The organism is Pelagimonas varians, assembly GCF_003208435.1.
Taxonomy (GTDB): domain Bacteria; phylum Pseudomonadota; class Alphaproteobacteria; order Rhodobacterales; family Rhodobacteraceae; genus Pelagimonas; species Pelagimonas varians.
The window spans coordinates 1-114,197 of sequence record NZ_QKMF01000011.1; the positions used below are offsets into that span (position 1 = coordinate 1).

Genomic DNA, 114,197 nt, shown 5'->3' on the forward strand with positions numbered 1-114,197 from the left:
GAGACTTTGAGCGGCAAGTCGCGGAAGTGCAAATCCGCATCGCAGTCCTTAACCGCTACACCGCTTTGGGCATACCAGTCACTGAGCCTGTAGGCGAAATCCGGATGAGGAAAGGGGAAGCTCGCCTTTCATCCGATTTGTGCAACAAAGCCGAGCAATGAGCTTGCCCCTGCTCTGGAGAATTCCAAACTGGACGGGAATTTCTTAAAATTCGGTTTTGGATGCCATTCCTGCCGCACCATATCCCTTGGGACAGAGTCGAACCTCGGGCATTATCCTTCAGGGGGTAAAAGCAAGAAAATCGGGCGTTTCCGCCCGATAGACTTCTTATGCTTGCAAATTGGCTATTCTGACCCGGCCGGTGGCCACTAATTGGTAGTCAGAATACAGACTCCGAGTTTAGTGGCCCATCATCCGCACTTAGAGTGACCGCACGACGCGCATGTCATACATCCCTCAACCATTCGTAGGTCAAACTGTCCGCACGATGGGCAAGCTTTGCCTCGGGGGGCAGACGATATATTGACGACATCGGCCTGCGGGTCGGTTTTTAACCCCATGCCTTCGCCTTCCAAGAAGCCCGTCAACACCATGTGCTTTTCGATCACGCCGCCAATCGCTGCAAGAATTGAAGGAATGTACTTGCCCTGCACCCATGCGCCGCCGCGTGGGTCAAACACTGCCTTCAGCTCTTCGACAACAAAGCTCACGTCGCCACCGCGGCGGAACACAGCCGAGATCATCCGCGTCAATGCCACAGTCCAAGCGAAATGTTCCATGTTCTTTGAATTGATGAAAACTTCGAACGGACGGCGATGACCGCTTACAATCACGTCATTGATGGTCAGATAGATCGCATGTTCACTGTCTGGCCACTTAAGCTTGTAAGTCGCGCCTTCCAGTGACTGCGGACGGTCAAGCGGCTCAGACATATAGACCACTTCGGCACCGGCATCTTTCGCCATTTTCGGGCTGTCCGACGGCGCTTTTTCGGTGCTTTCAGAGACGGACAAAACAGATCCGGTCACATCGTTCGGGCGATAGGTGGTACACCCTTTGCATCCGGTTTCATAGGCTTCCAAATACACGCTTTGGAAATCATCGAACGAGATATCTTCGGGACAGTTGATCGTCTTGGAGATCGAACTATCGATCCACTTTTGTGCTGCGGCCTGCATACGCACGTGATCCAGCGGTGCCAGTGTCTGCGCATTGACAAAGTGGTCCGGCAGCTCTTTATCACCAAATTTTTCACGCCACATTTGCACGGCGTAATCGATAACTTCTTCTTCGGTGCGTGTGCCGTCTTTTTGCAGAACTTTGCGGGTGTAGCTGTAGGCAAAAACCGGCTCGATTCCGCTCGAGACATTGCCCGCATAAAGCGAGATGGTGCCGGTTGGGGCGATAGAAGTCAGCAGCGCGTTGCGAATGCCGTTTTCGCGGATCGCATCCCGAACGTCCTCATCCATTGCGCGCATGGTGCCGCTTTCCAAGTATGGTTCGGCCTCGAACAAAGGAAAGGCCCCTTTTTCCTTGGCCAAATGCACCGACGCCAGATATGCGGCGCGGGCGATCCGTTTCAGCCAGTCCTCGGTTTGACGCGCCGCCTCCTCAGAGCCATAGCGCTGTCCAACCATAAGCAAGGCATCCGCCAATCCAGTCACACCCAAGCCGATCCGGCGCTTGTTTTGCGCTTCGATCCGCTGCTCTTCGAGTGGGAACCGCGACGCGTCGACAACATTGTCCATCATGCGCACGGCAGTGGCGACCAAATCATCCAGCAGCTCTTCGTCCAGATCAGCACCGTCTTCGAACGGACGATCAACCAGACGCGCCATATTGATCGATCCCAGCAAACAGGCACCATAGGGCGGCAAAGGTTGCTCGCCGCAAGGGTTGGTTGCGGCAATGGTTTCAACATAGCTCAGGTTGTTGGCCTTGTTGATCCGGTCGATGAAAATAACGCCCGGTTCAGCATAATCATAGGTGGCACGCATGATCTTGTTCCAAAGATCGCGGGCTTCGACAGTGTGATAAACACGGTCGCCGAATTTCAATTCCCAGCTGCCGTTCGCTTTGACTGCGGCCATGAAATCATCGGTGATCAAAACGGACAGGTTGAACATCCGCAAACGGGCGCTGTCAGATTTGGCGGCGATGAAATCTTCGATGTCGGGATGGTCGCATCGCATGGTTGCCATCATTGCGCCGCGTCGCGATCCGGCAGACATAATCGTGCGGCACATCGCGTCCCAAACATCCATAAAGCTCAGTGGGCCAGAGGCATCTGCCGCAACACCCGCCACGGGGGCCCCTTTGGGCCGGATGGTCGAGAAGTCATAGCCAATGCCGCCACCTTGCTGCATTGTCAGCGCCGCTTCGCGCAACATGTCGAAAATTCCGCCCATCTGGTCAGGGACCGTGCCCATCACAAAACAGTTGAACAACGTCACGGACCGCGCAGTACCCGCGCCTGCGGTTATGCGGCCGGCTGGCAGGAATTTGAAATCTTCCAGTGCGCCGTAGAATTTATCTTCCCAGACTTTGGGTTCTGCTTCGACCTCTGCCAAAGAACGGGCAATCCGGCGCCAGCTGTCTTCGACGCTTTGGTCGATTGGCGTTCCGTCTGCCTCTTTCAGGCGGTATTTCATGTCCCAGATCTGTTCGGCGATTGGGGCAGCAAATCGGGTCATGGCAGCGAATCTCTTTCTAGTTGGGCAGGACATTTTCATACCCAAGCATATCGTTCGGATAAAGGCATATCTTAGAGTAAGCAACGCAACAGCTTGAAGACGCAGACCAGTGATATACCATATCCTGCGAAAACTGGGGAAGAATCTGTGGATAAAATCACACATCTCATCAAACTGAGCGTTGGCACCGACAGCGTCGAAAGCCTTGCGACGTGGCAGCAGATGCGCGCTGCGGAACGCCCCGACGGTTTACCTCGGCATGTCACCCGAATGTGGCCCCGCCGGGAAGACGAGATTTTGGCAGGCGGATCAATCTATTGGGTGATCAAGGGCGTCATTCAGTGCCGGCAACGGATACTTCGTTTGGACAAGGTCACCGGCGAAGACGGCATCAATCGCTGTGCCATAATCTTGGACCCCGAGCTGATCCGCACCGCCAACGTCCAACGCCGCCCCTTTCAAGGCTGGCGCTATCTAACCGCAGCGGACGCGCCGCCGGATCTTTCGAATGCCGCCCGAACCGAAGAACCGCTACCTGCCGAACTGGCTGGTGCTTTGGCTGAAATCGGCGTCCTGTAACTTTTCACAGCTTTGCGCCCCGTCAAGGAAATGTTTTTTCTCTCGCCATATACTTAGCGCAGGAAACGGCGCTTTCGAACAACATTGGAGACAGGGATGAAACGTTTTATATTAGCCGCAACGCTGGCTTTTGCCGCGACCGTCGCGCAGGCGGATCAGTTGATCGGCAGCTATGTCGCCTATATCGGTCAGGATGACCTGTATAATTCCAAAGGGGCCCGCCTATCGGAGCCTTGGCAGATTTTGCGTCAGGATCGCGCCAATTATCACCGGTTTGGCATCAGCCAAGGGGGGGACGAATGGGACCCGTTCTTTGGCAGCATTGAAAACCGCGGCATCATGGAGCGCATGATCATGAACGGTTCAATTGAGCCAGCTGCGGCACGCAATCTGGTACGCGGAGGGGCGACGGTGTTCGTCCGCATCTATGGCACCGGCAATCAGGGCCGCTATGTCAACGTGACAGTCACCCGCTGACCGCCCAGCTTATTGGCTGCGCCCTTTTCCTGTAACCAAATACCAAAGAAATGCAGGGATTTCGCGCAGCCAAGATTTGCCCAAGCGGTACAGGCTGGTGCCACGTTGCGCCGGGCAACTGGCGCGGGCCTGCAACCCGACCCGCCGCGCAACCAGCAAAGCGCGCGGGGCATGGTATGTATCTGTGACAATAATTGCTGATCTGGCACCTCGTTCATGCAGTTTGCGGCTGGAAAACAAGAGGTTCTCTTCGGTTGTATGTGACTGATCTTCAAGGATCAGATCTGTTGCCGCAACACCAAGGCCCTGACAAATATCAACAATCGCCTGCGCTTCGGAGGGGGGACTTTTTCCGACCCCGCCCGACGCAACGATGCCCGACACATCCCCGCAGTGCCATAGGCTTGCCGCATGCGCTGCGCGCCGCCGCAACGTCGGCGATGGCACCCCGCCAGCCCATACAGCCGCACCCAAGACGATCGCCAAGGGTTTCACCTGCTCTGATGTTTTGGTTTCGGGTGACAGTGTCATTTGCGCACAAAAGCACATGCCCTGTGCATTGCCCATTGCTTTTGCCACCCACTCTAGCAATCCGTGCAGCAAGAGTTACGTTAGCGCTCAAAGGAAAAGGGAAACTGCAATGACCGAAGAATACACGCCGCCAAAGGTTTGGACTTGGGAAAAAGAAAATGGTGGCCAGTGGGCGTCGCTAAACCGGCCAATTGCTGGCGCAACCCATGACAAAGAGTTGCCGCGCGGCGAGCACCCCTTGCAACTGTACAGCCTTGCGACCCCCAATGGTGTCAAAGTCACCGTGATGCTCGAAGAGCTTCTGGAAGCCGGTCATGACGCTGAATATGACGCATGGTTGATCAAAATCGGCGATGGCGACCAGTTTGGTTCCGGTTTTGTTGACGTAAACCCGAACTCAAAAATCCCTGCCTTGCTGGATTACTCCGGCGATGCGCCCGTTCGCATCTTTGAATCCGGTGCAATTCTGATGCATTTGGCCGAAAAATTTGATGCCTTTCAGGGCAAACCCGAAGACCGTGCGGAATTGCTGTCTTGGCTGATGTGGCAGATGGGCAGTGCGCCTTATTTAGGTGGCGGTTTTGGTCATTTCTATGCCTACGCCCCCTACCCCATGGAATATCCGATCGACCGCTTTGCGATGGAAGTGAAGCGCCAATTGGACGTGTTGGACCGCAACCTTGCCGACCGCCGCTTTATCACGGGTGACGAATATACCATCGCGGATATCGCAATTTGGCCTTGGTATGGCAATCTGGTTTTGGGGCGTCAGTACAATGCCGCCGAATTCTTGCAGGTCGAATCCTACAAAAACGTGCTGCGTTGGGCGCAAGAGGTGGGCGCACGACCAGCCGTTAAACGCGGCCGCATTGTGAACCGCACCTTCGGTGAGCCGCACGAACAATTGCACGAACGGCACAGCGCTGCGGATTTTGACACCGTTCCAGCCAACCCAGACGAATAAATCGGCGCAGCCAAACCTTTTGCACAGGGATTTGGTTACACCGCCAAAAGATCGCGCAGTGCTGTAAGTGCTGCGCGGTCACTTGCATCAAGCCGCGCGTTTCGACTGCGAAACAACGTTGCCTGAGACCGCAAAACCGGCTCTTCTTCCAAAATCTTCAGATGGTTCGCACGCAATGTCTCGCCGCTTGACGTGATGTCTGCGACGGCTTCGGCAGTCAGGTTTTTGACTGTGCCCTCTGTTGCGCCTTGGCTGTCCACCAATTGATAATCGGCAACCCCGGCCCGATGCAGATAGTTGCGCACCAACCGGTGATACTTGGTCGCGATGCGCATACGAAATCCGTGCTCTGTCCGAAAGGCCGCAGCAGCTGCGTCCAGATCATCCAGCGTATTCACATCCACCCAGCAGTTGGGAACCGCAAGGATCAGATCCGCATGACCAAAGCCCAGCTCGGCCAGTGGTTCTACTTTTTGATCCCATTGCACCAGCTTTTCTTGCACAAGGTCCGTGCCGGTGACCCCCAAATTGATGCGCCCAGCCGCCAGTTCACGCGGGATTTCGCCCGCTGAAAGCAAGACCAGCTCAATGCCGTCCACGCCGTCCACCGCGCCTGCATATTCCCGATCCGATCCGGTCCGCGCCAAGGTTACGCCGCGTTCCCCGAACCAGTCAAAGGTCTTCTCCATCAACCGCCCTTTGGACGGAACACCCAGTTTGATGGTCATACCGAGGCCTCCAGATCATATAGCAGACCGGGGCGCACAACGCCGCCAACCGCCGGAATTTCAGATCCATTGCCAAGCCTCTGGGTCAACGCATCATAGCGACCACCCGATGCAATTGCTGGCACATTTGGATCGGGGGTCAAAAACCCAAAGACAAACCCGTCATAATATTCCATCGATGTTCGGCCAAAACTGGCTTCGAATTCCAATGCCTCGACATCAACACCGCGTGCATCCAATGCCTCGCAGCGCCGGGCAAATCGTTCAACAGCCCCCGAAATAGCGGGTAGATCGACAGCAATATCGCGCAATTGCTCAACAGCGAAGACGCAGGTCTCTGACACTTTGAGGATGCTTTCCAGCAACTCAACTTGCGCTTTGCTCAGGCGTGGTTCGGCTGCATCCGCCCTCAGAGCCTGAACACGGGCCTCAATTTCGGCCTCTGAGCGTAGCCCCATCATTGGCCCAGCCGTTGCCATAGGGTTGGCAGCCGCCAACAGCGCAGCGCGCGACGGGGGCACAGGCGTGCGTCCGGAAAACCGATCCAACAAAGACCTGAACCGACGCGGCCGCCAGATATGGCGCATCAACGCGGTTTTCCGGCGGTCCGAAGTTGCCAATCCGGCCACTGCCGCCGTTAAAATTCCGATGTCGCCGGTCACTGCCCGCAACGCGTAGGGTGCAAGCACTTTTGAAAACAGCGAAAACACCTCGGCGTCAGCTGCCTCCGGGTCTGTGCGATCAAATACTTCATAGCCGACTTGGTAGTATTCCGAGGCCCGATCAGGGTGATCTTCTTGGCGGCGAAAAACCGGCCCGCAGTAGGTATAGCGGGCCGGATCGGCCCCGCCGTCCATATGCATTTGCACAACCGGAACGGTGAAATCCGGGCGCATCATCACCTCACCGCGCTCCGGATCAGAAGACACATAGGCCCGAGTTCGAATATCTTCGCCATACAGATCAAGGAAGGTGCCAGCAGGCTGCAAGATGTGGCATTCCACAACCTGCGCACCAGCCGCCACGAATTCGGCCTGTAGCGCGGTGGCTTTGGCTTTAATCTTGGTCAGGCTCATGGGTTCAAGTCCAGAATTTCGCGCACTTTGGCAACCAATTGGTCACGAGGAACCTCATATTGCGAAGGGCGCTCTTTCCATTCTTCGAGCGTCGCATTTTCGGCAATTTTCGCACCAAGGATCAAATCCTTGATTTGCACCATACCATTGGCATGTTCATCGCCGCCTTCGATCACTGCAATCGGGCTTTCGCGTTTGTCTGCATATTTCAGCTGGTTGCCAAAATTCTTGGGATTGCCCAGATACACTTCGGCGCGGATACCGGCATTGCGCAATTCGGCCACCATCGTTTGGTAGTCGGCCATCCGGTCCTTATCCATAACAGTGACGACAACAGGTCCTTGGACTGTGCCGCCAATCCGGCCCTTTTCGCGCAGCGCTGCCAACAGGCGGTCAACACCAATAGATACACCCGTAGCAGGCACAGCCTGACCGGTGAACCGTTTGACAAGATCGTCATATCGACCGCCGCCCGCAACAGACCCGAACTGGCGCTTGCGACCCTTTTCATCAAGGATTTCAAAAGTCAGTTCAGCCTCGAACACAGGACCGGTGTAGTACCCCAGCCCGCGCACCACGCTTGGGTCGATCTCGATCCGGTCTGCGTTATAGCCCTGCACCGCCAAAAGATCTCCGATCTTTTCCAGCTCGCCCACGCCTTCGGCACCAATTGTGCTGGCCCCGATAGCATCGCGCAGATTGGCAAAGGTTTTAGCAACATCACTGCTTTTGGAGGTCAGGAAAGCCACAACCGGCTCCGCCTGATCCACTGACAGACCGACACCGTCGATATAGGCCCCCGAGGCGTCCAAGCGCCCCTTGCCGAGCAATTCGCGCACGCCTGCTTCGCCAACCTTGTCAAATTTGTCGATGGTACGCAAAACCGCGTCACGTTGAGCGTCATCGGACAAGCCCATGGTTTCCAGCACACCGTTCAGAACTTTGCGGTTGTTGACACGCACCAGATAGTCGCCGCGCGGAATTCCAACACGTTCAAGCGTATCCGACAACATCGCACAGATCTCGGCATCGGCCGCAACGTTCGCTGATCCCACAGTGTCCGCATCGCATTGATAGAACTGGCGATAGCGGCCGGGTCCGGGCTTTTCATTGCGCCAAACCGGCCCCATCGCATAGCGGCGGTAAGGCAGCGGCAGATCATTACGATATTGCGCATAAACGCGGGCCAAAGGCGCGGTCAGATCATAGCGCAGCGCCATCCAGGCATCATCTTCGTCTTGCCAAGCGAACACACCTTCGTTGGGGCGATCCACGTCTGGCAGGAACTTGCCCAATGCCTCGACTGTTTCAACACCCGAGCTTTCCAGCGCATCAAAACCGTATTGATGGTAGACCTCGGCAATCGTTTTGAGCATGTCTGCGCGTTCGGTCACCTCGGTGCCGAAATAATCGCGGAATCCCTTGGGCGTTTGTGCCTTGGGGCGGGGAGCTTTTTTAACTTTGGCCATGGTCTCTTCCGGCTTGAAAATCCGTCGTGCCCCCTCTACCCGCTTGGATTGCTCGGGGCAAGCGACCCGCTTGTTTCGCTTGCCATCAAATGATGTGGTGCCTATCTGGTCACAAGACAAAGGAACGGGTCATGGCCAGCAATAACATCGAAATGGAAGAGCGCATTGCGCATCTGATACGCACAGTGGACGAGCTGTCAGACACAGTGGCGCGCCAAGATCGCGAAATTTCGCAATTGTCAGACCGTGTGATGATGCTGATGACCCGAGAAGCACAGCGCGAATCCCAAGGTGGCGGCGGCGTTATATTGGGCGATGAACGCCCGCCGCATTGGTAATCTGGCGTCAAATCGCACCAGTCTTGGCCCGAGAACTCAGCCTTTGATATCCAGTGCGGCGACTTCCCCATCATGCAGCAAAAGGTTTTTCCAGCGCGGGCTACCGCCGAAACGCTCATAGACCGTGACAAAAACTGTGTCTTTGGACAGCTTCTTCATGCTTGATCCGCAAGGTTTGCCAGCCTTGACGCGGCAGACCTTGGATTTGATCTTTTCATAGGCCTGATCGGTGTCAGAGACCGGTAGTGTCTTGCCGGATGTGCCGTAGTGTACCGCTTCGTAAGTTTCGGGAGACGCAAACATAACCAAAGCAGCCGTAAACTGGCGGGCGCAGCCATCGTCGAAGCCGGTCAGGTAAAACGTCCGCTGCGCGACAGACCCCGGCGCGCTGTCATAAAGTGTGTAGCCGCGGCCTCTTTCAGGCCAACTGCCGGATTTACGTCCTAATTGCGCTTTGGACACACCGCACAACCGCGCCAACCGGCCATATGGCAACGTCGTGCCAGCCTTTACTTGTTCATAGTCAGGATCGCCAAGCTTTGGAGCCCGCCCGGATTTGGTTTTGCCGCCTGTGCCACCTAGGCCTAGCCCCAAAAGGCCACGTTTCTTTTTAGGGGCAGGTGCATCTTCCAGCGCCAATGCAGCCAGCACAATCGGGGTATCCGTATCCGCCTGAAAACTATCTGCACGCCCCGCAACCCGCGCCGCCTCGGCTTGCGCCGTAACTTCCGACGATATTTCCGGGTTTTGCCCATCTACAAGATCGACAAGATCACCCTGCGGTGCGTCATCCGTCACCGCATCGGCCTTGCGGCCAAGAAATCCAAGCAAGCCGCCGCGCGGCTTTTCCTGAGCAACAGTGCGCTGTGGCAGGTCTGGAACAGGCACATCTGACAGATCCCCACCGGCAGGATCGGCCAAGGCATCGACCTGTCCGGCGCTGGCATCAATGTCCATGTCTTGCAGTTTGGGCACGTCCCGCAAAGGATCTGCACAGCCAGCAACAACCGCCACCAAAGACAGTGAGAGAATGATCCGGTGCATGCACACCCCCCTTTTATCCACAGCGCCTCTTAACGCATAGGCAAGGGGCGGTCTATTGTTCAGCCCGAAATCACGGCAAAAAACCGCGTTTTTAGAATTCCTCGACCGCCAAAACCCCGTCCAAAGATTTGACCGCACCCTTGGTTTCCGGCGTGACCGGAAAGGCTTGTTTCAGGTCCAGCTCAACCTCACCGGGCAAACCGTGATCGCTAAGGCACACATGAACCGGACCACGCGGCGCTTTGGGCATTTGTTCTGCCGCACGCCCCAAAACCGATGCAATTTGCGACAGCGCCATTGAATTTTCGACGAAAATTCGCATACCCGCGATGGTGTTGCTTGAAACGGCCTGTTCCACCGGCGTCACGCCGCGGCATAGCAATTTCAACTGATCGGATTCCATGGTTGCTTCGACAGTGATCACAACCTTGGAGCCAGTGTCCAAGAATTCCCGCGATTTTTCGAGCGCCTCCGAGAAAATCGTCACTTCGTAGGCTCCTGTCGGATCGCTGAGCTGCGCAAAGGCAAACCTGTTGCCGCGCGCCGACTTGCGCTCTTGCCGCCCAGCAACGACCCCACCCAATTTCGCAACCAAAGGTGCCCGTTCAGCTTTGACCATCACCTCGTCCAGCGTCAAAACATCCGACCGCTTCAATGCCGCCATGTAGTCATCTAGGGGATGGCCGGATAGATAGAACCCAATCGCCTTGAACTCCTCAGCCAATCGTTCGGCGGGCAACCAATCAGGAACCGGCGACAACCGCGGCTCTGGCAGATCATCCCCTGCCTCACCAAACAAGGACACCTGCGCCGATGCACGCTGTTCGTGAATCGCAGATGAATAGGCAACAAGCGCGTCCAAACTGTCAAACACCCGCCGCCGGTTGCCATCAAGCACATCAAAGGCACCAGCCCGGGCCAGCATCTCCATCGGGCGTTTGCCAACACGTTTCAAATCGACCCGGCGCGCCAGATCGAACAGCGTCACAAAGGGCTGATCTCCGCGCCCTTCGGTCACAAGGTTCATCGCCTCGATCCCAACGTTTTTCAGCGCGCCCAGCGCATAAACCAATTCGCCATTCAACACATTGAACGTCGACAAAGACCGGTTCACACACGGCGGCACATAGGGCAGCTTCAACCCCTTACGGACCTCTTCGAAGTACACCGCCAGTTTGTCCGTCAGGTGGATATCGCAGTTCATGACACCCGCCATGAATTCCACCGGATGGTTCGCCTTTAGCCAGCCCGTTTGGTAGGATACCACCGCATAGGCCGCCGCGTGGGATTTGTTGAACCCGTAGTTGGCGAATTTCTCAAGAAGATCGAAAACCTCTGACGCCTTTTTGGCAGGCACACCGTTTTCACCGGCCCCCTTTTCAAACTTCGGACGTTCTGCGTCCATCGCCTCTTTGATCTTTTTACCCATGGCGCGGCGCAGCAAGTCTGCGCCGCCAAGCGTGTATTTCGCCATCACCTGAGCGATCTGCATAACCTGTTCTTGGTAAACGATAATCCCTTGCGTTTCCTCAAGAATATGGTCGATCAGCGGGTGTACCGACTGGATCTCTTTCAGCCCGTTCTTTACCTCGCAATAGGTCGGTATATTCTCCATCGGGCCGGGACGATACAGCGCCACAAGTGCAACGATATCTTCGATACAGGTCGGTTTCATCCGCTTGAGGGCGTCCATCATGCCCGAGCTTTCAACCTGAAACACTGCGACCGTTTTTGCAGCAGAATAGAGTTTGTAGGTGGCTTCATCGTCCAGCGGAATTGCGTTGATCTGGTTTTGCGCCCCTTCGGCCGGCTCATATAGTTGGGTGCCATCCGCCTTGACGTGCAAAGGCCGACCGGACTGAAAAATCTGGTCCATCGCATTTTGGATAACGGTCAGGGTTTTCAGACCCAAAAAGTCGAACTTCACCAAACCGGCCTGTTCGACCCACTTCATATTGAACTGGGTTGCAGGCATGTCAGAACGCGGATCACGGTACAGCGGCACCAATTCATCTGTCGGGCGGTCTGCAATCACAACGCCCGCCGCGTGGGTCCCCGCCGACCGCAAAAGCCCCTCGACTTGCATGCCGTATTTCAACAGCCGGTCGACCACCTCTTCGTTCTTGGCTTCATCACGCAGGCGTTCCTCTTGCTGAAGGGCCTGTTCGATCGAAACCGGTTTGACCCCCTCAACGGGGATCATTTTCGACAGGCGATCCACCTGACCATAAGGCATCTGTAAAACGCGCCCCATGTCGCGTACCGCCGCCTTGGACAAAAGCGCACCAAATGTGATGATCTGCCCGACTTTGTCGCGGCCATATTTTTGCTGCACATAGCGGATCACCTCTTCGCGGCGATCCATGCAAAAGTCGATGTCGAAATCCGGCATCGAAACCCGTTCTGGATTCAAAAACCGTTCAAACAACAGGTTGTAGCGCAAAGGATCAAGGTCGGTCACAGTCAAAGCGTAGGCTACCAGACTGCCCGCACCGGACCCCCGTCCGGGCCCGACAGGAATGTCATTGTCTTTGGCCCATTGGATAAAATCGGCAACGATCAAGAAATAGCCGGGAAACCCCATGCCTTCGATGATGCCCAGTTCGAAATCCAAACGTTCCTGATATTTTTCAACCGTGTCCGCATGCGGGATCACGGCAAGGCGCTTTTGCAGACCTTCGTTGGCGATGCGGCGCAGTTCGGCCACTTCGTCATCCGCGAACTTCGGCAAAATCGGATCGCGGCGATAGGCCATAAAGGCGCAGCGCTGCGCGATTTCAATTGTGTTTTCCAAGGCCTCGGGCAGATCGGCAAACAGCACAGCCATTTCCTGGGGCGTTTTCATATAGTGCTGAGGCGTCAAACGGCGGCGCGGTTCAATCTGGTCAACATAAGCCCCTTCGGCGATGCAGATCATCGCATCATGGGCCTCATACATTTCTGTCTTTGGGAAATAGACATCGTTGGTCGCCACCAAGGGCAGATCCATCGCATAGGCCATTTCGACAAAGCCGCGTTCCGTCAATGCTTCGGATTCCTGCGGCATGCCATCCTCACCGGGATGGCGCTGCAGTTCGACATACAAACGATCGCCAAAGGCTGCATGCAAACGCTGCATCAAGGCCTCGGCCGCTGTACGATTGCCCATTTGCAGCAACTTGCCCACCGGCCCGTTTGGTCCACCCGTCAAGCAGATCACATCTTCGCAATGCATCTCAAGCTGGTCAGGGGTGATATACGGCAGCTCGCTACCTTCGCGCATATACAAACACGAATTAAGCTTCATCAAATGCTCGTATCCGGTTTCTGTTTGCGCCAGTAAAACCAGCGGAGCGGGCGAGGATGGCCGTTCCCCCTGAGCTGGTTCGGCATGGCGGAAATCAACCTGGCAGCCCATGATCGGCTGCACTCCGGCACCGCTGGCCCCCACAGCAAACTCCAGCGCTGCAAACAGATTATTGGTATCGGTCACGGCGACGGCTGGCATCCCCATGTCCGCACAGATACCGGGTAATTTTTTCAGCCGAATGGCCCCTTCAAGAAGAGAATATTCGGTATGGACGCGCAGGTGGATGAATCGAGGATCTGACATAGGCGCACAATAGGGCCGCAGGGCCACCGGGGGCAAACCGGTAATCCACCTTGCCGCAAAATAAGGCGCTCCCCTAATACCTGCCAGCAAAATGTGCATTTTTCCTTGCCAAAGCGCCCATCCGCCCCATAGCGTGGCTCTTACAACAGGGACTTCGCGTGTTTTCTACGCCGCATCGAGGGCACGCACTCTGACCTATTGGGAAAACCAAAGGCAGTGGACATGGTAACGCGGCAGGCAAAAACCCATGAATATCACCTTTCTTCTGAACGGAGAGAGCGTGGAGCTGACCAATGTTTCTCCCGAGACAACTCTCCTCAACTGGCTGCGTGACACACGCGGACTGAAAGGCACCAAAGAAGGGTGCAATGAGGGCGATTGCGGGGCCTGCACAGTGATGGTCACTGAAACAGGCAGCTCCAAGGCCCTAAACGCTTGCATCCTTTTGTTGCCCCAACTGCATGGCAAAGCCATTCGCACCGTCGAAGGTTTGGCGACAAATGGCGGTTTGCATCCGGTCCAAGACGCTCTTATCACCCACCACGGAAGCCAATGTGGCTTTTGTACACCGGGCATTGCGGTCTCGATGGCCGTGGCGCATTTGAATGGCGACACCGAACACGACGATGCTCTGGCTGGCAATTTATGCCGGTGCACAGGATACGCCCCCATCATTCGCGCCGCCATTTCCGCCCAGGAATCCCCGAAAATCACCTACCCGGAAACCGACCCAGATTTCTTCTGTCCCCCAATATCCTCGGGGGGGGCCGAAGGCCGGGGGGCAGACAGCCCCCCTCCCCCGGTTTCCTCGCCCACCTCCAGTGATGACTTGGCAGACCTGTACCTGAAAACACCAGATGCAACCCTGATCGCAGGGGCAACGGACGTCGGCCTTTGGGTGACCAAGCAATTCCGTCCGATTGCACCAGCCATATTCCTGAACCGATGCCGCGACATGCAACACATCGATGTCTCAGAGGACAGTATCCGCATCGGCGCGGGTGTGACGATGGACCGTGTTTTATCTTTGATGGCGGATCACCACCCGTCTTACGCCGAAATGATCCGGCGCTATGGATCCACCCAAGTGCGCAATGCCGCCACCATCGGCGGCAATGTCGCCAACGGCTCCCCCATTGGCGACAACCCGCCTGCCTTGATCGCGCTCGGGGCCACGCTGCACCTAAGACAAGGCGACACCCGCCGCTTTCTTCCAATCGAAGACTTCTACATTGAATATGGCAAACAAGACCGGCAACCCGGCGAATTTGTCGAAGCGGTTTCGATACCGCGCCAACCAGACCGGCTGCGCGTCTACAAACTGTCCAAGCGGTTTGACCAAGATATTTCAGCGGTATGCGGGGCTTTTGATATCACGGTCTCGGACGGCACCATCACAAATGCCCGCATCGCGTTTGGCGGTATGGCCGGCACGCCCAAACGTGCAGCGCATGTCGAACAGGCGCTCACCGGCCAGCCGTGGACCGAAGACATCATCGCCAGATCATGGGATGCTTGGGAGCAAGATTTCGCCCCCATGAGCGATATGCGGGCAAGCGCCGACTACCGCCTGACCTCGGCGCGTAACTTACTGTCGCGCTATTTTCTGGATGACATGGGGGCCGCGACAAGCGTGCTTGAGGTGAAACCATGAGCGTGACCAAACCCCTGCCCCACGATTCCGCCAAGCTGCATGTCACTGGAACTGCACGCTATGTTGACGACATCCCCGTGCCGGCGGATTGCTTGCATCTGGCCTTTGGCTTGTCCGATATCGCCTGCGGCAGCATCCAGTCGATCAACCTTGATGCCGTACGCGCCGCGCCCGGAGTGACGTCGGTTTGGCTGGCGGGTGACCTGCCGACCGATTGCGATTGCTCTCCGTCCGTGCATGACGAACCGCTGCTTTCGGACGGCCAAATTCATTACTTGGGACAACCGGTGTTTCTGGTCGCCGCAACATCGCATACTGCGGCCCGTCATGCCGCGCGTTTGGGGCAGATCGAATACTCACCAGAACCTGCCCTTTTGACAATCGAAGACGCTTATTTGGCAGGCAGTCAATTTGGCGACGCTCCGCGAATATGGGAACGCGGCACTGCAGCACCGGCCATATATGCCGCTGCGCATGTCATCGAAGGTGTGCTCGATATGGGCGGGCAGGAACACTTTTATCTCGAAAGTCAGGCAGCGATGGTGATGCCGCAAGATGGTGGCGATATGCTGGTGCATTCCTCGACCCAGCATCCCAGCGAAATCCAGCACAAAGTGGCCCATGCGTTGGATATCCCGATGCACGCCGTTCAGGTCGAAACCCGGCGCATGGGTGGCGGCTTTGGCGGCAAAGAAAGTCAAGGCAATGCACTGGCCATATCCTGCGCCGTTGTTGCCGCGGCCACCGGACGCCCTGCCAAAATGCGCTATGACCGCGACGATGATTTCACCATCACCGGTAAACGCCATGATTTCCAGATCCGCTACCGCGTTGGCACCGATGAATCGGGCCGCATAGAAGGGGCCGAATTCCTGCAACTGGCCCGCTGCGGTTGGGCACAGGACCTGTCGTTTCCAGTGGCCGACCGGGCGATGCTGCACACCGACAACGCCTATTTCCTGCCCAACGTGCGGATCGAAAGCCACCGGCTAAAAACCAACACCCAAAGCGCCACCGCCTTTCGCGGATTTGGCGGACCGCAGGGTATGTTGGGTATAGAACGAGTGATGGACCATATTGCCCACACTCTTGGACAAGACCCACTGGCAGTCCGGCGCGTCAATTTCTACGACACCCCCGAAACGCAGTCCGGCAGAACCTCAACCCCCTACGGGCAAGAGGTTGATGATTTTGTGCTGGATGAATTGGTCACGAAACTGGCTGATCAATGCGATTACAGCATCCGCCGCGAGGCCGCAGCGCAGTGGAATGAAACCAACCCCGTTTTGAAACGGGGGATTGCGCTGACGCCGGTGAAATTCGGGATTTCCTTCACGCTGACCCATCTCAATCAGGCTGGGGCCTTGGTCCATGTCTACCAAGATGGATCGATCCAATTGAATCATGGCGGCACCGAAATGGGCCAAGGGCTGTTTCAAAAAGTGGCGCAGGTTGCGGCCAGCCGGTTTGGCGTCCCTATAGAGACGATCAAAATCACCGCGACCGACACTGGAAAAGTGCCGAACACATCTGCCACCGCCGCCTCCAGCGGTTCCGATCTCAACGGGATGGCGGTCAAGGCAGCCTGTGACACCATCCGCGACCGAATGGCCACCCATTTGGGCAAGAACGTCCAGTTCGAAGGCGGATCGGTTGTCGTAGACGGCAGTGCAATCCCCTTCGCCGAGGCCGCAAAGCGCTGCTACGAAAGCCGCATCAGCCTGTCTGCCACCGGCTTTTACAAAACCCCCAAGCTGGAATGGAACCCTGAAACCGGCCAAGGCCGACCGTTCTTTTACTTTGCCTATGGCGCGGCTTGCAGCGAGGTGGTGATCGACACGCTGACCGGTGAAAACCGGATTTTGCGCACCGACATCATCCATGATGCGGGGGCATCGCTGAACCCGGTTCTGGATATCGGTCAGGTCGAGGGCGGTTTTGTGCAAGGCGCAGGCTGGCTCACCACCGAAGAACTTATCTGGGATGACAAGGGCCGTTTGCGCACCCATGCACCGTCTACCTACAAAATTCCGGCCTGTTCGGACCGGCCCGATATTTTCAACGTCTCGCTTTGGGATGGCCAAAACACCGAGGACACGATTTACCGGTCAAAGGCCGTGGGCGAGCCGCCGTTCATGCTGGGGATCGCGGTCTTGATGGCCCTGTCCGATGCGGTTGGCGCATGCGGAGACATCTACGCCGACCTGAACGCACCGGCCACGCCTGAACGGATCCTGAAAGCCGTGCAAAAGGTGCGCGATGGGATTTGATCTAAACGGCCTGCAACGGGCGGTCGAACAGCATGGCACCGTTGCGCGCGTTGTCATTGCCGATGTCGCGGGTTCTTCCCCGCGCGAAGTTGGCGCAGCCATGCTGGTTTGGCAGGGTGGCCAAAGCGGCACAATTGGCGGCGGAGCATTGGAGTATCAAACAGCCCAACATGCGCTCACGCGCTTGGGCCTCAGCCGCCATTCGCTTGGCCCTGAATTGGGGCAATGCTGCGGGGGATCGGTAACGCTTTTGACCGAACTCTATACCCCCGAAACCTTGGCCTGTCTTACGGGCCAAGACATCATTACGCGCGGCGCTAGCGACATGCCTTTGGCTGTTAGACGGGTTCTGGATCAGGCGCGTGCCCAAGGCAAGCAGCCCGACCCGCAGTTAATCCAAGGCTGGATGATTGAGCCAGTTTTACGCCCCACACGCGATATCTGGATTTGGGGCGCAGGCCATGTTGGCCGCGCGATGGTTGACGTTCTGACCCCGATGCCGGACACTGCCATCACATGGATCGACACCGCATCCGACCGGTTTCCAGACGCAATACCGAACGGCGTCACCAAACTGCCCGCCGCCGATCCGCCGCGTTTGATGGCCCATGCTCCAAAAACTGCTTTGCACTTAATTCTGACCTACAGCCACGAGCTGGATTTTCAGCTGTGCCATGCCGCCCTTGTACGGGGTTTTGCCTTCGCCGGGTTGATCGGCTCGGACACCAAATGGACCCGCTTTCGCAAACGCTTGGCGGTTTTGGGCCATGGCATTGATCAAATAGAAAGCATCACCTGCCCTATTGGTCGCAAAGACCTGGGCAAACATCCGCAGGCCATTGCTATAGGCGTGGCCGCGCAGCTACTTACGCTTGACACCAAAGGAGAGACCGCGTGGACGACACACTCCTCAGCATTCAAGGCCTGACCAAGGCCTATCCGGGCGTTGTGGCCAATGACAACGTGACGTTTGACATCGGCAAGGGCGAAATTCATGCCTTGCTTGGTGAAAATGGCGCTGGAAAATCAACACTGGTAAAGATGATTTACGGGCTTGTGGCCCCCGATCGGGGGACCATGACGCTTGACGGGGCCAGTTTCGCGCCGCCCAAACCGTCGGTGGCGCGCCAAGCCGGCGTGGCAATGGTATTCCAGCATTTTTCCTTGTTTGATGCGCTTTCGGTGGCTGAAAACGTCGCTTTGGGGATGGAAAACCCGCCCAAGCCGCGCGATCTGGCGGCCCGCATCCGTGATGTCTCGGAGCAGTATGGTTTGCCCCTGGATCCCGCGCGTGATGTTAGCAGCCTATCAGCGGGTGAACGGCAACGGGTCGAAATCATTCGCTGTCTGCTACAAGATCCGCGGCTTTTGATCATGGACGAACCCACCAGTGTTTTGACCCCGCAAGAGGTAGAAATCTTGTTTGAAACCCTGCGCAAGTTGAAGTCCGAAGGCACTTCGATCCTATATATCTCACACAAGCTCGAAGAAATCCGGTCACTTTGCGATCATGCCACCATTCTGCGCCACGGCCAAAAAGTCGGGGATTGTACGCCATCCGAAACCTCGGCACGCGAACTGGCTGAATTGATGGTCGGCAGCAGCTTTGCCACCCCAAAGGCCCGCGATGTGCAACTGGGTGAAGTCGTGCTCAAGGTCCAAAACCTCGAACTGCCAGCGCTGGACGGGATCGGGACACCCCTGCGCGACATCTCGTTTGAGCTGCGTAAAGGCGAAGTTTTGGGGATTGGTGGGGTCGCAGGCAACGGTCAGGATGAACTGCTGATGGCCCTGTCAGGCGAACGTCTGTCAGACCCCGGCATGGTGACATTCCAAGGCAATGACGTCAGCCGCCAAGGCGCAGGGCAGCGCAGACTGCCCGGCCTTTTATCCGCACCCGAAGAACGGCTTGGACATGCAGCGGCACCTGATATGAGCCTGACCGAAAACGGAGTTTTGACCGCTGGCAAACGGGCCGGTCTGGTCCAAAACGGCTTTATTGATTGGGGCAAGTCGCGCAGGTTTGCCGAAGACGTCATCGAGAAATTCGATGTCCGCACACCCGGACCAAACGTCGCCGCACGCGCCCTTTCGGGCGGCAATCTGCAAAAATACGTGGTTGGCCGCGAAATCGTGCAAAAGCCTGAATTGCTGGTCATCAATCAACCGACGTGGGGCGTCGACGCCGCCGCTGCGGCCTCGATCCGGCAGGCTTTGCTGGATTTGGCGCATGGCGGCGCGGCAATCTTGGTAATCAGCCAAGACCTTGATGAACTCATGGAAATTTCAGACTGTTTCGCAGCGCTCAACGAAGGGCGTCTGTCACAACCGCGCCCCGTACAGGGCCTTGATATGGAACAGATTGGTCTGATGCTGGGCGGAGCCCACGATATGGAGACAGCACATGTTGCGTCTTGAAAAACGCCCGCAGCCGTCGCGCGAATGGACGGCCCTTTCCCCGCTTTTGGCGGTGGCACTGACAATGCTTGTTGGCGGCATTTTGTTCGCCATTCTCGGGGCAAACCCGTTTGAAGCGATCCGAACGATTTTTTGGGACCCGATCTTTAGCGAACAATTCTCGGGATTCACCCGTCCGCAACTGTTGGTCAAAGCCGGCCCACTGATCTTGATCGCCATTGGCCTGTCTATCGGGTTCAAGGCAGGCATCTGGAACATCGGGGCCGAAGGCCAGTATATCATGGGCGCAATATGCGGCGCGGGGGCAGGTTTGGCTTTCTACCCGTCCGACAGCGTTTTGATCTTTCCGCTGATGCTGATTGCGGGCGCACTTGGCGGCTGGGCTTGGGCGATGATCCCGGCGATTTTGAAAACCAAGCTGGGCACCAATGAAATCCTTGTGTCCTTGATGTTGGTCTATGTGGCCGAAACCATATTGGCCTCCGTCGCTTCGGGATTGCTGCGCAACCCTGACGGCATGGGGTTTCCCGGATCGCGAAACTTCAAGGAATGGGACGCCGCCTTTAACTCTGAATTGATCACAGGAACCGGTATGCATTGGGGTGTCGTTGCAGCCTTTATTGCTGTCATCGCCGCCTATGTCCTGATGAGCCGCCATATTCAGGGGTTTAACATCCGCCTCACTGGCGAAGCCCCCCGCGCGGCCCGTTTCGCAGGCGTCAACCCAACGCGGATTGTGATTTTGTGCCTTGGTATCTCTGGCGCATTGGCCGGAATGGCAGGCATGTTCGAAGCCACTGGCCCAGCCGGGCAGGTCAGCATTGATTTCAACGCGGGTTATGGCTTTACGGCCATCATCGTCGCGTTCTTGGGCCGCTTGAACCCCATTGGCATCTTGCTCGCGGGTCTTTTGATGGCGCTTACCTATATTGGCGGCGAATTGGCGCAGCTTATGCTGGGGCTTCCCGGTGCGGCGATACAACTGTTCCAAGGCATGCTGCTGTTCTTCTTGTTGGCAACTGACGTCTTTACCAACTACCGCCTGCGACTGACCAAAAAGGAGGCCGTGTGATGGACCTATCTTCAATCTCTCCCGTTCTTTTGGTCGCCTCGATCATGGTATCGGCAACCCCCATTTTGTTCGCAGCTATTGGCGAATTGGTGGTGGAAAAATCCGGCGTTCTGAACCTCGGGGTCGAGGGCATGATGATCACCGGTGCAGTGGTCGGATTTGCCGTGGCCGTGAACACGGAATCCCCCTTGGTCGGCTTTGTTGCAGCGGCTGTTGCTGGCGCGGTGCTCAGCCTCGCCTTCGGGTTCCTGACACAGCACCTTCTGTCCAATCAGGTCGCCACCGGCCTTGGCCTGACCCTTGCTGGGCTTGGCCTGTCGGCATTGATCGGCAAACCCTATGAGGGGATGAAATCCCCCACATTGCCCAAGCTTGACCTTGGGCCGTTGTCAGACATTCCCGGCGTTGGAAAAATGGTGTTTTCCCATGATATCATGGTCTATGTCAGCATCTTGCTGGTGGCCGCTGTCTGGGCATTTCTCAAATTCACACGCGGCGGATTGATCCTGCGGGCGGTTGGCGAAAGCCACGACAGCGCCCATGCACTCGGGTACAAAGTGGTTCGTGTCCGCATGATCGCCATTCTTTTTGGCGGGGCTTGTGCGGGCCTTGGCGGCGCTTACCTTAGCCTCGTTCGTGTCCCGCAATGGACCGAAGGCATGACAGCAGGCGCAGGCTGGATCGCCCTTGCGATTGTTGTGTTTGCCAGCTGGCGTCCTTGGCGGATTTTGATCGGAGCGTATCTGTTTGGCGGCGTAACGGTGTTGCAGCTGAACCTGCAAGCGGCGGGGGCCAAGGTGCCGGTCGCCCTGCTGTCTGCTTCGCCCTATCTAATAACCATCTTGGTGCTTGTGATCATTTCGGCCCGCGGGGCGCATGGCGCACCGGCATCGCTCGGCCGGGTGTTTCACGCCTCCAATTGACGATAGATTGCCTGCCGCCAGATGTGATCTCCGTTTTATCACCTCTGGCGGTTGGAATGGTCCTGCGATACCGTATCGCCTGAAAATAGGAGTAAGGCGCTCCTCGCGGGTCTGGTCTCTAGGCCCGCGCATCCAGCCCAACGAAGACACTGAAAAAGAAACCAACACGAAAACCACCAATGGGGATAACACTATGAACCGCAGAACACTGCTTGCCACGGTTGCCGCCGCAACCATCGTTTCGACTGCTGCTTGGGCTGACGATGCCGTCACGGCCGGCTTTATTTTTATCGGCCCCGTTGGTGATGGCGGCTGGACATATGAGCACAACCAAGGCCGCTTGGCTGTGGAAGAAGCTTATGGTGACAAAGTTAAAACCGTCTACCAAGAGAACGTGCCAGAAAGCGCCGACGCTGAACGCGCGATCACGCAGATGGCGCTGGCCGGTGCTGACATCATCTTTACCACATCCTTTGGCTACATGGACCCGACACTGGCCGTTGCCGCCAAGTTCCCGAACGTGAAGTTCGAGCACGCAACCGGCTACAAGCAGGCAGACAACGTTGCCACCTATAGCGCCCGTTTCTACGAAGGCCGCGCCGTTCAGGGCCACATTGCTGGCAACATGACCAAGACCAACAAGATCGGCTATATCGCCTCCTTCCCGATTCCCGAGGTTATTCGTGGCATCAACGCCGCCTATATCCACGCCAAAGAAGTGAACCCCGACGTCGAGTTTTCGGTTGTTTGGGCCTACACTTGGTTTGACCCCGCAAAAGAAGCAGACGCCGCACGCGCCTTGATCGAAAACGGCGCTGACGTGGTTTTGCAGCACACCGATTCCACCGCGCCTCAGGCCGCTGCAAAAGAAGCCGGAAATGTCATCACCTTCGGTCAGGCTTCTGACATGGCAGACTATGGCCCGATGCCTCGTGTGTCGTCGATCATCGACAACTGGGGTCCATACTATGTGGACCGTGTTGGCGCAGTCATGGACGGCACTTGGACCAGCGGCAACACCTGGGATGGTATCGCGCCCGGTATGGTTGGTATCGGCGAGATTTCCGATGCGGTTCCGGCCGAGGTCAAAGCATCCGCACTGGCGCTGAAAGACAGCATCGCATCGGGTGAATATCATACCTTCACAGGCCCGCTGAAAAAGCAGGACGGCAGCGATTGGTTGGCAGACGGAGAGACCGCCGATGATGGCACCTTGGCTGGCATGAACTTCTACGTTGAAGGCATCACCGCCGACATCCCTAACTAAGATCACCAGTTAAACAAAATCCGAGGGCCGCCCAAAGCTTGGGTGGCCCTTTTTGATGCGCGCGTGAGCCAGAACTACCCCGTTCTACGCCATGTCATCACCCCGCGCATTCGTCTGCATGCTTGCCATTCTACGGTTGTGCCAGCATAGCTATCGGGCTGCACGGAGGGCGCGACATGTTGGAAATGATGGTTCTATTCGGTGCTGGATTCGCTGCGGGCATTTTGAACGCGATAGCGGGCGGCGGTACTTTCCTGACCTTTCCTGCTTTGGTCTGGTTTGGCATTCCGCCGGTTGCCGCCAACGCGACATCAACCTTGGGGGCTTTGCCAGGGTATGTGTCGGCGGCATGGGCCTTTCGCCACGACGTCAAAGCCGAAGGCAGCCTGTCTTTGCGCGCAATTTTCGCAGTCTCTACTGTTGGCGCGGTGATCGGTGCGTTGCTGTTGATCGTCACCCCCAGTGATGTGTTTGTCGGTGTTGTTCCATGGCTTTTGCTGATCGCAACCGTCTTGTTCGGCGCAGGCCCGTTGATTTTGAAATTCGCCAAGTCGCGCGGCTTGGGCCAGGCGGGTGTGATTGCCTCAGGCATAGCGATCATGATGGTTGCGGTGTACGGCGGCTACTTTAATGGCGGTCTTGGCATCATGTTGCTGGCTGCCTTCAGCCTGCTTGGGTTCCAGAACCTGCATGGGATGAATGGGCTGAAAAACGTGATCTCGGCCATTATCTCGGTGGTGTCATCCGTCGCATTTATTTCGGCCGATCTGATAGAATGGCAGCCTGCTTTAGTCATAGGCGTTGCAGTCAGCATCGGCGGCTATGTGGGTGCCAGCCAAAGCCGCCGGATCAAGCGCACAGATCTGCTTCGCTGGTTTGTCACCGCCGTCGGCGCCGTTACAACCGTGATTTTCTTTGTGTCTTAATCCAACCGCCCAATCACCGAGCAGCCCAATGTCACCCGCAATGCGCCAACCAGTTGATCTACCGTTTCAGCGCCCACATATTGCCCGCCTGTCCGGTCCGCCAAACAACTGGCAACGCTGATCGCTTCGTTGTAATCGTTGTGACCTTCGCCTTCCCAAGCGAATTGATCGCCGCGCACCTTGTAGCCAATCACATGCACGGTCAGATCTTTGCCCTTGGCCGCCAATTGCGCCGCCAAAGCACATGGATCGCCGCCGCAGGTTTCCTTGCCATCCGTGACCAGAACAATCGCACCGGGTTGGGTTTGGTAATTCAGGGCGTCTGCGGCCGCTGCAACGGCCTCGGTCAATGGGGTGTCGCCGTCCGGTTCCAATGCATCAACGTCATCCAAGATTTTCGGAGCCGCTTCCCACTGGGGACCAAACCGCACATCGACATTTCCGCATCCTCCTTCGCCACCTGGACCATAGATGATCAACCCAAGACGACGTGATTGCCCGATGGTTGGCAATGCGGTGTGCAGGGCGCGGCGCGCTTCGAAAATACGGGGTTCATTGATTGTGTTGAACCCCATTTCCGCCATAGAGCCAGAGCCGTCAAAGACGATCATCGCGTCCTCGGTGCACATCTCGCTTGCACCGGCGGGTGAAAGCGAAACCACAAAGGGGAGAATAAAAGCCATGCGCATGGGATCAACCTGCACGGCACAGCCTGCCTTGTCCAGTTGCACCTAAGTGCCCCACGCCTCTCGCCCTGCCCCTCACAAGGGCTTTTGCAATCTGTATCTTTGTGTAACCTTGCCCGTATGACACAGCTTACAACCCTATCGGGGGATAGCCCCGCCCGTTTCGCCTTTGGCACCATGCAATTTGGCGGCCGAGCCGATGAAACTGCCAGCCAAGCATTGTTCGACGCCTGCCGCGAAGCAGGCATTCGCCATTTTGACACGGCACACGCTTACACGGAGGGTGCATCTGAAACCCTTTTGGGAAATTTCGCGGCCAATGAGCGCGAGAAACTGTTTATTGCCACAAAAGCTGGATATGCTGGCGGCAGTTCGCGCGAAAACATTCTGACAACATTTGATCAAAGCCGATCTCGCCTTGGAATGGATGTGGTTGATCTGCTGTACCTGCACCGGTTTGACGACGACACGCCCTTAGAAGAATCTTTTGAAACCTTGGCCGAACTGCAATCAGCCGGCAAAATCCGTTTCATCGGGGTGTCAAACTTTGCTGCATGGCAGGTGATGAAGGCGCAATCTGTCGCCGCCACATTCGGTACACGTATCGACGTGATCCAGCCGATGTATAATCTGGTGAAACGTCAGGTCGAAGTTGAAATCTTGCCGATGTGCGCCTCCGAAGGCATCTTGCCGGTTCCCTATTCTCCGCTTGGCGGCGGGCTTTTGACAGGGAAATATTCGGGTGGTCGCGGTGGACGATTGACCGAAGACGAACGTTACGGGGCCCGCTATGGCCAGAAACAGATGCACGATACTGCGCAGGCCTTGGTCGATCTAGGTGCCGAAGTTGGTACAGATCCGGCAACGCTTGCCGTGGCTTGGGTGGCCCATCACAGCGTCAGGCCGGTGCCAATTTTGTCGGCCCGTTCCGCCACGCAATTGCGCCCGTCGCTAGAGGGAATGCGCTTTCCGATGGATGATGCACTCTATGCCCGCCTATCCGCGCTTAGCGCCACACCGCCGCCAGCAACCGACAGGCTAGAAGAAGCCTAGCGCCAGCTGACCGCTTCCTGCGCCGGGGCACGGGCAGTGCGGAATTGATTGGCTGGGTGGTCCGGATCAGGGCGACCCAGCGCAATCCCGCACAGCACATCACGCTCTTCCGAGACATCAAACCAGTCGCGCATAAAGGGTGAAAACCCCGCAATCGAGGCCATTGCGATCCCCCCGAACCCCCGCGCCTGAAGGCCCAACAGCACCGCTGTGACAAAGGCCCCGCAATCCAGCACCCCATAGGGGCCCAAGGCCTTGGGGGTCGTGATCAACAAAAAATGCGGCGCGCCAAACAGGCGAAAGTTTTCGCGCATTTGTTGGGCTGATCCGGCGCGATCACCTTTTTCGATTCCCACGGCCTCATACAATTGCCAACCGCAGGCGCGTCGGCGGGCTTGGTATTCGCCTTCATAGGCCGCGGGAAACGCGATATCACTTGCGTGCGGCGCGTCCACCACATGATCGTACAGCGCGGTTGCCAGACGCGCTGTTTCTTCTGCCCCGCAGGCTGTCACATGCCACGGTTGGGAATTGCACCACGACGGCACATACTGCGCATCGGCCAGCACCGCGTCTATCACTTCATGGGACACCGTTTCAGGGCGGAAACCGCGACAAGACGCGCGGGTGCGCAGTAAATCGGCAAAGAATTCAGACTGTGTCACAACAGGCCTCTTTGTTTGAGATCGCTTAGAATATCGGCGCTGTGCTGACCGCGCATCGGGCTTTGTTTGGGTGCACTTGGCTCTGCCCCGTCAAATCGCGGCGCAGCAGCAGGACCGTCCGCCCCCCAAATCGCGCGGGCTGACATATGTGGATCTCTGCGTGCCTCGCTTGGGGACAAGACCGGCGCAACGCAGGCATCGGTTCCATCAAAGATTTCGGCCCAATGCGCCCGTGGGTGAAGCGCAAATAGCGCTGCCAAACGCGATGTTTGCTGCGGCCAAAGCCCTTGGTCAAATTGCGCGGCGAAGTCCGGATCATCCGCAAGGCCCATCAAATTTAAAAACATTGCGTAAAACTTTGGTTCAAGGCATTGCACTGAAACAAAGCCGCCATCCGCACAGCGATAGCATCGCGACCAATGCGGCCCGTCCAGCAAGGACTCCCCCCGTGCGGCTGTCGAAAACTGCCCCCCCATCGACAGGAGCAGCGCCATCATGTGACTGGCCCCGTCAACGATTGCGGCGTCGACAACAGTGCCCTGCCCGGTCTGTTTGGCGCGCAGAAGGCCAGCCAGCATTCCGACCGCCAGATACATCGCCCCGCCGCCAATGTCGCCCAACATCGTCGGCGGCACCCCCGGCACATCAGCTGGCAAGCCGCCGTAAAACAACGCCCCGCTGAGGCTGAGATAATTCAGATCATGCCCCGCTTGCGCCGCGCGCGGCCCGTCTTGGCCCCAGCCGGTCATGCGCCCGTAAACCAACGACGGGTTCAAGGCATGCGCCTCTTTCGGCCCCAATCCCAGACGCTCCATAACTCCGGGCCGCATACCTTCGGTCAGCCCGTCAGCCCCTTTAATCAGTGCATGGGCGACGGCAAGATCTGCGGTGTCTTTTAGATCAAGGGCAATTGACCGCTTGCCACGATCCAACAAATTGCGTTCTTGCTTGCCCGGCGTATCAGCAGCTGTTTTTCGGTGAACAACCGTCACATCCGCCCCAAGGTCGGCCAGCAACATACCGGCAAAGGGCGCAGGCCCCAGCGCTTCAAATTCTAAAATCCGGATACCGTGCAGCATAGTCTCTCCCCTTGCGAAACAAGACCTTGTTTCCATCCAGATGAAAAGCCCCGAGACGCGGCGTCACATTGTCCAACCTCGCACAAACCGGCAGCCCGCCTACATCAGTGTTTTTCTTTTGTTCTTGACGCGCTACCCTATCGGGATGAACGATCTTCCCCTTCCTTTGGCACGCTGGTTTGAAACCCGCGGCTGGAACATGCACCCACATCAACAGGCCATGCTGAACCGTGCATCGGCACCGTCATTGATGCTTGTTGCTCCGACGGGCGGGGGCAAAACTCTTGCAGGATTCTTGCCAACTTTGGCAGAGCTTTCCGCCGATCTGAAACCGGGCTTGCACACGCTTTATGTCAGCCCGCTCAAGGCTTTGGCTGCCGATATCAAACGCAACCTGCGGACACCGATCGAAGAGGCGGGACTGGACATCAGGGTCGAAGATCGCACCGGTGACACCCCCGCAAGCCGCAAAAAACGCCAACGCGCCGACCCGCCGCATATCTTGCTCACCACACCGGAATCTCTGGCCTTGCTGACCAGCTATCCTGACGCGCCGCGTATGTTCGCGGGCCTAAAACGGGTCGTTGTTGACGAAATCCACGCCCTTGCCGATAGCAAACGTGGCGATCAGTTGATGTTGGCACTGGCGCGGTTGCAGACCCTTTGTCCGGACCTGCGCCGCGTTGGCCTGTCCGCAACGGTCGAAGACCCTGACGCCATCGCCCGATTTTTGGCCCGCGCGCCTGACCCTTGCGAGATTATCAACGCCGACCCAGGCCCCGATCCCGATATCCAGATGTTAACCACGCATGAGGCTCCGCCATGGTCCGGCGGCGGCGCGAAATATGCAATTCCAGCCGTTTTGGAACAAGTAAAGCAGCACAAAACCACGTTGATCTTTCACAACACCCGCGCGCAGGCCGAATTATTCTTTCGTAACCTGTGGCTGGTAAATGAGGACGGATTGCCGATTGGCATCCACCATGGATCGCTCGACCGTGGCCAGCGCGAAAAAGTAGAAGCGGCCATGGTGCGCGGCGATCTACGGGCGATTGTCTGCACTGGATCGCTGGATTTGGGCATTGATTGGGGCAACGTCGATCTGGTGATCCAAGTCGGTGCCCCCAAAAACGTCAAACGCTTGGTGCAGCGGATCGGCCGCGCCAACCACCGCTTTAATGCGCCGTCCAAAGCCCTTTTGGTGCCTGCCAACCGGTTCGAAGTTGTCGAATGTCTGGCCGCGCTTGAAGCGGTCCGCGAACATGATCTGGACGGCGATCCGCGCGGGGCCGGACCACGCGATGTTTTGTGCCAACATATCTTGATCGCGGCCAGCGCAGGCCCGTTTGAGGCCGATGATCTATACTCTGAGATGACCGGTGCCGGTCCCTTTGCCGCGCTAGGCAGGGCCGAATTTGACGCCTGTCTCGATTTTTGTGCCACGGGCGGCTATGCACTGCGGGCCTATGATCAATGGCAACGTTTGCAGCAACGGCCCGGTGGCCAGTGGCAATTGCGCGACCCGCGCTCTGCCCTGCGGATTCGGCAGAATATCGGCACCATTCAAGACAGCGACAAACTCAAGGTCAAATGGCGTGGCCGTGGGGCCTCATTGGGCGAAGTTGAAGAAAGCTTTGCCGCGCAATTGACCAAGGGCGATACGTTTTTGATCGGCGGCCAGATCGTGCGCTATGAAGGGCTGCGCGAATTGGTGGTCGAAGTCAGCCGCGATCCGGGCCGCAAACCCAAGGTTGCCGTGTTTTCAGGCACCAAATTCGCCACCTCGACACAATTGTCGCAGCGCATCTTGCGCTATTTCCAAGCGGGAGATTTCAGCGCCCTGCCCCCCCACACCGCCGATTGGTTACGCTTGCAAGGCGAAGTATCGGCCCTGCCCCAACCCGGACGTTTGCAAATTGAAACCTTTCCACACGACGGGCGTCATCAAATGGTTGTCTATGGGTTTGCCGGCCGCAATGCCCAACAGACTTTGGGTCTGCTGCTGACCAAACGGATGGAGGAGATGGGGCTGGCTCCGATGGGTTTTGTCTCCACGGATTATGCCACGCTTATCTGGGGGCTGGATGCGGTTCACGATCCCGCGCCGCTGTTTGATCTCGATATGCTCGAGGCTGGCCTTGACGGCTGGCTGGCCGGAAACGCGGTGATGAAACGCAGCTTTCGCGGCTGTGCCACCATCGCAGGGCTGATCGAACGGCAGCTGGGCGGGCAGCGCAAAACCGGACGGCAGGCGACGATGTCGTCGGATATTTTATACGACACTTTGCTGAAATACGATCCGGACCATTTGCTGATGCAAATCACCCGCGACGAAGCCATGCGCGGTCTGGTCGATTTCGCCCGCATCCGTGAAATGTGTGGGCGCGTTCAGGGACGTATTGACCACATCGCTTTGGAAAAGGTCACCCCGTTGGCGGCCCCCATGTTCTTGGAGGTTGGCAAAGTGCCGGTAAAGGGCGAGGCAGAAGAGCGATTATTGGCCGAGGAATTGGACAGGTTGATGGGGGCCAGCGGCCTGACACAAATCGACAAGGCGACCCTATGAAGACGTTCGAATTCTCATTTTGCGGTGCAAGCCTTCATGCATTGCCCACCGGTGCCCTGTTTTGGCCTGAGCAAAGCCTGTTGGTTGTCTCGGACTTGCACTTCGGGAAATCAGCCCGACTGTCTGCCGTGGGCGGCGCTCAACTGCCGCCCTATGAGACCGCGGACACATTGCTCAAGCTTGAAACCGATCTTGCGCAGACAAAGGCCCAAACACTGATCTGCCTTGGTGACAGCTTTGACGCCCCTGATGTGGCAGACGCTCTGCCTGAATATGACCGGCTTTGGATAACCCGCCTGCAAGCCGGGCGCGACTGGATCTGGATCGAGGGCAACCATGATCCCGGACCGGTGTCCTTGGGCGGCAGCCATCTGGCCGAACGAACGATAACACCCCTGACGTTTCGCCATATTGCCTGTCCAGATGAAACTGGCGAGGTGTCCGGCCACTACCACCCCAAAGCGCGCCTTGCCTTGCGTGGCCGCACGCTAAGCCGCCCGTGCTTTTTAATGGATAGGGACCGGCTTATTCTGCCCGCCTATGGGGCCTATACGGGGGGGCTGCGAAGCGACACCCCAGTGTTGTGCAATCTGATGCGTCCCGATGCCTTGGCGATTCTGACCGGTGCGCATCCTGCGGCAATTCCGATGCCGCGCCGTGCGACGTAGCGGAAGCCTTGCCGGAATCCGCATTGCGTGATCCGATCATCGGATGAGCATTGAAGAACATATCCGCCGCGGTTTTGCCCTGCAAAGCATGATGAAAACCATCGGTGCAAACCTGACCCATGTTGGCAATGGCACCGTCGAGATAACAGCACCCTTGTCTGCAGGCTTTCTGCAACACAACGGGTTTGGCCATGCTGGCCTGACCTTCACCTTGGGTGACACAGCGGCGGGCTGCGCGGCCATGACACTGCTGCCCACTACGCAGGCGGTTGTCACATCTGAAATCGGAGTGCACTTGCTGTCACCGGCGATTGGTGACGTTTTGATTGCACGCGGCAAGGTTATCAAACCGGGTCGGCGGCAAATCGTATCTTCGGCGGATGTTTATGCCGTCAAAGACGGGATTGAGAAACACATCGCCACGCTGACCGGCACCATGGTGCCGATCGCGCTTGAGACGTAGTTTTGGGGGCTTAGACGGTCAGCCCTTCGGGCTCTGCCAAACCATTGGCGCGGCAGCAGGCCGTCACAGTATTTGCCAATAGGCAAGCGATAGTCATTGGGCCAACGCCGCCCGGAACCGGCGTGATCGCACCGGCCACTTCGGCGCAGCTTGCGTAATCACAATCCCCAACCAAGCGTGTTTTGACGCTGCCATCTTCTTTGAGGCCCTTTTCAGGAGCATCGATGCGGTTGATACCCACGTCGATCACAGTCGCACCGGGTTTGATCCAATCGCCTGTCACCATTTCGGGGCGACCCACAGCGGCAACTACGATATCCGCGCCGCGTACAACATCCGCCAGATCCTTGGTGCGGCTATGGGCGATGGTCACGGTGCAGCTGTCTTGCAACAACAGTTGCGCCACAGGTTTGCCGACCAGGTTCGAGCGACCTACAATGACGGCCGACTTGCCCGACAAAGACCCAAGGTGATCGCGCAGCAGCATCAGGCAGCCCAATGGCGTGCATGACACCAGTGTCTTTTGCCCCGATGCAAGCAAACCGGCGTTGATGACGTGCAAGCCATCGACATCCTTGGCAGGGTCGATTTGGGCGACAATATCGGTTTCGCTTAGGTGGGCTGGAACCGGAAATTGACAAAGAATTCCGTGCACCGCCGGATCGGCGTTCAACTTGGCCAGAAGGGCGTAGAGTTCCTCTTGCGACACGTCGATAGGCAGCTTGTGTTCATAGGAGTTCATGCCGCATTCAACGGTCATTTTCCCCTTGGACCGGACATAGACCTGCGACGCGGGATCTTCGCCGACCAGAACCACAGCCAAACCGGGGGTGATCCCGTGTTCCTCTTTGAGGCGGGCCACATGCTCGGCCACTTGGCCGCGTACTTTGGCGGCAAAGGCTTTGCCGTCGATCACTGTCGCTGTCATTTCTTTCTCCATCCTGGTCCGGACATTTTCAGCCCGAGGTATTCAAAGTATTTCTTCCATATCGATGCAGTAGAAACCGCACAGAAAACCCCAACATAGCCCAACGCCTTGCCTGCATCAGGCAAGATAAACAAAACCAACAAGACGCCTCCAACTCCAGCAGCTGTCGTAAGTACGATCGGCAGCATGACCAGTGGCAAAATCCACATCGGAGATTTCAAACCATTTCCTTTTAGATATCTGTGCGGGCATAGGCATCCCGATACTGTTCCATCTGCATGCGGGTTGCCAGAACGGCGTTTTTCATCAAGGTGGCCACGGTCACCGGTCCGACGCCGCCGGGAACCGGCGTGATCCATCCAGCCACTTCGGCACAGCTGTCAAAATCGGCGTCGCCCACGGTTTTTCCGCCCTCGGGCGTTTCGATCCGGTTGATGCCAATATCGATCAGCGCCGCGCCCGGTTTCAGCATATCGCCCGTCACCAGCCCCGGTTTGCCCACGGCCACAAACACGGCGTCCGCCGCGCGGGAATGCATGGCGACAGATCGGGTCATATGGTGGCAGACTGTGACCGTCGCCCCAAGACCCATCATCAAAAACGCGATCGGTTTGCCGACGATTTCGGAATGGCCGATCACAGTCACGTTCAGCCCTTCCATGTCCATCGGCAGGGTTTTCAGAATTTCAACCGCTGCGACCGCAGTGCAGGGGCCAAGCGCCAGATCGTTGTAAACGATATTCCCGATACTGGCAGGGTGCATCCCTTCAACATCTTTTAAAGGATGCACCATTTTTTGCAGCGCCTTAACGGGGATATGATCGGGCAACGGACGTTGAATAATGATCCCGTTGACACGCGGATCTGCGTTGAGACCCTGCAAAATACCGGTCATTTGCTCCAGCGAAGTTTCCGCCGGGTAATTGCGCGCCTCAAACTCCACACCAGCAGAGTTTGCCTGCTTTTGTTGGTTCCGCACATATAACTCGGCGGCGGCAGTGTCGCCAATGCTGATCGACACCAGCTTGGGTGCCCAACCTGCATCGGCCAAAACACCTGCATCTTTGGCCACCTCGGCGCGCATGTCTGCAGCGATGGATTTTCCGTCAATTATCGCCGCGCGCATGGCCAGCCTTTCAATCTAGTTTGATCGTCTTCGCCTCGCGGGCAATCGACCAATCAATCAAATGCCGCCAGAGCGCCTCGGCTAACTCGGGGTCCAGCTGCTGTTCTTGAGCTGCGGCTTTTACCTTGGCAACAACGTCTTCAACACGGGACGGAATGTTGGCTGGCAACCCTGCGCCAGCCTTGATCTCGACAGCCCTGTCGATATAGGTCACCCGCTTTTTCAGCAGGGCAATCAAGTCCCGGTCCAGCGCATCAATCTGCGTGCGCAGGGCCGGCATGTCATGGCAGTTTTCCGGGCTAACAGCGAGGTCGGGCATAATGTGTCCATAGTTGAAAAAATGACAGCCCTGCCCTACCCCGCCTTTGCTTGGTCTGCAATCAGATCAGAACAGGCCTTCGACCAGTCCTTCTTCGTTGATCCGAATGTTTTCTGCAGCCGGTTTACGTGGCAGCCCTGGCATGGTCATGATGTCACCGCAAATAACGATAACGAAACCGGCCCCCGCGCTCAGACGCACTTCACGTACTGGCACCGAATGGCCTGTCGGCGCACCGCGCAAGGACGGATCGGTCGAGAAGCTGTACTGCGTCTTGGCGATACAGATTGGCAGATGACCGTAACCGGCCTCTTCCCAAGCGCGCAGTTGATCGCGGACTTTCTTGTCAGCAATAACTTCATCGGCGCGGTAGATCGACGTTGCGATACGTTCGATCTTTTCGAACAATGGCAATTCGTCTTCATAGAGCGGTGCAAACTGCGATACACCTGCATCGGCAATTTCTGCCACGCGTGTTGCCAGTTCTTTGGTGCCTTCAGACCCTTTTTCCCAGTGCTTGCAAAGGATAGCTTCTGAGCCTTGGGTTTCTACAAAGTCGATAACCGCCTGCACTTCGGCATCGGTGTCGGTCACAAAGTGGTTGATGGCGACAACGACCGGCACACCGAACTGCTTGATGTTACCAATGTGGCGACCAAGGTTCGAACAGCCATCGTTCACCGCGTCCACGTTTTCAGCACCAAGGTCAGCTTTGGCCACGCCGCCGTTCATTTTCATGGCACGAATGGTGGCAACAAGGACGACACAATCAGGTGCCAAACCTGCTTTGCGGCATTTGATGTTCATGAACTTTTCAGCGCCAAGGTCAGCACCAAAGCCCGCTTCGGTCACAACATAGTCTGTCAGTTTCAACGCAGTGGTTGTCGCGGTGACAGAGTTACAGCCATGCGCAATGTTAGCAAATGGACCGCCATGCACAAAGGCAGGGTTGTTTTCAAGCGTTTGAACAAGGTTGGGTTGCATGGCGTCGCGCAGCAGAACCGTCATCGCGCCATCAGCTTTGATATCGCGTGCATAGATCGGGCTGCGGTCACGACGGTAAGCCACAATCATGTCACCCAAGCGAGATTGCAAATCGCTGAGGTCTTTGGCGAGGCACAAGATCGCCATAACTTCGGAGGCAACCGTAATGTCGAAACCGGTTTGACGGGGGAAGCCGTTGGCCACGCCGCCCAGAGAAGTAACGGTGTCGCGCAGCGCACGGTCGTTCATGTCCAGAACCCGACGCCAAGTCACACGGCGTTCGTCGATTTCCAGCTCATTGCCCCAATAAATGTGGTTGTCGATCATTGCCGACAGCAGGTTGTGAGCCGAGGTAATCGCGTGAAAGTCCCCAGTGAAATGCAGGTTCATTTCTTCCATTGGCACGATCTGCGCCATGCCGCCCCCGGCCGCGCCGCCCTTCATCCCGAAGTTGGGACCAAGCGATGCTTCTCGGATACAGACCATGGCATTTTTGCCAATAGCATTTAGACCATCGCCCAAACCAACGGTGGTGGTGGTCTTGCCTTCGCCAGCCGGCGTCGGGTTGATCGCCGTCACGAGGATCAGCTTGCCGTTTTCACGATCTTGAACCGAGTTGATGAACTCTTGGCTGACTTTGGCTTTGTCGTGGCCATAAGGCAGCAGATGCTCTGCATCGATGCCAAGCTTGGCACCAATTTCCATGATAGGCTTTTTCTTGGCCTCACGGGCAATTTGGATGTCGGTTTTAAAAGCCATGTGTGCGATCCCTGTCGAAATGCATGTGTCGTTGATCCACCGATATCCTCTGAAACGACAGCGCGTCACTGCGAATCCGACATTTCTAGGCGTTGTTGCGGCGCGCGCAAAACCAAAGGGAGTGCATCGGAAACCCTTGTTCCCGACCCGCTCATTTGGTCACTGTGCGTCAGGGGCCCACTGACGCTGGTCAGGAATATGCAGCCGCATCCTGTCACCCATCGCCAAAACGCCCGGACGTTCCACCCAAGCGGTGACGCCGCGCCTTCCGTTGGCTGCCGATTTGAACTTGGGGCCAAAACCCGGTTTGTCGGACTCGATTTCTTTGGCAGGGTAGATGCAGGGGCGATTGTTCATATCAATAATCAAAGTGGTGCCATTTTCTGCCTGCAACCGCGACGACGGCGGAACAAAGCTGAAATCCGCAATGCCTTGGATGACCAACGTCGCGCCAAGCCATTCAGGCTCCAGTCCCCCAAGCCCCATATCGCGCGCAATTGCATCCAGCTCTTCTTGGGACACCACCGACAGCTGACGTACATTGGCAATGTCCGTTCCCCGCGTGTGCTGCGATGTCACGCGGCTGCATGATGGCCGGGTTCTTCCGCCATGCTTTTCACCAAGCGGGCCATCCCAATCCAATGTCATGTCTTGGGCTGGCACCGCGCGCAGGCCATCGCCCAGCGGTACAGTCCCCAACCACGTGATAGTTGCGAAAAAATCGGTTTGTTTTAAGGCTGGCATGGAATCTGAATCCTTTGGGTGCACGCAAAATTTGCGCTGACTGTCAGCCCCAGTAAAATAGAATGCCGCGCGACGTTTCAAGCAGATCGCGAATACACAAAGCTAGGCTGCGTCGGTCCGCGTCAAAATCATGAAGAGGCGCCGGAAAGGAAACAGAACCGTACCATCATCCGCCGCTGGATAAGCGGATCCGATCACCGCCTCATAGGCGCTAATCAAACGGGTTTGCTCATCTTCATTCAGGTTTTGCAAAATGGGCAGCGCATAAGTGGCTTCGGTGAACCGTCGAACCGGATGCCCGACATCAGACGGGGCCAACATTTGATAGTATTCGGTTTCCCACAGGCTAAGCTCTCCGAGCGGAGCCAACATATGGTAGTATGTCGCCGGAAGTAAAACCCGCGGACCGCTGTCAAAATCAATGCGGCCCGGCCAGAATTCTTCTGTGAGGCTTTTCCAGATGCGATGTGACGGGGCGTTGTTTTGGTGCGGCATCTGCAAAGCCAATGTGCCGCCGGGTGCCAAAGACCCGACCAAACGCGGCAATAAATCTGCATGATCCGGCAGCCAGTGCAGCGCGGCATTCGAAAAGATCAAAGCCGGAGGGGTTTGTGCAGACCAATCAGCAATGTCGATTTTGGTGAGACTGTCATAGTGTCCGCTGGTATTGGCCTCGGTCAGCATCTCGGCGCTGCTGTCGACGCCGATCAGCGGTGCGCCAAGGTTTTTCAAGGCTGGGCCCGCCGCACCGCTGCCACAGCCCAAGTCCACAATTGGCCCTGCTGGCAAGGCCGGTAGTGCGTGGATCAGGTCGATGGCAGGGCGCAAACGGAGTCCTTTGAACTTGTGATAAGCTCCGGGGTTCCATTGTGCGCCCTGCCGATTACTCACGCGTTGGGTTCCGGTTCCATGTCACCGTCGCCCGCAGGTTTAGCCTTGGGTTTGGTTTTTGGAATTGCGGTCAGGCTGGGTTTTTCGGCCTCGACGCCACTACCACTGTCGCCATCTTCGGAATGAGGCGGCTCGCCGCGCATCACCCGCTGGATTTCTTCACCGGTCAGCGTTTCATATTCCAACAGCCCTTGAGCCAGACGTTCAAAGTCATCTTGGCGCTCCAAAATGATTTCGCGCGCTTGATCATAACCGGTCTGGATAAAGCCGCGTACTTCTTCTTCGATTAGCTCTTTGGTATGCGCAGAGACCGACAGACCAGCAGTGTTCCCCTGATAGCCTTCGTGGGCTTCGGAGTAATCGATGTTGCCGATCTTGTCAGACATGCCCCAACGCAGAACCATTGCCCGCGCCAAGCCACTGGCCTGTTGGATGTCACCTGCAGGACCGTTCGAAACCTGATCTTCACCGTATTTGATGATCTCAGCCGCTTTACCGGCCATAGTCATGGCCAAACGCTGGTGGCATTCATCCTTGAACATGTTGAGACGGTCAATCTCTGGCAGGCTCATCACCATGCCCAATGCGCCGCCACGCGGAATAATCGTCGCTTTATAGACCGGATCGCATTTTGGCAGATGAATCCCGACCAAGGCGTGACCCGCTTCATGGTAAGCGGTCATTTCTTTTTGCTCGTCCGTCAAAACCATCGACCGGCGTTCTGCGCCCATCATGACCTTGTCCTTGGCCTGCTCAAAATCTTCCATCGTTACGAAACGGCGACCCACGCGGGCAGCCATTAAAGCGGCTTCGTTCACAAGGTTCGCCAAATCGGCACCGGAAAAGCCCGGTGTTCCGCGTGCAATAATGCGCAGGTCTACATCAGGGCCCAGCGGGATCTTGCGGGCGTGAACCGCAAGGATTTTGTCGCGGCCTTTGATATCCGGGTTGGGAACGGTGACCTGACGGTCAAAACGGCCCGGACGCAGCAAGGCTGGGTCAAGAACGTCACGGCGGTTGGTAGCCGCAACGATGATTACACCTTCGTTGGCTTCAAAGCCGTCCATTTCGACAAGCAACTGGTTGAGCGTTTGTTCGCGCTCGTCATTACCGCCGCCATGACCTTGGCCACGTGCGCGGCCAACGGCATCGATTTCGTCGATGAATACAATGCACGGGGCATTTTTCTTGGCTTGCTCGAACATGTCGCGCACACGGCTTGCACCAACACCCACAAACATTTCAACAAAGTCAGACCCCGAGATGGTGAAAAACGGAACGCCCGCTTCGCCAGCAATGGCCCGCGCCAGAAGGGTTTTACCTGTACCGGGAGGACCGACAAGCAAAGCACCTTTGGGGATCTTGCCGCCAAGACGGCTGTATTTTTGCGGGTTGCGCAAAAACTCTACGATCTCTTCCAGCTCTTCCTTGGCTTCATCAATACCGGCGACATCATCAAAGGTCACTCGGCCTGACTTTTCGGTCAGAAGCTTGGCCTTGGATTTGCCAAAGCCCATCGCGCCGCCTTTGCCGCCGCCCTGCATGCGGTTCATGAAGTAAATCCACACACCGATCAGCAAGAGGAAAGGCAAGATGCCGATAATGAAGGATTGGAAGGTCGACTGCTCTTGCTGTTCGGCACGCACTGGCACGTTATTTTCGATCAGCAGCGTGGTCACAGACGCATCTTCGGGTTTGATGGTCATAAGCTCTTGACCGTCAGTGGTTCGAAAACGGATTTGCTCACCGTCAATGACCGCATTTTGAACGGACTTGGCTTCAACCGCATCCACAAAGTCGGAGTAACTGGACTCCTTGCTTTGCAATGTCGTTCCACCGCCTGAGAACAGGCTGAAAAGTGCGAGGATCAGAACGAATAGAACGATCCAGAAGGCTATATTACGAGCGTTGCCCAAGGCAAATCTCCCAGGTGTCGACGAAAGGGAAAGGGGTGCAAACACACACCCCGACTGTTGAAAGGTAACATAGAGATGAAACGCGCTACTTCAATGCGAAAGAAGGAAGCGGGCAAAGCTGTGCCCCGCACGGCCATGGGGCCATAACGCCAAGCCCCCCCCCGGCCCGACGCCAAATGCGTCACAGGCCAATAAAACATCACCTTTCCAAACGGCAGGCAAGCTGCGCGCTGCATGATAAGGTATTGCGGTATCCCGCTTATTTTCAATCAATCGCCATCCCTCATCACCCAGATTGCGAATCTGCGCGCCGTCAGGCAGCGGTGCAGGGATTCGCCACCTTTGATCCCAAAACCCGTGTTGCGGATCGGGTGAGGTCAGATTCTTCAGGGGTTTTTCTTCCCGAAAAATACGCAATTGTTCCTTTTCCGCCCGACATTCGCATCCGTGCAAGGTGCCGCCGCCGCCGCCCAACAGCCGATCAAGCAGCGCTTCTAGAGGCTCTGCCCGTGGCCGGTACGGTGCCGAGGACACATATTGAAGCCCAGCTGCCAAGAGCCGAAGTTGCGTTTCCCGTTCAACGCCATCGAAACCTGATCGGGTTAATAGAATGTCGCCTGTTCGCGCATATTCTGTCCTCCCCTCATGGCCAATGTCGCGCCAGACCTGCACCGCACGTTGCTGCAATGCCTCTTGTGCGCGACGCAACCTTTTCGCAGTCTCGGCAATCAAATCAACGCTAAGGCCAAGCCTGTCCAAGTCCGGCAAGGACTGCCGCACGCGCACACGTTCATATTTGGGATCAAGATTTGAGGGATCTTCGGCCCAGGGGGTCTTGAGCACAGTCAGATAGTGGCGCAGGTCTTCGCGACGCATCGACAAACAGGGGCGCAACACTTCAAAGCTGTCCGATTGCATTTCACGAGCTTCCCGGAACCCAGATTGCGGTGGCAGCTCCCCCAGAAATTCATTCTCTTCGAGCGCGGCTGCGGATCCAGCGCCATGTATCTCTCTTCGATCTCGCATCGCCGACAATCCATCGACGCCCGAACCGCGCTTGAAACGCATCAAAAATGTCTCTGACAAATCATCCTTGGTATGGGCCATCAAAACATGGCGCAACACACCGCGCCAGCGATCAATCAGGTCCAATCGGGCCTGACGGGCCGCATCCTGCAAATTCCCTGAGCCGTCCCAATGCCATTTCACCGTTGCATGTGGCCAGCCAAGCGCCGCACATTCCTGCGCGACCATCGCGGCCTCGGTCGCGCTTTCGCGGCGTAGCCCGTGGTCTATCGTGACAACCCATAACCGCACCCCCCAGACACGTGTCCAGTTGTGCGCAAGGGTCAGCATCGCCATACTGTCGCCGCCACCAGACACGGCCAGACCGATGTCACCGGGAAAATCCGGCCCCAACAGACCGCCCATCGAGTCGGCAAAGCGTTGCTCAAGACTTTGCGGGCTTCGGGTCACTCGCAGCCGAGGTCCGCGCGGCTTCGTTTTGCGTTGGTGGCAAAGTCAGAGGCAGGATACCGGCCCGACACTTCTGCCAATGTCACGCAGGCTTCGGGTTGTGACCCAAGTGCCCCTAAAGAGACCCCCAAACGCCAAAGCGCTTCCGGGGCGGAACGATCATCAGGATAGCCGGAGTAGGCCTTTAGATAGCGCCGTGCAGCTTCGCGAGTGTCGCCCGTCCCGTCCAACGCGCGGCCTTCTGCAACCAAAGCAGCCGCTTCAAGCGGACCAAGTGGATAGGTTTCACGAAACAGGGCAAACAACTGCGCGGCGGCTGCATACTCGCCATCCGTCAGCGCTTTTTGTGCATCCAGAAAATCGGCCTCTTCACTCACGGCCAACTGACCACCGCCGAGCACAAAGCCATCTGAGGGTTCTTCAATCGCCGGAGCGGGCACTGCCACCGGGACAGCGTCTCCGCCGAGTGTCGCAGCCTTGCCCAGCGTTGAGATATCACAATCCGGTTCCAGCTCGCAGAGCCGGAAATCAAGATCTCCCAGCCGGTTGCTGCCATCTTTGACAACGCGGCTGATGCGAAACTCTAGCTCTTCGGTTTTGGCTGTGATCCGCTGCAACTGCCCTTCGATCGCGTTGATCCGGTCCAACTGATCTCCGGACACCACTACAGCGCTGCCGCCTGTGGTGTTCAACTCTTGCTTTAGACGCTGCAATTCAACCGACAAGACGACTATGTCTTGTCGGATATCTGCCAAGGTCTCGGATTGCTGAGCCGAGGTGCCCCCTGCGGTCAGTGCGACGGCCAGAAAAGGCCCCAAAGCGATGCCAAAACGCATGTGGTTACCCCGTCAGACCGGCGGAAAGAATTGTCACAGCCCGTCGGTTTTGCGCGTAACACGCTTCTTGCGAACAAATCTCCAGCGGGCGTTCCTTGCCGTAGCTGACAAATTTCAGACGCGATGCCGGAACCCCACGGGCCACGAGGTATTCCATGACCGCATTCGCTCGGCGCGCACCCAGCGCAAGGTTGTATTCGCGCGTGCCCTGTTCATCCGCATGGCCTTCAATCACCGCGAGGTAATCGGAATTGGTCAGCAGCCATTGCGCTTGCTTGTCCAATGTCGTGCGCCCTTCGGCTGTTACGCTGGCTTGATCGACCAAGAACAAAACCCGGTCGCCAATGCGTTCCTGAAAATGCGCCACCGAAGTCGGGTCATCGGCACTGCCGGCCGCATAGCCCGGAAGTGGATCCAAGGTGCCAGCACCGGCCCCTGCGCCGCCGTCACCAAATCGGTCGGGGCTGGTACAGGCGGCAAGGCCAAGGGCGGCCACCAGCATCAGCGCTTTGGGAAAATGGGTCATTATTACCTGTCCTGCTCTTTGCGTTGAGCGCAGACTAGCACAGCCTGACGCTCTCGGGAATCCGCTTCACAAAGCTGTGCAAGCGCCCGCTGGTTCATTACTGCAGAGGCCCCCAGCTGGGATCTGACGCCCCGGCCGGTGTGCGCACACGTTTCAAATTTCGGCCTGAAATATCTACTGAATACAAGGCCGAAGCCCCCTGTGCGCCTTGGGTTTCGCGGGCAAACATCAGCACACGACCATTGGGGGCCCATGTTGGCCCTTCATCCAGAAACGACGCTGTCAGAAGCCGCTCTTCTGATCCGTCGGTTCGCATCACGCCAATGTGAAAGCGGCCTTCGTTTTGTTTGGTAAAGGCGATCAAATCGCCGCGCGGCGACCAAACCGGTGTGCCGTACCGCCCTTTGCCCGAACTGATCCTGGTCGGTTCCCCGCCACTGGCAGCCATTGTATACAGCTGCTGCGTTCCCGAGCGATCGGATTCAAACACGATCTGGCTGCCATCCGGGCTATAGCTTGGGGCGGTTTCAATGGCAGGCGAAACGGACAAACGGCGGGTTGCTGTGGTGGCTACATCCATTGCCCAAATGTCTGTGTTTGACCCTTGGGTCATCGAATAGACCACCGTGCGCCCATCCGGTGAAAACCGCGGTGCAAAGCTCATGACACCGTCATTGGACTGCAAGATCCGGCTTTGAACATTGCCCACGGTCAATACATGAACACGGGGAAACCCGGTGGCATAGCTGGTATACAAAACCCGATCGCCTGATGGGGAAAAGCGAGGGGCAAGAACGATCGAGCTGCTGTCGGTCAGGTATTGCACATTGGTGCCGTCATAATCCATCAAAGCCAGTCGTTTTTCACGTTTGTTCTTGGGCCCGGTTTCGGAAACAAACACCACACGGCTATCAAAATACGGCGATTCACCGGTCAATCGGGAATAGACCTGATCTGCCACCTTGTGGGCCAATCTGCGCCATCCATCCGCGTCGGATGCGAACTGCATGCCCTGTCCCAGCTCTTGGCCGGCAAAGACATCCCAAACGCGGAATTTGACGATCACGCGGCCAGATGCATCTGTGCTCACAGCACCGGTAATCAAAGCCTGCGCATTGATCGCTTTCCAATCAGCAAACTGCACGGGTGCGCCAAAGCTGCTCACGGTTGAGATATGCGCATCCCGAGCGATTTCGCGGAATAGCCCTGTGCCGGACAAATCATCGGCAATCACCCGACTGATATTTTGCGAATGAACCATTGCATCCGAGTTTTCAGGCACAAAGTTCGGGACCGCGTAGGGCATGGGCTCAACCACACCTGTATCCAACGTCAACCGAAGCGGTTCTTGCGCCATGGCAAAAGAAGGGGTCAGTGCCAGCATAATAGCCAGCAACATCTGTACCAGACGGGTTTGCATCTTGGTCCCTCCTCGGGAACTGCTCTGTCCTAGTGCCCCGGCTCTGTGACCGGCTTGAGGCACTTTAGCCATAATTCCTTGCAGCACAAATACCCCTTTGCATTGGAATTGGCGGGGAATTGCGCAAAACATCACTCATCGAAGGCGCATCTGGGACGGGTCAAAGGTCATTTCGACCCTTTTCCAGTGGTCATACTTCTCTGGTGGCAGCTTATATCCACTTGCCTGACACCGTAAAACGGCGCGGCGCGCAGATTGAAACGCTGCTTCGACGGCCGCGCCAGTGCCACCTTGAGACGAAATCATATGCAAGGTTCCGGCCAAAACGCGGCCTTCACGGTCCAGCTCATAGCCTACGGTTACGGTCACATTTGCCGCCTGACTGCCAACATCAACAATCCAGCAGGCTTCTACAGCTAATTTAAGCCCGTCGGTTTCACCACGTGTCATCGGCGGACCAGCCGGGGCTGAGTTGGTTCCACCACCGGCCAATGCTTCGGCAAGGGCTGCATTCAAAGCATCATCCGCGCTGGGAACCGCAGGTGCGGCTTCGGCAGCGGGCGGCGTCTCAGCGGCAGCGCGCGGTGTCCGGGCCTGCGGGCGCAAGGAAGCGGTCGGCGCACCGGACGGCGTCTCGGCCTCGGTGATAATTTCAGAGGTCGCTTCCTCGGGTGCGGTCGCTTCTTGGGCTTCTTCTGCCTTGTCAGGCGACGAAGCATCAGGCGACACAGCCCTCTGCGTTTCTTCGGCAACGACACTATCGGGGTCAGGCGGGGCAACAGGTGTCGGGGCAACACGCGGCGCGGGGCGCGGTTTCGGACGCACCGACCGCACAGGTGCAGAGGTGCTGGGCAGCGGCGCAGGTTCGGGTGCAATGGGCGCGTCAGGCTCTGGATCCGGCGGCACCAAAACCGGCGGCGTGTCTGTCACCTCAGCCGGTTCCGGTGGCTGCGGGATTTGCGGCAATGCTTCGGGTTGCGGTGCGGGCGGCACCGGTTGCGGATCAGGCTGCGGCGCAGGCTGCGGGTCAGGGCGAGGCGTCGGCCGAACGGGGTCTGGTTCAGGCTCGGGCGGGCTGGGTTGCGCCGGGGCAGGATCAGGGGCAACGGGCGACGGGCTTGACTGCGTTAATGCTGCGAATTGCTGTTCAGATAGAACCGTTACATTGGCGACCTGCATTTCGGGCGGCGCTGAATGAAACAGCCCGCCAAAAAGCAACCATCCAATTGCCAGAGCATGCGCCCCACCTGATATGTATAGCCCGCGTTGCACGTCAGCGCCTTAGTTACCGGGGCCGTTCAAGGCCGGCCCACCCACATCTGTCACCAAACCAATCGACGAAAAGCCACCCGCGTTCAACGCGCCCATAATTTGGGCAACATCTTCGTAGGGCACAACGCCATCAGCACGCAAATAGACCCGATCATCAGCGCGTTCAGCCGCAATTGCCCGCAGACGCGGGATCAGATCGGCGCGGTCGATTTCGGTGCTTTGGATCAACACTGTGCCATCAGCAGCGATGGAAACTGTCAGCGGTTCCTCAGTCTCTTGCGGCAAAGCCTGCGCAGCCGTTTTGGGCAGTTCCACAGGTACGCCGACAGTCAACAGCGGGGCCGCGACCATAAATATGATCAACAGCACCAGCATCACATCCACAAAAGGCGTGACGTTGATTTCCGACATTGGTGCGGCCCCGCCTCTGCGGCCACGTCTGCGGCGGCTGCCGCCTCCGCCGTTTTTCATGACACCCGCGCCCATGGCTCAGGAATCCAACTGGCGGCTAAGGATCGTCGAAAACTCGTCTGCGAAACTCTCATAGCCTGCGATAATACGGTCACTGTCCGCGGACAGTTTGTTGTAAAATACAACCGCCGGAATCGCGGCCATCAAACCAAGGCCCGTTGCCAAAAGGGCTTCGGCGATACCCGGGGCGACAACCACCAAAGACGTATTTTGTTGCTGGGCGATTTCGATAAAGGCGTTCATGATGCCGAAAACCGTCCCGAACAAGCCGACAAATGGCGCGGTAGAGCCAACGGTCGCCAAAACCGGCAGCCCCTTTTGAAGTGCCTCAGCTTCTTTTTGGATAGCGACATCCATGGATCTGTCGATACGGCTTTGGGCGTTAGCGATCAGCCCGCCATCTTCGCGGTGACTGCGGCGCCATTCCATCATACCAGCGGCGAAAATCCGTTCCGCCCTGCCCTTCGGCTCAACTCCGATTTGGTCAAACAACTCATCCAACGGCTCGCCGGACCAAAATGCCTTGTCAAAGGCTTTCGCCTCTTTGCGGGCTTTGCGATAGGACATCAACTTGTCGAAAATGATCCCCCAAGACCAAACCGACGCGATGATCAACAACAACATCACCAACTTAACGGTAAGTGTGGCCCGCGCGAATAGTCCCCACATGGAGAAATCTATCTCCTGCGCTAGGGCAAGCGTTTCTGCTTCCATGACTCTGCTCTTTTTCCTGTCGGCCCCTGTTTACGGGCTCTAATTAGCACCTGTGTTAGCGTATTTGCAGGGGAAAGGCTACTCCTCAGGCATCAATACGCGCAAATCGGCGCAGCTGGGCAATTCCCTGCCAGCCACGCCAAAGTCAGTGAACAGATTTGCGAAGCTGTTTTGGCAGGCGTGTCGGCTGACCTTCCAGGTTCATACAAACGGCTGTCACCTCGGCGCGAAAGACAACTTCGCCATCGCGCAGCACCTCTTGTCCCATAATCAACCGAACGCCGCCCATGCTTCGCACAACGGTTTGAACTTCTAGTTCGTCGTCGTATTTGGCCGCTGACAGATAGTCTGCTTCAATACGCCGGACCACAAAGACCACACCTTCTTCGCGCATGGCGTTTTGATCAAGCCCCATTTCCTTGACCCAGTCCGAGCGGGCGCGTTCGATGAACTTGAGGTAGTTGACGTGATACACGATCCCAGCCATGTCGGTGTCCTCATAGTAGACGCGGATCGGGAAACGGTGGGTCATGAGCGGGCTCCAGTCTTGCAGCAAGGTATGACTGCGCAGAACCATCCGCAAGACCAGCGCCAATCGATTTTTCGACGAAAAATCGCGCGCCACGCTCGCCCAGCCCGCCCCTGAAGCCGCTGGCATGCACACATGCGGGTTTCAATTGCGCATGACGCTCGGCCCTTGTGATTTTCGGCCCACCAAGGCAAGAGTTGGCACAGATACAGACCGGAACCTGCACCCATGAATTTCGACACAGCCTCACTGCCTCCCGTTGTGCAAAATATGCTTGGCTATGCCCTTCAGGTCTGGGACATCGCCAAGGTCTGGGTGCTCTCGCCTGCAGCATGGTCGCAATTCGGACTTTTGCTTGCGGCCTTTGCAGCCTCATATGTCCTGAACAAACGGCTGCGGCCGTTGTTGGAACGCATTTTGACGCCAGAGCCAGGCAAGACGTCGATCCTGTCAACAATTCGCAGGTTTGTGCTGATCTTTGTCCCGCTGCTTTTGCCGCTTTTAGCATGGGGGTTCACCGCGATTGGAGAGCAGGCGACGCGCGCCCTGTTTGGGTCTGGTGCCGTCATCGCCTTTGGCAAACGTGTTTTCTTGCTTCTTGCGGCTCGGATTTTGGTTCAGGAAATCATCACCGACGTTTTCTTACGTGTCTTGGGCAAAACTATTTTGCTGCCGATTATGGTGCTCTATGCACTTGGCCTATTGGACTACGCCACCGCCTATCTGAACGAAATGACGGTATCGCTCGGGAATATCGAGTTCACTGTAATGGCGGTGATCCGCGGCGTCATTGCCGGTTCAATCCTGTTTTGGCTGGGGCGTTGGTCCAATGACCAAACCGGCAGCTATCTTGAAAAACAGGAAGAATTGCGGCCAGCCGCCCGCCAATTGGCCACCAAAGCCGCAGAGCTAACGATCTATGGCATCGCGTTCATCTTGTTGATGAGCATCATCGGCGTACCGCTGACCTCTCTCGCCGTGCTATCTGGTGCCATTGGTGTTGGCCTTGGGTTCGGTCTGCAAAAGATCGCATCGAATTACATCTCCGGCGTAATCTTGCTGCTAGAGGGCCAAGCGACAGTGGGCGACTACGTCGAGCTTGATAACGGCATGGCAGGCACCATTGTCCAAACCACTGCCCGCGCAATGATTTTAGAAACCTATGACGGCCGTTGGATCGTGGTGCCCAACGAGGATTTCATCACCACTCGCGTCATAAACTATTCCGATCAAGGATCTACTAACCGGTACGAAGTGCCGTTTTCTGTCAGCTATAAAACCGACATCAACAAAATTCCTGACATCATTGAATCGGCGGTCGCAAAACATCCGGCTGTGCTGAGCGACCCGTTTCCACCTGACTGTGAATTTCGTGCTTTTGGCGACAGCGGCGTTGAGTTCGCCGTCGAATTTTGGGTCAATGGCATCGATGATGGCCGCCATAAATTCAGCTCGGACGTCGGATTTTTGATCTGGAACGCGCTGCGCGACAACGACATCGAAATCCCTTACCCACATCGGGTTATCGAAATGAGGACCCCCGACACATGAGCCAAACCCTTGTCATAGGCGGCGGACCTGCGGGATTGATGGCCGCGGAAATGCTACTGGACGCGGGCCACGGCGTCATCTTGGCGGATGCAAAACCGTCTTTGGGGCGCAAAATGCTGATGGCAGGAAAATCCGGCCTTAACCTCACCAAAGTCGAACCGCTAGAAACATTCATCGAAGCCTATCGCGATGATGCGGCCCGTCTTAGACCGATGTTGCGGGATTTTGGACCCGGGCAGGTGCGGCAATGGGCGCAAGACCTCGCGCAAGACACATTCGTCGGCTCATCCGGCCGTCTCTATCCAACAGCCATGAAAGCCTCTCCGCTGCTAAGAGCATGGCTGGCGCGATTGATCGCCAAAGGTTTGGACATTCGAACCCGCTGCCGCTGGACGGGCTGGGATCACAATGGTGCAGCCTGTTTTGAGACACCTAAGGGGCCACTGGCTTTAACCGCCGACGCAACCGTTCTCGCCCTCGGAGGGGCCAGTTGGGCCCGTCTTGGGTCAGACGGAAAATGGGCGGATCAAATGGCACAAGGCAACGTGGCTGTCACGCCTTTTGCGGCATCCAATGTTGGTGTTGTCGTTTCCTGGAGCGATCACATGCGCCGCTTTTTCGGCAGTCCGATCAAAAACGCCTGCTTTTCAGCTGGCGACCAAACCCAGCGCGGCGAAGTCATTCTATCCGCGCGCGGGATCGAAGGAGGCGGCATTTATCCGCTTTCACCGTCGCTGCGGGACGGAGCCGCACTGCATATCGATTTGATGCCGGACCTTTCTCATGACGCATTGATCACCCGCCTGAAAAAAACACGCGGGAAACAAAGCCTGTCGAACCATCTGCGCAAAGCCCTGCGTTTGCCCGCGCAGGTCATGGCTTTGCTCAACGAAGTGCAACGGCCATTGCCATCGGATTCCGCCAAACTTGCGCAACTTTTGAAAGCTGTGCCCGTTCCATACACAGGCCTGCGCCCTATGGACGAGGCCATATCAACCGCAGGCGGCGTAGCGTTTTCCGGTTTGACCAGCGATCTGATGATCAAAAACAGACCGGGTGTGTTTTGTGCAGGTGAAATGTTGGAATGGGATGCGCCCACTGGCGGGTATTTGATCACAGCCTGCCTTTCGACGGGCCGCTGGGCCGGACTACATGCAGCCGACTATCTTGACGGGCCTATTTCCAGCTGACCACCACACGGTCACCGCCTTGTGCCTGATCAGCGGTCCGGCTGGTCATTCGATCCGCAGAGACACCACGCTCAATCATCGCAAGGCGAACACTTTCAGTGCGGCGGCGACTAAGCTGCCTGTTCCAGGCGGGCACCTCGGAGCTGGACACCTCGGCGCTGATCTGCGCGGTCAGACTTCCAAATCGGGTGCAGATCCGTAGCACCGCTGCCAAATGCGCCAAGGGCCATTCCGCCCCAAAACCCAAACCAAAGCGGCCAGTTTCAAATGGGATCGGGGGCACCAACCCCATCTGCGCATCACAGTTTTCAACATTCGGCGCAAAACTGAGGGACGGCATCCAATAGCCTTCGGCAAAAATCTGCGGCTGCTGCAAGACAACATGCATCCGGCGCGCGCCCTCTAAGGGGGGAGGTTCGGCTTTGACGTGCAAAACGGTCTTTGGCGGCAAGGCCTGAACCAGCGCCGCCTTGAGCGCAGCTGCATCTTGGCCCGGCATCGGAACCACAGAAACGGTGATCGTGTCCAACGTATAGTCAAGTGAGATGCTCTCAACCTCGCTCAACCAACCCCGAAGAGCCACGAGAACCCGCAGCACCTCCGCGCCTTCCCCGTCCGGAGACACCTGCGGTTTTCCCCGTATTTCAAACCCGCCCAAGGCTTCGGACAGCACTGCAGGCGACAGACCCGCCGGCAGTTTCCCCACCACCGCTGCATTTGTGGCAACATCAAAACTCAATCGGAATTCCGGTGGATTGCCGTCATCGAGCAGCAAAACATCAAAGTCGGCGGCATTGTCCAACACCACATCTGCCGCACGCCGCGCCTGTGGGTCTGCGGCCGTACCGGTCACTGCCACGCCCTCGGCACCATAGGTCAAACGTCCCGCTTCAAGCGCTTTGAGCGCAGGAAGGGCCGCCCAAAACGGCGCATCCCACCCGTGTAGATCAGGATGAGGCGCATAGGTAAGGTCCAATTGGCCAGCGTCGCCAAACCCTGCTTTTTCCAAGAAAACCGCAGTTGCGTCATCCCCCTGCGCGGTCAAAAACGTGCTGGGGACATGGCCCGACAGGGCCAAGGTGCGCCCATCCCATTCGGCTAATAGGCTCAAAGGAATTCCGTCACTTTGAGGAGTTAGCGCTGTAGTAAAAACCACCCCGCCGGGCAATTCACCACCCAAGGTCTCTATCTGCTCGATCGTCTCTTGCGGCATCGGACCGCCTTGGATGGTTAGAACATCCGGACTGACAGTAATCACACCGTCTTCCAGATACTCAAACATTTTCAATGCGATATCCGTCACCGGCTGAAACGTTGGTACGCCCAAATCAACAGCCGCCGTGCGGACTGATCCAACAACATGCCCGCCCAACGCATTCAAGCCAGACGGGGTGTAATCTGGCGGAAGCTTTCCACTATATCGGACGCCCATAATCGGGTCGCGTGAAACAAAGAAACTGTAGGGCAAACCGTCGTCTTGGGTCTTAACGTCCAAGGTAAGCTCATAGCCATCTGGCAGTTGCGCAAGATCCGCCTCAATCGCAGCGGCATGCATGGGTAGCGGAACGGTTCCGGAAACGGCAATCCTGCGGTCAACCACGTCCACGGTCCCATCGACCATCTGCAACAATGCCTGCGCGGTGCGCTGCACAACCTTCGCCCAATCCGCATCAGGAACACCCGCTGCGACAACCAAATCGGTTTGCTCCAGTTCAAGGATCTTTGAAAGGGCAGCCAAGGTCGTCTCTCCGGGTACAAACCCTTGCGCCGTTATCCCCGCATCCGATTTGGACAGTGCTATGGAAAAAGGGGCGGCATTGGGCAAGACAACCCAGTCGCCAATCACAGCTTCCACCCCATCCAAGGCTGCAAGTCGGGCTTCTATCGCCTGCGCGGCTTCTTTTGTTTCCACCCGTCCTTTGGCCGTGACCGCACGCCCCTTTACCGAAATTTGGACCGGATGCTTTTCTTGATACACCGCACCGTCGGCAGCGGCCTTAATACCAGCCGCAACCAACGCGTTTTCATCCGGTACGCGAAAGACACCCAGACCAATAACGGTCAGGATAATTGCAATTATGGCAAAGAGATCGCGCATCGCCGCGCGATCAGATCGCGGCCTTGCGGCTTTCATCCAGATAGATTTCGCGCAAACGCAATGCGTTGGAACCCGGAACGCCCGCGCCGATTTTTGCACCGTCGATTTCAACCACAGGCATCACAAACGTAGAGGCCGAGGTGATAAACGCCTCATCTGCGGCTTGCGCCTCGGCGATGGTGAAATTGCGTTCTTCGACCTGCATTTGCGCTTCGCGGGCAAAGCGCAACACGGCGGCACGTGTGATACCGTGCAAAATATCGTTCGACAAACCACGCGTTACGATAGTGTTGCCTTTGATGAAATACGCGTTGTTGGAAGTGCCCTCGGTGACAAATCCGTCTTCGACCAGCCAAGCATCATCCGCACCGGCCTTTTTGGCCATCATCTTGCCCATCGACGGGTATAGTAGCTGCACAGTTTTAATATCGCGGCGACCCCAGCGTTGATCGTCGATCGAAATGACCTTGATCCCTTTCTGGGCGACAGGGTTATCTGCCAAACCGGGTTTGTTCTGCGTGAACAAGACCAGCGTCGGCGGCGTGGTTTCGGGATCGGGGAATACAAAATCACGATCGTCGGGTGCGCCGCGGGTGACTTGCAAATAGACCATGCCCTCTTCGATTTCGTTGATCTTCACCAACTCGCGGTGAATCTCCAACAACTCATCCATGGTGCAAGGCGACGGCATGTCGAGTTCATCCAAAGAGCGCTGCAAACGCACAGCATGGCCGTCAAAATCGATCAGCTTGCCGTCCAGAACGCTGGTCACTTCGTACACGCCATCTGCCATCAAAAATGCGCGATCAAAGATGGAAACCTTGGCTTCATTTTCTGGCAAATACTCGCCATTCACGTAAACGGTGCGCGTCATGTTATATCTCCAAGTATGAGCGGCTGGCGGGCACGAGGTGCGATTTCACACCTCAAACGCCGTAAAACGTCTGCCGGGTTTCCCCAAATCGGTGTTTAGCCCCAAAGCGCAGGCTGAGGCGGATGCACCCCTTTGTCGTCAAACCGCAAAGGGTTACTGCGGTCTTCGGCCAGAAGAAGCGGCCCGTCAAGGTCCGTTACGGCCACGCCTTGGGCAACCAAGGTCGCAGGGGCCATTGCAAGACTGGATCCGACCATGCAGCCAACCATCAGATCATAGCCTTCGGCCAAGGCGGCTTTTTTCAACTCAAGCGCCTCGGTCAGCCCGCCGGTTTTGTCCAGCTTGATGTTCACCACATCATATTTGCCTTTTAGATTTGGCAGGCTGGCGCGGTCATGACAGCTTTCGTCGGCACAAACAGGCACCGGGCGGTCCATCCCAATCAATGCATCATCATCCCCTGCCGGCAGAGGCTGCTCAACCAAAGCCACGCCCAAGCGCACCAAATGCGGTGCAAGATTGGCGTACACTTCGGCACTCCACCCCTCGTTTGCATCGATGATAATTTGGGCATCCGGAGCACCGCGCCGCACGGCCTCAAGCCGGGGCATGTCATCGGGTGTTCCCAGTTTAATTTTGAGCAAGGGCCGAAAGGCATTGTCGCGCGCCGCTTGCTCCATGTTTTCGGGCGTACCTAGGGACAAGGTATAGGCTGTAATCTCGGGGCCTGGCGCGGGCAATCCCGCCAGCTCCCAAACCGGCACTCCCGCCTGTTTGGCCTCAAGATCCCACAAAGCACAATCCACGGCATTGCGCGCTGCACCTGCCGGTAGCAACCCTTGCAAAGCCTGCCGCGTCACATCAGCAGGCAGGCCTTCAATTTCGGCGGTGACGCTCTCCAAGGTTTCATCATAGCGGGCATAAGGCACACATTCACCGTATCCTGTGTGCCCATCACGGGTGATTGCAACGGTCAGTACTTTGGCTTCGGTGCGTGACCCGCGCGAAATGGTAAACACTTGCGCCAGACGAAACACATTCCGTGTCACTTCGATCATTTAGTTTTCCAAACCTGTCTATCTGCCACCTCGCGGGATGGCGGGTGGGGCGACGCGCGTAGCGCAAGCGTCACCCCGTCATCAGATCACACCGCAGCCAGTGCATCAACCAAACGGCCTGCACCATGTCGATAAGGATCAACCGTTGGCAGCCCCATGCGGTCCTCAACCTGCGCCATATAGGCAACGGCGTCCTCTTCACTCAAATGCTGAGTGTTTACCGAAATACCCACGACCTGACAGGCCGGATTGGACTTGCGCGCCAATGGCAGGGCCGTATCGCGCAACTCTTCTAGGGACGGCAAAGAAAACCCGGGCAGGCCGCGCATGTGCTCGCGCGTTGGTTCATGACACAGGATCAACGCGTCCGGCTGGCCTCCATGCACCAAAGCCATGGTCACGCCAGAATAGGAAATATGAAAAAGCGAACCCTGCCCTTCGATCATATCCCAATGATCTTCTTCATTGTCTGGTGTCAGATATTCGATCGACCCGGCCATAAAGTCCGCAATCACCGCATCCAAGGGAACCCCATGTCCAGTAATCAAGATGCCAGTTTGGCCTGTCGCGCGGAATGTCGATTTCATACCGCGTTCTTGCATAACGGCGTCCATCGCCAGTGCTGTGTACATTTTTCCGACTGAGCAATCCGTCCCGACAGCCAAACAACGCTTGCCAGTGCGGTTCACCCCATTGGCGATAGGATACCCAACAGTCGGCACCCGCACATCGTGCAGGGTTCCACCAAAGGTTTGAGCGGCCGCCACCAGATCACCCTCGTCGCGAAGAAGGTTGTGCAAGCCCGAAGCCAGATCGAAACCCATTTCCAACGCTTGAATCAGAACTTCTTTCCAAGCAGGTGAAATCATGCCGCCGCGATTGGCCACGCCAATCACAAGCGTTTTGGCACCAGCGGCCTTGGCCTCGGCCAATGTCATGTCATTCAGACCCAGGTCCGCGCCGCAGCCCGGCAGGCGAATTTGACCCAGGGCATTTTCAGGGCGCCAGTCACGAATGCCGATGGCGACCTTTGCGGCCAACATGTCCGGCGCATCGCCGAGAAAAAGCAAATATGGTGTTTCAATCATGGCGCGTCCCCAAAAGTGCAGGTGTGTTTTTAACTTGACGAAGTTTGGCCCGCATTTTTCAGAATATCCTTGCTAGATTGCGAAGCTGAGCCTCAATTTTCGAAGATTATCCGGTAAATGAAATTTATTCGCGAAATTATTCGACGCGCCGCAGCGCAGAAACACATGCAGGTTCTTTTTGCTTGCGCAGCATTGCGCAATTTAATAACCCGTGAGGTAGAGAAATCGAAATTTCCTTACCGAAGGGATCTGCCATGAGCTTCCGAATTCAACCCACCGCCCCTGCCCGCCCCAACCGTTGCCAACTGTTTGGCCCCGGCTCGAACACCAAGCTGTTCCCGAAAATGGCGGCTTCTGCGGCAGATGTCATCAATCTGGATCTCGAAGATTCCGTCGCGCCTTCGGATAAAGACACCGCCCGCGCCAATATCATCGAGGCGCTTAACACCATTGATTGGGGCAAAAAATACATGTCCGTGCGCATCAATGGGCTCGATACGCCCTATTGGTACCGTGACGTGGTCGACCTGTTAGAACAAGCCGGTGATCGCATTGACCAGATCATGATCCCCAAGGTTGGCTGCGCCGCCGATGTCTATGCTGTTGATGCGCTTGTCACAGCGATTGAAACAGCCAAGGGTCGCACTAAGCCGATCAGTTTTGAAGTCATCATCGAATCGGCCGCCGGTCTGGCCCATGTCGAAGAAATCGCGGCGTCTAGCCCGCGCATGCAAGCCATGAGCCTTGGCGCGGCAGATTTCGCCGCTTCGATGGGGATGCAGACCACTGGCATCGGTGGGACGCAAGAAAACTATTACATGTTGCACGGCGAGACGCGGCACTATTCAGATCCATGGCATTGGGCGCAGACCGCGATTGTTGCGGCTTGCCGGACGCATGGTGTTTTGCCGGTCGACGGACCCTTTGGTGACTTCTCGGACGACGAAGGCTATATCGCTCAGGCCAAACGGTCAGCGACATTGGGCATGGTTGGCAAATGGGCTATCCATCCTAAGCAGATTGCGCTGGCCAACGATGTTTTCACCCCCTCAGAAACCGCTGTAACAGAAGCGCGCGAAATTCTGGCGGCGATGGAAACGGCCAAGGCCAATGGTGAGGGGGCTACGGTCTACAAAGGCCGCTTGGTCGACATCGCCAGCATCAAACAAGCCGAAGTGATTGTCGCGCAATCGGAGTTGATTGCAGCATCTTAAATCAATGCTGAATGTCAAAGCGGCTGGTTCCCATGTATCGGTGGCCGGCCGCTTTTGTCGTTGGAGCGAGGGGCCAGCCCCTCGCGCTCCCCGGGATATTTAGGGACAGAAGAAAATCAAGCGCGTTCGTCTTTTGGGGAGCCCATCACAACATAGGAGGTTATGGAATTAACCTGTGACAGCGTCCCCAACACTTCTGTGTGGAAGTGTTTGTAGTCCGCTAGGTCTGCGACTTCGACACGCAGCAGGTATTCAACTGCACCAGTTGTATTGTGACATTCGCGAACCTCGGGCGCGCGGATCATTGCACCTTCGAATGCTTCTTGCGCTTCCTTATTATGTTTGTTTAGACCAACGGTCACATAAGCCGTAAAACCGATCCCGACTTTTTCGGGATTGAGAACAGCACGATACCCTGTAATCACTCCGCGTTTTTCCAAAGCGGCGACACGGCGCAGACAAGCCGATGGGGACAGTCCCACAAGATCCGCTAAGGCAAGATTGCTCAGCCGCCCATCCAAGGCAAGCTCGCGCAATATTCGGCGGTCAATTTCATCTAATTCGCTCATATATTGTGAAGGCTGCATCCTGACGCTAAATTTTGCAACCATTGGTCGGAAAAAATAAGCAATCTTGCCTGCATGACACAAGATATATTCCTCGCACTTGCGATATTTGCTTTTAGCACCGTGTTCACACCCGGGCCCAACAACCTGATGCTCATGAGCGCGGGAGCCAATTTTGGTGTGCGGAGGTCTTTGCCGCATCTCGCCGGCGTGGCCTACGGGTTTCCGTTGATGATCTTGATGATCGGTTTAGGCGTTATGAAACTGTTTGAAGTCTGGCCCGTTAGTTATGATGTTTTGCGGATTGCCTCGGTCGCTTACATCCTTTGGCTGGCTTGGAAGATCGCGACCGCACAGCCGCCAAAGGATGCGCCAAGCGATGCGCAACCTTTGACTTTTGTGCAGGCGGCCGGGTTTCAGTGGGTCAATCCAAAGGCTTGGTCTATGGCATTGGGAGCAATCACCCTTTACGCAACTTCGCGGGATGTCAGCGCCATCCTTTGGGTGTCGGCAACCTACGCAGTGATCGGTACCGTGTCAGCACTGTCGTGGACGGTTTTGGGAACGGGTGTGCGCCGCCTTTTGGCAAAACCTGAACGCTTGCGCATATTCAACGGAATCATGGCCGCGCTTCTGGTTCTTTCGATGATTCCGGTTTTGATCAGCTAACACAAAATCAGGCCCTGCTATTTGTCCGAGTTGCATCCGTGCAAAAGCCACGCCATATAGCATCAAGACTTTGAGGAGCATCGCATGGCCCATTATCTAGACTTCGAAAAACCTCTTGCCGAAATCGAAGGCAAGGCGGAAGAGCTGCGTGCGATGGCGCGCGGCAATGAAGATATGGATATCGAGGATGAAGCCGAGGCGCTTGATCGCAAGGCCAAAGACCTTCTCAAGGATCTGTACGGAAAGCTGACACCATGGCGCAAATGCCTGGTCGCACGTCACCCCGACCGGCCACATTGCCAAGAATACATCGACGCCCTGTTCACGGAATTCACGCCTTTGGCCGGGGACCGCAACTTTGCTGACGATCATGCCGTTGTTGGCGGATTGGCCCGTTTCAACGATCAACCCGTTATGGTGATTGGTCAGGAAAAGGGAAATGACACCAAAAGCCGTATCAAACACAACTTTGGCATGGCCCGCCCCGAAGGATACCGCAAAGCGGTGCGCCTGATGGAAATGGCAGGACGTTTTGGCCTGCCAGTTGTGACTTTGGTCGACACGCCCGGTGCCTACCCCGGCCTTGGTGCAGAAGAGCGCGGCCAATCCGAAGCCATCGCCCGATCTACCGAAAAATGTCTTGAAATCGGAGTGCCACTGGTTTGCGTTGTCATTGGCGAGGGCGGATCCGGCGGGGCCGTGGCCTTTGCTGCTGGCAATCGCGTCGCCATGCTGGAGCATTCGGTCTATTCGGTGATCACCCCCGAAGGCTGCGCCTCGATCCTTTGGAAAGACGCCGAAAAAATGCGCGATGCCGCCGAAGCGCTGCGACTGACAGCCAACGATCTTTATCAGCTTGGCGTTGCTGACCGTGTGATACCAGAACCTCTGGGGGGGGCACATCGGGACCGGGCAGCCGCAATCAAAGCTGTCGGATCCGCAATTGCCGGCATGTTGGGCGAGCTCAAGGGCCAGTCCAGCGAAGAGCTGATCGCAGCACGTCGCAAGAAATTTCTTGAAATCGGGTCGCGCGGATTGGCCGCCTAGGGCGAACTCTCAAAACACGGGCACGAAATTCGGGTTCGTCTCCGCTTGGGGATGCGCCCTTTTCTTTGGCAAAAATCGCTTTTGCTCTTCGACATGTAGTCACATTTCAGTGTGCTTCCGCATTCGAACCAACTCATCTTTGACTCGCTGCGTCAGATCGGCGCATGCTATCCAAGCAGGGAACACCAGCCTCTTGTTAGCAGCAAAAAGGGACTAAAATGACCAGATTGACCGCGAAAGATTTTGATCCAAAACTTTTGGAACTTTACGATTTTTATGCCCACGGAATGATCACCAAACGGCAGTTTCTGGAACGTGCCGCAAAATTCACCGTAGCAGGCATGACGGCGACAACAGTGTTGGGGTTGATGTCCCCGAACTATGCATTGGCTGAACAGGTGTCGTTCAATGCCCCCGAGATCGAGCCAGAATACATCATGTATCCATCCCCCAACGGCCATGGCGAAGTGCGCGGCTATATGGTGCGCCCCGCCAAGGTAGAAGGCAAGCTGCCCGCTGTTGTGGTTGTTCACGAAAACCGCGGGTTGAACCCGTACATCGAAGATGTCGCCCGCCGTTTGGCCAAAGCAGGATTCATGGCCTTGGCACCGGATGGGCTGACCTCAGTCGGCGGATACCCCGGAAATGACGCTGAAGGGCGGACACTGCAAAAGACTGTTGATAGCACCAAGCTGATGAATGATTTCTTTGCTGCTGTTGAATTCCTGATGGCGCACGAAGGATCAACCGGCAACGTCGGGATTACCGGATTTTGCTATGGCGGCGGCGTGTCGAATGCCGCAGCGGTGGCTTACCCCGAACTCAAAGCCGCCGTTCCCTATTATGGCCGTCAGGCTGCCGCAGAAGATGTCCCGAAAATCCAGGCCCCGCTTTTGTTGCACTACGGGGAACTGGACGAGCGGGTGAATGCTGGCTGGCCCGCTTATGAAGAAGCACTGAAGGCCAACGGCAAAGACTATGAGGCCTATATTTATGAAGGGGCCAACCATGGGTTCCACAATGACAGCACGCCGCGCTTTGACGAAGCGATGGCTGACTTGTCTTGGGAACGCACCCTAGCGCATTTCAAAAAGCACCTCGCGTAACACACTCTTGTTGCTAAACAGTTTGGACTGGCGGCGCAGTTGCCAGTCCAATTTTCGGTCTGCCGCTTTATATCACCCCATTTGGGCCGTGGGCGTGGATTGGGAAATTGCGATTTCCTCCGCGCTCATTTCTTCTTCGGTTCCATCGAACAAAGGGGTCGACAGATAGCGTTCGCCGGTGTCGGGCAGCATGACCAGAATATTGGCTCCGGCAGGTGCATCTTTGGCCACCTGCATCGCGGTGGCAAAGCTCGCTCCGCCGGAAATGCCTGTAAAAATCCCCTCCTCGGCCGCAAGGCGTTTTGACCAAGCAATGCCATCCGGACCAGACACTGTTATCAAACTGTCAAACCCTTTTTTATCAATCGCTTCTTGTAAAACGAATGGGATGAAATCAGGTGTCCAACCTTGGATCGGATGCGGCTCAAAACTTGGATGGGTTTCGCTTGGCTGGCGGGCGGCATTGCGGGTGTTCACATAGCCAGACCCGATCAGCGCCGCATTTGCAGGCTCGGCCAGAATGATTTTCGTGTCCGGACTTTGCTTGCGAAGCACCCGGCTGACACCGGTTACCGTGCCGCCTGTGCCAAACCCCGTGACAAAATAATCCAGCGTTTCATCTGCGAAATCCGCCATGATTTCCTGGCCTGTGGTATTTTCGTGAATATCCGCATTGTCTGCCGTTTCGAATTGCGACGCCAGAAACCATCCATTCTTCTCCGCCAGCTCAATCGCTTTGTTGACCATACCGAACCCTTTTAGGGCCTTCGGAGTGGTGACAACCTGCGCGCCGTAGAACCGCATCAAACGACGGCGCTCGACCGAAAACGCTTCGGACATAGTGATGACCAGCGGATAGCCCTTCGCGGCGCAGACCATCGCCAGCCCGATACCGGTATTGCCCGAGGTCGCCTCGACCACGGTTTGGCCGAGCTTCAGCCGCCCGTCCCGTTCGGCAGATTCGATGATGTTCAACGCCAAGCGATCTTTGACAGAACCTGCGGGATTCGCCGCTTCGAACTTCACAAAGACATTGACGTGATCTGGTGCAATGCGGTTGATCTTGATCGTCGGCGTATCGCCAACGGTGTCAAGAATACTGTCATAGCGCTGGCCGCGCCCGGTTGTTGTTCGAATGCTCATGATTGGGATCCAAATATTACGAATGGGGTGTTGCCAAGCAGCATAGCCGACACACCCCCAAAGCTCTAACGAATAGACTTGCAACAATCCCCACGTGGACGTGAAGAAAACCCGTCGATTGTTTAAGTGACAGTGCTTGGAGCATCCGCAATATAGTTCACATGGAATATATCTTTGCATATGGTGCGGGTCTGCTGACCCTGATTAACCCCTGCGTCGTGCCGGTTTTACCGATTGTAATCGCAGGCGCGCTTCAGTCCGGACGGCTCGGTCCCGTTGCGATGGCCGCGGGTCTTAGCCTGAGCTTTGTAACGCTTGGTGTCAGCGTAACGGCTTTTGGTCATTTGCTAGGGATCAACATCGATACGATCTCCAAAGCCGGAGCTGTGTTGATGATTTTGTTCGGGATCGCCTTGCTGATCCCGCGCGCCAGTGCCGTTCTGGCCGGAGCAACCGCAGGGATGTCTGCGCGTGCGGACGTACAGATGGACTCTGTTGACCGATCAGACCTACGCGGGCAATTTTTGGGCGGCTTGCTGCTTGGCGCAGTCTGGAGCCCCTGTATCGGCCCGACGCTGGGCGGGGCAATTTCGCTGGCCTCGCAGGGCGAAGGCCTGCTGCGCGCCACAGTCATCATGACGGCCTTTGCACTGGGGGTGTCGACCCTGATCCTAGGCCTTGCCTATGGAACCCGTGGCGCGATTGGCCGCTACAATACCCAATTGCGCAGCTTGGCCATTGCGGCACGTCCCATTCTCGGGGCCGTCTTCATCCTGGTTGGCACCGCGCTTTTGCTAAATTGGCACCACTATATCGAAGCCTGGCTGATCGGCGCATTGCCCGCTTGGCTGATTGACCTATCTGTCTCTCTCTAAAAGGAGTTCCCTATGGACCGTCGTACTTTTCTAGCCGGCCTAACCGCCACTGTGCCATTTGCGGCCAATGCCAGCGCCGACTACACCCCCGGATTGGTAAAAAAACATCTCGCCCAAGGTGATGTTGTCTTTCTGGATTTCAAAGCCAGCTGGTGTTCAACCTGTGCCGCCCAAGAACGGGTGATCAAAAAGCTCAAGGATGGGAATCCGAACTACGAAGCCAAGATCACCTTTATTGACGTGGATTGGGACACCTACGGCAGCTCTGATCTGGTCAAAAGTATGAAGATCCCGCGCCGCTCGACCCTTGTTGCCTTGAAAGGCGATCAGGAACTGGGCCGCATCGTCGCCCAAACCTCGACCGCATCTATCAAAGGCCTCATGGATACTGCACTGGCAGCAGGTTGATTTAGCTAGCCAGCATCCTCAGGCCCTGCGTCACATCCGAACGCACAGCCAACCGCAGGCCGGGTTCATCCCCGGACTGCAACGCGGCAAGGATAAGACGGTGATACTGCGGCGCTTCGGTGCGGCGCAATCGCCCATAAAGCATCCGCATTGTAGGCCCCAGCTGCAACCAAACGGTTTCGCACATCGCCAACATTGCTGGCGCCTGCGCCCGCAAATACAGCGTCCGGTGGAATTCCAGATTGGTCCGGATATAGCCCACCGCATCGCGATTGCTGACAACATCAGCAATGCCGTTGTTGATGTTCTGCATCCGCTCGATCAGCTGCATGTGCGCGCGCGGCAGCGCCCGACTGGCCAGTTCGACCTCAATCAAGGCGCGCAGCGCAGCCAGTTCTTCGATACGTTCGTTGGACAATTCCGGCGTCGACAATCTGCCGGAGATCGACATTTGCAACGCCCCTTCGGCGACCAATCGCTGCGCAGCTTCGCGGGCCGGTGTCATCGAGACCCCGAATTCCTTGCCCAACCCCCGCAGCGTGAGCGCCTGACCTGGCGCGATCTGTCCGTGCATGATTCGAGTACGCAAGCCGCGATAAACGCGGTCATGGGCAGAAGCTGTTTCAAGAGGTCTTAAACTGTGCATACGCGTATGTGATCACAAAAATCGAAAAGGTCAATGCGCCGGATAACCGCCATCAATCAAACCGGAAGCGATGCAAAGCCGCCCCGTTTTCGCGCAGCCATGTGCGCGCGGGCTTCCAATCACCGTAAATCCGTTCAACCTGTGCCCAAAAGGCCGGTGAATGGTTCATTTCCGCCAGATGCGCCACTTCGTGGGCCGCGACATAATCCAAAATCTCGCGGTCGGCCAAAATCAAACGCCATGAAAACATCAACCCGCCATCATGGGTGCAAGACCCCCAGCGCGACCGCGTATCGCGCAAAGTCAGCCGATCATAGGGCCGCCCCAAACGCTGTGCATATTCATCACATGCCTCTGCCAAGCGGTCGCGCGCCAAAGTGCGCAGCCAGCCTTTGACACGGGCCGCCACGCGGTCCTCGGGGCCCGGCACACGCAAGGCCCCGTCACTGCGCTGCAAAGACCGCCCCGAACCGGGCTCAATGCGCAACATTTCGCCTTCGACCGGAATTTGGGTGCCAAGGGCAACCGCCACATCAACATCGCGTTTTGAGAGATGGCTGCGCAGCCATGTCTCTTTCTCCCGCAAAAACGCCATCCCTTGCGATTCGGGTACCTTGTTTGGCAAAGTCAGCGTCACACGGCCATCAAGCTGCGACATACGCAGCGACAACCGCTTTGCCCGCGCCGAACGCCGCAAAATAACATCAATCGGAGGGTTCCCCGGCAGGCTGAACTGGCTCATATGCCCCTTACTATCATTTGCCTTAGTCATTCGCGCGTCAAAGCCTTTGACACCGGCGTGTTGATATGGCAGTTGGCCCAGATTGTCGAACAGACCACGAGTTGAAGGGGACTACCCATGCCCAATGAAGAATGGGGCGTCAAGCGCGTTTGCCCGACCACCGGAAAGCGTTTCTACGACCTAAATCGCAACCCAGTTGTCAGTCCCTATACTGGCGAGGTTGTTAATATCGAGACCGGTAAGAAGTCGCTGATGGCGGCGGATGCTGCGGATCAGGCCAACAAAAAGGCCAAAGAAGAAGAAGAGGCGGAAGTCAATCTGCTGGATGATGATGACGACGTTGATGTTGATATCGACGACGACACAGTTCTGGAAGATGAAGATGACGACGACACGGTTTCGCTTGACGAAATCGCAGATGTTGCCAGCGACGACGACGACTCTTAAAAAACTTTGCGTGGCGGGATTTTTTCGCTTGATCCCGCCCGCAGCATTGCTTAGTCACCGCCTCACGGCAACGACGACGCCAACATTGATGGGGCCTTAGCTCAGCTGGGAGAGCGCCTGCATGGCATGCAGGAGGTCAGCGGTTCGATCCCGCTAGGCTCCACCATCACCCTAGCACAACAGTATATCGCAATAGCGATCCGCCCCCATGGACGGGTGCGTTTTCAGGCAACCGGGCTGATTTGCGCGGTGGCCCGTGGGCAAGTGCGTTTCCAGTCAAATATGCAATTTTGTCTGGAAACGACAAAGACGTCCATGGAACCGGCCTATTCGGTCATGGCCTAAAAATCTTCTATCGTGCCGCACAGGCGTGCAATCGCATCAATCATGGAGAACCGTGAGGTGGATCGCTGATTGTCATCATCCGCCCGCACTAACGATTGCCCTTTTTGAAAATTCCGAATGCACGGGGACACCTACATGTCCGATGCAAGTGCTTTCCAAGCGTTTCTCATATTGCGCAAGGCCGCAAAGTACGGTTCGGCAAACGGAAAGGCCCCACATCGGGGGCCCTTCAAACTCACTTTGACAAGATACCCAAAACCTTCGCCCGCACACCTGAACGACCACAGTTCAGGTTAAACCAACCTATCTAAGTACAAAAACCGCACAGGACGCGTGACGCACCACCTGTGTGGCGGTGGATCCCAGCAAAAGATCCTGCATTCCCGGACGGTGCGATGCCACGACAATCAAATCAGGTGAATTGGTCTCAGCCCAATCCAAAATCGTACGCCCCGAATGGCCGTCCACAACCAGACCGACACCACCTTCGACTTGGGCAGCGATTCCTTCAAGCTCGTCCTCAATGGCTTGGCGCACCTGAGCAGAATAACCTGCGGGCAGATAGCTAATCGCGTAGCCCGGAATTTGCTCCATCACATGGAGAAATGTAATCCGCGCACCTTCTGCGGCCAATGAACGGGCGACCTCGGACGCCTGTTTAACCTTGGCATCGTTGCCATCCTCGAATGCGACGGGGACTAGAATATTTTTATACATAGCGCTGACCTCCTGCCCGGATCATGCGCCGAGACAATCCCTTGCGCCTTGATTCAAGTCAGATCACTTCGGCAGAGCGCATCCACATTTTTGCCACCTTTTTTTCACATTCTCCATTTACCATAGTTCAAAGCAGCAGAATGCAGCTTCCCCGATCCACTTGATCGCCAGAAGGCGCTGATCTGGATTCCGAACACGCCGATTTCGTGATCCCGCCCGGGCGCTACCCAGCTCGGGACTTCTGGGAACGGGAGGATTTAACATGCGCTATCTTATTGCTGAAACCAGCTGGGATATGATGAGCCTTGCTCAGGATTTGCTAGATGTCGGAACGCTGGTTTCCAGAACCGATAATCCAGAAGACTTGCCCGATTATCTAAAATCAGGCCTGGCCGATTTGCTACTGTTCGACGCCGATCACCTGAACCGAAACGGAGTGACGTTGCGTGGTCTTCGGCTTGCCGCAAAGCAGACGCCGATCGTCTTGCTATCCAGCAACGCGGCCCCCGAACACAAGGCCAGCTGGTTGGCAGATGGCGCAGACGCTGTGATCGACCCCTGCAGTTCAGCTACGGAAATACAGGGCTATCTTCTGGCAATTGCCCGGCGTGCCCTCGGGTTTTCAGCTTCGCAACTCTCGTATGGATCACTGTCCGTATGCTTGGCGCGCCGCGGTGCCCGCATTTCAGATTGCCCCATCAAGCTGTCACCCAAAATTTACGAAATGCTGGAATACCTCGCGTTGCGGCCCGGCAGGCTGATCACACGCTCCGATTTGTTGACGCATATTTACGGGTTCGGCAATGAGCCTGAAACACGAATTTTCGATGTCTACGCTTGCAACCTGCGGTCTTGCCTCAAGGCGACCAATGGCGCGGTCGAACTGGAGACCGTGCGCGGTGCGGGATTTCGATTGTCGCTGCACGCCCCACCCGCACCGATTGCGGCCTAATAGGTGGCAGCTACATCATAAAGGACAGGCTCAAACGTCCGGCACAATTCCGAAATTCTCCGGTTCCGTGCGCGCATCTCATCACTGCGCAGCATTGCTTGAAAATCTTCACGGCGCTGCCATTGCGAATAATTTGCGATCCGGGTTTGGGCATCGTTCACATGGAGACCCGCCGCGATAAACCCTTCCTGCTTGGAAATGAAAGAGGCATAGGCATCTTCCAAGGCATCCATAAGATCCTGACATGTGCCCGGGCTGGTTTCAAAAGTGGTGATCACGGTCTGGGCTTCGGCATTGGCTGAAATTTTTGGCATGGCTCTCTCCCTATCCCTCCATTGTGGCAGGGTTTTTCCATCTGTCCAGCCTTTCACGTGGCCGCCGCGCCAGTGGAAAACCTTGACATTACGGCACCGGCGGGGCCAAACAAGGGCTAACATGCGCCCAGATCGCCCCAAGGCGGCACGCGCTCGACGAGCACAAATAAACGAGACAATCATGAGCAAAAGCCAGCGAATCGAAGATTCTCTTCGCGAGAGCATTATTTCGCGTCCCGATATGATTCTGGACGACAAAGATTTGATGCAAGCGCTGATCGCCGCGAACGAGCGTGCGATGGGGGGCAATATCATCGATCTGCGCGGTATCGCGATGGAACGTCTGGAGTCGCGGCTCGATCGCCTTGAAGATACGCATCGGTCGGTGATTGCTGCGGCCTATGAAAACCTTGCTGGCACCAACCAAATTCACCGTGCTGTGCTGCGGATGCTTGATCCGGTCGAATTCGAACCCTTTTTGCAGGATTTAGGCACCGAGGTGGCGCAGATCTTACGCGTAGACGTCATAAAACTGGTGCTGGAAACTGCGCAAACCGACGGTGACACAGTGGTGAAACGTGTGGGCGAAGTGCTTTCGGTATCGGAACCTGGGTTTGTCGAAGCCTTTGTTTCGGACGGCCGCGAGGCCCCCCTCAGACAAGTCACTTTGCGCCAATTGCAACAAGGCGACGCCCGCATCTACGGCGACAAGTCAGAATGGATACGCTCTGAGGCCTGCCTCAAGCTGGATTTCGGCCCCGGCCGCTTGCCGGGCCTTTTGGTATTAGGCTCAGAAGATCCACACATGTTTACCCCGCAACAAGGCACCGATCTGTTGGGGTTCTTCGCCGGCGTGTTCGAAAGAACCATGCGCCGCTGGTTGTCGTGACCGCCGAAGCATCACTGGTAATTTCTCCGGCGGCCCGCGAGGCGCTGCAAACATGGCTGGAAACCGCCCGCGCCCTTAAGGGCACTGCCGACAATACGATCATCGCCTATCAGTCTGACGTTTTGGAATTCATCACGTTTTTAACCGTCCATCATGGCGAGTCTCAGGGGCTTGCCCCCTTGGCACGGGTGTCAACATCGGACATGCGCAGTTGGATGGCACATCTGCGGGCACACGACACCGCCTCAAGGTCCGTGGCGCGCAAACTTTCCGCCGTCAAAAGCTTTTACCGCTGGCTTGCGGAACGCGAAGGCCTTGAGCCAACGGCAGTTCTTTTGACGCGCGCACCCAAGTTTCAAAAGAAGCTGCCCAGACCGTTGGCGCAGGAATCAGCCCGTGCCATGATCGACACCGTCGCGTTGCAATCACGCGAAGACTGGATCGGCACCCGCGATTCGGCTGTCATCACCTTGCTGTATGGCTGCGGGTTGCGGATATCAGAGGCGCTTGGCCTGCGTGGGCGCGATTTTCCCTTTGGCGAAACGCTACGGATCATCGGCAAAGGCGGCAAAGAACGCATTGTGCCTGTCTTGCCTGTCGCCCGCCACGCTGTGACAGATTATCTAAAAACTTGCCCGTTTGATATTGGCCCCGATGACGCGCTGTTTCGCGGCGCTCGCGGCGGCCCGTTGAACCCGCGCTTGATCAGCAAGGTCACCGAACAGGCGCGTATGCAATTGGGCCTGCCCGCCACAGCCACCCCGCACGCCATGCGCCATAGCTTTGCGACACATCTGCTTGAGGCTGGCGGCGATCTGCGGGCCATTCAAGAACTTCTTGGTCATGCCTCCCTGTCGACAACTCAGGCCTATACAGCCGTGGATCAAGTCCACCTGATGAAAGTTTACGAGGCCACTCATCCCAAGGCAAAACCCGCGTGACTCTTGCCGTGCAGCGCCAAGGGGCTATCGTACACGGCACGTCCATTCAGTAAGGATTCCCCTGATGCAGCTTTTCTTTTCACCAGCCTCGCCTTTTGTGCGCAAAGTCTGCGTGACTTTGCATGAGACCGACCAGTTGCAAGATGTCGAACAGATCAATGTCCACACGACCCCGATGGCAACTGACTCTGCGCTGATGGCCGCCAATCCCATTGGGAAAATTCCTGCGCTGACCCGTCCGGACGGACCAGCGATTTATGACAGCCGCGTCATTTGCCGGTTTTTGGACGCCCGCGCCAAGGCCGGTCTTTATCCTGACGCACGGATCTGGGAAACTTTGACGCTAGAAGCCGCTGCCGATGGTATCACCGAAGCGGCATTGGCAATGGTTTATGAATACCGGTTGCGTCCGGCCGAAAAAGTTTCGGAAGACTGGGTTGAAAGCCAATGGACCAAGGTTGAACGCGGGCTTGACGCGCTGAACACCCGCTGGATGAGCCATCTATACGGTCCGATGGATATGGGCCACATCGCCGTGGGTTGCGCCCTTGGCTACATCGACTTTCGCCTCGGGGCCCGCAACTGGCGCGCAGGACGTGATGGACTGGCCGCGTGGGAAAAGGTATTTGCGCAGCGCCCCTCGATGGTCGCGACAATGCCCGTTGGCTAAACTCTGGTCGGTTCGGCCCTTAAATCCGAGCCGTTCCAAACCGGTAAAGTACAATTGTGACGCGTCGCCTGGCCAATGGTGGCGGTATGGGGGCGTGTCAACAAACCCAAGTGAAAGGTCGCCGTTTGTGATTCGCCTACCATGGGTCCAAAACGCGCTGAAAATCCAAAACCGGCGGCTCTAGCCGCTCCGATTTAGGCCACTTTCGAGACTCTCGTGCAAATGTGTACCTAGCACCTGTCATTCAACCGCGACACATCCGCGCTGATTGCAAACTCGGACATTTGCGTTCTTTACGCTCTTAACGCGTGGGGCTACATAACGCTCCGGAAACGCCGCCTACAAGCGGCCCTTTTGTGTTGCGGTCGATCACCCCGACCCCGAGCATTAGCAATGGAGCAAACCTCGTGTCACACGCAGACGATCACGAAGGCACCCGCAGGGACTTTCTCTACTACGCCACAGCTGGCGCAGGAGCAGTCACCGCAGGGGCCGCCGCTTGGCCTTTGGTCAATCAGATGAACCCCTCAGCCGACGTTTTGGCCCTGTCGACCATTCGTGTCGACGTGTCCAGCGTTGAGGTTGGCACACAGCTGACCGTCAAATGGTTGGGCAAACCGGTGTTTATTCGCCGCCGTACCGAAACTGAAATCGCCGAAGCGGCTGATGTCGATCTGGCTGGTTTGATCGATAACGACGCCCGCAACGCCAACCTAAACGGTGGCGGCGATGGTACTGACGGCAACCGCAGCCTGTCGAATTTCGAAGGCGAAAACAGTGGCGAATGGCTGGTGATGATGGGTGTTTGCACCCACCTCGGCTGTGTTCCGCTGGGCGATGGCGCTGGCGACTATCACGGCTGGTTCTGCCCATGCCACGGTTCGCACTACGACACCTCTGGCCGCATCCGTAAAGGTCCCGCGCCTGAAAACCTTCCGGTTCCACCGGCAGAGTTCGTCGACGATTCAACCATTTTGCTGGGATAAGGAAACGCACATATGTCCGGTATTCCACACGACCATTACGAGCCCAAAACGGGCGGAGAAAAATGGCTACACAAGCGTTTGCCTGTGGTTGGCCTGCTTTATGACACCATCATGATCCCCACCCCCAAAAACCTGAACTGGTGGTGGATTTGGGGCATCGTTTTGGCCTACTGCTTGGTGCACATGATTGTCACCGGTATCATTCTGGCGATGCATTACACACCGCATGTTGATCATGCGTTCGCATCGGTCGAGCACATCACCCGTAACGTGAACGGTGGCTTTATGCTCCGTTATCTACACGCGAACGGCGCGGCTTTGTTCTTCTTTGCTGTTTACATCCACATTTTCCGTGGCCTGTACTACGGTTCATACAAAGCCCCACGTGAAATCACTTGGATCGTCGGCATGCTGATCTTCCTGATGATGATGGGCGCAGGCTTTATGGGCTATGTTTTGCCTTGGGGTCAGATGTCCTTCTGGGGTGCGACTGTTATCACTGGCTTGTTTGGCGCGATCCCGTTTATCGGCGAAGCCATCCAGACATGGCTGCTGGGCGGACCAGCGGTGGACAACGCAACGTTGAACCGCTTCTTCTCGCTGCACTATCTGCTGCCGTTCGTGATTGCCGCGCTGGTTGTCGTCCATATCTGGGCCTTCCACACCACTGGCAACAACAACCCAACTGGTGTTGACGTGCGTACAGACAGCAAGGAATCGGTCAAGAAAGACACGCTTCCGTTCTGGCCATACTTCGTCATCAAAGATCTGTTCGCGCTGGCTGTTGTTTTGGCTATCTTCTTTGCCGTTGTTGGCTTCATGCCGAACTATCTGGGCCACCCGGACAACTACATCGAAGCCAACCCGCTGGTGACACCTGCACACATCGTTCCTGAATGGTTCTTCTTGCCCTTCTACGCGATCTTGCGTGCGTTCACTTCCGAAGTCTGGGTTGTGCAGTTTGCATCCTTCATCACCGGTGGCATCATCGACGCCAAATTCTTTGGTGTTATCGCGATGTTCGCTGCGATTGCCGTGATGGCGCTGGCCCCTTGGCTCGACACATCGTCGGTCCGTTCGGCCCGCTTCCGTCCAATGCTTAAGTGGTGGTTCTGGCTTCTGGTTATCGACTTCGTTGTGCTGATGTGGCTGGGGGCAATGCCCGCAGAAGAGCCTTATGCAACCTTCTCGTTGATCGCATCGGCTTACTGGTTCGGCTACTTTTTGGTGATCCTGCCGCTGATGGGCGTCATCGAAAAACCATTGCCGCAGCCTGCGACAATCGAAGAAGACTTTAACAGCAAGTACGGCAAATCCGCCGGCACCCCGGCTGAGTAAGAGGACCGATAGAGATGTTTAAGAAACTCACCCTCTCGGCCCTGACGGCCTTGGCTATTGGCACCACCGGTGCCATGGCAGCGGGCACCGGCGGCCATATCGAGAATATCGACTTCTCGTTTGATGGTGCCTTCGGTGCTTACGATCAGGCACAGCTGCAGCGCGGCCTTCAGGTTTATACTGAAGTCTGTGCAAGCTGTCATGGTCTGCAATACGTCCCTCTGCGCACCTTGGGTGACGCGGGCGGCCCACAGTTCTCCGAAGCAGAAGTCCGCGCTTATGCCGAACAGAACTTCGAGATCTTCGACGAAGCTCTTGATGACTTCCGTCCGGCCATTCCTGCGGACAACTTCCCGGCCAACACCTCGGCTGGGGCACCTGACTTGACCTTGATGGCCAAGGCCCGCGCTGGTTTCCATGGCCCCTACGGGCTGGGCATCAACCAGTTCTTCAAAGGCATTGGTGGACCGGAATACATCGTTGCACTGCTCAACGGCTATGCCGATGCGCCGGACTGTACACCTGACGATATGGAAGGTGCCTACAACACAGTCTTCGCATCCGGTGGCTACCCCGAGTCCTGCAAGGACGAAGCAGGCCATCACCTGTATCCAGGCAGCTGGATTGCAATGGGCCAGCCTTTGTACGGTGAAGATGTGGAATATGCCGATGGTCACCCGACCACTTTGCACCACGAAGCTGAAGATGTTGCAGCCTTCCTGATGTGGGCCGCAGAGCCCAAAATGATGGCGCGCAAACAGGCTGGTTTTACCGCTGTTTTGTTTCTGACTGTGCTTTCGGTTCTTTTGTATCTGACCAACAAGCGCATCTGGAAGCCGGTTAAATACGGCCGCAAAGACAGCTAAGTCTAAAGACAAGAAAATCAAAAAGCCCCGCCAATTTGGTGGGGCTTTTTTTTATGGGCTAGTTTTATTGGTTAGGCTTGGGACGTGCCGACGTAGTCGCGATACGCTTCAGGCGGATTGGCAAAGAACGCAGCGGTTGCAACAGGCAGATGTACTTTGCCTTCTGCAACCAGAACCACATCTTCGGCGAAACGGCGCGCGTCAGCTGGCGCATGGGTCACCATAACGACCAACGCCCCCAAACTGCCCGCCACTTCGCGCACCAACGCCAGCATTTCGGCCTTCAAGGCAGGGCCAAGTGCCGAAAACGGTTCATCCAGCAAGATTATAGGCCGTCCTTGCAGCATCACCCGCGCCAGTGCTGCACGGCTCTGCTGCCCGCCCGACAAGGTGCCCGGAGTTCGCCCGCTCATCCCTGCCAAACCTACCCGTTTCAAAGCGCCCTCGATACGCACTTGATCCTCTTGCGATGCGCGTCGACCATTTGGTTTAAGCGCCAGCAGAAGGTTCCGGAATACCGTCAAATGTGGGAACAGGTTGCCGTCTTGAAACAAGATAGATACAGGCCGCTTGTCTGGGGGAAGCTGCGTCAGGTCCTTGCCGCTCCACCCCACTGCACCGCTATCTAGCAGGCGAAACCCCGCAATGACGTCCAGCAACGTAGACTTGCCCGCGCCAGATGGACCCAGCACCGCCACCCTGCGGCCAGGAGCCAAAGAAAGCGATCCGGTCAGGGCACTGCCGTCCATCACGACATTCAAGTTTTCAAGTGTCAGCACCCACGCGCCCTCCGCGATCAAACAACCAAAACAAACTGAAACTCAGTATCAGTAACAACAGGGCCGCCCCTGCTGCGGCTTCCATCTGGTAAGCCCCCATCAAGCGGTAAACTTGCAATGGCAGCGTTGCGCGGTCTGGATCTGCGAACAAGGCAATCACCCCAAGGTCGCCCATCGCCAAAGCCGCCGTTAGCCCCGCCGCAAAGCCCATGGGCCGGCGCAGGCGCGGTAGCCAAACAAGCCGTAACCATGCCAACGATGTCATGCGCAGCGTTGATCGCAGGCGGCCGAAGTCCTGTTCGACGGCTTCAGCCTCAGGGCGCAAAATCCGCAAGGCAAACGGCAGCGCCATCATCGCATTCACCACGGTTGTCACAGGCAAAGCCATACTGAACGGGTTCACGAACGGCCGCAAAATCAAAAACAGACCAGTGCCAAGCACCAATGGAGACATGGCAATTGCCGCCACCGAAAGCAGCTCTCCGCGGCGATTGGCCAAGGGCAGTGCCCATAACATGCAAAGCGCGGTTGATGCCAACGCAACCATAACCGAATGCTTTGCTGCGACCCACGTGCCCATCCCCCCGCCAGCCATTAGCCCCGGAAAACCGCGCAAAACAACCAAGGCCAGCGGCACGAGTAAAAACGCAGCGGCAGCCAAGATCCACAGCGTGTCGCATATCCGCGGTACCGCCCCCCGCCCGTCCCAACGAGGGACCTGACGGCCACGGCCAGTGCCAAAGCCCTGAGCTGGGGCCAGCTTCAGTGCAATCATCCCTGCAATAACCGCCATTGCAAGTTGCAGCATGGCCAGAGTCGCAGCCCGTCCAAGGTCAAAATCAAACCGCATCGCCTGATATATCGCCAGTTCGACCGTTGTCGCACGCGGTCCACCGCCCAGCGTCAAGGCGACGGCAAAACTGGTCAGACAGATTACAAAAATCACCGCAAATGCACCCGGTGCAATGCGCCGAATGAGCGGCCATTCCAATGTCAAAAATTGGCCCCAGGGGCTTAGTCCCATTGAAGCTGCCAGCCGAAATCTTTCGCCGGGGATGGCCAACCATGCCTGCAACAGCATCCGCGTTGCCAAAGGCAAATTGAAAAAGACATGCGCCAGAATAACCCCGTGCAGCCCATAGATGTCCAGTTTTGGCCCGCCCAAGGCCGCCATAACCGTGTTGACCAGCCCATTTTGGCCAAAGACCGCAATCAATCCCATCACGGCGACAATGACCGGCAAAATAAAAGGTGCCCCAAGCAGAGACACCAACAGACTGCGACCCCAAAAATGTCGCCGCGCCAAAGCACGCGCCACCGGGATCGCAAGTGCCACCGAGAAAAAGCCAGACAAAAGCGCCTGCCAAATCGTGAACTGCAAAGCTTCAAGATCGCCGGGGCGAAAAGCCCCAAGCCCTCCGGACCGAACGAGAACAGCCGCGATTGGCCCCAGCGTCAAAAGCGCCAGGACCAATGCTGCGGTTATTGCGACAGCGCGCTGCGCCATGCTTCGATCGCTTGATCACGTAGATCAGCTGCTTCGTCCTCTGTATAAAACAGAACCTTTTCCGGCATATCCAATTTCTGGAAACCCTCTGGCCATTGATCTTGTGGAAGTGCAGCAGGGATTGACCAATTGCCAGTCGCGATCATGCTCTGAAAGGCTTCGCTTAGGACGAAAGTCATGAACTGGTCGGCTAGTTCAGGCTGATCCGTGCCGGCCAGTTTTGCCGCCAGTTCGACCATGAAATAGTGACCTTCGGGGAAAATCGCAGCTTTCTTTGTCTCATCGCCTTCCGCGATAATATGGTACGCAGGTGAGGTCGTGTAAGACAGAACCATGTCGGCCTCACCGTCAGTGAACATACCGTAGCTTTCGGACCAACCACGTGTCACCGTTACAATTTTCGGTGCCAATTTGGCCCAAGCCTCTTGAGCCTGATCCCCGTAAACTGCATTCACCCACAAAACCAGTGCGAGGCCAGAGATCGAACTACGGGGATCTTGGATCACGAGACGCAGGTCATCAGGGGCGTTCAGCAATTCATCAAAACTCGCCGGTGCACTGTCGATCTTAGTCGTGTTGTAGATAAAAGCCGTATGCCCGTAGTTGAACGGCAAGAACATTTCATCCGTCCAGTCTATCGGCAAGGTCAAGCCATCAAGCGCAACTCCATGCGACGCAAACAGGCCGGATTCGCGGGCCTTCTTGGTCACATCCGTGTTCAGGCCAATCACAACATCTGCGTCGGTTTTATCGCCTTCAAGCAAAACACGCGGCAAAAGATCGCCGGGTTTGAACTGCAAATCGCAGTCGCATTGGGCTTCGAACAGCTCCTCTATTTTCGGGCCGGGGCCCCACTCAGAGACGAAGTAATCAGGGGCGTAGACTGTCAGAACAGGGGTATCGGCAAGCCCAAGACTTGCGGTCAGGCTTCCTGCAACAAACGTAATGGCCATCAAGGGCGTTTTCACGGGCATCCTCCAAGAATGCGGCGGATGGGTCGGTTCAGGCCGCATTTTTGCATAGTCCCTACCTTTCCTCCGCCGGTGTTAACCGGTTCAGGTTCGACGGGTTCGCATGCGCATCTCAGCAGGAAGGTTTTGCCCCATCCAGCACCCCGAGGTGGCCGTGACGCTAGGGCGGCTGAGTGAAATGTGCAAGCGAAAACCCTTGAGCCTTGGCCCCTGCTGGCCTAGGAACCCAAGGCAAAGGAGACCCCGCGCATGAGCCTCAATTCTTTTGGTCATCTCTTCCGTGTCACTACCTGGGGCGAAAGCCATGGGCCTGCCTTGGGGGCCACTGTTGATGGCTGCCCTCCGGGGATCAACATCACCGAAGACATGCTGCAAACGTGGCTGGACAAGCGAAAGCCGGGCCAGAACAAGTACACCACGCAGCGGCGTGAAGCCGATGCCGTGCGCATTCTGTCCGGCGTTTTTGAAGGGAAAACCACAGGCACCCCTATTCAGTTGATGATTGAGAATACGGATCAACGCTCAAAGGACTATTCGGAAATTTCGCAAAAATTTCGCCCAGGCCACGCGGATATTACGTATTGGCAAAAATATGGAATTCGCGACTACCGAGGCGGAGGACGGTCGTCAGCGCGCGAAACAGCTGCACGCGTTGCAGCTGGCGGTTTGGCCCGTGCGGCCTTGACCCAGCTTTTGCCCGGCGTTCAGATCAAGGGGTATATGGTTCAAATGGGACCGCGCGGTATTGATCGCACGCTTTTCGACGATGAAGCGATCGAGCAGAACCCGTTTTGGTGCCCCGACCCCGAGGCCGCCGAAAACTGGGCGGGATATCTCGATGGTTTGCGGAAATCCGGCGATAGCGTTGGTGCCGTGATCGAAGTTGTGGCGCGCGGCGTCCCAGCCGGGCTAGGTGCCCCGATCTATGGTAAACTCGACACGGACATCACAGCTGCAATGATGTCCATCAATGCGGTCAAGGCCGTCGAAATCGGCGACGGCATGGCATCCGCTTGCCTTACCGGAACTGAAAACGCTGATGAAATCAGCATGAGCCCAGACGGGCCTGTCTTTTCTTCAAACCATGCCGGTGGCATATTGGGCGGCATTTCCAGCGGTCAAGAAATTGTGACACGTTTTGCGGTCAAGCCAACATCATCGATCTTGAACACCCGCAAAACTGTGACGATTGACGGTCAAAATACTGAAATCATAACCAAGGGACGGCATGATCCTTGTGTTGGCATTCGGGCCGTTCCCGTGGGCGAGGCTATGATGGCCTGTGTCATTCTTGACCACTACCTTTTGCACCGTGGTCAGATCGGCGATGCCGGAGGCAAGATCGGTTCCCAATAACCGTTAGAAGTCTTTCCATTGGTCCGCATTGGCCGCCATCGCCGGCTGGTGCGGCTCCATTGGAACGGGATCGGGTTCTACCACATCTTGCGACCACGTTTCGATGTCCGGCTCCTTCGCCTCACTGTTGTTTGGCTGATCGTCCCAATCCGCACTGGTGTTCATATACGCTTGTTGCCCGGGGTTTTCGACCTGCTCACCGTGGGCACTGGCATCTTGACCACGCCAATCTGAGTTGTCGTCATCACCATAGTGTGCCGTGCCGAACTCGTGGCCGGGCACATTTTCAGTATGGAGAATGTCGTCTTGTGGAATCTCGCCCCCAGCAAACCTCTCTAGCAATTCGGTCAAACGGGTTGCTTCATGGTTCAATGCTTGGCTGGACGCTGTGGCATTGCCAACCATAGCAGCATTTTGTTGTGTCACCTTGTCCAGCTCTGCAACGCCAACATTGATTTCCTTCACGGCACTGGCCTGTTCGCGCGATGCAATCGCAATGCCCGCTACCATTTCAGATACGCTCGTTACGCTTTCGACGATTTGGCCAAGTGTGACCGACGTTTGCTGAACAAGTTTTTCGCCATCCTCGACCTGGGCAGTGCTGTTCAGAACAAGATCCTTGATTTCGCTAGCGGATTCAGCCGCCCGTTGCGCCAATCCGCGCACTTCGGATGCAACCACAGCAAACCCCTTGCCAGTTTCACCGGCGCGCGCAGCTTCAACACCCGCATTCAGTGCCAAAAGGTTGGTCTGAAAGGCAATGTCGTCAATCACGCCGATGATCTGTGTGATTTGCTCTGAGGATGCGGCAATGGAGCTCATGGCCTCCATCGCACGTGTCATGACTTCGCCGCCCTCTTCGGCGCGGCGGCGACCTTCACCGACCTTGTCATCGGCTTCTTGCGCTCGGCACGCCGCGTTTTGCACGCTTTCCGATAGCTCGTCCAAGGCTGCGGCGGATTCCTCAAGTGTTGCGGCTTGAACCTCCGCTCTTCGCGACATCTCATCGGACATCGTAGACAACTCACACGAATTTCCCTCAACCGTCTTGGCGCTGCCTCTAAGCGATTCCACCAGTTCTTCTAGCGACATGGCCAACTCATTGAAGTCTTGACACAAATGGACATAGCCACCCCCCAAATCGTCCCAATCCTCAACAACAATGCGATCCTGCAATGCCCCCGATTTGAGGTTTTTCATGGAATGACCAAGAGTTTCGAACAATTCAATGCGGCGGTCACTTTCTTGGCTAACTTTTGCGGCAGCGGCTTGGCCCTTTGCCATCTTGTTGCGTAGAATATCAAGCTGACGCGCAATTTCGCCCATTTCGTCCTTGCGGTTGATATCAGATACTGCGGTTTCGTAGTCTTTGGCGGCAATGCGTCCAACCGACGTTGCCGCACGCTGAATTGGATTGACCAACATCCGGCCAAAAGCCAAGGCCAACCCCAAACCGATCACAGTAGAGACTGCCAGCGCGACAGACATCAAAAGTGTACTCTTGCTCACCAACTCGAGCGTATTTGCACTCGCGGTCTCAGACTTTTCACTCAGAACGCTGTGTTCATGGGCGAGAACGTCCAAGCCGCCTTGCAGCAAAGGGATTACCCTGTTGCGAAAATCACGAGATCGCTCATGGCCCAAAGCCACGCGAATTTGTGGCATGTCAGCCAGTAGGCCAGCCAAATCATCCCTTGCAGAACTTAGAGCGGCCGAAACATCGAGATATACATCTTGTTGCCCCGTATATTCCGAAATCAGGACCAGCGCCGTGTCAATTCCGGCCACGGCTGATGTTAAATTGTCTTCCAGCCCGTCAAATGCTGCCTGCTCGCCTCGGTCAATCATCAAGACGTTCAGCAGGGCACGTTCGGTATTGCTTTGCACCTGCGAAACCTTGATGTCGATTTCTGCCGTGTGGCTGGATTCGACTACAAACCCGCCGACCCGAGTATTGCTGACAACGCCAAAAAATACGCTGCTGACCATCAATGTGAGAAACGCGCCTGCCAGCGCAAACACTTGGATGCGGATCGAAAACCTGCTCATTGCCTATTCCCCATTCAGGATGCAGTTGGATTGCAACATGGGTAAGGGGCTGCCCGTTAAGAAAGCCTCGACACGGTCGACTTTCCGGTCAGGTTTTATCTTGCATTTTTCGTATTTCCACAACATGGGAGAGTTGAACCGCCAAAATTCCAGCAGCAATCACCAAGACTCCGATAAAATCAGACGTCCTCAGTTGCTCTCCTAATAATAGCGCGGCAAAGGCCACCCCTAGAAAGGGATTGAGAAAGTGGAAGGTTGCTGCCCGAACTGCGCCAATCCGGTTCACCAACAATACCCATATAAAGGTCGCGGCCAGCCCAGGAACCAATGTCGTATAAACGAAGGCTGCAACCAGCTGTGGAGACCAGATCACTTCAAGGCTTTCAAACGCCAATCCAAAGGGCCAGAGGAAGGCACTGCCAATCAACATCTGCAACCCGACGATCATCATATAATTCCCGCCCGACAAGGCACCGCGCAGCGCCATAGTCGCGACAGTCAGCGCCAACACACCGACCAGACACAAGATCACACCTGTCAGGTCAACACCCTGCCCCAGCCTAGTTCCCATGACCAAAGCCACACCCGCAATCCCGGCGGCCAAGCCAACCATCGCAACCGGTTTGGGGGCATCTTTCAAAAACAGCCATCCCGCCAAAGCCACCAGCAACGGCATCGTCGATGCGATGATCGCTGCAAGCGAGGCTTCTACCCATTGCATCGCCACAAAGTTGAGCCCCAGATACAAGCCGTTTTGGCAGATTCCAAAAATAATGGTGGCGCGCCACTGCGCCCGGGTCAAATGCCATGTTTGCTTCATCAATCGGGCAATGATGACCGCGATCAGCCCCGAAATCAAAAACCGGAACGCCAATGTTGTCAAAGGCGGGGCGGACGCCACAATAATTCTCGCCGATGTAAAGGCCGACGACCACATGGCTGCAAAGGCCAAACCCATTAGTATTGCTCGAATATCCATGTGCCAGCAGTAGTATCTAAACATGTGGCTGTGAAGTGTATTTGCGGGGGCAGGATTACCTTAATTGCCGGATGGACGCCGGATTGCTAACCTAAATCTATAGATTCAGAAACATCACGAATTGGAAGGTTCAAACCATGCGCAACATAATGCTTTCACTAGGTTTTTCGCTCATGCCGCTTGCCGCTTTTGCACAGGCGCAGGTCGATGCTTCGGACCCCGCGGTTCTGGCAGGCTTGCTTCAGGCTGAAGGTTACACTTTGGAAATCACCACAGACGCTGTCGGGGACCCCTTGCTGAAGGGCAAGTTGGACGGGACATCGTATGACATCTATTTCTATGATTGCACCAACAACACCGAATGCCGAACCATTCAATTTCAAGTTGGATATGACATGACAAACGGCATGTCCCTTGCGCGTGCCAACCAGTGGAATTCAGATATGCGCTATGCTGCGGCACATCTGGACGAAGAAATGGACCCGTTTTTGCAGATGGACATGAACATCGATTATGGTGTGAGCGCTGAAAACTTTGTCGACAACTTCAAGATGTGGACAAATGTGCTGGGCCAATTTGAAGATTTCATTGATTGGGACTAAGTCCGCAAGTAACGAAAAATGCCCCACCTGTCGGACAGGCGGGGCCAGTTGATGCCTGTGACGTATCACATGGCACCGGCGGTGTTCCTTAATTTGTTGAAATCGTTGCGCTAAGAGCCGTCCGCCCGATCAATTCGGGCGTTCGCTCATCTCTGCACGGATTTGTTGGCGCAAAAGATCGATCGGCACAGTTTTCCCGTCGCGTTTAAAGCACCAGTAAGTCCACCCATTACAGCTTGGCGCGCCTTCCAGCGCCGCGCCGACCTGATGGATTGACCCTTTGACATCGTCGCCAATCAGCGTGCCATCAGCGCGCACTTTGGCCTTGTGGCGGCCATTCATCGACCACAGCTGCTCACCTGGGCGCAGCATGCCGCGCTCGACCAACTGGCCAAACGGGACGCGCGGCTCTGCGCGTTTGGATGTCGAAACCTGAAGCGCGTCTTTGTCGAATTTACGAATGTCATTGATGCGCTTTGTGGCGACCTTACGGTATGCCTCTTCACGCTCGATACCGATGAAATCGCGGCCCAGCATTTTTGCGACAGCGCCTGTTGTTCCCGTTCCAAAAAACGGATCCAGCACAACGTCACCGGGGTTGGTTGAGCCAACCAAAACACGGTGCAGCAAGCTGTGCGGCTTTTGCGTTGGATGCGCCTTGTCGCCGTTGTCATCCTTGATGCGTTCGCCGCCGTTGCAGATCGGCAGAACCCAATCACTGCGCATTTGGATACCTTCGTTCAGCGACTTGAGCGCTTCGTAATTAAAAGTGTATTTGCCAGCTTCGGATTTCGAAGCCCAAATCATTGTTTCATGCGCATTGGTGAACCGCTTGCCGCGGAAATTCGGCATGGGGTTCGATTTGCGCCAGATAACATCGTTCAAGATCCAGTAACCGGCATCTTGCATAGATGCGCCAACCCGAAAAATGTTGTGATAGGAGCCGATTACCCAAATTGCCCCGTCGGGCTTGAGCAACCGGCGCGCCGCTTTGAGCCAGTCTTGGGTAAACTTATCATAGGCGGCAAAACTGCTGAATTGGTCCCAATCATCGTCGACCGCATCCACCTTGGAATTGTCGGGACGATGCAGCTCTCCTTTGAGCTGAAGGTTATAGGGCGGATCCGCAAAAATCAGATCGACAGAGTTCTCGGGGAGGCTGTTCATAACCTCCACGCAGTCCCCTGCAAGAATCGTGTTGAGAGGGAGCGCATTCGCGCTCGTCATCTTGGTCATCTTCGTCATTCTCTGCCTCTAATCCCTGCCGCATTTTCGCGGTCGTTGGTTGAGTTCAGAATGATTCATTGATGATTCGCGGTCAAATTCTTTATTAAATCAGCGCGTTACGATTTACTCTTGATACAATATATTGTGCACCGGTTTGAATGATCGTCTATGATGTGGGGTTACCCCAAGATTTTGCAGTGCAGATTTGTGACATTTGGTTGGATAGCCTGCGTTCTTTTCCCAACCATAACCTGGGTAGTGTTGCGCGATCTCAGTCATGACAAAATCCCGCCATGTTTTGGCCACAATTGAGGCCGCCGCGATACAAGTTGATCGACTGTCCCCCTTGACGATTGCGGTCGCGGGGCAAGGCAGGTTCTTAGGCAACCGATTCCCATCGACCAGCAGGTGGTCGGGGCGAATCGGCAGGCCTTCCACGGCTCGTTTCATCGCAAGCATGCTGGCATGGAGGATATTGATCTCGTCAATTTCTTCGACGGTGGCCTCGGCAATACTGAATACCGCCGTTTCGCGAATAATCAGATTAAGCGCATCACGCTTCTTTTGTGAGAGCTTTTTGGAGTCGTTCAGCCCTTCGGGGATGTTAGTGGGGTCCAAGATGACGGCACAGGCCACCACAGGCCCCGCCAGAGGGCCACGCCCGACTTCATCCACCCCGGCCAGCCGCACACCGCGCGCATGGTAAGGGGTGTCTAGATTCTCTATCATTGTCATGACGACCAGAAACCCGATCGCAGCACAGCTGGCAAGCCTGCCCTAACCGGTCAATCTTGGTTTGGGCCCTGATCCAGCACAGCAGACACCAAGGAGAGCACAGCCACCTCTTCGCTGACCTCGCGGCCATCGATCCGTTCAGCCAGTTGCATCCGTTCATCCAAGGACAGCGGGATCAGCAACGGCTGCGAATTGCCTGCTGCGACTTCGGTCGTCCAATCAATATTGGCCTTTAGGGATTGAAGCAAAGATTGACGCAATAGGTAGCCCAAAGGCAGGTTGGCAGGCGAAATCGCATGCAGCTTGTTGCGCATCCCATCCGGGACACTGACCGTCAGGCCTTTTCTAAGGTCATGGCAACTCATGTCTTCCCCCAAGACATTCAAACTAGTGGGATTAGGTTAACAGAATACTTCACCATGCAGAAGATGCTCTGACATCTCGCAGTCATATATTTGTGCAACATTCTCGAATCATTCCCTAAAACGAAACAAGGGCCCCCAAAGGGGACCCTTGCCTGTTCTGTCAGTTTATCCCAAGCGGGAAGAACTGATTACATCATGCCGCCCATGCCGCCCATGTCGGGCATGCCGCCGCCTGGCGCGCCGCCGTCTTTCGACGGCTTGTCGGCAACCATGGCTTCGGTTGTGATCAGCAGACCAGCAATAGAAGACGCATCTTCAAGCGCTGTCCGTGCCACTTTGGCAGGATCGATAACACCAAACGAGAACATGTCGCCATATTCTTCGGTCTGAGCATTGAAGCCGAAAGTTGTGTCGTCGGATTCGCGAACTTTGCCCGCAACAACCGCACCGTCTACACCAGCGTTCTCAGCGATCTGACGCAGAGGCGCTTCGAGAGCACGGCGAACGATTGCGATACCGGCGTTCTGGTCAGGGTTTGCACCTTCCAGACCTTCCAAGCCTTTGCCAGCCTGAACCAGAGCAACACCACCACCAACGATGACGCCTTCTTGAACAGCAGCGCGGGTTGCGTTCAGAGCATCGTCAACACGATCTTTACGCTCTTTCACTTCAACTTCGGTCATGCCGCCAACGCGGATAACGGCAACGCCGCCAGCCAGTTTAGCAACACGTTCCTGCAGCTTTTCACGATCATAGTCAGATGTAGTTTCTTCGATCTGTGCGCGGATCTGAGCAACACGTGCTGCGATTTCGGCTTTTTCGCCGGCACCGTCAACAACAGTTGTTTCGTCCTTGGTGATCTGAACTTTCTTGGCGGTGCCAAGCATATCCATGGTCACGGACTCAAGCTTCATGCCCAGGTCTTCTGCGATCACTTGGCCACCGGTCAGGATGGCAAGATCCTGCAGCATGGCTTTGCGACGGTCACCAAAGCCAGGGGCTTTGACCGCTGCGATTTTCAGGCCGCCGCGCAGTTTGTTCACAACCAAAGTTGCCAGCGCTTCGCCTTCAACATCTTCAGCAATGATCAGCAGAGGCTTTTGCGACTGGATCACTTGCTCAAGCAAAGGAACCATTGGCTGCAGCGACGAAAGTTTCTTTTCGTGAAGCAGGATCAAGCAGTCTTCCAGCTCGGCAGTCATTTTGTCAGCGTTGGTGACAAAATAAGGCGACAGGTAGCCGCGGTCGAACTGCATGCCTTCAACAACAGTGGTCTCGGTTTCGAGGCCCTTGTTCTCTTCGACTGTGATAACACCTTCGTTGCCGACCTTCTGCATCGCGTCAGCAATTTGCTGGCCGATTGCAGCTTCGCCGTTGGCGGAGATGGTGCCAACCTGAGCAACTTCGGCGCTGTCGTTGACAGGGCGCGCCATGTCACGAATGCCTTGAACGACTTTGGCAGTAGCCAAGTCGATGCCGCGCTTCAGATCCATTGGGTTCAGACCAGCAGCAACCTGCTTGAGGCCTTCTTTGACGATGGCCTGAGCCAGAACCGTCGCAGTGGTGGTACCGTCGCCAGCTTCGTCATTGGTGCGCGAAGCTACTTCTTTCACCATCTGTGCGCCCATGTTCTCGAACTTGTCTTCAAGCTCGATCTCTTTGGCAACAGATACACCGTCTTTGGTGATGCGCGGTGCGCCGAACGACTTGTCCAGGATCACGTTGCGGCCTTTGGGGCCCAGTGTCACTTTGACGGCGTCTGCGAGGATGTTGACGCCTGCCAGCATACGATTGCGAGCGTCGGTATCGAATTTCACGTCCTTAGCGGCCATGTGTATTCTCCTAAGAATTCTTTAGTTGGTCAGAAAGGATGGCCCAGTTGGCCATCAGCTTCGTCTTCAGCCGATAATGCCGAGGATGTCGCTTTCTTTCATGATCAGCAGCTCTTCGCCGTCCAGAGTGATCTCTGTACCGGACCATTTGCCAAACAGGATGGTGTCACCCTCTTTGACGTCCATTGCGATGCGGTCGCCGTCTTCGTCACGTGCGCCTGCGCCAACAGCAACAACTTTGCCTTCAGCGGGCTTTTCTTTTGCGCTTTCGGGGATGATCAGACCACCAGCGGTCTTTTCTTCACCTTCAAGGCGGCGAACAACTACGCGATCGTGAAGCGGTGTAAATGCCATTCTTCGAGTCTCCTTAGCTCAAAGCTATCCTCTAAAGACCCCTGCTGGGGCCATTAGCACTCATCAAGTGCGAGTGCTAACGAGGCATAGCTAGGCACCGTTTCGCAGTGAGTCAACCGGATGTGCCGAAATTAATTGCAAGTCAGGCCGCACGCCAAGGCAGCATCCTGCACAAAGCCCTGTATCTCTGGTAAATTCGACCAGAAAAGGGCATCACTTCACCAAGAACATTTAGCGCAAACATGGCGATGGCACGAGGGCAATAACATGAAAATCGGAATCATCGGGGCCGGAATGGTCGGCTCTGCGGCAGCATTTTCTTGTGTGATGCGAGGGGCCGCGTCCCGTATTGTCTTGGTTGACCTGGACAAAGCCCGCGCCCGTGCCGAAGCTGAGGACATCGCCCATGCAGTGCCCTTTGCCCATGCCGTGCAAATCGATGCCGGGGAATATGACGATTTATCCGGTGCCAAAGTCGTCATATTGGCCTGCGGAGTCAGCCAAAAACCCGGCGAAACCCGGCTGCAACTACTGGAGCGCAACGCCACTGTGTTTCGCAGTGTGGTGGGGGATGTGATGCGGGTTTGTCCCGAAGCTATTTTGCTGGTCGCCTCCAATCCGGTGGATGTCATGGGGCAGATTACGCAGCGCCTTTCAGGTCTGCCACCAGAGCGGGTGATTGGCTCCGGCACCATTTTGGATACCGCGCGGTTTCGCTGGCTGGTCGGGCGGCACTTGGGCATCGCACCCAGCTCTGTGCATGGTTACGTCTTGGGAGAGCATGGCGATTCAGAGGTTTTGGCATGGTCTTCTGCCCGCGTGGGATCGACGTCGGTTGCCGGGTTTGCGGCGCAGATCGGCAGTCCGATCACACAGGACGTACGCGCAAAAATCGACACAGGTGTACGCCGCGCCGCGTATACGATTATCGAGGGCAAAGGGGCCACTTGGTATGGGATCGGGGCGGGGCTGTCGCGGATTGTTTCAGCCATCGCATCGGACGAGCAAGCTGTGCTGACCGTATCCACCGTATCAAATGTGCTGGGCGTGCCAGATGTGGCTTGTTCAGTTCCAAGAGTGGTCGGCGCAAATGGCGTTAGCGCCGAATTGCTGCCAGATCTTTCAGACCAAGAAACCGAGGCGCTGCGCGCCTCGGCCGAATTGTTGAAAACGACGGTCGAACAAGTGTCAATCTAGCGTCGTTTGGTCGTCTTAGCGCCCGCCGCCAGACCGACGACGTTTTGGCGCGCCGCCGGGACGACCACCGGAATTGGCAGGCTTGCCACCGCCGCGACCAAAGTTGCCGCCACGGCCACCGCCGCCTCCTCCGCCACCACGTCCGCGCTGCGGCTTGGGGGCATCGACCGGAATGGGCTGTTCACCACTGGCCACCGGAATTTCCTTTTTCATCACTTTTTCAACTTGCCAAAGCAGGCGAACCTCTTCGGCGCAGCAAAACGCGATGGCCTGACCTTCGCGGCCAGCACGAGCCGTCCGGCCAATACGGTGCACGTAGTTTTCCGCAACTTCAGGCAGGTCGTAGTTGATGACATACGCAACGCCGGGAATATCGATGCCGCGCGCCGCTACATCCGTGGCAACAAGCACATTGATTTCACCTGCGCGGAAAGCTTTGATCGCCCGATCGCGCTGTCCCTGGCTTTTGTTGCCGTGGATCGAAGCTGCGTTAAAACCATCCGCGACCAGCCCCTTCATAAGTTTTTCCGCGCCATGTTTGGTCCGCGAAAATACAAGTGTCAGGGCCTCTTTGTCAGCAGCCAGAATTTCACGCAATTTACGCGGCTTGGCTCCTTTGTCGAGGTAGTGAACCGATTGCTCGATCTTGTCAGCGGCTTTGCCGGGGGGCGAAACCTGAACCTTTTTCGGGTCGTTCAAGTAGGCGCGGCTCAGCTCTTCCATCTGTTTGGGCATAGTGGCCGAAAACAGCATAGTCTGGCGGGGTGTGCCCAATTCAGGCGCGATCCGGCGCAGCGCGTGAATAAAGCCCATGTCCAGCATTTGGTCCGCTTCGTCCAAGATCAGGTTCTGAACCGAGCTCAGATCAACCGCACGGCGGTCCATCAAGTCAATCAAACGGCCAGGTGTTGCCACCAGAACATGAGTACCGCGACCCAAAACCTGGATCTGCTTGTTGATGGATTGGCCGCCAACAACAGTTGCCACCTTAAGAGGTGTTTTTGTGGTCAAAACCTTAATGTTGTCCGCAATTTGATTCACAAGTTCGCGGGTCGGGGCCAATATTAGTGCCCAAGCGGTCTTGGGTGCCGGTTTGCCATGCATGCCGAGCAAAGTGTTTACCAGCGGCAAACCAAAGGCCAGCGTTTTACCGGTGCCGGTTTGGGCAAGGCCCATGATGTCGTGACCGGCCAGCGCCAAAGGCACGGCCTGTGTCTGGATCGGTGTTGGAGTTTCAAAACCAGCTTCTTTAAGCGCAGCGTTAAGGGCAGGTTTCAGGCCAAGTTCGTCAAAGTTCAACAAAGATAAATCCTTTGGAGCCGCAACAAGCCAGTGCCCGCGCGACAGATGTCCACAGCCGCATGGATCATGCGACCAAGTGAGGGTGTGGCAAGACCTCTGGGCAGTGGGAGTATCCCAGTCTGACCGGCCTTTGCCTTTGCAGCCCTGCGTGATGGGGAAACGTTATCTGGTGTCACTGAGAGCACATAAGGCTCGGCTAGCTCACGCGGCAGCGCAGCGACTGATGTGCCAATGACGGTTTATTTGCGTTTCGTCAAGCTATAGTAAGGGGTGGCATGCACCTTGAACGGCGAAACCCTTCGTCATTCCCAACTATAGGCCCAATGTTTCAATCCTTGGTGTCCTGTCTTGGACAGTTGGTAGACGCCCTTTTCGACCTTATCAAACCAACCATAATGATTGTCCCGCATGATCGTCGTGGCTTTGCCGACCTTGGTTGCCTTGGCCACGTCTTTGCCCCGGCTCGCACCGACCTCTGCCAGCATTGCTGCACATTTTAACGAATCCTGCCGGTAGCCGGTGACAATGCCATGCCGTGTCGCCCCGCCTTTGTTCGGATCCCCTTCCAGGCGTTGGAATTCCCGCAACAGCCGCGATTGGCGATTTTTGTTTTTGCGCGGAGCATAGGGGCCGGGATCGCATTGCACCTCGACGGTAAAATCGGGCCGCACCGTGATAAAACCCAGCCCAAGACGACGGCACATCGCCATATTGTCCTTTAGCGCCCGTTTGGCGGTTTTTCCTTTGGGCTTGGGCACAGCGATATAGACGGCATCGGTGATAGCCAGACGCGTGACCGCTTGATGGTAAAGTGACAAGGTAATGCTAAGCTTAAGCTCCACGATAACCGGTGGCTCATCGCCGCGCACAGCCATAACGTCCGCAGCACCAACTTCGCCTTTTACCGCATACCCCTGCCCTTCGAGCATCTTTTTAACCGGTCCGTAAAGATCGCTTTCCCGCCGCATAGCTGCCTATTTCACCTGTTCTTCTAACCCACAACGCGCCTAAACTGCCCCAAGTTTCATCCCGGAGCCACCATGTTAAGATATCTTTTTACGTTTCTCGTTTGCACTTTGGCTGCCCAGTCTGCTGAGGCCACCTGTGCGGGGACCGACTTGCGGTCCGGCTTAACCGCAATGCAGCGCAATGAACTAAAGAACAGCGTAGATGCGACGCCCTTTGCGTCCGGAAATCATTGGCAGGCAGTGCGCGGTGAAGACGTTCTTCATTTGATCGGGACGCTCCACCTTGATGATCCACGCCTGAAGGCACCGTTTGATCGCTTGGCCCCCTTGGTTCAATCAGCGGACCTGCTGCTGTTAGAAGCCAATGATCGTGACACCACGGATTTGCAAAAAAGGCTTGCCTCTGATCCGTCTCTCATCTTGCTTCAAGGCGACACACTTATTGATTTGATGCCTGCACCTGATTGGGACCGCTTGGCAGAGGCGGCGCAGGCACGCGGTATCCCACCCTTTATGGCCGCGAAAATGCAGCCATGGTATTTGTCTATGACCTTGGCCATCCCACCCTGCATGATGGCGGACTTCCAATCTGGGGCCAACGGCTTGGATGCCCAGCTAAATCAGGTGGCAAACGATGCAAATGTGCCAACCCGGTCGCTAGAAGACACCCAGACGCTGTTTCAGATATTTGCGCAAGAACCGCTTGAAACGCAAATCGACATGATGAAAGTCAGCCTGACGGACGCTGAAACCGCAGAAAACGGCATGACAACCACACTCGCCACATACTTTGAAGAACAGATTGCAGAAGGCTGGCATATCAACCGAATTCTAGCGCCCCAACTCTCCCAGATGAGCAAGAACCAAGCCGATGCGGTTTTCGAAGAATTGGAGCAAGAACTGCTGGTGAACCGAAACCGCGCTTGGATACCCGTTATTCTGGATGCTGCTGCTGAAACGGACGGTCCAATTGTTGTGGCCTTTGGTGCCGCACATTTGATGGGGGAATTTGGTGTGCTGAACCTTCTGGCACAAGAGGGCTTTACCCTTTCGCGCCAGAAGTTTTGATCGCGCGGACGCGTTTAACCCGCCAGACCGCGCCCTTTCAGCAAGGCATCGACGCCGGGCATCCGCCCCCGAAAGGCCATATAAAGCTCTTGTGCGTCACGTGATCCGCCTGCCGAAAGAATGAACTGCTCCAACTTCTTGGCCATTGCCGGATCGAAGGGATCGCCGACCTCTTCAAAGGCCTCGAATGCATCGGCATCCATCACTTCAGACCACATATAGCTGTAGTAGCCGCTGCTATAGCCATCGCCCGCAAAAACATGTGCGAAATGCGGGGTCGCATGGCGCATGCCAATGGCGCGCGGCATTCCGAGGGTCTCCAACACCTCCGCCTGTTTTTGCATCACATCCGCAGGGGCCGAGCCTTGGTGAAACGCAAGGTCAACCAAGGCCGACGCCACATATTCAACCGTCGAAAACCCCATGTCGAAATTGGCGGCCCCCAACACTTTGTCGAGCAGACCTTTGGGCATCGGAGCGCCGGTTTCTGCATGGGTTGCGAATTTTTCTAGCACCTCGGGCACATCAAGCCAGTGCTCATACAACTGGCTGGGCAATTCCACAAAATCACGCGCCACCGAAGTGCCGGAAATCATGTCATAGGTCACGTCCGACAGCATTTGATGCAATGCATGTCCGAATTCATGGAACAAGGTGCGCGCGTCATCATACGACAGCAACGCGGGATCCCCTTTGGCAAAGTTGCACACGTTCACAACGATCGGAATCTGCACATCGGGGAACTTGCGCTGCGCACGAATGGCAGAACACCATGCGCCGGACCGTTTTGACCCGCGGGCAAAATAATCACCAATAAAGACGGCAATCGGCTGGCCGTCGCGGCTGACTTCCCATGCGCGGGCATCTTCGTGGTACAAAGCCACATCAAGCGGCGCAAATTCCAGCCCGAACAGACGCGTTGCGCAATCAAAAGACGCATCGATCATCCGGTCCAATTGGAAATAAGGCTTAACCTCAGCCTCCTCCAGATCATGCTCTGCCTGACGCCGCTTTTCTGCGTAGTATCGCCAATCCCAAGCTTCCAACGGGCCGCTGATTCCATCGGCCCGCAACATCGCCTCTAGAACCTCAGCGTCCGAATTCGCCTGTTGTTTGGCAGGTTCCCAAACCGCCATCAGCAAATCGCGCACACGGTCCGGATTGCCTGCCATTTCGGTTTCAAGCTTGTAGGCCGCAAAATCGCCATAGCCCAAAAGCTTGGCCCGCTCTTCACGAAGCGCCAATGTCTCGCCCGCAATGCCGCGATTGTCGGTCTCTCCGCCATTCGCGCCGCGAGCCCCCCAGGCGGCATAGGCTTTTTCACGCAAATCACGGCGCTTCGAGAATTGCAAAAACGGGACAATGATGGAACGGGACAAAGTCACCACTGGGCCAAGTCCACGCTCTTTGCCCGCTTGGTACATTGCACCAGTGACAAAATCCGGCAGCCCGTCCAGATCGCTTTCAGCCAGCTCCATCGCCCAATCACGTTCATCGGCCAAAAGGTTCTGGGTGAAGGACGTGCCCAGCACCGCCAAACGGTTTTTCACATCGGCCATGCGACCAGCATCATCTCCGGTCAGCGCCGCCCCCGCACGCACAAAGCTTCGGTGCATGAGCATCAAAACCCGTTGCTGTTCGTCGTTCAGATCCAAACTGCCGCGCGCATCCCATACCGCACGGATACGGTCGAACAAAGCGGTGTTCGAATAGATCGCCGAACTATGCGCCGAAAGCTTGGGCGACACTTCCCGCATCAAGGCTTCGCGCGCCTCGTTGCTGTCGGCACCGGCCACATTAAAGAAAACAGACGCAACCTGATCCAGCGCTGCGCCGGTGCGCATCAACCCTTCGATGGTGTTTTCAAAGGTCGGCGCATCCGGGTTGTTCACCACCTCGTCTACTTCGGCCAGATCCTGCGCCATCGCGGCGTCAAACGCCGGGGCAAAATCGCTGTCGGAAATCTTGTTGAAGGGGGGGATGCCAAAGGGCGTTTGCCAATCTTGCAGCAAGGGGTTGGTCATTTCGATCTCCATAACTTTGAGGGAAATCTAGGGCGCACAACCGCCCGCTGCAATGGGGAGACCCTATGCCTGCGCCCCACAACACGGACAATTGTCACGTTTTTTCAATGTTATCTTGCGGGTTTCCCCCCAAAGCGCATCGTAGATCAGCATTTCCCCGCGCAGCACCGCCCCGGCGCCGGTGATAATCTTGACGGCTTCGACTGCCATCATGGATCCGACAACCCCCGGCAAGGGGCCCAAAACTCCGGCTTCTGCGCAACTGGGCGCCAATTCTGGTGCAGGCGCGCTTGGGAAAATACACTGGTAGCAGGGGCCGCCGTGGGCGGGATCAAAAACACTGATCTGCCCCTCCCATTGGCTAAGCGCACCGGAAATCAACGGCTTGCCCGCCGCAGTCGCGACTTCGTTCACCAGATAGCGCGTGTCGAAATTATCGGTTCCATCCAATACAAGATCAAAGTCCCCGATCAGGTCGGTTGCAATGTCAGCGGTAAACCGTCGCTTGTAGGGCAACACCTGCAAATAAGGATTGATCGCCTTCATCCGCGCTTCGGCTGAAAAGACTTTCGCCGTATCAATCGCGTCATCGCTGTGGATCACTTGCCGTTGCAAGTTGCCAACGTCGACCTCATCGTCGTCGATCACGCCAATCGTGCCGACACCTGCCGCCGCCAGATAGAGCAACGCCGGAGAGCCAAGCCCCCCGGCCCCAACGACCAAAATCCGCGCCTCTTTCAGCTTTTTTTGCCCCGGCCCGCCCAATTCGCGCAAGACAATATGGCGGGTGTAGCGGTGCAATTCGCCTTCGGCAAACAGGGGGGATGTGTCACTCACGGGGGCGTCCTTGGCACTGGCTTGGGCCTTTAGCTTAGCCAAACCGATCCGATAGACCCAGACCAAGCCTGCACTTCCCAGAAGGATCAACCAAAAAGCCGCACTTCCCCCCGTCGCGACACGCAGCGCATGCCCGTCAGGCAACGTCAGATTAAAAAGGATAACAGTGCTAAACAGCACCGCCAGCAGCGCCAATCGCAACCGTTTGGGCAGGTGAAATACATGCCCAGCGCCCCAAAGGAACGCGGCTAAAGCAAGAACAAGGAACACGTCATTATCTCCCGGTTGACCCAAAACCACCGGTGCCGCGGTCGGTATCGTCCAAAGCGTAGACGAGCGCAAAATCGGCCATGACAACAGGTGCGACGATCATCTGCGCAATACGATCCCCATGGGCGATATCAAATTTCTCTTGCCCGGCATTCATCACAATAACCCCCAAAGGGCCGCGATAATCGCTATCGATGGTGCCCGGGCTATTGGGCAAGGTGATCCCGTGCTTGAGCGCCAATCCAGAGCGCGGCCGCAATTGCACTTCGTAACCAAGCGGAATGGCCAAACGCAGCCCCGTCGGAACCAAGGCGCGCGCACCCGCCGCCAAAGTTAGCGTCCCACGATCAGGAAAGTTCGCCCGAAGGTCGGCACCGGCTGCGCCCACCGAAGCATAGAAAGGCAGCCCAAGGGTTTGATCTGCACCGTCGTCCCACATCACTTGAATAGCGATCACGTCTTACCTCTTTTGCCAATTCTTGAACTGCGCCTAGACAGCGCCCAATGTCTGGGCAATGCGGTCTGCCAAACGTGCGGCAACGGCATCTTTGCCCATACGCGGCCATGCCTCGGACCCGTCCTCGGAAATCAGAACCACGGCATTTTCCGACCCGCCCATGATACCGGTTTCAGGCGAAACATCATTGGCAACAATCCAGTCACAGCCCTTGCGCACCCGCTTGGAGGTGGCGTTTTCAACAACGTCATCCGTTTCAGCCGCAAATCCAACCACCAGCCCCGGACGCCCATCTGTCATTTGCGAAACTTCGGCCAGAATGTCAGGGTTTTCAGCAAACTCCAGAACAGGCAAACCCGCTTTTGTCTTCTTGATCTTGCTGCGTGAGGCGCTGGCAACACGCCAATCGGCAACCGCCGCGGCAAAAACACCTGCATCAACCGGAAGCGACGACAGCACCGCATCGCGCATTTCTTGCGCGGTTTCGATCTCAATGATCTGCACGCCGGTCGGGCGCGCGGCCTCTGCAGGGCCTGTGACAAAAATCACTTCGGCCCCCAGTGAACGCAGGGCATTTGCAATTGCCGTGCCTTGCGATCCAGAGGACCGGTTGGCGATATATCGCACCGGATCAATCGGCTCATGCGTCGGACCAGAGGTAACAAGAATCCTGCGCCCGTGTAACGGGCCGTCTGCCAGCGCCGTTTCGACCGCTGCGACAATTTCCATAGGTTCGGCCATCCGGCCGGGGCCGTATTCGCCGCAGGCCATGTCACCCTCGTTGGGGCCAACTACAGCAACACCATCACCTTGTAAGGTCATCAAATTGCGCTGTGTGGCCGGATGATCCCACATGCGGACGTTCATCGACGGGGCCATCATCACCGGCGTGTCCGTCGCCATCAACAATGTGGTGGCCAAATCATTGGCATGCCCGTTTGCCATTTTAGCCATCAAATCCGCCGTGGCCGGAGCAACCAAAACCAAATCCGCAACGCGGCTGAGCTGGATATGGCCCATCTCCGCCTCTTTGGTCAGGTCAAACAGGTCACGGTGCACCTCTTCGCCGGCCAGCGCTGACACAGACAGAGGGGTCACAAATTCTTCGGATGCGCGGGTCATCACCGGGCTGACAACAGCGCCACGTTCACGCAACCGGCGGATCAGGTCGAGGCATTTATATGCCGCTATCCCACCGCCAATAATCAAAAGAATGCGTTTGCCTGTCAGTTTGCCCATCTGCATGACCCCACTTGCCTATCGTCTTTGATCAAGTGTTACGCCCGCCGCGCCCAAGATACAACGCGCTCGCATGACTACTGAAAGGCGGCGCAGGGGTCTTCCCGCGGGGTTGGGGGGCTGTAGGCGATTTCATCAAATAACCCGTCAGGCGCACCACCGCCCTCTTCGCCCTGTCCCAAGGCTGTCACAGTCAAATCCGGCATCGAAATAGCCAAAATCGCCGGAGCACCCCAATCCTTACGGGCGTGCCCATTGCCGGTGATCACCGCGACGGGACCACCGGTGTCTTCAATAGCTGCAATAATAGACCGCGCCAAAGCTGCGTCGCGCAACCGCTGCATGTTGACCATCATCGGTAGCATTTCTGCGGGCAACGCATCGCAATGGGCCGCAAGCTGCATCGCTTCGCGCGCGATTTGTTGATCTGAAGGCAAAGGTTGATCCAACCCGAAACGCCCCGAATCCACACCAAATACAGCCTCGACAGGTTCCGACATCAACCGACGTGCATCTTCACGCGGCACAGCTGCACCAAATATCTGGGCAGTCGGTACAGCAGTGAAAATCGGATAGTACATGCCAAAATCAGGCCAACCACTGTCATCCCACCGCAAAGCGGCCTGCAACGCACTTTGATCACCAAGCAAATCAGGTTCAACCAAAGCGGCCTGTTCAGCCGTCAGCATTTCAAACACCAGCGCTTTCGGCTGCAACGCGAATACGCGCTCGGCTTGCCGCGCATGGTGGCCGGGGTTGTCGTGGGTCTCCCCTAGAAAATGCACATCCTGCGCCATTACTGCGGCAGGACATGCCAGCAGCGCAAGCGCCATCAGAACATGTCTCATGCCAAGAATTGATGCACCTCGTCGGCATTGCCTTCAAGAGTTTTACGCATTTTGGTCATCGCAACCGCTTCGACCTGCCGGATCCGTTCTTTTGAAAGCTTCAGTTCCAGCCCCAAGCTTTCCAACGTACGCGGATCCTCCCGCAGTTTGCGTTCGCGAACGATAAACCGTTCCCGGTCACTGAGAGCAGACATAGCGCCCAGCAGCCAATTCCGCATCTGCTGCGTATCATGGCGGTCGGCGACGATCTCATCCGCCTGTGCGCCTTCGTCCGCCAAGGCATCAATCCATTCACGTCCTTCGTCTTCGGTGGACTGGGTAGCGTTCAAAGAATAGTCCGACCCGGAAAGGCGGCCCTGCATCATTTCGACATCGCGCAACGGCACGCCAATTTCTGTGGCAATCTTGTGCCGCAACTGATGTCCATCCAAAGCCACCCCATCAGAAGACGCATCACGTTCGATCTGCGCCTGCACCCGTTTCATATTGAAAAACAGCGACTTTTGCGCCGATGTTGACCCCGTGCGCACCATCGAATGGTTGCGCATCACATAATCCTGAATCGATGCTTTGATCCACCAGATTGCATAGGTCGAAAATCGCACGCCACGATCAGGATCAAATTTATCAGCTGCTTTCATCAGGCCCAGACCCGCTTCTTGGATCAGGTCGTTCATCGGCGCGCCGTAGCGTTTGAATTTCGATGCCTGCGAAATCGCCAAGCGCATGTACGCGTTGATCAGGCGATGCAGCGATTTTTCATCGCGGTCGTCACGCCAAGCCCGCGCCAACATGGTCTCGGTCTCTGCATCCAGCAGTTCGGCCTTCATGGCCTTGCGCGGAAGACTGCGGTCATTCAATCCATCGAGTGCCATCAAAAACCCCCTATCGGTTTGTTGTTCACTGCGTAATACGTCTGCAGACGCGGATTGGATCAAATGTGGGGTATAAAAAGTTTAACACACCCCACAATGACGGACCTGTGATCAGAGTTGCTGATAACCCCGCGCACAGATCTGAATTTCCTAACAGCGTGTTCTGTGATTACCCTGCGGACAAGCGAACAGGAGATTTCAATGAGTTATAAGCTTTTCATCGGTGACTACACATTTTCCAGCTGGTCCTTGCGCGGCTGGTTGATGCTGAAACGTTTTGGGATTCCGTTTGACCCAACCTTAGTCGAGTTTGATGTCGACAGTGTTGCTAATCAACTGTCTGCCCACAAACCGGCCCGCACAGTGCCGACACTGGTGACCGACACCGGTGATGTTTTGTGGGACAGTCTGGCTATCGCCGAAGAACTGGCAACCCGCCACCCCGAAGCCGGACTTTGGCCCGCTGACCCGTCCTTGCGCGCGCTGGCGCGGAATTTGGCAGCAGAAATGCACTGCGGTTATGGGGCATTGCGCGATGAGTGCCCCATGAACTTGGGTGTGAGCTATAGCAGTTTTATGCCCTCCGAGGCCACATTGGCCGATGTCGCGCGCATTGATGAGGTCTGGTCATTTGCGCTCGAAAAATCAGGTGGTCCTTGGCTCTGTGGTGATTATTCAGCGGCGGACGCTATGTTTGCACCCATCGCTGGCCGCATCGCGGGATACGGCTTGGACATGAGCGAAGCCGCGCAGGCCTATGTCGACCGCCATCTTTCTGATCCAGCCTTTCGGCAATGGCGCGCAATGGGCGAGGCCCGCAATGTCCGGTTGCCTTGGTATGCGCGTGATTTTGACACCAAGCCTTGGCCCGGCCCAGCCCCCTTGGAGGCAAAAATTGTCGAAACCGGCACGGCAGAGAACGCCAATTGCCCCTATTCCGGCCGCCCTGTAACCCATTTATTCGAAGTACAAGGCCGCACTTTCGGGGTTTGCAACGGGTTTTGCCAAGCCAAAACCGTATCAGATCCTGCGGCTTGGCCTCAGTTCATGGCTTTGATGAATTAACACTTTTACCGCGCAGTTAACCTTTATTAAACCAAGATGACCCATTTCTTACTCTTGGGTAAGGAGTGGGTTCATGGTTGCACATGCCTATACAGTTGCGTTCGAAGGGGTCGAAGCCCGCACGGTAGAAGTCCAATGTGCGATAACACCGGGTCTTCCTGCCTTTTCAATCGTCGGATTGCCCGACAAAGCCGTTTCAGAGGCCCGTGATCGGGTGCGCACCGCGCTCGCCTCTCTTGCGATTGCCCTGCCCTCAAAACGGATCACCATTAACCTGTCTCCTGCCGATTTGCCAAAAGAAGGGTCTCACTTTGACCTGCCCATCGCTTTGGGATTGCTGGCAGCCTTGGAAATCATTCCGTCTGATGCGGTGGCGCAAACCGTGGCTTTGGGTGAATTATCCTTGGATGGCGCTTTGGTTCCGGTTCTGGGGGCGATGCCCGCCGCAATGTCCGCCGCAGAACATGAACGCGCCTTGCTGTGCCCAACGGCGTCCGGGCCAGAGGCCGCTTGGGTCGAGGCCTGCACAGTAATCGCAGCCAAAACCCTGTTGGATGTGGTGCGCCACTTTACCGGTCAAACCGTTTTAGAACCCGCGACCCGCGGCGAAGTCAATTTGGACGCCAATCCGCGGGACCTGCGTGATGTAAAAGGTCAGGAGCGGGCGAAACGTGCATTGGAAATTTCGGCGGCGGGGCGGCACCACTTGTTTATGGCCGGAACGCCCGGTTCTGGAAAATCCATGATGGCCGCCCGCCTACCTGGAATTTTGCCACCGCTCAGCCCGATCGAAGCTTTGGAAACATCAATGATCCATTCTGTGGCGGGCATCTTGAACGAAGGCGGGATTTCACGCGCCCGCCCGTTTCGAAAGCCACATCACACAGCCTCTATGGCTGCGATCATCGGCGGTGGCCGCGGGGCTAAACCCGGCGAAGTCAGCATGGCCCATAATGGCGTGCTTTTCCTTGATGAATTCCCGGAATTTCAGCGCCAAGTTCTGGAAACGCTACGCCAGCCCGTCGAAACCGGAGAGGTCATGGTCGCGCGCGCGAATGCACATATCAACTATTCGTGCCGGTTTTTGTTGGTTGCAGCCGCCAACCCCTGCAAATGCGGTTATCTTGCAGACCCTGCCCGCGCCTGTTCGCGCGCACCAGTTTGCGGAGAAGACTATTTGGGCCGCATTTCCGGCCCCTTGATGGACCGCTTCGACCTCCGGATCGAAGTGCCGCCCGTCGCAGTGACTGACCTCGACCTGCCGACATCGGGTGACTCAAGCGCCCGCGTCGCAGAGCGAGTGGCCCGTGCCCGCGCAGTGCAAACGGACCGCTACAAAGGCAAGGACGGGTTGCGCACAAATGCCGACGCCGAAGGACAGGTACTGGAAGAAATCACGCAGCTGGATAGCGAAAGCCGCGATCTTCTGGTGCGCGCCGCCGATCGGTTTGGCTTGTCCGCACGAGGGTATCATCGGGTCTTGCGGGTCGCCCGTACGATCGCAGACCTAGACGGTAGTGCAGATCTGCACCGGCCACACATCGCCGAAGCACTGTCTTATCGTCTGGTTTCAGCCAGAGAATCCTGAGCGAATTTGGCAACCTGTTTTAGGCTTGCCCGCGCTTCTGGTACCCAGCCGTCCAGCAGTTGCCAAACGTGCGGCGCGCCCGCCTCGACCTGCATCTCGACGCGGGCCCCGAAATCTCGCAACCGGTCACACATACGCAGCGCGTCATCTTGCAAGATTTCACTGTCCGAATACTGAATCAAAACCGGACAACACTCAGGAAACGTTCCAAAAATCGGCGAAATTCGTGGGTCACTGGCATCAAAACCCGCCAAAATGATATCTGCCAGCGCTTCGAACAGCTCCGAGGGCAAGATGGCCTCGCTGTCTTTGTTGCGCTGCAAGCTTTCGCTTTGCATCGTGAAATCCACAACTGGCGAAAACGCAAACGCCCCGGCAGGCAGTGTCCCTCGATTGCACAGTTCAGACAACACCGCCATCGCCAGACCGCCGCCAGCAGAATCCCCGCCGATGATTACATCCTTTGGGGCAAACCCCTGCGCCATCAATGCATCCCATGCCGCGAGGCAATCTTCAAAAGCAGCTGGTGCAATCGCCTCAGGGGCTAAACGATAATCCGGCGCGCAGACTTCTAACTCGGACAGCTGAGACAAGCGGCCCAGCATTCCAGTATGCGTTTCCGGACTGCCAGCAACATAGCCGCCACCGTGAAAATACAAGATAGCTTTGCCGGGTTTGCAGCGCCCACAGGCGAACCAATGCAAATTCTGGTCCCGCAAATAATGCCGCAATAAGGGCGGGTGGCGAAACACCAGCCCCGCCATCAAATCCATCCCTTTACGCGCGCTCATCGGCCCGTCACATTTGCTTAACAAAGGTTTGAGCAAAAGCCGCTGCTGCGCGCTCATGAATTCGAGCTGCCAACTCATCCCAGTTTGGCTTCGATCGCTTGCCAGATTTTCTCCGCGACATTGATGCCGTCAAACCGCTCAAGCTCTTGAATACCGGTGGGCGAAGTGACGTTGATTTCGGTCAGATAGTCGCCAATCACATCAATCCCGACAAAAACCTGCCCTTTGTCGCGCAAAGTCGGCCCAATTGCCTTGCAAATCTCAAGGTCGCGCGCCGTCAATTCCACCTTTTCAGGCCGCCCACCGACATGCATGTTAGAGCGCACTTCGCCGGCCGCTGGCACACGGTTGATCGCGCCCACTGGCTCACCGTCGACCAAAATCACCCGCTTGTCCCCCGCTGTCACAGCAGGCAGGTACTTTTGTACGATCAACGGTTCGCGTGAAAATCCGGTGAACAATTCATGCAATGAACTGAGGTTGCGGTCATTGGCGTCAAGTTTGAACACACCGGCACCGCCATTGCCATATAGCGGCTTTAGGATCACATCCCCATGGCGATCCTTGAATTCACGGATCGTCCGCAAATCCCGCGCCACTGTTGTCGGGGGTGTCAAATCAGGAAAGTTTAGAACCAGGAGTTTTTCTGGATAATTGCGCACCCAGAACGGATCATTGACCACCAACGTATGTTCGGCCAAACGGTCCAGCAAATGTGTCGTCGTGATGTAATGCATGTCAAACGGTGGATCTTGGCGCAGCCAAATCACGTCATAATCTTCCAGATCAACCTTTTCCTCCGGCCCCAAAATGGCCGGAATTCCAGCAACCCGCTGCATCGTCATCTTGTGACCGCGCGCGGTGATCCTGCCTTCTTCATATGCCAGCTGATCGGGGCCGTAGTAAAACAGCTCATGACCGCGCGCCTGCGCCTCTTCGGCGAGGCGAAAGCTGCTGTCCGCGTTGATGTCGACACCCATGATCGGGTCCATTTGAAAGGCGATTTTCATAGTGCTTCCCCAAAACTTCCTGCAATAGATGGCGCAAGGTCGCTCTAGGTTCAATGGCTCTGCAGGGCCTTAGTGGCCAAAGGCGTTTTCGATCACGCGAATTTCACCGCGCTCATTCACCAAAGCCACATCAAAACGAACGTCCGTCAATGCACCGCGCGGCTGTGTTCCCAAAAATTCTGCTGCGGCTTGTTGCAAGCGCAGCATTTGACGTTCGGACAATCGCAGCACGGCCCGCTCAAAATCCCGACTTTTCTTGACCTCGATGAAAATCAATCCGTCGCCATCGCGCACGGCCAAGTCAATTTCTCCGCCTTGTCCGCGCCAGCGTTGGCAAACGATCGGATAGCCGCGCCGTTCATAATCGCGTGCCACGCAGTCTTCTGCGGCGACACCTGCGTGGAATCCTGTGCTGCCTTGGTTGCGCCGTGCGGCTAATGTCATTCGAGGTCCTCTTCGGAGCGCGCCAACTGCATCGCCATTTGATAAACGGGACGCCGTTTGACACCAAATTTACCGGATACAAAATCAGCCGCATCGCGCACCGACATGTTTTCCAAGGCCAAGGATAGCTCTTGTTCCATTAACTCTTCACTAAGCTGAGCTTTTTCGCCTTTGCCAATCAGTACAACAATTTCGCCTTTGACCTGATTTTCCGAATAAAACGCGGCCAGGTCCGCAAGACTACCCCGCCGGGTTTCTTCGAATTTCTTGGTGATCTCGCGGCACACAGCGGCCGGTCGGTCAGGGCCCAGTTCGGAAACAGCGTCCTTGAGCATGCCAGCCAACCGCTTGGGGGATTCGTAAAAGGCCAAGGTTGCGGGAACTTCACCCAGCTCTTTCAACCCGCGCTTGCGCGCGCCTGTCGCGTTCGGCAAAAAACCCGCGAACAAAAACCGGTCCGTCGGCAATCCCGCCAAGGTTAGCGCCGTCACAACCGCCGAAGGCCCCGGCGCACTGGTGAGGGGCAAGCCTTCTTCTTGGACCGCGCGGGCCAAATCAAAACCCGGGTCGGAAATCATCGGGGTGCCCGCTTCGGATGCGTAGGCCACCGATTTACCAGCCTGAAGCTGCGAAACCAGCTTGGGCCGCGCACGCGCACCATTGTGTTCATGGTAGGCGATCACCGGCCGGTCCCCCAAAGGGATTGCGTGAATTTCCATCAGGTGGCGTAAGCTGCGGGTGTCTTCGGCGGCCAAAACATCCACGTCGCGCAAAATATCCAGCGTGCGCAACGTGATATCACGGGCATTGCCGATCGGCGTCGCAACCAAATAGAGCCCGGCCGCTAGCTTTTGACGCGCGACATGTGGTTTTTCCCCGTCATTCATTGCGCCAATACCTGTGTTGTTCGGATTCATCGCTGGACCCCTCACGCTGCTTGTTTATATTCGCGCTCAATCCAGCGCAGGCCCGACCCTGCGCCCGACAACGAGGGAGTTCTTTGTCCATGTTTGCTGTTTTGCCCCCCATACGCAAGGCGTTACGCCCTGCGATCGGCCTTGTGGCCGCCTTGATGTTGGCTGCTTGTGACCCAACGGCCATGACCGGTATGGGCGGCGGCGGCAACTCTGGCCCCAAGATCGACCCCGCTAAGCCGATCCAAGTCGCGCTTTTGGTCCCCAAGTCTGATCCCGCCGCCGGTCCTGTTGCACTGTCGTTGGAACAAGCAGCCCGTTTGGCCATTTCCGAACTGAAAGGCGCAACGATTGACCTCAGAGTTTATGACACCGCCGGTGCGCCAGCAACAGCCGCGGCCCAAGCGCAGCGTGCCATTGATGACGGGGCCAAAATTATTTTGGGCCCCCTGCGCGCCGAGTCAGTCAACGAAGCAGGCCGCGCTGCCGCAGATGACAGCGTCAACGTCTTGGGGTTCTCGAATAACCCTTCGATTGCAGGCGGGAATGTTTTCATTCTTGGGCCAACCTTTAACAACACAGCCAATCGCCTGATGGCGCATGCCCGCAGCCAGGGCAAAAAGAGCATCGTCATTGTCTATTCCAACGACGTGCCCGGCCAGTTTGGACGCTCTGCCATCGAACTAGCGGCCTCTGCAAACGGTATTCGTGTGGTTTCTGCCGAAGGATATTCCCTGTCCGTTGAAGGTGTGACCGCCACAGCGCAAGCCGCAGCGGCTGCTGTTCAATCCGGGGCTGCGGATACGATTTTCATCACCACGGATGCCACCAATGCGGCTATGCCGATGTTGCTGAACCAACTGCCGTCAAACGGCATTGCTCCGGATCAAGTCCAGTATGTCGGCCTGACCCGGCTTGACGTTCGCCCTGACTTGTTTTCGCTACCGGGGGCAAATGGCGCATGGTTCGCCTTGCCGGACCAGACACGTCAAAACGCGTTCAACCAACGCTATAGTGCAGCCTTTGGATCGGCGCCCCATCCTTTGGCGGGTCTTGCCTATGACGGGCTTTCTGCCATCGGAGCTTTGGCGGGCCAAGGCAGGGGCGACGCTTTGACCGCCAAAGCTTTGACGCGCGGCACTGGCTTTACCGGCACTGGGGGTGTATTCCGGCTAAAAGCGGATGGCACCAATGAACGGGCGCTGTCCGTGGCTACGATCAAAGACAATCAAATGGTGATCCTTGACCCCGCCCCCAGCAGCTTCTCAGGCGCCGGCTTCTAAGCCCGCCGACATAAACATCAGTACGATGCCGGACGACTTGATTGCTCCGGCATCCGAAATCTTTGACTTTCCGACCCTGCGTAAGGAACTGTTTGACAGCTTTCCCGAAGGGGCCAAAGAAGCCGAGATTCGCAAAATCACCGTGGCCTTATTGGCCAAGGCCCGAGATACCGGCCGGCAGGTGATTGCCGACGCATTTGCGGCGGAGCCATTTGGCGCGCGCCGCACCACCCGGTCCTACACGTGGCTCACTGACGGCATGGTTCGACTGGTTTTCGAAGTCGCGTCGACCCATCTGCACCCGATACACAACCCAACCGAAGGTGAACGGCTGTCAGCCATCGCTGTAGGTGGCTACGGGCGTGGCGAAATGGCCCCGTTTTCTGATGTCGATTTGCTGTTCCTGACACCCTACAAGATCACCGCTTGGGCCGAAAGCAGCATTGAATCAATGCTCTATATGTTGTGGGACCTAAAGATGAAGGTCGGCCACAGTTCGCGTACAGTCAAGGATTGCATCCGGCTTGGCGGCGAAGACATGACGATCCGCACCGCGATGCTGGAACACCGGTTCTTGACCGGAGACGCTCCGCTTGCGCAGGAGTTGAACGACCGGCTTTGGTCAGACCTTTTTCTGGGGACCGAACGAGAGTTCGTAGAAGCCAAGCTGGCCGAACGTGACGCCCGCCACAAGAAGCAAGGCCAGCGCTATATGGTCGAGCCTAATATTAAAGAAGGCAAAGGCGGCCTGCGGGATTTACAGTCGCTGTATTGGATCTCAAAGTATGTCTATCACACCGATGACACCGCCGAACTGGCACGCAGAGGTGTCTTTCACCCTGACGAATATGAAAAATTTGTACAGGCAGAACGCTTTTTGTGGGCTGCGCGCTGCCACCTGCATCTGGCCGCGGGACGCCCTGTCGAACAGCTAAGCTTTGACATGCAAGTCGAAGTGGCTTCGCGGATGGGCTATACAGACAAACCTGGCCGCCGGGGTGTTGAATGGTTCATGCAAGACTATTTTCGCCATGCCACCTCGGTGGGCGACCTGACGCGCATTGTTTTAACGTCGCTCGAAGCCGATCACACCAAAGCCCCGCCGCTGCTTGAGCGGATCTTCAAACGTAAACCTAGAGTCAAAGCGGGCTACCAAGTCGTCAATGGCCGATTGGCCATTTCAGACGACACTTCGTTTTTGGCTGACAACCGCAATATACTCCGCCTGTTTAACGAAGCGATGCGTACAGGATTGCTGATCCATCCCGATGCGATGCGATTGGTGACCAGCAATCTTGATATTATCAACGATGAAATGCGCAACGACAAGAATGCCCAAAAGCTGTTCACGGACTTGCTGCTGAACTACAGCAACCCTGAACGCGCGCTGCGCCGGATGAATGAACTGGGCGTTCTGGCCGCCTTTATTCCAGAATTCGCACCGATCGTCGCTATGATGCAATTCAACATGTATCATCACTATACAGTTGACGAGCACACCATTCAGGTCATCCAACATTTGGCCGATATCGAACGTGACGAAGTCGGTGAAGAATTACCCGTATCGACCGAAATCATCAAAAGCGGCATCAATCGCAAAGTCATGTATGTTGCGCTCTTGCTGCATGACATTGGTAAGGGCCGCGACGAAGATCACTCTATTCTAGGGGCAAAAATCGCCCGCAAGGTCGCGCCGCGCCTTGGATTGAAACCCAAAGAAGTCGCGACGGTGGAATGGCTGGTGCGCCATCACCTTTTGATGTCTGACATGGCCCAAAAGCGCGATATTGCCGATCCGCGCACCGTCCGCGATTTTGCCAAGGCGGTAAAAACCGTTGAGCGGCTTGATCTGCTGTGTGTGTTAACGGTTTGCGATATTCGCGGCGTTGGCCCCGACACCTGGAACAATTGGAAAGCCTCGCTTATTCGGGCGTTGTATCGCCAAACCCGCCGTGGGTTGGAAAACGGGATGGAGGCGCTCAATCGGGAAAACCGCGGCACCGAGGCCAAAAAGCTGTTGCGCGAACGACTACCGGATTGGTCCACAACGGATTTGCGCCGCGAAGCCGGGCGGCATTATCCCCCCTATTGGCAGGGCCTGCACATCACGGCCCATCTGGTTTTTGCCGAATTGTTGCGCGGGATTTCAGACGATGAAATCCGGATAGACATCCACCCTGACGAAGACCGTGATGCCACGCGGGTTTGCTTTGCCCTTGCCGACCACCCCGGTATCTTCTCAAGGCTTGCGGGGGCCTTGGCGCTGGTTGGGGCCAATGTGGTTGATGCCCGTACATTTACGTCCAAAGATGGCTATGCCACGGCGGCCTTTTGGATCCAAGATGGCGATGAGGCCCCTTACGAAGCCTCGCGTATCCCGCGCTTGCGCAAAATGATCACCAGAACCCTCGCGGGCGAAGTCGTTCCGCGCGATGCTATCAAATCCAAAGACAAGTTGAAAAAACGCGAAAAAGCCTTCCGCGTTCCGACGTCGATCACCTTTGATAACGAAGGATCAGAGATCTACACGATCATTGAGGTTGACAGCCGCGATCGGCCCGGACTTTTGTATGATTTGACGCGCACACTGGCCAACTCAAACGTCTATATTGCGTCAGCACTGATTGCGACTTACGGCGAGCAGGTCGTAGACACCTTCTACGTCAAGGACATGTTTGGGTTGAAGTTCTATTCAGAGAGCAAGCAGCGCACGTTGGAAAAACGGCTTCGTGAGGCGATCACTGCTGGAACACAACAAGCGCAGGGGTAACCCTGCGCACCGCGCCTGTTGGAATATCCGGCATTGCGTCCTTGCGAGATTTGTCTAGCAACGGGGTATGACACTCAACTGGGCAATCATCGGCACCGGCTTTATTTCCAATAAAGTCATCGACGGCATCAAGCGAAGCGATGGCTCGCAGGTGCAGGTTATCGCGGGGCGCAAGCCTGATACTTTGGCGAAATTTCAAGACGAACACGCCATTCCCGAAGTTTCGACTGATTATGAGGCCGTGCTGACCGACCCAAAGGTGGATGCGGTCTATATTGGGCTTCCGAATCATGTTCACCACACTGTCACAGGGGCTGCTGCCAAAGCTGGCAAAGCCGTCTTGTCCGAGAAGTCGTTGACGACAACAATGAACCAGGCCGACGCGCTGATGGCTGCTATCAACGACCACAATACCTTTTTCGTCGAAGGGTTTATGTATCTGGCACACCCGTTTTTGCAGCGCTTTCAGGCAATTTTAATGGACGGTCGGCTAGGCGACTTACGTGCTGTTTCCGGTTTCTATGCGGCTGACATTTGGAAATTCGTCAACCCCATGGGCATGGGCACGCTCTATAATTTGGGTTGCTACCCCGCATCCTTGTTGCAGCTCACAGTGCAAACGATGTGCGGGAATGACGCCTTCGTAAATCGCCGTTTGCAGGGGGTTGGCAATCTTGGCGCAGACGGAACGGTGTGCGACGCTGCTTGTACAGTGCGCTTTGACAATGGCATCCTCGCAACCCTGCAATCCACCGACAGCTATGGTACAAGAAACGCATTCAGTGTCCTCGGGACCAAGGGGGAGTTGCGCTTTGTTAGCAATCCTTGGCAACCCATTGGAGGCCGATCACACCTGCAATGGTGCCCCTATGATGGCCAGATTGAAGACATCTATGTTGAGGATGATTTCGATGCATTCTACCATCAAATCAAAATGGTCGAGCGCCATGTCTTGGCTGGAGATCGCGAAGCGGCCCGACCGTCCCCACGCCATGCGGACAGTTATGAGATCATGGGTTTCCTGACCGAGTGGGAAGCCGCCTGTCGAAGTGGTTGAGCAAAACGCAAAAAGCCGGCCACTGGAAGCAGGGCCGGCTTTCGTTTTTGGAGTTAGATCGCTTAGCCGTAGATCTTGCGAACTTGGCGGAAGGACAGCAACCGATTGCTGCTTTGATCCCACAAATGCAACCGAGCAGAGGCCAAGCTTTCGCGAATGGTCATCCGGTTGTTGCTAGCAAGCTCCGGCTGGTCGCGCAGCACTTCGGGCAAGCGGTAGAAAGGAATGCGGCTATAGAGGTGGTGCACATGGTGGATGCCAATATTCGCACTCATCCACTGCAAGGCCTTGGGAAGCACATAATAGGACGAACCGTGCAGCGCAGCATCATGCAATTGCCAATCTTCGTCGTCTTTCCAATGTGCATCTTCGAACTGGTGCTGCACATAGAACAGCCACATCCCAACGGTCGCAGCCGTCAGCGTGGACGGCACAAAGATCAAAAAGATCGGGGCCAAACCGCCAAAGTAAAAGATCACACCAAGTGCGATCAACAACACAAGGTTGGTGGCCATCGCGCTGACCCAATACTTGGACATATTCATCAACCCAACCGGAAGCCGGTTTTGGAAGAAGAACAAGTAGCTGGGTCCGAAACCAAACAACACAATCGGGTTGCGATAGATGCGATAGGACAAACGTCCAAACCAGCCTTGAGCACGGTATTCTTCGACAGTCATGGTGTGAATGTCGCCAATTCCACGACGACCCAAATTGCCATGAGCGCTATGATGGATGGAATGGGTGCGGCGCCACACGTCATATGGCGTCAGTGTCAGGACACCTAAAACGCGCCCGAGCCAGTCACAGGCTTCCCTGCTCGTGAAAAAGGAACCATGCCCACAGTCGTGCTGAATAGTGAACAAGCGCACCAAAAATAGTCCGTTGATCACAGATAAACCTAGCGCCAGCAGATAGCTGTACGACAGCGCCCACCAAGCAAGAGCCCACAGCACCAAAAAGGGGCCTGCGGTTACAATCACCTCAAACCAGCTTTGCCGCCAATTCGGATCACGGTACTTGGAAAGCACCTTGACCCAATCACGGGCATCCTTGGTTTCAGCGAGCGGCGGATTTAGGTCAGTGTGTTTGGTCATACGCTTGCTCTGTTTTCGTCCGTTTCAGTCTCAATAAACGAATGTGCCAACGTCGCAATGACAATTACGTCACAGGAGCCATCTCAGTGTAACCAAGCGTCATTAATACCGCCCTAATCGCGATATCGATGCTGATCGCCATGATTTAGGCGGTTTTTAAGGTTCACCATGCCAGAAACGGACAATCGCGCACCGGCAGAAAACTGCCGATCAGGCCCGTTTGGATTGCACCCAAGCCCAACCCACTGTCGAGACATACCCCAAGCACAACACCATCAGCGTGATCCAAGGATAAGTTAAGACTGCGGCAAAGATGATTGAGATCGCAAAGAAGAAGTACTTGAGGTTCTTGCGTGGCACCTTGGTGGCCTTAAATGACCACGTGGGTATCTGGCTTACCAAAAGAAGGCCTACAAGTATGATATAAAGGCATAAAACCAATCCGGGCAAACCTTCACTTTCAGGGAAAGCAAACGACCAATACAGGGGCATCATGACCAAAAACGCCCCGGCGGGCGACGGAACACCTTCGAAAAACGCGCCAGATCCCTCAGAATCAGGTGACTTGATCCCGACATTGAACCGCGCAAGACGGATCACACAGCACATCGCAAAAACCAGCGCGGCAAACCACCCTATGCCGCGAATGTCTTGCAGGCTCCAGAAATACAAGATCAGTGGCGGGGCGACCCCAAAGTTTAAGAAGTCTGCGAGCGAATCAAGCTCTGCACCCATTTCGCTATCGCTGCCCAAAGCGCGGGCCAGTCGGCCATCTAGCCCGTCTAAAATACCCGCAACCAAAATCAGCTTAACCGCAAGCAAGTGATTATCCTGCGCAGCCAATCGTATAGCGGTCAAACCCGCGCAAATCGCAGCGATGGTCAGCGCATTTGGCAGCAGCTGAATAAGCGAAAATTCGCGTTCGGGTTTTTCGTTTGGTTGCGTCATATGTGTGTTGAACCAGCCTCAGCCCTGTGCCGTCAAGTCGGCCAGCACGGTTTCACCTGCAATCATAGTCTGTCCCAACTGCACCATCGGGTCGACCCCATCTGGCAAATACACATCCAGCCGCGATCCGAACCGGATCAAGCCAAAACGTTCTCCGGTGCGCAAAACCGCGCCCGGATCAACGAAACAAACGATACGGCGGGCAACCAAACCGGCAATCTGCACAACCGCCAGATCACGGCCGTCTGCCATTTCAATCCGCAGGCTGTTGCGTTCGTTGTCCTTGCTCGCCTTATCCAACGAGGCATTGAGAAACTTGCCCGGACGATAAGCGACAGCTGTCACTTTGCCGGCAATCGGGCTGCGGTTCACATGGCAGTTGAACACGCTCATGAAGACACTGACACGCGTCAATGGCGCATCCGGCATTCCCAATTCAGCAGGTGGAACCGCCTTTTCGATAAGGGACACAATACCATCCGCAGGGCTGATGATCAGCCCTTCTTTTTGCGGTGACACACGTACTGGATCGCGGAAAAAGTAGTAGCACCAAATGGTCAAAACGACCCCGACCCAGCCCAAAGGTTCCCAGAGCAACGACAAGACAAAGGTAGTCGCCGCGAAAATCGCTACAAACTTGATACCTTCAGGGTGCATTGGCTTGATAAATGTGTCCCGCATACGCATGACAATGGGTCTCCTTTAACGGTGGTGGTTCACCTCATAGGTGGTTGCGACGCAAGCGCAAGGGGGCAGAGGCAAGCGGCTTCAATGAATCCGCCTTTGTCTTCAGCAAATGCGCGATGCGAAATAACTCGTCAACAAATTTGCCTCATAACTACCCTAAGTTTGAACAAAAGCGCGAGGGCAGAATGCACCGCATGCACGTGGCGACACTATTTGGATGGTTTGTGGGGATTGTTTTGTGGGGATTTGGCAATCCGGCTGCGGCTGAGCAATTGCGCATGGCCCCCCGCACTGCGATTCTTACTGACCGCGCGCCTCTATTTGCCGTACAGCCGAAGGCTTCCACAGAGCATCGCCAAACCGCCAGCCTGTTTGCCGGACAATCCAGCGGCAGTCTTTTGGCCCCATACCCAGCCAGACCGCAGCGTGGAGTGCGCGTTGCTGCTTTCACCTCCACAAGCGCCGCGATTGGACCAATCGCGCGCATCCGGCATTTAATCGCATCCGCTGAGGCCGGAAAACACGGGTATGATGCGGTGCAACATGCTGCCAAGCGTCGCCCCAGCAAGGCCCCAACAGATATGACAATTCAGGAAATCTACAACTGGATTGCCCAGACACCGGGGCAGCAGCACGCAATTGGCCGCTATCAGTTCATCCCGGTTACGCTCAAACGCCTTGTCAAAAAACGTGGAATCAATCGCAGCGCTCGGTTTTCACCGGATGTGCAGGACCAACTGGCCGATGAGCTGCTGAAGGAAGCAGGACTGGGGCAGATCATGCGTGGGGATATGCCCCGTCGTACGTTCATGCACAATCTGGCCAAAATTTGGGCTGGCTTGCCCACCTCCTCCGGTCATTCCTATTACAAGGGGGTGGCTGGCAACCGCGCCACCATGAGTTGGGCCCATTTTGACGCGGAAATGCGGCGGATCTTTCCCGGCTAAATGGGACTGCCCCAACTGTCAGAAAGGCCCCCGTTTACCCACGCAAACAAATCGGCTAGGGCTGCGGCAACCAAAAGGCAGCCGTTATGAAACCCATCAAATTGATCTCTGGCGTAATGACCGTTGGTTTCTGGACCCTAATGAGCCGGATTTTGGGCTTTGCCCGCGAAATCATGATCCTCGGGTTTATTGGCCCCGGCCCGGTTATGGATGCCTTTGTAGCCGCCTTTCGTTTGCCCAACATGTTTCGACGGTTTTTTGCCGAAGGAGCGTTCAACGCCGCCTTTGTTCCAATGTTTTCCAAGAAGATCGAAGGGGACGAAAATCCTTTGGGCTTTGCCCGAGATGCAATGAGCGGGCTCGCGTTTGTCTTGGCCATCTTGACCGGATTGGCGCTGATTTGCATGCCAGCCTTGGTCTATGCCACCGCCGGAGGATTGGCGACAGACGAAAGGTTTGACATAACCATCGGGTTTGGGCGCATCGTCTTTCCCTATATTTTCTTCATCTCGCTCGCAGCGTTGTTTTCGGGAATGTTAAATGCGTCTGGCCGGTTTGCGGCCGCCGCCGCTGCGCCCGTGTTGCTCAACATCTTTGCTATTATCGCTATGTCCGTCGGGGCTTTTGTCGGCGGCGAAGTGATCTATTGGTTGGTTTGGACAATCCCCTTTGCCGGCATTGCCCAGCTGGCCATTGTTTGGATCGCAGCAGACCGCGCAGGGATGCGGTTACGCCCCTCACGGCCACGCTGGACTCCCGAAATGAAAATGTTGGTGGTCACAGCGGTGCCTGCGGCTTTGGCTGGCGGTGTGATGCAAATAAACCTGCTGGTCGGGCAATGGGTTGCATCCAGTTATGACATGGCCATCAGCTGGCTTTACTCAGCTGACCGACTTTACCAACTCCCCCTGGGTGTTGTTGGAATTGCCGTAGGTATCGTTTTATTGCCAGACCTGTCGCGCAGATTAAAGGCACAAGACAATACGGGCGGGCGCGAAGCTTTTTCCCGCGCTGGCGAATTGTCACTGGCCCTGACCATTCCATCAGCCGTCGCTTTGATGGTGATCCCCTTACCATTGGTGTCCGTGTTATTTGAACGCGGCGAAACCCTGCGCAGCGACAGTCAGGCGATTGCCATTGCAGTTGCGATCTATGGCCTTGGCCTCCCCGCCTTTGTCCTGCAAAAAGTACTCCAGCCGTTGTTTTTTGCCCGCCATGACACCAAAAGCCCGTTTCGCTATGCGCTTTGGGCAATGGCGATCAATGCAGTTTTGGCCTTTGGTTTGGCTCCAATTATCGGCTGGTTTGCCCCTGCCATCGCAACAACTGCTGCCGGTTGGACCATGGTTGCCATGTTGGCCTATGGGGCCCGTGGCCTAGGTGAAGTCGCCAGATTTGACAGCCGGTTCTATGCGCGACTTTGGCGGATTTGCGCGGCATCTGTGGCGATGGCAGCCGTTTTGTGGGCGTGCCATCTTCTTCTGACGCCTTGGCTTTACGCCGACTATATTCGCTACTTTGCCCTACTTGCGCTGATTGCCCTCGGGTCTGTCACCTACGGGATTGCAGGGCAGATGATCGGGGCCTTCAGCCTGTCGGAACTGCGCGGAATTGTGCGGCGCCGCAAATAATCACCGACGGCGTATTATGCTGACCAAATGAGCCACTCCGCCGGGCGCAAGCAAGACAGTCATACCCAGACCGGTCACAAAACCCGCCAGTTCAGCGACCCAAGTGTTGTCGCCGCCAAACAGCAGCGCAAAAATGAATTGAATGAACAGCAGCATACCAATGAGTGAAAACGCACGGATTTGCGGGGCTCCAAGCACCCCAAGCTTCGCCCACATAAAATAGGTAAAGCCGCCAATCAGCCCATAGGCCGCCGGATAGGCCCCGATCAAAATGCGCGGGTCATCCAGAAACACCCCATAAGCAAGTGCACCAACGGCAGCCGAGCCGAAATAGATCAGTACAAATTTTACAGCCCCCAGGGCCTCGGCCACGATCTTGCCCATCGCCAACAAAATCACCATTGCGAACATCCCATGAACAAAGCTGCCGTGGATAAAGGGATAGGCGACAAACCGGATCAAATGCTCGATCGGCCACTGGCCCGTTTGAATCATCCATTCAAACACCCGATCGGAAAATCCAAAGCGTTCCCAACCTTCGACCCGCCAGCCAGCACTGGTTTTGCCGCCAATTAGTCCGCGTTCCCCCAGATTAAAGGCAAGTTCGACCCCGGCCATCACCAAAAACAGGGCGATTACCACGGGCGGCAGCGGGTTAACCGGGCTTTCATTGTGCGGATGGGTCATTTGCGCTCTTTCTTGACGTTGGCTGGACCCATGGGTAAGCCAGCCGAGATCAAACATCCAGATGGAGAAATCCTATGTCCGAGGGCGTCCAAACCCCTCCCGCTTTCACAAAACGCGTCTTTTCCGGCATTCAGCCGTCGGGTGGCCTGACACTTGGCAACTATCTTGGCGCGCTCAAGCGTTTTGCCGATAGCCAGAACAGCGGCGTTCAATCGATCTATTGCATGGTTGATATGCATGCGATCACCGTCTGGCAGGACCCTGACAAGCTGAAACGCGCCACGCGCGAGCTGTGCGCAGGTTTCATCGCGTCTGGTATCGACCCGCAAAAGTCGATCCTGTTCAATCAAAGCCAAGTTGCAGAGCACGCCCAACTGGCGTGGATCTTTAACACCGTCGCACGCATGGGCTGGATGAAGCGCATGACCCAGTGGAAAGACAAGGCTGGCAAGAATCAGGAAAACGCCTCACTTGGGCTGTTTGCCTATCCTGCGCTGATGGCTGCCGATATTTTAGTATATCACGCAACGCATGTTCCGGTTGGTGAAGACCAAAAGCAGCACCTCGAGCTGACGCGCGACATCGCGGCCAAATTCAACCATGACTATGGCGTTGATTTCTTTCCGATCACTGAACCGGTTATCGAAGGTGCCGCCACGCGGGTGATGAGTCTGCGCGACGGATCCAAAAAGATGTCCAAATCCGACCCTTCGGATATGAGCCGCATCAATATGACCGACGATGCCGATGCCATTGCCTCCAAGATCCGCAAGGCACGGACTGACCCTGACGGTCTGCCGTCCGAGGCCAAAGGTCTGGAAGATCGTCCCGAGGCGCGCAATCTGGTCAATATCTATGCCGCGCTCTCGGATCAAACGGTGGATCAAGTGCTGGCAGAGGTTGGCGGCAAGCAGTTTTCGGAATTCAAACCGATGCTGGGTGAACTGGCCGTGTCCAAACTGTCTCCGATTTCCTCAGAGATGGCCCGTTTGATGCAAGATCAGTCGGAAATCGACGCCATTTTGCGCCATGGCGCGGCCCAAGCGCGCGAAATTGCTGCGCCCATTTTGGCTCGCACCTATGAAATCGTCGGCATGGTACGTTAAAAAGTCTAACATCGCGGTGCCCCCATTGGGCCACCGCGATGTGTTTCAATCAAGCCCGGCCAGTGTCCACGGCCACCCTCGCAGCCAAACGCATTGCGTGACTTGGGTCATGTGCAACCGGCGGCATGATTTTGTCATAGGCCGCACGGATCACTGCGCCAGTTTCCGGATGCAGAACAATCTGACCGCTTTCCAGTTTGGCAAGCGGAGAGCGCTCTGCAAAGGCCTGCTCTGACCATAGCAGAAATACCTGGGCCACTTGCGACAAAGCCAAGTCTTCGGCAGGCTGTTCGGCCAACGCTTTGTCAACGCGCAGGAATACAAAAGCTGCTTGAATTGCGCCGGTGTCATCAAAGCGGAACACACGGTATTGATTGGCCCCCGCGGCCTTGAGCCGCCCAACCATATCGCCCAAACCGTCAATCAATCGGTCCAGATCAGGAACGCCCAAAAGCTCATCCCAATCTTTGAAAAAGAACATCATGACGTTCGAGCCAAGTTCGGGGTCGGTCTCGGCCATTTGATGTCCGGACAAAACGCAAAGCGCTTCGAACGCGCCCTTGATGATGCTTAGGGTTTCATCTTGGACCCCAAATACAGTGGGGACAATTGGCCTGCCCCATCGCGCGCACAAATAGGAACCGTCTTTGCGGGTGAACATCTGTTCGATTTGCGCCGCGTCCATGCCTGAATTCCCTGCTTGCCCAAGATACGCGCCCCAAATGACCCGAGGCGCGGCTAAATTCAAGCCTACTTGCCAAACAACTCTGCCTGACCGGGCGCTTTTGGTGCAGCCATGCCTAGATGTGCCCAGGCCTTTTGCGCCAACATACGCCCGCGCGGCGTTCTTTGGATCAGGCCTTGTTGCAGCAGATAGGGTTCGACCACCTCTTCCAAGGCGTCACGGCTTTCACTAAGCGCAGCGGATAGGGTTTCGATCCCGACAGGGCCGCCTGCATAGTTTTCGGCGATCAGTTTCAAATAGCGCCGGTCCGCCCCGTCCAACCCCAAACTGTCTACCCCAAGACGGGTGAGCGAGCTGTCGGCAAGCGCTTGTGTCACCACTCCGCCTCCTTCAACCACCGCGAAATCAACGACCCGCCGCAGCAATCGGCCAGCAATCCGCGGCGTGCCGCGGGCACGGCGGGCGATTTCAAGCGCACCGTCGCCTTTCATTGTGACACCCAGCTTGCGGGCATTGCCCGCCACAATGGTTTCCAGTTCGGGGATCTCGTAGAAATTCAATCGTGTCGGAATACCAAAGCGGTCGCGCAGCGGCGTTGTAAGCAACCCCAGCCGTGTAGTCGCCCCAACCAGCGTGAAGGGTTGCAATTCAATACGGACGGTGCGTGCCGCTGGCCCTTCGCCGATCACAAGGTCAAGTTCATAGTCCTCCATCGCGGGATAGAGCACCTCTTCGACGGTGGCATTCAACCGGTGGATTTCGTCGATAAACAACACGTCGCGCGGTTCCAGATT

At 56.2% G+C, this 114,197-nt stretch carries 108 protein-coding genes, 1 tRNA gene, 1 pseudogene and 1 riboswitch (1 of these 111 running past the window's edge); of the genes and pseudogenes, 46 read left to right on the top strand and 64 right to left on the bottom strand.

The genetic code is table 11. The features are described 5' to 3' along the window. Window positions 1-161: pseudogene (locus C8N36_RS14470) on the top strand (IS5/IS1182 family transposase); the annotation flags it as partial. A 249-nt stretch (window positions 162-410) separates the two neighbouring features. Here the strand turns inward: C8N36_RS14470 and C8N36_RS14475 are convergent. Beyond that, window positions 411-2,693 carry an adenosylcobalamin-dependent ribonucleoside-diphosphate reductase gene (locus C8N36_RS14475; protein ID WP_097805415.1) on the bottom strand — a complete coding sequence of 761 codons (2,283 nt, stop codon included), beginning with the start codon at window positions 2,691-2,693 and terminating at the stop codon, window positions 411-413. Between the two features lie 147 nt (window positions 2,694-2,840). Between C8N36_RS14475 and C8N36_RS14480 the strand changes: the two genes are divergently transcribed. Together C8N36_RS14480 and C8N36_RS14485 are read left to right on the top strand one after the other, a co-directional pair. Continuing rightward, a complete protein-coding gene (locus C8N36_RS14480; protein WP_097805416.1) occupies window positions 2,841-3,272 on the top strand; it encodes a DUF1489 family protein in 432 nt (143 codons plus the stop codon). 96 nt (window positions 3,273-3,368) lie between these two features. Continuing rightward, the gene (locus C8N36_RS14485) at window positions 3,369-3,749 is read left to right on the top strand and encodes a hypothetical protein (RefSeq protein WP_097805417.1); all 381 of its coding nucleotides are present in this window, start codon (window positions 3,369-3,371) and stop codon (window positions 3,747-3,749) included. A 9-nt stretch (window positions 3,750-3,758) separates the two neighbouring features. On the opposite strand, the gene C8N36_RS14490 is transcribed toward C8N36_RS14485, so the two are convergent. Further along, entirely contained in the window at window positions 3,759-4,316 is a 558-nt protein-coding gene (locus tag C8N36_RS14490) for a YdcF family protein (protein ID WP_245910841.1), read from the bottom strand. Between the two features lie 73 nt (window positions 4,317-4,389). Between C8N36_RS14490 and yghU the strand changes: the two genes are divergently transcribed. After that, window positions 4,390-5,244, top strand: coding sequence for a glutathione-dependent disulfide-bond oxidoreductase (gene yghU, locus C8N36_RS14495; protein ID WP_097805418.1), 855 nt, complete (start codon window positions 4,390-4,392; stop codon window positions 5,242-5,244). 35 nt (window positions 5,245-5,279) lie between these two features. Here the strand turns inward: yghU and hisG are convergent, their stop codons facing one another. From hisG to hisS, 3 genes are read right to left on the bottom strand one after another with little or no spacing between them, the layout of a single operon-like run. Continuing rightward, window positions 5,280-5,972 (bottom strand): ATP phosphoribosyltransferase, encoded by a 693-nt coding sequence (gene hisG / locus C8N36_RS14500; protein WP_097805419.1) that lies wholly within the window; start codon window positions 5,970-5,972, stop codon window positions 5,280-5,282. Further along, window positions 5,969-7,048 (bottom strand): ATP phosphoribosyltransferase regulatory subunit, encoded by a 1,080-nt coding sequence (locus tag C8N36_RS14505; RefSeq protein ID WP_097805420.1) that lies wholly within the window; start codon window positions 7,046-7,048, stop codon window positions 5,969-5,971. Before C8N36_RS14505 ends, hisG begins: the two co-directional genes overlap by 4 nt. Beyond that, window positions 7,045-8,517 (bottom strand): histidine--tRNA ligase, encoded by a 1,473-nt coding sequence (gene hisS / locus C8N36_RS14510; RefSeq protein ID WP_097805421.1) that lies wholly within the window; start codon window positions 8,515-8,517, stop codon window positions 7,045-7,047. The genes C8N36_RS14505 and hisS overlap by 4 nt, the downstream gene beginning before the upstream one ends. A 131-nt stretch (window positions 8,518-8,648) precedes the next feature. Here hisS and C8N36_RS14515 point away from each other — a divergent pair, with 131 nt between their 5' ends. After that, window positions 8,649-8,855 (top strand): SlyX family protein, encoded by a 207-nt coding sequence (locus C8N36_RS14515; RefSeq protein ID WP_097805422.1) that lies wholly within the window; start codon window positions 8,649-8,651, stop codon window positions 8,853-8,855. Between the two features lie 36 nt (window positions 8,856-8,891). Here the strand turns inward: C8N36_RS14515 and C8N36_RS14520 are convergent, their stop codons facing one another. Then, on the bottom strand, window positions 8,892-9,899 hold the full coding sequence (locus tag C8N36_RS14520) for a hypothetical protein (protein WP_097805423.1): 1,008 nt from the start codon (window positions 9,897-9,899) through the stop codon (window positions 8,892-8,894). Between the two features lie 91 nt (window positions 9,900-9,990). After that, window positions 9,991-13,491: a DNA polymerase III subunit alpha gene (gene dnaE, locus C8N36_RS14525; protein ID WP_097805546.1), complete on the bottom strand. Its 3,501-nt coding sequence runs from the start codon at window positions 13,489-13,491 to the stop codon at window positions 9,991-9,993. A gap of 247 nt (window positions 13,492-13,738) precedes the next feature. On the opposite strand from dnaE, the gene xdhA reads away from it, so the two are divergent. The 8 genes from xdhA (at window position 13,739) to C8N36_RS14565 (ending at window position 24,021) form a co-directional block, all read left to right on the top strand. Next, entirely contained in the window at window positions 13,739-15,145 is a 1,407-nt protein-coding gene (xdhA, locus tag C8N36_RS14530; protein WP_097805424.1) for a xanthine dehydrogenase small subunit, read from the top strand. Beyond that, complete coding sequence (gene xdhB / locus C8N36_RS14535) at window positions 15,142-17,415, top strand: xanthine dehydrogenase molybdopterin binding subunit (RefSeq protein ID WP_097805425.1); 2,274 nt, start codon at window positions 15,142-15,144, stop codon at window positions 17,413-17,415. Before xdhA ends, xdhB begins: the two co-directional genes overlap by 4 nt. After that, window positions 17,405-18,343 carry a xanthine dehydrogenase accessory protein XdhC gene (xdhC, locus tag C8N36_RS14540; protein WP_097805426.1) on the top strand — a complete coding sequence of 313 codons (939 nt, stop codon included), beginning with the start codon at window positions 17,405-17,407 and terminating at the stop codon, window positions 18,341-18,343. Before xdhB ends, xdhC begins: the two co-directional genes overlap by 11 nt. Beyond that, on the top strand, window positions 18,310-19,833 hold the full coding sequence (locus tag C8N36_RS14545; RefSeq protein WP_097805427.1) for an ABC transporter ATP-binding protein: 1,524 nt from the start codon (window positions 18,310-18,312) through the stop codon (window positions 19,831-19,833). The genes xdhC and C8N36_RS14545 overlap by 34 nt, the downstream gene beginning before the upstream one ends. After that, window positions 19,820-20,905 carry an ABC transporter permease gene (locus tag C8N36_RS14550; RefSeq protein ID WP_097805428.1) on the top strand — a complete coding sequence of 362 codons (1,086 nt, stop codon included), beginning with the start codon at window positions 19,820-19,822 and terminating at the stop codon, window positions 20,903-20,905. The genes C8N36_RS14545 and C8N36_RS14550 overlap by 14 nt, the downstream gene beginning before the upstream one ends. Then, the gene (locus C8N36_RS14555) at window positions 20,905-21,828 is read left to right on the top strand and encodes an ABC transporter permease (RefSeq protein WP_176527102.1); all 924 of its coding nucleotides are present in this window, start codon (window positions 20,905-20,907) and stop codon (window positions 21,826-21,828) included. Before C8N36_RS14550 ends, C8N36_RS14555 begins: the two co-directional genes overlap by 1 nt. A gap of 193 nt (window positions 21,829-22,021) precedes the next feature. Then, window positions 22,022-23,095: a BMP family ABC transporter substrate-binding protein gene (locus C8N36_RS14560; RefSeq protein ID WP_097805429.1), complete on the top strand. Its 1,074-nt coding sequence runs from the start codon at window positions 22,022-22,024 to the stop codon at window positions 23,093-23,095. A 176-nt stretch (window positions 23,096-23,271) separates the two neighbouring features. Then, window positions 23,272-24,021: a sulfite exporter TauE/SafE family protein gene (locus C8N36_RS14565; RefSeq protein ID WP_097805430.1), complete on the top strand. Its 750-nt coding sequence runs from the start codon at window positions 23,272-23,274 to the stop codon at window positions 24,019-24,021. Here C8N36_RS14565 and C8N36_RS14570 read toward each other — a convergent pair. After that, complete coding sequence (locus C8N36_RS14570; protein WP_245910843.1) at window positions 24,018-24,752, bottom strand: vWA domain-containing protein; 735 nt, start codon at window positions 24,750-24,752, stop codon at window positions 24,018-24,020. The two genes, C8N36_RS14565 and C8N36_RS14570, sit on opposite strands and share 4 nt — an antisense overlap. Before the next feature lie 75 nt (window positions 24,753-24,827). On the opposite strand from C8N36_RS14570, the gene C8N36_RS14575 reads away from it, so the two are divergent. Continuing rightward, window positions 24,828-25,760 (top strand): aldo/keto reductase, encoded by a 933-nt coding sequence (locus tag C8N36_RS14575; protein ID WP_097805431.1) that lies wholly within the window; start codon window positions 24,828-24,830, stop codon window positions 25,758-25,760. Here the strand turns inward: C8N36_RS14575 and C8N36_RS14580 are convergent. Further along, window positions 25,757-26,425 (bottom strand): nitroreductase, encoded by a 669-nt coding sequence (locus tag C8N36_RS14580; RefSeq protein ID WP_097805432.1) that lies wholly within the window; start codon window positions 26,423-26,425, stop codon window positions 25,757-25,759. The genes C8N36_RS14575 and C8N36_RS14580 overlap by 4 nt on opposite strands. After that, window positions 26,422-27,504: a CaiB/BaiF CoA transferase family protein gene (locus tag C8N36_RS14585; protein ID WP_097805433.1), complete on the bottom strand. Its 1,083-nt coding sequence runs from the start codon at window positions 27,502-27,504 to the stop codon at window positions 26,422-26,424. Before C8N36_RS14585 ends, C8N36_RS14580 begins: the two co-directional genes overlap by 4 nt. 145 nt (window positions 27,505-27,649) lie before the next feature. Between C8N36_RS14585 and C8N36_RS14590 the strand changes: the two genes are divergently transcribed. Genes C8N36_RS14590 through C8N36_RS14600 form a run of 3 tightly spaced genes read left to right on the top strand, consistent with a single transcriptional unit; the run spans window position 27,650 to window position 31,201 of the window. Then, window positions 27,650-30,070 (top strand): ligase-associated DNA damage response DEXH box helicase, encoded by a 2,421-nt coding sequence (locus tag C8N36_RS14590; protein ID WP_097805549.1) that lies wholly within the window; start codon window positions 27,650-27,652, stop codon window positions 30,068-30,070. Beyond that, entirely contained in the window at window positions 30,067-30,738 is a 672-nt protein-coding gene (gene pdeM / locus C8N36_RS14595; protein WP_097805434.1) for a ligase-associated DNA damage response endonuclease PdeM, read from the top strand. The genes C8N36_RS14590 and pdeM overlap by 4 nt, the downstream gene beginning before the upstream one ends. A 43-nt stretch (window positions 30,739-30,781) precedes the next feature. Continuing rightward, window positions 30,782-31,201, top strand: a complete 420-nt coding sequence (locus C8N36_RS14600; RefSeq protein ID WP_097805435.1) for a PaaI family thioesterase — start codon at window positions 30,782-30,784, stop codon at window positions 31,199-31,201. A 10-nt stretch (window positions 31,202-31,211) separates the two neighbouring features. On the opposite strand, the gene folD is transcribed toward C8N36_RS14600, so the two are convergent. The 16 genes from folD to ybgC all read right to left on the bottom strand — a co-directional run bounded on the left by folD (window position 31,212) and on the right by ybgC (window position 46,115). After that, window positions 31,212-32,129 carry a bifunctional methylenetetrahydrofolate dehydrogenase/methenyltetrahydrofolate cyclohydrolase FolD gene (folD, locus tag C8N36_RS14605; RefSeq protein ID WP_097805550.1) on the bottom strand — a complete coding sequence of 306 codons (918 nt, stop codon included), beginning with the start codon at window positions 32,127-32,129 and terminating at the stop codon, window positions 31,212-31,214. Beyond that, window positions 32,126-32,350: a hypothetical protein gene (locus C8N36_RS14610; protein WP_141468113.1), complete on the bottom strand. Its 225-nt coding sequence runs from the start codon at window positions 32,348-32,350 to the stop codon at window positions 32,126-32,128. The genes folD and C8N36_RS14610 overlap by 4 nt, the downstream gene beginning before the upstream one ends. Before the next feature lie 11 nt (window positions 32,351-32,361). Then, window positions 32,362-33,255 (bottom strand): bifunctional 5,10-methylenetetrahydrofolate dehydrogenase/5,10-methenyltetrahydrofolate cyclohydrolase, encoded by an 894-nt coding sequence (locus C8N36_RS14615; protein WP_097805437.1) that lies wholly within the window; start codon window positions 33,253-33,255, stop codon window positions 32,362-32,364. Window positions 33,256-33,265: 10 nt separating this feature from the next. Further along, the gene (locus C8N36_RS14620; protein WP_097805438.1) at window positions 33,266-33,574 is read right to left on the bottom strand and encodes a chorismate mutase; all 309 of its coding nucleotides are present in this window, start codon (window positions 33,572-33,574) and stop codon (window positions 33,266-33,268) included. Window positions 33,575-33,640: 66 nt separating this feature from the next. Then, window positions 33,641-35,317 (bottom strand): formate--tetrahydrofolate ligase, encoded by a 1,677-nt coding sequence (locus tag C8N36_RS14625; protein ID WP_097805439.1) that lies wholly within the window; start codon window positions 35,315-35,317, stop codon window positions 33,641-33,643. Between the two features lie 159 nt (window positions 35,318-35,476). Next, the gene (locus tag C8N36_RS14630) at window positions 35,477-36,061 is read right to left on the bottom strand and encodes an MOSC domain-containing protein (protein WP_097805440.1); all 585 of its coding nucleotides are present in this window, start codon (window positions 36,059-36,061) and stop codon (window positions 35,477-35,479) included. Window positions 36,062-36,163: 102 nt separating this feature from the next. Beyond that, complete coding sequence (locus C8N36_RS14635; RefSeq protein WP_245910844.1) at window positions 36,164-36,952, bottom strand: methyltransferase domain-containing protein; 789 nt, start codon at window positions 36,950-36,952, stop codon at window positions 36,164-36,166. Next, entirely contained in the window at window positions 36,949-38,868 is a 1,920-nt protein-coding gene (gene ftsH / locus C8N36_RS14640) for an ATP-dependent zinc metalloprotease FtsH (RefSeq protein WP_097805441.1), read from the bottom strand. The genes C8N36_RS14635 and ftsH overlap by 4 nt, the downstream gene beginning before the upstream one ends. A gap of 90 nt (window positions 38,869-38,958) precedes the next feature. Then, window positions 38,959-40,344, bottom strand: coding sequence for a tRNA lysidine(34) synthetase TilS (gene tilS, locus C8N36_RS14645; RefSeq protein WP_245910846.1), 1,386 nt, complete (start codon window positions 40,342-40,344; stop codon window positions 38,959-38,961). After that, entirely contained in the window at window positions 40,341-41,180 is an 840-nt protein-coding gene (locus C8N36_RS14650) for a tetratricopeptide repeat protein (RefSeq protein WP_110767914.1), read from the bottom strand. Before C8N36_RS14650 ends, tilS begins: the two co-directional genes overlap by 4 nt. A gap of 4 nt (window positions 41,181-41,184) precedes the next feature. Next, entirely contained in the window at window positions 41,185-41,706 is a 522-nt protein-coding gene (gene pal / locus C8N36_RS14655) for a peptidoglycan-associated lipoprotein Pal (protein ID WP_097805443.1), read from the bottom strand. A 97-nt stretch (window positions 41,707-41,803) separates the two neighbouring features. Next, complete coding sequence (tolB, locus tag C8N36_RS14660; RefSeq protein WP_370739160.1) at window positions 41,804-43,105, bottom strand: Tol-Pal system beta propeller repeat protein TolB; 1,302 nt, start codon at window positions 43,103-43,105, stop codon at window positions 41,804-41,806. A gap of 156 nt (window positions 43,106-43,261) precedes the next feature. After that, a complete protein-coding gene (locus C8N36_RS14665) occupies window positions 43,262-44,398 on the bottom strand; it encodes a cell envelope biogenesis protein TolA (protein WP_097805445.1) in 1,137 nt (378 codons plus the stop codon). A 9-nt stretch (window positions 44,399-44,407) separates the two neighbouring features. After that, window positions 44,408-44,884, bottom strand: coding sequence for a protein TolR (tolR, locus tag C8N36_RS14670; protein WP_097805446.1), 477 nt, complete (start codon window positions 44,882-44,884; stop codon window positions 44,408-44,410). A 3-nt stretch (window positions 44,885-44,887) separates the two neighbouring features. Further along, complete coding sequence (tolQ, locus tag C8N36_RS14675) at window positions 44,888-45,583, bottom strand: protein TolQ (protein ID WP_097805447.1); 696 nt, start codon at window positions 45,581-45,583, stop codon at window positions 44,888-44,890. Window positions 45,584-45,728: 145 nt separating this feature from the next. Continuing rightward, window positions 45,729-46,115 carry a tol-pal system-associated acyl-CoA thioesterase gene (ybgC, locus tag C8N36_RS14680; RefSeq protein ID WP_097805553.1) on the bottom strand — a complete coding sequence of 129 codons (387 nt, stop codon included), beginning with the start codon at window positions 46,113-46,115 and terminating at the stop codon, window positions 45,729-45,731. Window positions 46,116-46,340: 225 nt separating this feature from the next. On the opposite strand from ybgC, the gene C8N36_RS14685 reads away from it, so the two are divergent. Together C8N36_RS14685 and C8N36_RS14690 are read left to right on the top strand one after the other, a co-directional pair. Then, on the top strand, window positions 46,341-47,663 hold the full coding sequence (locus C8N36_RS14685; RefSeq protein WP_097805448.1) for a mechanosensitive ion channel family protein: 1,323 nt from the start codon (window positions 46,341-46,343) through the stop codon (window positions 47,661-47,663). Continuing rightward, entirely contained in the window at window positions 47,660-48,853 is a 1,194-nt protein-coding gene (locus C8N36_RS14690) for a TIGR03862 family flavoprotein (RefSeq protein ID WP_097805449.1), read from the top strand. Before C8N36_RS14685 ends, C8N36_RS14690 begins: the two co-directional genes overlap by 4 nt. Here the strand turns inward: C8N36_RS14690 and C8N36_RS14695 are convergent. The 4 genes from C8N36_RS14695 to dgcN all read right to left on the bottom strand — a co-directional run bounded on the left by C8N36_RS14695 (window position 48,840) and on the right by dgcN (window position 53,971). Next, on the bottom strand, window positions 48,840-50,951 hold the full coding sequence (locus C8N36_RS14695) for an OmpA family protein (RefSeq protein WP_141468115.1): 2,112 nt from the start codon (window positions 50,949-50,951) through the stop codon (window positions 48,840-48,842). The two genes, C8N36_RS14690 and C8N36_RS14695, sit on opposite strands and share 14 nt — an antisense overlap. 10 nt (window positions 50,952-50,961) lie before the next feature. Continuing rightward, window positions 50,962-51,825, bottom strand: a complete 864-nt coding sequence (locus C8N36_RS14700; protein ID WP_097805451.1) for a D-amino-acid transaminase — start codon at window positions 51,823-51,825, stop codon at window positions 50,962-50,964. A gap of 95 nt (window positions 51,826-51,920) precedes the next feature. Next, entirely contained in the window at window positions 51,921-52,883 is a 963-nt protein-coding gene (dgcA, locus tag C8N36_RS14705) for an N-acetyl-D-Glu racemase DgcA (protein WP_097805452.1), read from the bottom strand. An 86-nt stretch (window positions 52,884-52,969) separates the two neighbouring features. After that, a complete protein-coding gene (gene dgcN, locus C8N36_RS14710) occupies window positions 52,970-53,971 on the bottom strand; it encodes an N-acetyltransferase DgcN (protein WP_097805453.1) in 1,002 nt (333 codons plus the stop codon). A gap of 254 nt (window positions 53,972-54,225) precedes the next feature. Here dgcN and C8N36_RS14715 point away from each other — a divergent pair, with 254 nt between their 5' ends. Beyond that, window positions 54,226-55,185: an L-malyl-CoA/beta-methylmalyl-CoA lyase gene (locus C8N36_RS14715; protein ID WP_097805454.1), complete on the top strand. Its 960-nt coding sequence runs from the start codon at window positions 54,226-54,228 to the stop codon at window positions 55,183-55,185. 116 nt (window positions 55,186-55,301) lie between these two features. Here C8N36_RS14715 and C8N36_RS14720 read toward each other — a convergent pair whose 3' ends face one another. After that, window positions 55,302-55,754: an Lrp/AsnC family transcriptional regulator gene (locus C8N36_RS14720; protein WP_097805455.1), complete on the bottom strand. Its 453-nt coding sequence runs from the start codon at window positions 55,752-55,754 to the stop codon at window positions 55,302-55,304. Window positions 55,755-55,826: 72 nt separating this feature from the next. On the opposite strand from C8N36_RS14720, the gene C8N36_RS14725 reads away from it, so the two are divergent. The 3 genes from C8N36_RS14725 (at window position 55,827) to yghX (ending at window position 58,573) form a co-directional block, all read left to right on the top strand. Next, on the top strand, window positions 55,827-56,420 hold the full coding sequence (locus C8N36_RS14725; RefSeq protein ID WP_097805456.1) for a LysE family translocator: 594 nt from the start codon (window positions 55,827-55,829) through the stop codon (window positions 56,418-56,420). 84 nt (window positions 56,421-56,504) lie between these two features. Beyond that, complete coding sequence (locus C8N36_RS14730) at window positions 56,505-57,467, top strand: acetyl-CoA carboxylase carboxyltransferase subunit alpha (protein WP_097805457.1); 963 nt, start codon at window positions 56,505-56,507, stop codon at window positions 57,465-57,467. 218 nt (window positions 57,468-57,685) lie between these two features. Beyond that, the gene (gene yghX, locus C8N36_RS14735; protein WP_097805458.1) at window positions 57,686-58,573 is read left to right on the top strand and encodes a YghX family hydrolase; all 888 of its coding nucleotides are present in this window, start codon (window positions 57,686-57,688) and stop codon (window positions 58,571-58,573) included. Window positions 58,574-58,645: 72 nt separating this feature from the next. On the opposite strand, the gene cysK is transcribed toward yghX, so the two are convergent. Beyond that, window positions 58,646-59,716 carry a cysteine synthase A gene (gene cysK / locus C8N36_RS14740; protein WP_097805459.1) on the bottom strand — a complete coding sequence of 357 codons (1,071 nt, stop codon included), beginning with the start codon at window positions 59,714-59,716 and terminating at the stop codon, window positions 58,646-58,648. 161 nt (window positions 59,717-59,877) lie between these two features. Here cysK and C8N36_RS14745 point away from each other — a divergent pair, with 161 nt between their 5' ends. Both C8N36_RS14745 and C8N36_RS14750 read left to right on the top strand, forming a co-directional pair. Continuing rightward, window positions 59,878-60,591 carry a cytochrome c biogenesis CcdA family protein gene (locus tag C8N36_RS14745; protein WP_097805460.1) on the top strand — a complete coding sequence of 238 codons (714 nt, stop codon included), beginning with the start codon at window positions 59,878-59,880 and terminating at the stop codon, window positions 60,589-60,591. 12 nt (window positions 60,592-60,603) lie between these two features. Further along, window positions 60,604-60,999, top strand: coding sequence for a thioredoxin family protein (locus tag C8N36_RS14750; protein ID WP_097805461.1), 396 nt, complete (start codon window positions 60,604-60,606; stop codon window positions 60,997-60,999). A gap of 1 nt (window position 61,000) precedes the next feature. Here C8N36_RS14750 and C8N36_RS14755 read toward each other — a convergent pair whose 3' ends face one another. After that, on the bottom strand, window positions 61,001-61,645 hold the full coding sequence (locus tag C8N36_RS14755; protein ID WP_097805462.1) for a GntR family transcriptional regulator: 645 nt from the start codon (window positions 61,643-61,645) through the stop codon (window positions 61,001-61,003). A gap of 52 nt (window positions 61,646-61,697) precedes the next feature. Beyond that, window positions 61,698-62,387 carry a M48 family metallopeptidase gene (locus C8N36_RS14760; protein ID WP_097805463.1) on the bottom strand — a complete coding sequence of 230 codons (690 nt, stop codon included), beginning with the start codon at window positions 62,385-62,387 and terminating at the stop codon, window positions 61,698-61,700. A gap of 117 nt (window positions 62,388-62,504) precedes the next feature. Between C8N36_RS14760 and C8N36_RS14765 the strand changes: the two genes are divergently transcribed. Next, on the top strand, window positions 62,505-62,834 hold the full coding sequence (locus C8N36_RS14765) for a TIGR02300 family protein (RefSeq protein WP_097805464.1): 330 nt from the start codon (window positions 62,505-62,507) through the stop codon (window positions 62,832-62,834). 90 nt (window positions 62,835-62,924) lie between these two features. Next, window positions 62,925-63,000, top strand: a tRNA-Ala gene (locus tag C8N36_RS14770). Between the two features lie 482 nt (window positions 63,001-63,482). Here C8N36_RS14770 and C8N36_RS14775 read toward each other — a convergent pair. Then, window positions 63,483-63,896: a universal stress protein gene (locus C8N36_RS14775; RefSeq protein ID WP_097805465.1), complete on the bottom strand. Its 414-nt coding sequence runs from the start codon at window positions 63,894-63,896 to the stop codon at window positions 63,483-63,485. 262 nt (window positions 63,897-64,158) lie between these two features. Between C8N36_RS14775 and C8N36_RS14780 the strand changes: the two genes are divergently transcribed. Then, a complete protein-coding gene (locus C8N36_RS14780) occupies window positions 64,159-64,848 on the top strand; it encodes a winged helix-turn-helix transcriptional regulator (protein ID WP_097805466.1) in 690 nt (229 codons plus the stop codon). Here C8N36_RS14780 and C8N36_RS14785 read toward each other — a convergent pair. After that, window positions 64,845-65,162: an antibiotic biosynthesis monooxygenase family protein gene (locus C8N36_RS14785; RefSeq protein ID WP_097805467.1), complete on the bottom strand. Its 318-nt coding sequence runs from the start codon at window positions 65,160-65,162 to the stop codon at window positions 64,845-64,847. The two genes, C8N36_RS14780 and C8N36_RS14785, sit on opposite strands and share 4 nt — an antisense overlap. Window positions 65,163-65,343: 181 nt before the next feature. Here C8N36_RS14785 and C8N36_RS14790 point away from each other — a divergent pair, with 181 nt between their 5' ends. The 6 genes from C8N36_RS14790 (at window position 65,344) to C8N36_RS14815 (ending at window position 70,852) form a co-directional block, all read left to right on the top strand. Then, window positions 65,344-66,051, top strand: a complete 708-nt coding sequence (locus tag C8N36_RS14790) for a DUF484 family protein (RefSeq protein ID WP_097805468.1) — start codon at window positions 65,344-65,346, stop codon at window positions 66,049-66,051. Continuing rightward, window positions 66,048-66,992, top strand: a complete 945-nt coding sequence (locus C8N36_RS14795) for a tyrosine recombinase XerC (protein ID WP_097805469.1) — start codon at window positions 66,048-66,050, stop codon at window positions 66,990-66,992. Before C8N36_RS14790 ends, C8N36_RS14795 begins: the two co-directional genes overlap by 4 nt. Before the next feature lie 64 nt (window positions 66,993-67,056). Continuing rightward, window positions 67,057-67,662 carry a glutathione S-transferase gene (locus C8N36_RS14800; protein ID WP_097805470.1) on the top strand — a complete coding sequence of 202 codons (606 nt, stop codon included), beginning with the start codon at window positions 67,057-67,059 and terminating at the stop codon, window positions 67,660-67,662. 407 nt (window positions 67,663-68,069) lie between these two features. After that, window positions 68,070-68,648: a ubiquinol-cytochrome c reductase iron-sulfur subunit gene (gene petA, locus C8N36_RS14805; protein WP_097805554.1), complete on the top strand. Its 579-nt coding sequence runs from the start codon at window positions 68,070-68,072 to the stop codon at window positions 68,646-68,648. 12 nt (window positions 68,649-68,660) lie between these two features. Then, the gene (petB, locus tag C8N36_RS14810) at window positions 68,661-69,986 is read left to right on the top strand and encodes a cytochrome b (RefSeq protein ID WP_097805471.1); all 1,326 of its coding nucleotides are present in this window, start codon (window positions 68,661-68,663) and stop codon (window positions 69,984-69,986) included. Window positions 69,987-70,000: 14 nt separating this feature from the next. Next, window positions 70,001-70,852 (top strand): cytochrome c1, encoded by an 852-nt coding sequence (locus C8N36_RS14815; RefSeq protein ID WP_176527103.1) that lies wholly within the window; start codon window positions 70,001-70,003, stop codon window positions 70,850-70,852. A gap of 71 nt (window positions 70,853-70,923) precedes the next feature. On the opposite strand, the gene C8N36_RS14820 is transcribed toward C8N36_RS14815, so the two are convergent. The 3 genes from C8N36_RS14820 to thiB are packed head-to-tail and all read right to left on the bottom strand — an operon-like array spanning window position 70,924 to window position 74,091. After that, the gene (locus C8N36_RS14820; RefSeq protein ID WP_370739159.1) at window positions 70,924-71,631 is read right to left on the bottom strand and encodes a thiamine ABC transporter ATP-binding protein; all 708 of its coding nucleotides are present in this window, start codon (window positions 71,629-71,631) and stop codon (window positions 70,924-70,926) included. Beyond that, complete coding sequence (locus C8N36_RS14825) at window positions 71,618-73,138, bottom strand: thiamine/thiamine pyrophosphate ABC transporter permease ThiP (protein ID WP_097805473.1); 1,521 nt, start codon at window positions 73,136-73,138, stop codon at window positions 71,618-71,620. Before C8N36_RS14825 ends, C8N36_RS14820 begins: the two co-directional genes overlap by 14 nt. After that, window positions 73,114-74,091 carry a thiamine ABC transporter substrate binding subunit gene (gene thiB, locus C8N36_RS14830; protein ID WP_370739161.1) on the bottom strand — a complete coding sequence of 326 codons (978 nt, stop codon included), beginning with the start codon at window positions 74,089-74,091 and terminating at the stop codon, window positions 73,114-73,116. Before thiB ends, C8N36_RS14825 begins: the two co-directional genes overlap by 25 nt. Before the next feature lie 62 nt (window positions 74,092-74,153). Next, window positions 74,154-74,265, bottom strand: a riboswitch (TPP riboswitch). 93 nt (window positions 74,266-74,358) lie between these two features. Here thiB and aroC point away from each other — a divergent pair. Continuing rightward, complete coding sequence (aroC, locus tag C8N36_RS14835) at window positions 74,359-75,465, top strand: chorismate synthase (RefSeq protein ID WP_097805474.1); 1,107 nt, start codon at window positions 74,359-74,361, stop codon at window positions 75,463-75,465. 3 nt (window positions 75,466-75,468) lie between these two features. Here the strand turns inward: aroC and C8N36_RS14840 are convergent, their stop codons facing one another. Further along, window positions 75,469-77,514 (bottom strand): methyl-accepting chemotaxis protein, encoded by a 2,046-nt coding sequence (locus tag C8N36_RS14840; RefSeq protein WP_245910848.1) that lies wholly within the window; start codon window positions 77,512-77,514, stop codon window positions 75,469-75,471. Between the two features lie 88 nt (window positions 77,515-77,602). Next, entirely contained in the window at window positions 77,603-78,493 is an 891-nt protein-coding gene (locus C8N36_RS14845) for a DMT family transporter (RefSeq protein WP_097805475.1), read from the bottom strand. A 137-nt stretch (window positions 78,494-78,630) separates the two neighbouring features. Between C8N36_RS14845 and C8N36_RS14850 the strand changes: the two genes are divergently transcribed. Next, entirely contained in the window at window positions 78,631-79,095 is a 465-nt protein-coding gene (locus C8N36_RS14850; protein WP_097805476.1) for a YbjN domain-containing protein, read from the top strand. 129 nt (window positions 79,096-79,224) lie between these two features. Here C8N36_RS14850 and C8N36_RS14855 read toward each other — a convergent pair whose 3' ends face one another. From C8N36_RS14855 to groES, 5 genes are all read right to left on the bottom strand, one after another. Beyond that, the gene (locus C8N36_RS14855) at window positions 79,225-80,340 is read right to left on the bottom strand and encodes a site-specific DNA-methyltransferase (RefSeq protein ID WP_097805477.1); all 1,116 of its coding nucleotides are present in this window, start codon (window positions 80,338-80,340) and stop codon (window positions 79,225-79,227) included. A gap of 105 nt (window positions 80,341-80,445) precedes the next feature. Next, entirely contained in the window at window positions 80,446-81,057 is a 612-nt protein-coding gene (gene rnhB, locus C8N36_RS14860) for a ribonuclease HII (RefSeq protein ID WP_097805478.1), read from the bottom strand. A gap of 50 nt (window positions 81,058-81,107) precedes the next feature. Continuing rightward, window positions 81,108-81,422 (bottom strand): hypothetical protein, encoded by a 315-nt coding sequence (locus tag C8N36_RS14865; protein WP_097805479.1) that lies wholly within the window; start codon window positions 81,420-81,422, stop codon window positions 81,108-81,110. A 188-nt stretch (window positions 81,423-81,610) separates the two neighbouring features. Next, entirely contained in the window at window positions 81,611-83,254 is a 1,644-nt protein-coding gene (groL, locus tag C8N36_RS14870) for a chaperonin GroEL (RefSeq protein WP_097805480.1), read from the bottom strand. Between the two features lie 66 nt (window positions 83,255-83,320). After that, on the bottom strand, window positions 83,321-83,608 hold the full coding sequence (groES, locus tag C8N36_RS14875; protein WP_097805481.1) for a co-chaperone GroES: 288 nt from the start codon (window positions 83,606-83,608) through the stop codon (window positions 83,321-83,323). Between the two features lie 267 nt (window positions 83,609-83,875). On the opposite strand from groES, the gene C8N36_RS14880 reads away from it, so the two are divergent. Continuing rightward, the gene (locus tag C8N36_RS14880) at window positions 83,876-84,805 is read left to right on the top strand and encodes an L-lactate dehydrogenase (RefSeq protein WP_097805482.1); all 930 of its coding nucleotides are present in this window, start codon (window positions 83,876-83,878) and stop codon (window positions 84,803-84,805) included. 15 nt (window positions 84,806-84,820) lie between these two features. Here the strand turns inward: C8N36_RS14880 and C8N36_RS14885 are convergent, their stop codons facing one another. Further along, window positions 84,821-86,107 carry a DEAD/DEAH box helicase gene (locus C8N36_RS14885; RefSeq protein WP_097805483.1) on the bottom strand — a complete coding sequence of 429 codons (1,287 nt, stop codon included), beginning with the start codon at window positions 86,105-86,107 and terminating at the stop codon, window positions 84,821-84,823. Window positions 86,108-86,409: 302 nt separating this feature from the next. Continuing rightward, entirely contained in the window at window positions 86,410-87,075 is a 666-nt protein-coding gene (locus tag C8N36_RS14890; RefSeq protein WP_097805484.1) for a DUF2161 domain-containing phosphodiesterase, read from the bottom strand. 72 nt (window positions 87,076-87,147) lie between these two features. Between C8N36_RS14890 and C8N36_RS14895 the strand changes: the two genes are divergently transcribed. Then, complete coding sequence (locus C8N36_RS14895; RefSeq protein WP_097805485.1) at window positions 87,148-88,143, top strand: TraB/GumN family protein; 996 nt, start codon at window positions 87,148-87,150, stop codon at window positions 88,141-88,143. A gap of 14 nt (window positions 88,144-88,157) precedes the next feature. On the opposite strand, the gene C8N36_RS14900 is transcribed toward C8N36_RS14895, so the two are convergent. The 6 genes from C8N36_RS14900 to C8N36_RS14925 form a co-directional block, all read right to left on the bottom strand. Next, window positions 88,158-90,167: a M3 family metallopeptidase gene (locus C8N36_RS14900; protein ID WP_097805558.1), complete on the bottom strand. Its 2,010-nt coding sequence runs from the start codon at window positions 90,165-90,167 to the stop codon at window positions 88,158-88,160. A gap of 63 nt (window positions 90,168-90,230) precedes the next feature. Beyond that, a complete protein-coding gene (locus tag C8N36_RS14905) occupies window positions 90,231-91,274 on the bottom strand; it encodes a HesA/MoeB/ThiF family protein (protein WP_097805559.1) in 1,044 nt (347 codons plus the stop codon). A gap of 4 nt (window positions 91,275-91,278) precedes the next feature. Further along, entirely contained in the window at window positions 91,279-91,713 is a 435-nt protein-coding gene (gene dut / locus C8N36_RS14910; protein WP_303745210.1) for a dUTP diphosphatase, read from the bottom strand. Between the two features lie 51 nt (window positions 91,714-91,764). Then, entirely contained in the window at window positions 91,765-92,970 is a 1,206-nt protein-coding gene (gene coaBC, locus C8N36_RS14915; protein WP_097805560.1) for a bifunctional phosphopantothenoylcysteine decarboxylase/phosphopantothenate--cysteine ligase CoaBC, read from the bottom strand. 77 nt (window positions 92,971-93,047) lie between these two features. Next, the gene (locus C8N36_RS14920; RefSeq protein ID WP_097805487.1) at window positions 93,048-93,818 is read right to left on the bottom strand and encodes a ChaN family lipoprotein; all 771 of its coding nucleotides are present in this window, start codon (window positions 93,816-93,818) and stop codon (window positions 93,048-93,050) included. After that, a complete protein-coding gene (locus C8N36_RS14925; protein WP_097805488.1) occupies window positions 93,815-94,693 on the bottom strand; it encodes an RNA polymerase factor sigma-32 in 879 nt (292 codons plus the stop codon). The genes C8N36_RS14920 and C8N36_RS14925 overlap by 4 nt, the downstream gene beginning before the upstream one ends. A gap of 201 nt (window positions 94,694-94,894) precedes the next feature. Here C8N36_RS14925 and C8N36_RS14930 point away from each other — a divergent pair, with 201 nt between their 5' ends. Beyond that, window positions 94,895-95,758, top strand: coding sequence for a glutathione S-transferase family protein (locus C8N36_RS14930; protein ID WP_097805489.1), 864 nt, complete (start codon window positions 94,895-94,897; stop codon window positions 95,756-95,758). 73 nt (window positions 95,759-95,831) lie between these two features. After that, the gene (locus tag C8N36_RS14935; protein ID WP_097805490.1) at window positions 95,832-97,346 is read left to right on the top strand and encodes a YifB family Mg chelatase-like AAA ATPase; all 1,515 of its coding nucleotides are present in this window, start codon (window positions 95,832-95,834) and stop codon (window positions 97,344-97,346) included. Here C8N36_RS14935 and C8N36_RS14940 read toward each other — a convergent pair. From C8N36_RS14940 to rsmI, 4 genes are all read right to left on the bottom strand, one after another. Beyond that, window positions 97,316-98,215, bottom strand: a complete 900-nt coding sequence (locus C8N36_RS14940; RefSeq protein WP_110767916.1) for an alpha/beta hydrolase — start codon at window positions 98,213-98,215, stop codon at window positions 97,316-97,318. The genes C8N36_RS14935 and C8N36_RS14940 overlap by 31 nt on opposite strands. Continuing rightward, on the bottom strand, window positions 98,212-99,147 hold the full coding sequence (gene gshB, locus C8N36_RS14945) for a glutathione synthase (protein WP_097805492.1): 936 nt from the start codon (window positions 99,145-99,147) through the stop codon (window positions 98,212-98,214). Before gshB ends, C8N36_RS14940 begins: the two co-directional genes overlap by 4 nt. Window positions 99,148-99,216: 69 nt before the next feature. After that, window positions 99,217-99,591, bottom strand: coding sequence for a YraN family protein (locus C8N36_RS14950; protein WP_097805493.1), 375 nt, complete (start codon window positions 99,589-99,591; stop codon window positions 99,217-99,219). Further along, window positions 99,588-100,478, bottom strand: coding sequence for a 16S rRNA (cytidine(1402)-2'-O)-methyltransferase (gene rsmI / locus C8N36_RS14955; protein WP_097805561.1), 891 nt, complete (start codon window positions 100,476-100,478; stop codon window positions 99,588-99,590). The genes C8N36_RS14950 and rsmI overlap by 4 nt, the downstream gene beginning before the upstream one ends. Window positions 100,479-100,597: 119 nt before the next feature. Between rsmI and C8N36_RS14960 the strand changes: the two genes are divergently transcribed. From C8N36_RS14960 to C8N36_RS14970, 3 genes are all read left to right on the top strand, one after another. Then, window positions 100,598-101,788: a penicillin-binding protein activator gene (locus C8N36_RS14960; RefSeq protein ID WP_097805494.1), complete on the top strand. Its 1,191-nt coding sequence runs from the start codon at window positions 100,598-100,600 to the stop codon at window positions 101,786-101,788. Further along, window positions 101,748-104,558, top strand: coding sequence for a [protein-PII] uridylyltransferase (locus tag C8N36_RS14965; RefSeq protein WP_097805495.1), 2,811 nt, complete (start codon window positions 101,748-101,750; stop codon window positions 104,556-104,558). The genes C8N36_RS14960 and C8N36_RS14965 overlap by 41 nt, the downstream gene beginning before the upstream one ends. A 67-nt stretch (window positions 104,559-104,625) precedes the next feature. Then, a complete protein-coding gene (locus C8N36_RS14970; protein WP_097805496.1) occupies window positions 104,626-105,615 on the top strand; it encodes a Gfo/Idh/MocA family protein in 990 nt (329 codons plus the stop codon). A gap of 62 nt (window positions 105,616-105,677) precedes the next feature. Here the strand turns inward: C8N36_RS14970 and C8N36_RS14975 are convergent, their stop codons facing one another. From C8N36_RS14975 to C8N36_RS14985, 3 genes are all read right to left on the bottom strand, one after another. Next, entirely contained in the window at window positions 105,678-106,712 is a 1,035-nt protein-coding gene (locus C8N36_RS14975; protein ID WP_097805497.1) for a fatty acid desaturase, read from the bottom strand. Between the two features lie 210 nt (window positions 106,713-106,922). Continuing rightward, window positions 106,923-107,660: a CDP-alcohol phosphatidyltransferase family protein gene (locus tag C8N36_RS14980; protein WP_097805498.1), complete on the bottom strand. Its 738-nt coding sequence runs from the start codon at window positions 107,658-107,660 to the stop codon at window positions 106,923-106,925. A gap of 18 nt (window positions 107,661-107,678) precedes the next feature. Next, window positions 107,679-108,347, bottom strand: coding sequence for a phosphatidylserine decarboxylase (locus C8N36_RS14985; protein ID WP_097805499.1), 669 nt, complete (start codon window positions 108,345-108,347; stop codon window positions 107,679-107,681). Between the two features lie 185 nt (window positions 108,348-108,532). Here C8N36_RS14985 and C8N36_RS14990 point away from each other — a divergent pair, with 185 nt between their 5' ends. Together C8N36_RS14990 and murJ are read left to right on the top strand one after the other, a co-directional pair. Beyond that, on the top strand, window positions 108,533-109,294 hold the full coding sequence (locus C8N36_RS14990) for a lysozyme family protein (protein ID WP_245910850.1): 762 nt from the start codon (window positions 108,533-108,535) through the stop codon (window positions 109,292-109,294). 86 nt (window positions 109,295-109,380) lie between these two features. Further along, entirely contained in the window at window positions 109,381-110,925 is a 1,545-nt protein-coding gene (murJ, locus tag C8N36_RS14995; RefSeq protein ID WP_097805500.1) for a murein biosynthesis integral membrane protein MurJ, read from the top strand. Here the strand turns inward: murJ and C8N36_RS15000 are convergent, their stop codons facing one another. Next, the gene (locus tag C8N36_RS15000) at window positions 110,926-111,612 is read right to left on the bottom strand and encodes a rhomboid family intramembrane serine protease (RefSeq protein ID WP_097805563.1); all 687 of its coding nucleotides are present in this window, start codon (window positions 111,610-111,612) and stop codon (window positions 110,926-110,928) included. A 74-nt stretch (window positions 111,613-111,686) separates the two neighbouring features. Between C8N36_RS15000 and trpS the strand changes: the two genes are divergently transcribed. Beyond that, a complete protein-coding gene (gene trpS, locus C8N36_RS15005) occupies window positions 111,687-112,718 on the top strand; it encodes a tryptophan--tRNA ligase (RefSeq protein ID WP_097805501.1) in 1,032 nt (343 codons plus the stop codon). Window positions 112,719-112,767: 49 nt separating this feature from the next. Here the strand turns inward: trpS and C8N36_RS15010 are convergent, their stop codons facing one another. Further along, the gene (locus tag C8N36_RS15010) at window positions 112,768-113,403 is read right to left on the bottom strand and encodes a hypothetical protein (protein WP_097805502.1); all 636 of its coding nucleotides are present in this window, start codon (window positions 113,401-113,403) and stop codon (window positions 112,768-112,770) included. Between the two features lie 65 nt (window positions 113,404-113,468). Beyond that, window positions 113,469-114,197, bottom strand: partial view of a Holliday junction branch migration DNA helicase RuvB gene (gene ruvB, locus C8N36_RS15015; protein WP_097805503.1) — the 3' portion only. Its footprint extends 300 nt past the window's final position; the window shows 729 of its 1,029 coding nt (coding positions 301-1,029); the start codon falls outside the window, past its right edge; its stop codon occupies window positions 113,469-113,471.

What these genes read in the sequence shown, in the direction of transcription:
- C8N36_RS14690 (WP_097805449.1), top strand. Translation starts at nt 47,660, where the DNA reads ATGAGCCAAACCCTTGTCATAGGCGGCGGACCTGCGGGATTGATGGCC.
- C8N36_RS14600 (WP_097805435.1), top strand. Translation starts at nt 30,782, where the DNA reads ATGAGCATTGAAGAACATATCCGCCGCGGTTTTGCCCTGCAAAGCATG.
- C8N36_RS14850 (WP_097805476.1), top strand. Translation starts at nt 78,631, where the DNA reads ATGCGCAACATAATGCTTTCACTAGGTTTTTCGCTCATGCCGCTTGCC.
- xdhA (WP_097805424.1), top strand. Translation starts at nt 13,739, where the DNA reads ATGAATATCACCTTTCTTCTGAACGGAGAGAGCGTGGAGCTGACCAAT.
- C8N36_RS14630 (WP_097805440.1), bottom strand. Translation starts at nt 36,061, where the DNA reads ATGCCAGCCTTAAAACAAACCGATTTTTTCGCAACTATCACGTGGTTG.
- C8N36_RS14890 (WP_097805484.1), bottom strand. Translation starts at nt 87,075, where the DNA reads ATGCGGCGGGAAAGCGATCTTTACGGACCGGTTAAAAAGATGCTCGAA.
- C8N36_RS14485 (WP_097805417.1), top strand. Translation starts at nt 3,369, where the DNA reads ATGAAACGTTTTATATTAGCCGCAACGCTGGCTTTTGCCGCGACCGTC.
- rsmI (WP_097805561.1), bottom strand. Translation starts at nt 100,478, where the DNA reads ATGAATGACGGGGAAAAACCACATGTCGCGCGTCAAAAGCTAGCGGCC.
- C8N36_RS14745 (WP_097805460.1), top strand. Translation starts at nt 59,878, where the DNA reads ATGGAATATATCTTTGCATATGGTGCGGGTCTGCTGACCCTGATTAAC.
- C8N36_RS14950 (WP_097805493.1), bottom strand. Translation starts at nt 99,591, where the DNA reads ATGACATTAGCCGCACGGCGCAACCAAGGCAGCACAGGATTCCACGCA.
- C8N36_RS14975 (WP_097805497.1), bottom strand. Translation starts at nt 106,712, where the DNA reads ATGACCAAACACACTGACCTAAATCCGCCGCTCGCTGAAACCAAGGAT.
- C8N36_RS14750 (WP_097805461.1), top strand. Translation starts at nt 60,604, where the DNA reads ATGGACCGTCGTACTTTTCTAGCCGGCCTAACCGCCACTGTGCCATTT.
- C8N36_RS14720 (WP_097805455.1), bottom strand. Translation starts at nt 55,754, where the DNA reads ATGAGCGAATTAGATGAAATTGACCGCCGAATATTGCGCGAGCTTGCC.
- C8N36_RS14620 (WP_097805438.1), bottom strand. Translation starts at nt 33,574, where the DNA reads ATGCCCGACCTCGCTGTTAGCCCGGAAAACTGCCATGACATGCCGGCC.
- C8N36_RS14615 (WP_097805437.1), bottom strand. Translation starts at nt 33,255, where the DNA reads ATGCGCGCGGCGATAATTGACGGAAAATCCATCGCTGCAGACATGCGC.
- C8N36_RS15010 (WP_097805502.1), bottom strand. Translation starts at nt 113,403, where the DNA reads ATGGACGCGGCGCAAATCGAACAGATGTTCACCCGCAAAGACGGTTCC.
- C8N36_RS14575 (WP_097805431.1), top strand. Translation starts at nt 24,828, where the DNA reads ATGACACAGCTTACAACCCTATCGGGGGATAGCCCCGCCCGTTTCGCC.
- C8N36_RS15000 (WP_097805563.1), bottom strand. Translation starts at nt 111,612, where the DNA reads ATGACCCATCCGCACAATGAAAGCCCGGTTAACCCGCTGCCGCCCGTG.
- tolQ (WP_097805447.1), bottom strand. Translation starts at nt 45,583, where the DNA reads ATGGAAGCAGAAACGCTTGCCCTAGCGCAGGAGATAGATTTCTCCATG.
- xdhB (WP_097805425.1), top strand. Translation starts at nt 15,142, where the DNA reads ATGAGCGTGACCAAACCCCTGCCCCACGATTCCGCCAAGCTGCATGTC.
- C8N36_RS14765 (WP_097805464.1), top strand. Translation starts at nt 62,505, where the DNA reads ATGCCCAATGAAGAATGGGGCGTCAAGCGCGTTTGCCCGACCACCGGA.
- pal (WP_097805443.1), bottom strand. Translation starts at nt 41,706, where the DNA reads ATGACCCATTTTCCCAAAGCGCTGATGCTGGTGGCCGCCCTTGGCCTT.
- dnaE (WP_097805546.1), bottom strand. Translation starts at nt 13,491, where the DNA reads ATGTCAGATCCTCGATTCATCCACCTGCGCGTCCATACCGAATATTCT.
- petB (WP_097805471.1), top strand. Translation starts at nt 68,661, where the DNA reads ATGTCCGGTATTCCACACGACCATTACGAGCCCAAAACGGGCGGAGAA.
- C8N36_RS14790 (WP_097805468.1), top strand. Translation starts at nt 65,344, where the DNA reads ATGAGCAAAAGCCAGCGAATCGAAGATTCTCTTCGCGAGAGCATTATT.
- gshB (WP_097805492.1), bottom strand. Translation starts at nt 99,147, where the DNA reads ATGAAAATCGCCTTTCAAATGGACCCGATCATGGGTGTCGACATCAAC.
- C8N36_RS14985 (WP_097805499.1), bottom strand. Translation starts at nt 108,347, where the DNA reads ATGCGTATGCGGGACACATTTATCAAGCCAATGCACCCTGAAGGTATC.
- C8N36_RS14920 (WP_097805487.1), bottom strand. Translation starts at nt 93,818, where the DNA reads ATGAGACATGTTCTGATGGCGCTTGCGCTGCTGGCATGTCCTGCCGCA.
- C8N36_RS14585 (WP_097805433.1), bottom strand. Translation starts at nt 27,504, where the DNA reads ATGCTGCACGGTATCCGGATTTTAGAATTTGAAGCGCTGGGGCCTGCG.
- C8N36_RS14855 (WP_097805477.1), bottom strand. Translation starts at nt 80,340, where the DNA reads ATGACGAAGATGACCAAGATGACGAGCGCGAATGCGCTCCCTCTCAAC.
- ybgC (WP_097805553.1), bottom strand. Translation starts at nt 46,115, where the DNA reads ATGACCCACCGTTTCCCGATCCGCGTCTACTATGAGGACACCGACATG.
- yghU (WP_097805418.1), top strand. Translation starts at nt 4,390, where the DNA reads ATGACCGAAGAATACACGCCGCCAAAGGTTTGGACTTGGGAAAAAGAA.
- C8N36_RS14700 (WP_097805451.1), bottom strand. Translation starts at nt 51,825, where the DNA reads ATGACGCGCACCGTTTACGTGAATGGCGAGTATTTGCCAGAAAATGAA.
- C8N36_RS14550 (WP_097805428.1), top strand. Translation starts at nt 19,820, where the DNA reads ATGTTGCGTCTTGAAAAACGCCCGCAGCCGTCGCGCGAATGGACGGCC.
- C8N36_RS14865 (WP_097805479.1), bottom strand. Translation starts at nt 81,422, where the DNA reads ATGAGTTGCCATGACCTTAGAAAAGGCCTGACGGTCAGTGTCCCGGAT.
- hisG (WP_097805419.1), bottom strand. Translation starts at nt 5,972, where the DNA reads ATGACCATCAAACTGGGTGTTCCGTCCAAAGGGCGGTTGATGGAGAAG.
- hisS (WP_097805421.1), bottom strand. Translation starts at nt 8,517, where the DNA reads ATGGCCAAAGTTAAAAAAGCTCCCCGCCCCAAGGCACAAACGCCCAAG.
- thiB (WP_370739161.1), bottom strand. Translation starts at nt 74,091, where the DNA reads ATGGCCATTACGTTTGTTGCAGGAAGCCTGACCGCAAGTCTTGGGCTT.
- C8N36_RS14490 (WP_245910841.1), bottom strand. Translation starts at nt 4,316, where the DNA reads ATGGGCAATGCACAGGGCATGTGCTTTTGTGCGCAAATGACACTGTCA.
- C8N36_RS14980 (WP_097805498.1), bottom strand. Translation starts at nt 107,660, where the DNA reads ATGACGCAACCAAACGAAAAACCCGAACGCGAATTTTCGCTTATTCAG.
- C8N36_RS14940 (WP_110767916.1), bottom strand. Translation starts at nt 98,215, where the DNA reads ATGAGTTGGCAGCTCGAATTCATGAGCGCGCAGCAGCGGCTTTTGCTC.
- C8N36_RS14520 (WP_097805423.1), bottom strand. Translation starts at nt 9,899, where the DNA reads ATGCACCGGATCATTCTCTCACTGTCTTTGGTGGCGGTTGTTGCTGGC.
- tolB (WP_370739160.1), bottom strand. Translation starts at nt 43,105, where the DNA reads ATGTTGCTGGCTATTATGCTGGCACTGACCCCTTCTTTTGCCATGGCG.
- C8N36_RS14960 (WP_097805494.1), top strand. Translation starts at nt 100,598, where the DNA reads ATGTTTGCTGTTTTGCCCCCCATACGCAAGGCGTTACGCCCTGCGATC.
- rnhB (WP_097805478.1), bottom strand. Translation starts at nt 81,057, where the DNA reads ATGACAATGATAGAGAATCTAGACACCCCTTACCATGCGCGCGGTGTG.
- C8N36_RS14845 (WP_097805475.1), bottom strand. Translation starts at nt 78,493, where the DNA reads ATGGATATTCGAGCAATACTAATGGGTTTGGCCTTTGCAGCCATGTGG.
- C8N36_RS14515 (WP_097805422.1), top strand. Translation starts at nt 8,649, where the DNA reads ATGGCCAGCAATAACATCGAAATGGAAGAGCGCATTGCGCATCTGATA.
- C8N36_RS14815 (WP_176527103.1), top strand. Translation starts at nt 70,001, where the DNA reads ATGTTTAAGAAACTCACCCTCTCGGCCCTGACGGCCTTGGCTATTGGC.
- C8N36_RS14780 (WP_097805466.1), top strand. Translation starts at nt 64,159, where the DNA reads ATGCGCTATCTTATTGCTGAAACCAGCTGGGATATGATGAGCCTTGCT.
- murJ (WP_097805500.1), top strand. Translation starts at nt 109,381, where the DNA reads ATGAAACCCATCAAATTGATCTCTGGCGTAATGACCGTTGGTTTCTGG.
- C8N36_RS14800 (WP_097805470.1), top strand. Translation starts at nt 67,057, where the DNA reads ATGCAGCTTTTCTTTTCACCAGCCTCGCCTTTTGTGCGCAAAGTCTGC.
- C8N36_RS14755 (WP_097805462.1), bottom strand. Translation starts at nt 61,645, where the DNA reads ATGCACAGTTTAAGACCTCTTGAAACAGCTTCTGCCCATGACCGCGTT.
- dgcA (WP_097805452.1), bottom strand. Translation starts at nt 52,883, where the DNA reads ATGATCGAAGTGACACGGAATGTGTTTCGTCTGGCGCAAGTGTTTACC.
- C8N36_RS14880 (WP_097805482.1), top strand. Translation starts at nt 83,876, where the DNA reads ATGAAAATCGGAATCATCGGGGCCGGAATGGTCGGCTCTGCGGCAGCA.
- C8N36_RS14760 (WP_097805463.1), bottom strand. Translation starts at nt 62,387, where the DNA reads ATGAGCCAGTTCAGCCTGCCGGGGAACCCTCCGATTGATGTTATTTTG.
- C8N36_RS14840 (WP_245910848.1), bottom strand. Translation starts at nt 77,514, where the DNA reads ATGAGCAGGTTTTCGATCCGCATCCAAGTGTTTGCGCTGGCAGGCGCG.
- C8N36_RS14650 (WP_110767914.1), bottom strand. Translation starts at nt 41,180, where the DNA reads ATGCGTTTTGGCATCGCTTTGGGGCCTTTTCTGGCCGTCGCACTGACC.
- C8N36_RS14725 (WP_097805456.1), top strand. Translation starts at nt 55,827, where the DNA reads ATGACACAAGATATATTCCTCGCACTTGCGATATTTGCTTTTAGCACC.
- dut (WP_303745210.1), bottom strand. Translation starts at nt 91,713, where the DNA reads ATGTGGGACGACGGTGCAGATCAAACCCTTGGGCTGCCTTTCTATGCT.
- C8N36_RS14685 (WP_097805448.1), top strand. Translation starts at nt 46,341, where the DNA reads ATGAATTTCGACACAGCCTCACTGCCTCCCGTTGTGCAAAATATGCTT.
- C8N36_RS14590 (WP_097805549.1), top strand. Translation starts at nt 27,650, where the DNA reads ATGAACGATCTTCCCCTTCCTTTGGCACGCTGGTTTGAAACCCGCGGC.
- groES (WP_097805481.1), bottom strand. Translation starts at nt 83,608, where the DNA reads ATGGCATTTACACCGCTTCACGATCGCGTAGTTGTTCGCCGCCTTGAA.
- xdhC (WP_097805426.1), top strand. Translation starts at nt 17,405, where the DNA reads ATGGGATTTGATCTAAACGGCCTGCAACGGGCGGTCGAACAGCATGGC.
- C8N36_RS14785 (WP_097805467.1), bottom strand. Translation starts at nt 65,162, where the DNA reads ATGCCAAAAATTTCAGCCAATGCCGAAGCCCAGACCGTGATCACCACT.
- trpS (WP_097805501.1), top strand. Translation starts at nt 111,687, where the DNA reads ATGTCCGAGGGCGTCCAAACCCCTCCCGCTTTCACAAAACGCGTCTTT.
- C8N36_RS14895 (WP_097805485.1), top strand. Translation starts at nt 87,148, where the DNA reads ATGTTAAGATATCTTTTTACGTTTCTCGTTTGCACTTTGGCTGCCCAG.
- C8N36_RS14475 (WP_097805415.1), bottom strand. Translation starts at nt 2,693, where the DNA reads ATGACCCGATTTGCTGCCCCAATCGCCGAACAGATCTGGGACATGAAA.
- C8N36_RS14730 (WP_097805457.1), top strand. Translation starts at nt 56,505, where the DNA reads ATGGCCCATTATCTAGACTTCGAAAAACCTCTTGCCGAAATCGAAGGC.
- C8N36_RS14775 (WP_097805465.1), bottom strand. Translation starts at nt 63,896, where the DNA reads ATGTATAAAAATATTCTAGTCCCCGTCGCATTCGAGGATGGCAACGAT.
- C8N36_RS14625 (WP_097805439.1), bottom strand. Translation starts at nt 35,317, where the DNA reads ATGGCTTTTAAAACCGACATCCAAATTGCCCGTGAGGCCAAGAAAAAG.
- C8N36_RS14555 (WP_176527102.1), top strand. Translation starts at nt 20,905, where the DNA reads ATGGACCTATCTTCAATCTCTCCCGTTCTTTTGGTCGCCTCGATCATG.
- cysK (WP_097805459.1), bottom strand. Translation starts at nt 59,716, where the DNA reads ATGAGCATTCGAACAACAACCGGGCGCGGCCAGCGCTATGACAGTATT.
- yghX (WP_097805458.1), top strand. Translation starts at nt 57,686, where the DNA reads ATGACCAGATTGACCGCGAAAGATTTTGATCCAAAACTTTTGGAACTT.
- C8N36_RS14935 (WP_097805490.1), top strand. Translation starts at nt 95,832, where the DNA reads ATGGTTGCACATGCCTATACAGTTGCGTTCGAAGGGGTCGAAGCCCGC.
- dgcN (WP_097805453.1), bottom strand. Translation starts at nt 53,971, where the DNA reads ATGATTGAAACACCATATTTGCTTTTTCTCGGCGATGCGCCGGACATG.
- aroC (WP_097805474.1), top strand. Translation starts at nt 74,359, where the DNA reads ATGAGCCTCAATTCTTTTGGTCATCTCTTCCGTGTCACTACCTGGGGC.
- C8N36_RS14715 (WP_097805454.1), top strand. Translation starts at nt 54,226, where the DNA reads ATGAGCTTCCGAATTCAACCCACCGCCCCTGCCCGCCCCAACCGTTGC.
- coaBC (WP_097805560.1), bottom strand. Translation starts at nt 92,970, where the DNA reads ATGGGCAAACTGACAGGCAAACGCATTCTTTTGATTATTGGCGGTGGG.
- tolR (WP_097805446.1), bottom strand. Translation starts at nt 44,884, where the DNA reads ATGGGCGCGGGTGTCATGAAAAACGGCGGAGGCGGCAGCCGCCGCAGA.
- folD (WP_097805550.1), bottom strand. Translation starts at nt 32,129, where the DNA reads ATGACAGCGACAGTGATCGACGGCAAAGCCTTTGCCGCCAAAGTACGC.
- C8N36_RS14930 (WP_097805489.1), top strand. Translation starts at nt 94,895, where the DNA reads ATGAGTTATAAGCTTTTCATCGGTGACTACACATTTTCCAGCTGGTCC.
- C8N36_RS14925 (WP_097805488.1), bottom strand. Translation starts at nt 94,693, where the DNA reads ATGGCACTCGATGGATTGAATGACCGCAGTCTTCCGCGCAAGGCCATG.
- C8N36_RS14825 (WP_097805473.1), bottom strand. Translation starts at nt 73,138, where the DNA reads ATGGCGCAGCGCGCTGTCGCAATAACCGCAGCATTGGTCCTGGCGCTT.
- groL (WP_097805480.1), bottom strand. Translation starts at nt 83,254, where the DNA reads ATGGCCGCTAAGGACGTGAAATTCGATACCGACGCTCGCAATCGTATG.
- C8N36_RS14900 (WP_097805558.1), bottom strand. Translation starts at nt 90,167, where the DNA reads ATGACCAACCCCTTGCTGCAAGATTGGCAAACGCCCTTTGGCATCCCC.
- C8N36_RS14695 (WP_141468115.1), bottom strand. Translation starts at nt 50,951, where the DNA reads ATGCGCGATCTCTTTGCCATAATTGCAATTATCCTGACCGTTATTGGT.
- pdeM (WP_097805434.1), top strand. Translation starts at nt 30,067, where the DNA reads ATGAAGACGTTCGAATTCTCATTTTGCGGTGCAAGCCTTCATGCATTG.
- C8N36_RS14505 (WP_097805420.1), bottom strand. Translation starts at nt 7,048, where the DNA reads ATGAGCCTGACCAAGATTAAAGCCAAAGCCACCGCGCTACAGGCCGAA.
- C8N36_RS14990 (WP_245910850.1), top strand. Translation starts at nt 108,533, where the DNA reads ATGCACCGCATGCACGTGGCGACACTATTTGGATGGTTTGTGGGGATT.
- C8N36_RS14970 (WP_097805496.1), top strand. Translation starts at nt 104,626, where the DNA reads ATGACACTCAACTGGGCAATCATCGGCACCGGCTTTATTTCCAATAAA.
- C8N36_RS14565 (WP_097805430.1), top strand. Translation starts at nt 23,272, where the DNA reads ATGTTGGAAATGATGGTTCTATTCGGTGCTGGATTCGCTGCGGGCATT.
- C8N36_RS14560 (WP_097805429.1), top strand. Translation starts at nt 22,022, where the DNA reads ATGAACCGCAGAACACTGCTTGCCACGGTTGCCGCCGCAACCATCGTT.